The sequence below is a fragment of the Nocardia sp. NPDC004340 genome, assembly GCF_053602575.1.
On record NZ_JBSGDW010000001.1, the window covers coordinates 1431382 to 1546724 of the forward strand.

A 115343-nucleotide genomic window follows, 5' to 3' on the forward strand; every position below is an offset into this window, starting at 1 on the left:
GTGGGCAGGGCCGAGAGGACGATCCAGTCGCCGCGGTCCAGTTCGCCTTGCAGCTGGCCGAAGGTCCAGCCGGCGTAGCCCGCGAAGACCCGGATGCCGTCGACCAGACCTTCGATCCGGTCGGGGTCGGAATCCAGGTCCACCAGGGCCACCCGGCCGTCGACCCGCCGCACGCCGGCCACCCCGGCGATGGACGCGCCCACCTTGATGGTGGCCAGGCAGAGTGCCGCATCGCGTTTCACGGGGCCGCCGATGTAGAGGGCGCGCGGCCCGGCGGCGAGTTCGGACCAGTTGGGGAGCACATCGTGCAGGGCGGTGTCGCTGGGCTTGTTGAGCACCACGCCCCAGGTGCCGCCGTCATTGTGCTCGAGGATGTAGACCACCGAGCGCCGGAAGGACGGCTCGGTCAGATCGGTTGCCGACACCAACAGAGTTCCTGGCCGAACCACCTGGTCCTCATGCCGGAATTCGCGTCGAGATCGGTCACCGTGTTCCTCTGCACGCGCCACTCAGCCATCATCGCACTGAGACACGGTAATTGCGTTGCTTAATTTGCCGGTTACCCTTTTGTGCCGTCGGGGGCGGAAGAACTTGTCCCGCATACCTTGCGGTTGGTAGCTAGGGTGGGCGCTATGGAACGCCCCGAGGTCATCCTCGAGAACGCCGACACCGTGTACGACTTCTACCGCGATGACCAGCAGAACGTGCTGAAGGCGAAGGCGGCCTACTGGCTGCTCGGTCGTCGCTACCGGCCCCGTATCACCTACGCGGCCGGGGCGCGGGAGAAGTTGCGCGAGTTGATCTCCCAGCGGCGTCCGCTGCTCATCGCGGTGAACCACCTTTCCCAGCTGGATCCGTACACGGTCGCCGCCGCGGCCTGGCGCAGCGCCATGCGGCCGGTCATCGGGCGCACCCGGGTGCTGGCCAAGGACGAGCTGTTCACCGAGCCCAAGCTGCGCGGACGCATCGACATGATGGGCGGGATCCCGGTCTTCCGCGGCAAGGACCACGGGGTGCGCGCGGTCAATGCGGCCGGACAGCGCATGATCGACATCTGCGCCGAGCGCATGGCGCGCGGGGACGGGATCGCGGTGTTCCCGGAGGGGACCTGCAACGATGTCGACCCCACCCAGGTGCAGACCATCGGAAGCGGCATCGGCCATATCGCCTTCCGGGCCAAGAAGCTCGGCGCCGAACCCGCGCTGGTGAGCCTCGGGCTCAGCTACGGACCGCGCCTGGATCCGGCGGTGGAACCCACCAAGGAGGAGGCGTACTCGGCCAGCTTCTACTTCGGGGTGCCGGTCGCCGAGCTGCCCGCCAAACCCGCCGAGATCACTCGGGTGGTCCGCGACGAACTGCAGGTCGCGCTGGACGGAGCGGTGAAGGCGTACTAGGCGTCAGTGCTGCGGCAGATTGAGCCGTTCCCGGGACCAGTGCGGCACCAAAGCCAGGTATTCGGGCCGGGATTCGACGAAGTGGTGCACCATCGGGCACAGCGGCAGGATCCCGAACCCCGCGTCCCGGGTCTGATCGAGCGCACCCTGCACCAGCTTGCGCCCGTAGCCCTGCCCCTCGAACTGGGGATAGATCTCGGTGTGCACGAAGGCCCGCTCATTGGCGGTGTCCTGATACGCCGCGACCCCGGCGAGGTAATCGTCGATATACAACTCGAACCGCTCCAGCGCGGAATTCTTACGGACCTCGATCGACTGACTCGGCATGCGTGCGACGCTAGTTCCCCGGCCCTGGCAATTTGTCCGTTCGACCGAACCGTGTCGCCTGGCGTGTCGCTTTCCGGCGCAGCGATCACACTGGACGCATGACGGACCCACGGCCGCGCCGGGTGCTGCTCGCCCCGGACAAATTCAAGGGCTCACTGACCGCCGCGCAGGTGGCGGACGCACTCGCGGCGGGAATCACCCGCGCCGACCCGGGCGCCGAGGTGCGGCGCTCACCGGTGGCCGACGGCGGCGACGGGACCGTGGACGCCTTCGTGGCGGCGGGCTGGGAGCGGGTCGAGGTCGAGAGCTTCGGCCCCACCCTCGCACCGGTGACCACCTCCTACGCGGTGCGCGGGCGCACGGCCGTGGTGGAGCTGGCCGCGGTGAGCGGGTTCGCGAAACTGCCGGACGGGCAACCGGATCCCCTGCACGCCAGCACCTACGGCGTCGGTGACGTGATCGGCGACGCGCTCGACCGGGGTGCGCGCGACATCGTGCTCGGATTGGGCGGCAGCGCCTCCACCGACGGCGGCGCGGGCCTGCTGCAAGCTCTCGGCCTGCGCATCCTCGACGTCGACGGCAATGAATTGCCCTGCGGGGGAGCGGCACTCGCGCGCGCCGTGCGGGTGGACCGCGGCGATCTGCATCCCGGACTGGCCGATGCGACCGTGACCCTGGCCAGCGATGTGGACAACCCGCTGCTCGGGCCCGGCGGCGCGGCCGCCATCTACGCCCCGCAGAAGGGCGCGGACCCCGAGCAGGTCGCCACTCTCGAAGCGGCACTGAAGAATTGGGCCGCCGTGCTCGGGCCGGAATGGGCGGACCGGGCGGGCGCGGGCGCGGCGGGCGGCGCCGGATTCGGGGCGCTCGCCGCCCTCGGCGCGCGGCTGCGCCCCGGCATCGAGTTGATCCTCGACCTCATCGACTTCCCGGCCCAGTTGAAGGACGCCGACCTGGTCGTCACGGGGGAGGGCTCGCTGGACGCGCAGAGTCTGTCCGGCAAGGCCCCGATCGGGGTCTGCCGCGCGGCCCGGGCGGCCGACCTGCCGGTCATCGCGGTCGCGGGCCGGGTACGACTGACCCCGGACCAGGTGCGGGACGCCGGATTCGAGGCGGCCTATGCCCTGTCGGAACTGGAGCCCGACCCGGCCCGCAGCATGGCGGACGCCGCGGACCTGCTGGAACGGATCGGTGAGCGGATCGGCGGAGCCTAGGCGGACGGGGTGAGCGCGCGGCCGGGAATCCGGTTCCGATTGCGGTCGCCCCACTCCTCCAGCGGTCGCAGCGCCGCGCTGAGCTCCTGGCCCAGCTCGGTGAGCGAATACTCCACGCGCGGTGGGATTTCCGGGAAGATCTCCCGGTGCACCAGGCCGCTCGCCTCCATCTGCCGCAGGTTCTCGGTGAGCACCTTCTCGCTCACGCCGGTCAGCAGCTGCCGGATCTGCCCGAAGCGCTGGGTGCCCTCGGCCAGCACCCACATCAGGTGCAGTTTCCATTTGCCGCCGACCGCGCCGATGGCGATGGACATGCCGCACACCTCGTGATCCCTGTCACCGCCGGTACTCATCGCGCCCTCCTGACCAGATTGCCAACCTCCAGGTAAGCAACCGCACCCGCGAGTGCGGTCTTCCCGAGGCTACCGATCCCGGACGACCATCGATTCCGGCGCGCCACCGCAGAACAGCCGAAATCGAAGGGGTACAGCATGTCCGATCAGCGCAGTTCCGTCACCGTCATCGGCCTGGGCCCGATGGGCCGGGCCATGGTGAAGGCCTTCCTGAAGGCCGGGGTCGAGGTGACGGTGTGGAACCGCAGCCCCGAGAAGGCGGACGCCATGGTCGAGCTCGGGGCGACGCGCGTGGGCACCGTCGCCGAGGCGCTCGACGCCAACGAGGTGGTGGTGCTCAGCCTCACCCACTACGCCGCCATGTACGACGTGCTCGGCCCGGTCGCGGATCGCCTGCGCGGCAAGGTGATCGCCAACTTGTCCTCGGATTCGCCCGAGCAGGCGCGCCGGGGCGCGGCGTGGGTGCGGGAGCACGGCGCCGAATTCCTGTCCGGCGGCGTCATGTCGGCGGGCAACAATATCGAGCACCCGGCGTCGTACATCTTCTACAGCGGCCCGCGCGCGGTCTTCGACGCGCACGCCGAGCTGCTGCGCCCGCTCAGCCCGCCGGAGTACCTGGGCGCGGATGACGGTCTGGCCCAGGTCTTCTACCAGGGCCTGCTCACCATCTTCCATCCCTGGCTGCTGGCTTTCGACCAGGCCACGGCCATGATCGCCCGGGCGGGTCACGACATCGCGCAGTTCGTGCCGTTCGCGGTGCGCTCCAATGCCGCCTTCCCGTACTTCATGGAGCAGTTCTCGGTGCGGAACGCGAGCGGCGGCTGGGCCGACCTGGCGGGGCTGCGCATGATGGACGCGGGCGCGCAGCACGTCATCGACGCCAGCGAGGAGGCCGGCGTGGACGCCACGCTCTCGCACACCGCCCAGGCGTTCTGGCGCCGGGCGGTGGCCGCCAGCCTGGCGGCCGGGAGCCCGGTGTCGACCTACGAGCTGATGGCTCAGGCGGTTTCGGAGCCGATGCGCGGGAACGGGGCGGTGGAGAAGATGATCTCCACCGGCACCTCGAAATAGGCCGCCAGCCGCAGCGCCAGGTGCAGGCTCGGGCTGTACTCGCCGCGCTCCAGATAGCCGACCGTCTGGTAGTGCACGCCCAGGGCCTCGGCCAGTTCCCGCCGCGAGATCCCGCGCTCGGCCCGCAACATGGCGATCCGGTTGTAGATGACCTCGCTGTTAGTAGGCACGCGCCATGGCCCTCTCGCGGCGGGCCGCCACGGCCGCCCCGGATTCGCGGCGGGCCATGCGGCGCAGCACCATCGGCGCGATCAGGATGCCCGCGACCGCCCACGCGCCCAGCACCATCGGCGCGATCAGGATGCCCGCGACCGCCCACGCGCCCAGCACCGCGACGGTTTCCAGGTGCCGCCAGGAGTGGGTCAGCTCCACCACCGAAGCATTGTCGGGCAGCATGGCCGAGCGCATACCCAGGCCCATCCAGTAGATGGGGAACACCTGCGCCACCGCCTGCAGCCAGCCGGGCAGGCTGGTGATGGGGTAGAAGATTCCGGAGATCGCCACCAGACCCATGATGGGGAACGACACGAAGCCGATGCTGCGCGGGCTGTCGAACGCCGAGCCGATGATCGCGCCCAGCGGCAGGCAGGCCAGCAGGCCGAGCGCCAGGATGCCGATCAGCGTGGCCCATGCGCCGACGCTGTCCAGGCTCACCCCGCCGATCGCGAACAGGCCGAAACCGAGGATCAGGGCCACCTGCACCACGGTGACACCGGAGACCGCGGCGACCTTGCCGATCAGATAGCCCAGCATTCCGTTGGGAGTGGCCTTGGCGCGCAACAGGGTCCCGTCCTCGCGGTCCATGGCCAGGCCCTGGGCGATGCCGAACATGCCGGTGAAGGCGACCAGCATGCCGAGCACGCTGGGCAGCGCCAGCGCGCCCAGTCCGACGCCGGTGCCCTCGAAGTCACCGTGGCGCATGAAGAACACCGCGACCATGGTGGCCACCGGCCAGAAGAACTGCGAGAAGATGTCCATCCCGTTGGTGAGGGTCTGCACCACTTCGATGCGGCCGCGCCGGAGCCCCGCCCGGATCGCCACGGTCGTCGCGTTCATCGGGCCACCTCTTCCAGACTGTGCAATTCGATGTCGCCCTGGCCGGATTCGAACCGCTGGACCAGGGTCATGTAGGTGTCCTCGAGCGAGGCGCGGCGCACTTCCAGCTCCTCGACGGCCTCGCCGAACTGCTTGAACAGCTCGTGGACGAACTTGGTGGACTCGGTGGTGGTGTGCACGAAGCGCTGCCCGTCGCGGGTCCACTTCACCTCGGCCTCACCGGCGATGCGGCGGGAGAGCTGATCGGCGGAGCCGTCGGCGATGATGCGCCCGCCGGCCAGGATCAGGATGCGGTCGGCCAGCTTCTCGGCCTCGTCCAGATCGTGGGTGGTGAGCAGGATGGTGGTGTGGTCGTCGTCGGCGAGACGGTGCACCAGGTCGTGGAATTCGCGGCGGGCCTGCGGATCGAAGCCCGCGGTCGGCTCGTCCAGGAACAGCAGTTCGGGGCGGCCGACGATGCCGATGGCCACGTCCAGGCGACGGCGCTGGCCACCGGACAGGGTCATCACCTTGGCGCCCGCGTGTTCGGTGAGGCCGACGGCGGCGATCAGCTCGTCGGTGTCCCAGGGCCGGCGGATGGCGGGGGTGGAGTAGGGCGCGTAGTACATGCCCAGGTACTCGAGGAGTTCGCGCACCCGCCATTTGCCGTGGTCGCGCCACGATTGCAGCACCACGCCCAGACGCGCCCGCCAGGCCTCCTCGCCGTGCGCGGGGTCCGTTCCGAGTACTTCGACCCGGCCCGCCGAGCGCATGCGGAAGCCCTCGAGGATCTCGATGGTGGTGGTCTTGCCCGCGCCGTTGGGCCCGAGCAGGGCCACCACCTCGCCGCGATGCGCCTGGAAACCGACATCGTGCAGTACGTCGCGCGAGCCGTAGCGCATACGCAGATTCTCGACGTCGAGTACGACGTCCTCGCCGACCGTCATGGCACCCCTCCGTAGTAGAAGCCGGATTGGATGTAGCATAACTACTACATTTTGAGGTGCTCAAGCTATTTATCGAGAACGTGAAAAAGGGCCCGGCTCTGGGGAGAGCCGGGCCCTGCTGCGAAGGATCCGCGCCGCTCGGCGCGGGCGCGGAACCGGTCAGCGCGTGCTGAGGAACTCGACGGCCGCCGCGTAGCCCTGGATGCCCATGCCCGCGATCACCGCGGTCGCGATCGGGGACACGAACGAGTGGTGCCGGAACTCCTCGCGGGCGTGCACATTGCTGATGTGCACCTCCACGATCGGCACCTCCGGGATCACCAGCGCGTCCCGCAGCGCCACCGAGGTGTGCGTGAGCCCGCCCGGATTGATGACGATGCCGGACTCCACACCGCGGGCGGCGTGAATGCGATCGATCAGCGCGCCCTCGTGATTGGACTGGAACGCCACGATCTCGCGATCGAACCGCGCCGCGGTCTTGCGGCACAGTTCGACCACGTCGTCGAGCGTGTCGGCCCCGTACACCTCGGGCTGACGGGTGCCCAGCATGTTCAGATTGGGGCCGTTGAGCACCAGGATCGGGCCGGTAGCAGGCATGCGCCCACTCTATCGGCCGGTCGGGCGATCACAGGCCGCGCGGTCCCTCCGTCCGCAGGTCGTCGACTTTGCGCATGGCCGTGCGCAATTCCCCGAGCCACTCCTCGGCGTGCTTGCCGGCCAGCTTGACCGTCCAGGCCAGCGCGTCGGAGCGGGAGCGGGCGACCCCGGCGTCGACCAGGGTGTCGAGCACCTTGCGCTCGGGCTGGCGCAATCGGGTCATGACCGGTACGGCCAGATGCGTGAACATGATTCGTTCGCCGTCCATGAGCACGCCCCAGGCGACATTGCGGCCGTAGCGGGCCTGCGCCTCCTGGGCGATCTGCATGCGGGCGGGCCGGGTGGACTCCCGGAAGCGGGCGAGCAGGCCCTCACGGGTGGCCTGCGGGACGCCGGCCGGGCCCGCGTCGGCGGCGGGGGCGTCCGCGCCGGGTTCGGCGGCGGGGGTGGATTCGGCTGGGGGGAGCGGGAGTTCGCCGAGGACGACGATTTCGTCGCGATCGACCTCGAGGGTTGCGGGACCGGTGAACCAGTCGGCTGGCAATCTGCCAGCGAACCAGTCGGGGGCGTCCGAGACGTCGGGGAGGTCGGCCTGCTGCCAACCGCCGGTGCGTCCGAAGCCGGGTCCACGATGTCCGTGTCTCATGTTGGTCACACTCACTTACGGCATGGAGTTGTAATGCTGATTACAACGTTACGTCGAAATTGGGTGCGTGGGTTCCGCTCTGGGAGAACGGGGTCTCGAGGCATGGTCACGAATCGCGCGCGGGGCTGTCACCAGTGAGAACCGAACGGTCTGCCGAGTCCCGAATACGCCAGTGCTGTAACCGACCGGTGATCATGTAACTGGTCCCTACTGAACGATTTCGGCACTATGGTGATGCTCAGTACGTGCGCTCCTGGTGGAGAAGGTGGCGCCGCGGCGTTCGGAGCGCGGTACCGTGGACCTGATGCTGATGTGGCCAGAGTGAAGAGTGGGCGATATGGATGTGTGGGGATCCCGCCGCTTCCGAGTTCGGGGTGCTATCGCACTCGCGGGTGTGGCGGCCGTCGCGATCGCGATGGGGTCGTGTGGGTTTCGGGACAAATCGACGGGCGCGGAGAATGTGGTCGATCAGTTCACCTCGCTGATCGACAAGAAGGACTACGACGGAGCGTCGCGACTGACCTCCTATCCGGCGGGCGCCTCGGCAACGCTGAAGCAAGTCTTCGAGGGCCTGGGACCGGGTAAGCCCGAGTACCGCGTCACCCAGTTCATCAAACTGGACGGTACAACCGGCCTCTTCTCCATGACCGGTGCCTGGAACTTCGGCGAGAACCGGAACTGGAAGTACGACCTCAACGGCACCGTCCGCAAACTCAGTGTGGGCTGGCGCATCTCGTGGGATCCCGCCCTGGTCATGCCGCAGCTCGACGCCAAGCGGACCGCCAAACTGGTCCGCACCGAAGCCCAGCCCTCCCCGCGGGTGAACGACATCGTCGGCCAGCCGCTCATGACCGAGCAGACCATCAATGTGGTCAAGCTGGACCCGGCCAAGATCACCGACCCGGTCGCCTCCACCAACGCGCTCGCCGCCGCCATCGCCCCGGTCGCCCCGCTCATCGACGGACCGGCCCTGATGCAACAGCTTTCGGCCGCGCAGGGCAAACCCATCACCGCGGTCAACCTGCGCGACGGCGACTTCGCCATCCTCGAACCGCGCATGGCCCCGATCCCGGGCGTGGTGCTGGAGAAGCAGCCCAAGCTCATCTCCGCCGACCGCCGGGTGTGGTCGCCCATGCTCGACGCGCTCACCAAGGTGTGGGACGAGAACCGCGACAACCACTCCGGCTGGGGCGTGCAGCTGTTCGAGCCCAACGGGGCCATGGTCACCCAGCTCGCCGGGGAACAGGGCCCGCCCGGACCCGACGTCCCGGGCACCATGGACCAGCACCTGCAGCGCGCCGCCGAGGACGCCGCGGTGAGTACCGGCTCGCCCACCTCCATCGTGGCCATCCAGCCCTCCAGCGGGGCCCTGGTCGCGGTCGCCCAGAACAGTCAGGCCAGTGAGCGCGGCAATATCGCCTTCACCGGGCTGTACCCGGTCGGCGGCATGATCGAGCTGTTCAAGAATGTCGCCGCGGTCACCAAACACAAAGCGCCGCAGGATGTCTCGGTCGGCGACGCCGCCGACGCGGCCAGCCTGCTCGGCATCGGCATCGACTTCCGGGTGCCCGGCCTCGACGAGACCACCGGCCGCCTGCCCACCGGCAAGAACACCGCCGAGAACGTCAGCCGCGGCGGCGCCGCCGACTCGCTGATGGCGAGCCCCTGGGGCATGGCCATCGCGGCGGCCGCGGTCGCGCGCGGGCAGGTGCCCAAGCCGATGATCGCCATCGGCCAGCCCGCCACCACCGAAGCCGACCTGCCGGCGTTGCCGCCGGAGGCCACCGACCGGTTGCGCGCCATGCTGCACGACGGCGGCGGCGCGCCGGAGATGGCGGCCCTCGGCCGGTATCGCGATGTCCAGGTCTACAGCGCCACCACCGGCAACAACGGGTGGCTGGTCGCGACCCTCGGGGATCTGGCCTTCGCCATCCACATCGACGATCCCGACAGCAGCGACCTCACCGCGCGGGTGGCCGCCCGGCTGTTGCAGTCGCTGGCCACCCCGGACTAGCGGCGGTTCAGCGGGAGGACAGCGCCTGCGCGGCCGCGCGCCAGCCGACCAGGAACAGGCCCAGGAAGGTCGCGGCCACGATCACGAAGCTCACCGCGACACCCTGACCCGACACCGCGCGCAGCAGCATGCCGCCCGCCAGCGTGCTCAGCCACACGATCACGCCGGTCGGCCACACCGTGCGGCCGTCGAAACGCCGTGCCGCCGAGACGCCTTCCCGGCCCGCCGCGACCGCCGCCGACAGCACCCAGCCCAGCAGCAGCCCGGTGCCGAACGGCCAGAACGTGCGCAGCAGGCCCGCGATGATCGCCTCGTCGTGACTGCGCCGCCCGATCGCGCAGAACACGATCACCAGGGCGACATCCACAGCGAAGGGCACGAGTTTCTTCACGCGGCACAGGGTATCGGGCGGCTCGGAGACGCTGATGTAGGGACACTCCACCCTGGCAGGTCACCGGCGGCGAGGGAGGTCAGGCGGAAGTCGCGTCCGGGTCCGGGGGAGGTGTGGCGCGGCGGCGGTCCGTGACCAGCGAATTGCCGCGCTCCTCGAACTCCTTCTCGAGTTCGGCGTCGCCGGCCTGCGGCTTGCGGAACAGGAACAGGAAGACGATCCAGCCGACGATCGCCACCAGGATGAAGCTCACCAACCGGTAGAGGAAGGCGGCGGCCACGGCCTGCGCGGCGGGCAGCCCGGCCGCGGCGGTCAGCGAGTAGATGAGGGTGGCGTCCACGTAGACGATGCCGCCCGGCGCCAAAGGAATGGTGCCCACGGCCTTTCCGGCCGCGAAAGCCAGCATGAGCGCCGCCCAGCGCGGGTCCGCGCCCACCGCGTAGCAGGCGAATCCCAGGCAGGCGACGTCGGCGAGCCGGTGTACCAGCGCCCAGGCCGCCACCCACGCGCCATCACGTTTGCCCAGGTCCACCGATTCCAGCTGGGACATGATCTCCTCGATCTTGTCCATGCCGTCGTCCGCGGGTCTGCGTCTGATCCGGTTGACCAGGTGCAGGATTCGCTGCAGCAGGCCCTGCACCCCGTCCGGGTGCCGGGCCACGTAGTTCACCGCCCAGATCAGCAGCGCGACCGTGCCCAGCGTCAGGATCACCTTGGCCGGACCCACCCGGTCCCCGGCCAGCACCGTGCCGAACAGGCCCAGCAGCGCCAGCCCCGCCGCCGCCACCACGCCCGACATCACCAGCTGCCAGGACGCCACGATGGGGCTCGCGCCCCAGCGCCGGGTCTGGCGGTAGGTGAAGGCGGTCGAGAACACCTGACCGGCGGGCAAGGTCAGCGACATGCCGGTGGAGCCGTACACCACCGACACCGACTTGCGCTGACTCACCTCCACGCCGCCGGCGTGCAGCAGCTGCTTCTGGATGCGACCGAACCCGGACATGGAAACCGCCTGCATGAGGATGCAGGCGGCGACCCAGCCCCAATGGATTTCGGTGAGGTTCTTCCAGGATTCGTGCAGGCGCGGATATAGGTAAATGCCCTCGGAAATCAGCAGTCCCACGAGCGCGGCGCCCAGCACCCATTTGGCCCACCAGAATCTGCCACGGCGCGCGTTGTCCGCGGGCGGCGCGGGTTCGCCGTCCAGCTCACCATGGGCCGTCACGTCGTCAGCCTAACGAACTCGCCGCCGCCTCGTCTGCAGCAGCGGGGTCGGTGCCTGTCCGCGGCCACGCCAGCCGGGTTTTCCGGCGGCGGCCACGCAGTTGCACTTCTTCTCCGGTCTGCCAATGCCGCTGCTCGTTCTCATCGGCGAAGAACAGGGCACTCGACGAGGTCAGGACCCGTTCGGGCCGGTCTTTCGCGAGTTCGGTCAGGCGCGACGCCTCGTTCACCGGATCGCCGATCACGGTGTATTCGAAACGATTCGCCCCGCCGATATTCCCGGCCACCGCGAGTCCGGCCGAGACGCCGATACCGATATCCAGGCCGACCACCTCGCGCAGGGCTTCGCGCAGTTCACGGGCCGCGGCCAGGGCCGCGGTCGGTGCGTCGGGGCGATCCAGCGGCGCGCCGAAGATGGCCAGCGCGGCATCACCCATGAATTTGTTGATGAGCCCGTGATGGCGGTCGATGACATCCACCACGACCCGGAAGAACTCGTTGAGCAGGCTGACCACTTCGGTCGGCGGGCGTTCCGCCGCGGTCGCGGTGGAGCCGACCATATCCACGAACAGGACCGCCACGAATCGGGTTTCACCACCGAGTTCGGTGCCGTACTCCAGGGCCCGCCGCGCGACATCCTCGCCGACGTGCTGACCGAACAATTCCTGCAGTTCCCGGCGTTTCGCGGCCTCGCCCATCATTCGGTTGAAGCCCACCTGCAGCAGCCCGATCTCGGAGCCGTCGAAAACTTCCACCTGCACATCCCGGGCGCCCTCCTGCACCCGGTCGATGGCCTGGCTGAGCTGGCGGATCGGATCGGAAATGGAGGAGCCGGTGAGCATCGAAAGCGCCAGCGCCTGCATGATCACCACGCCGCACAACAAGAGAATCGAGACCGCCAGCGACTGCGCGGAAAACTGGACGCGAGAAGAAATCTGGGTGACGCACAGCAGCACGATGGCGATGGTCGGCGCGAAGGTGCCCATCCCCCAGGTCATGGCCATCCGGGTGCCGACACCCGCGGTCAGGGTGTGGTCGAAGGCCCCCACGGTCAGCGCCTCGGCCGCGACCGGCCGCAGAATCCGTTCCCCCAGCATGTAGGTGAAGCCGAAAACGATGGTGGCGGCCATACATTCGGTGACGATCACCGCCGCCGCCAGCTCCGGGGTGCGCACGATGATCAGCGAGGCCAGCACCGCGCCGCCGACCAGCCACAACACCAGATGCACGATGGCCTGTCGCAACGGGGCGTGCAGCGCCGCCATCTGCTCCTGCCGCGACGGCGGCCCGCCCCGCATCTGCCACCGCATCACCGGCCGCAGCATCAGCGCCGACGCCGTCACGCTCAGGAATCCGCCGATCACGAAGACCAGCGCGGGCACCAGCAGCCCGGTCTCGCGGGTCGCGCTGGTGCCGCCCTCCGGCACCGGCAACCCGTACTCGATGAACGCCCACACCAGGACAGCGCCGAACGCGTTGGCCGCGAGCATCGAAGCTAAGTACAGCGGCCAGCGGGTATGCATGGTCTGTTTGACCGCTTCCAGGGGCGCTGACACCGCTCCAATCTAGCGTTTGCATCGCCGGTACATGCCTGCGGAGGTTCCGGCCGTTAGGCTCGCTCAGGTGAGTGAGGCGCAGGCGGTGTCCAGCGGGTCCGGGGAAACGAGTCAGGTACGGCGGCGCGACGTGGAGGCTGTGCACCCGCTCGTCCGGCAGACCGCGGAGTGGTGCTGGCGGCTGCTCATCATTCTGGCGGCGGTGGTCGCGGTCGCGTATCTGGCGCGGCGGCTGTCGACGGTGACGATTCCGATTTCCATCGCGCTGCTGGGCGCGGCTCTGATGGCGCCGCTGGTCAATTGGATGCAGCGGTTCGGGGTGCCGCGGGCCATCGGGGTGCTGGTCGCGCTGATCGGGTCGCTCGGGATCCTGGCCGGGATCATGACCTTCGTCGTGGAACAGTTCGTCTCCGGTGTGCCGCAGCTGTCCGACGAGTTCAAGACCTCCGTGCACCAGGTGCAGGACTGGCTGATCAACGGGCCGCTGCACCTGAGCAACGATCAGATCCGCAATGCGGGCGACACCATCGTCAAGACCGTCGAATCCAACAAGGACGCGCTCACCAACGGGGCGCTCACCACCGCCACGGTCATCGGCGAGTTCTTCACCGGCACCTTCCTGACGCTGTTCATCCTCATCTTCTTCCTCTACGGCGGCGACCAGATCTGGGAGTTCTGCACCCGCATCGTCCCGGCCGCGCACCGCTCCAGGGTGCGGGAGGCCGGCCGGCTCGGCTTCGGCACCCTCACCGGCTTCGTCCGGGCCACCGTGCTGGTCGCGGCGGTGGACGCCATCGGCATCGGCGCGGGCCTGGCGATTCTCAATGTGCCGCTGGCGCTTCCGCTGGCCTCGCTGGTCTTCATCGGCGCGTTCATCCCGATCGTGGGTTCCTTCATCGCGGGTTCGGTGGCGGTGTTCATCGCGCTCATGACCAAGGGCCTGGTCACCGCGCTCATCGTGCTGGGCATCACGGTCGCGGTCATGCAGCTGGAAGGCCATGTGCTGCAACCACTGCTGATGGGCCGCGCGGTGCGCATCCACCCGCTGGCCGTAGTGCTGGCCATCGCGGCGGGTGTGGTGCTGGCCGGGCTCGCGGGCGGTCTGCTGGCGGTGCCGTTCGTGGCCGTGGTCAATACCGCCATGCGTTCGCTGCTCGCCGATTCGCCCGAGGAGGCGTATCAGGAACTGCACACCGGCGATCCGGACCAACCCATGTACGCCGCCAAACCCGACGGTCCCGACGGCCGAGCGGTCACGGAGGACTGAGTGGGGCGCGGGACCGAACCGGTGCCGGGCGGGACCGGGCCCGATCCCGCCTGGGCCGCCACCGCGCCGCTGTGGCGGGCGGTGCAGGCCTTCCGGCTGGTCACCCTGCTGTACGCGGTCGGCCAGCAGGTGGCCTCGGTCCCGCACTACACCAATCAGCGGCTCAGCTGGGCGCTGATCGCGGTCATGGCGGTGTGGTCGGGCATCTCCGCGATCCTGTTGTCGCAGTGGCGGATCCGCAACGAGCCGCGGGTGCGCACCGGGGTGGTGATCGGCGACCACGTGGTGGTGATCGCCCTCATCTTCGCCACCCGGCTGGTCGCCCCGTACGACTGGTACCACGGCCATCAGACCCTGCCCACCACGCTGTGGGCCGCCAATGCCGTGGTCTCCGCGGCGATCCTGTGGGGGCCGTTCGGCGGCATCTGCTCGGGGCTGGTGGTCTCCGCCGCAGTCATCACCGCCCGCGCCCAATGGGATGTCGACGTCTGGCGCGACGCCACGCTGCCGGTGCTGATCTCGGTGGGCCTGGCCCTGGGCCTGGCCTCCAACACCGCCCGCCGCGCCCACGCGCAGCTCCAGCGGGCCATCCGGCTCACCGCCGCCGCCCAGGAACGCGAACGCCTGGCCCGTCAGGTGCACGACGGCGTCCTCCAGGTGCTCAGCTACATCAAGCGGCGCGGGCACGAGATCGGAGGGCCGACAGCGGAACTGGCGCAGCGGGCGGGGGAGCAGGAGGTCGCCCTGCGGGTGCTCATCTCCGAACAGGGCGAACCCGCCGACGTCAGCGGGGTGGACGAGGATCTGCGTCCCCTGCTCACCGCGCAGACCACGCCGTCCGTCTTCGTCTCCACGCCCGGCGATCCGGTGCTGCTCGGGCACTGGGCGGCCCGCGAGGTCGCCGCGGCCGTCGCCGCCGCCTTGGCGAATGTGGTCCAGCACGCCGGACCGGGCGCGAAAGCCTATGTGCTGCTGGAGGATATGGGTGACGAGCTGATCGTGAGCGTGCGCGACGACGGTCCGGGCATTCCGCCCGGGCGGCTCGTGGAGGCCGAAGGGCAAGGGCGCATGGGTGTTTCACGCTCCATCATCGGCCGGGTCGCCGCGCTCGGCGGCACCGCGCAGCTGCTGTTCGAAGCGGCGCCCGAGGACGGCGACGAGGGGGCGGGCGCGGAATGGGAGTTCCGGATTCCCGTCGAACGGCCACAATGAGAGCGGAGGCGGACATGAGCGAAGCGGCGGACCGGATCACCGTGATGGTGGTCGACGACCACCCGATCTGGCGCGACGGCGTCGCCCGCGACCTGGCCGAGGCCGGATTCGACGTGGTCGCCACCGCCGACGGCGTGCGCTCGGCCGGCGCCCGCGCCGCCGCCGTCCGCCCGGTCGTCGTGCTGATGGACATGCAGCTCCCCGACGGTAATGGAGCCGACGCCACCGCCGAGGTGCTGCGGGTCTCCCCGCGCACCCGGGTGCTGGTGCTGTCCGCGTCGGCCGAACGCGACGACGTGCTCGACGCCATCAAGGCCGGGGCCACCGGCTACCTGGTCAAGAGCGCCTCGGCCGCCGAACTCCTCGACGCCGTGCACGCCACGGCCGCCGGACAAGCGGTGTTCACCCCCGGCCTGGCCGGGCTGGTCCTCGGCGAATTCCGCCGCATCGCCAACACCCCCGCCGACCGCGACGAACCCCATCGGCCCGCGCTCACCGACCGCGAGACCGAAGTGCTGCGGATGGTGGCGAAAGGCTTGTCCGCCAGGCAGATCGCGACCCGGCTGGGCCTGAGCCACCGCACCGTCGAGAACCACGTGCAGTCCACGCTGCGCAAACTCCAGCTCGGCAATCGCGTCGAACTGACCCGGTACGCCATCGAACAGGGCCTCGAGTAGGGGGAGCGGTTCAGGGATTGCCCTGATGCGGTGACCGGCTCGGGCTCGCTAGCCTCGAAGACATGGGAGGTCCTGAAGCGGTTTCCGCGCTCGAGACCGGCACCGTGATCGGCGACCGGGATCTACGGGTATCTGATGTAGAACGCGAACATGTCGGCCGGCTGCTGCAGCGAGCGGTCGGGCTGGGCATGCTGTCGCTGGGGGAATTCACCGAGCGCATGGACACCGCGCTCGCGGCCAAGACCCGCGGCGAACTCAACGCGGTGCTGATCGATCTGCCGGGGGTCCGGCTGGTCGGGCAGCCCGCCCCCGCCGCACCGCACTATGTGCCGCCGCAGCCCCGATTCGTGGCCGGGCCGCCGCGCCTGCCGCAACCCGTGCCCGGCAATGTGATTCGGGCGCGCATGTCGAGCGTGCACCGCAGGGGCGTCTGGCACGTGCCGCCCAGTCTCGTGCTGAACAGCATGATGGGCAGCGTGCACCTGGACTTCACCCAGGCCGTCATGTCCACCCAGGTGGTGGAGATCCACGTGAACGACACCTGCAGCTCGCTGGAGCTCATCCTGCCCGCCGAGGCGACCGTGGACCTCAATGCCATCGACCTGATCGGGTCCAGCGCCAACACCAAGGTGCGCAGCGGGCCGCCGATGGGTCCGCTGCACATCATCGTGCACGGGAGCCTGCGGTTCAGCTCCGTCACCGCCAAGCACCCGTTCGGGACCAACTGGAAGCGCTTCCTCAACGGGGCGTGAACCGGTCGGCGGGAGCCGGAGCCGGACGGTAGGGTCACGCGCATGGTGGAAGGCGTCCCGGCCCCCGAGGCAGTGCATCGAACCGGCCGCGGCGAACCGTTGCTGCTGTTGCACGGCGTGCTGCTCACCTGGCAGTCCTGGGGTGGCGTACTCGACGACCTGGCCGCGAGCCACACCCTGCTCGCCCCCACCCTGCCCGGGCACTGGGGCGGACCCGAGGCCGCGCGTCCCGCCACCGTGACGGCGCTGGTCGACCACTGCGAGCGGCTGCTCGACGAATCCGGTTGGGACACGGTCCATATCGCGGGCAACTCGCTGGGCGGCTGGATCGCCCTGGAACTCGCCGCCCGCGGCCGGGCTCGCTCCTGCACCGCCATCGCACCCGCGGGGCTGTGGCGCACCCCCGCTGCCGCGGACTCGCTGCTGCGCCGGTTCCGTGCCTTCGGGCCGCTGATCGGGCTGGGCCCCGGCCAGCAGCCGACCATGCCGTCGTTATTGCGCAGTCTGCTGTTGCCGCTGCTCGCCTACCGCCCGGCCGCCGTGCCGAATCCGCTCGCCAAGGCCATGACCGCGGCCATCACCGAATGCGCCATCGTCGACGACCTCGCGACCGACCCCGAGCTGCCCGTCGGCTTCACCGGCCTGGCCGAGCTCGACGTCCCCACCACGATCCTGCTGCCCGAACACGACCGGGTGCTGCCGCCGCACGTCTACGCGCCGCTCACCCCCACCGCGGCCGTGCGGATCCGTCCGCTCCCGGACCTGGGGCACGTCCCCATGCTGGAAGCCCCCGACCTGATCACCGCCGAGATCACCGCGACCATCGCGCGGGCCGCCGCCCACTCCGCCTGACCGCTCGGCCGCGACTCGCGTAGTAATCGCCCGCCGCCCGGGTGTTTCTACTCATGTGGCAGAACCCGCAGGTCGGGAGCATTGCGGGCATGAATCCCGCCATCGATCCCCGCCTGATCGCGCGGCTGTCGACCGAATTCACCTCGCTCGGCGAGCACCTGAACGTCCTCGGCCGCGACCTCGACACCCTGCACACGCAGGTTCTCGCCGAAACCATGCGGACTGCGGCACAGACCGCGACCGGCACGGGCATTGCCGGGGCGGGCGGGCCTGAGGCCCCCTCGACCGTCTCCGCCACGGAACGGCGGCCGGAACAGGGCGTTCCGGGTGTACCCGGCGGAGTTGCCGCGGCTGAGCTCGGCGGACAGCCCGTTCAGGGGAATGTTCCGGCGGGGCATGAGGTTCCGGCCTGGAATGCGCCGTGGTCCGGTCCGGCCGGAGCTGTGCCGGCGTGGGCGCAGCCCCCCGTGGGTGTGCCGGGATGGCCTGCGCAGCAGGGGGTTCCGATTCCGCCCGCCCCCGGCTGGATCCCGCCCGCAGGACCGACGGGAATGCCTGTGGGGCAGCCTGTTCCGGGTCCGGCCGGCGCGGCTCCGCCGGGGTGGGCTGGTCCGGGTGCGCAGCCTATGTCGTCGATGCCCGGGTTGCCGCAGCAGCGGCGCGTGGTGGCCGGGCGGCCGGTGCGGGAGCCGTGGTGGCAGCGGGAAGGCGTGATCAGCCGGGTGCTGGCCGTGGCCGGGGTGGCGGTCACCTTGATCGGCGTGGTCATGCTGCTGGTTCTGGCGGCGCAGGCCGGGTTCTTCGGACCGGTGCCGAGAGTTATTGCCGGTGGTCTGTTCTCGGCCGCTCTGGTGGGGGTCGGGGCGCGGGTGTTCGCCAAGCCGGGCGGCCGGGTCGGGGGAATCGCGTTGGCGGCCACGGGTATCGCCGGGGGATATCTGGATGTGGTCGCCATGACCACGATGTACCGGTGGCTGGATCCCGTCGTCGGGTACGTGGTGGCGTTCGGGATCGCCGCCGGGGGCGTGGCGCTCGCCATGCGGTGGAACTCCCAGGGTCTGGCCGTGCTGGTCACGGGCGGGGCGGCGGTGCTCGCGCCGTTCGTTTCGACGGAGTTGATGCTGCTGGTCGGCTTCCTGATCGTGTTGCAGATCGCCGCTCTGCCAGTGCAGTTGGTGCGGGATTGGCCGTGGCTGCACGTGATTCGGACGATTCCGGCGGTGCTGGTGACCTTGCTCGCGGTGGTCGGCACGGCTCTCGATTCGGGTGCGGGGCCGGACCGGTATCAGGCGCTGGCCGCCGCGATCGTCATCGCGGTGACCGGGCTGGCCGGTGCGGTGCTCGCCGGGCGGCTGCGGGCGGGCGACGTGACCGCGAGCCTGAGCTTCGGCGCGGCGACCGTGCCGATGCTGGCCGCGCCCGTCCTGTTCTCCGGGCGCACCGGGCCGACGGTGCTGGCCGGCGCTGTCGCGGCGGTACTGCTGCTGGTCGCGGCGGTGCCGTGGGTGCCGAAACTCGGTGCCGCCGTCCGGATTCCGGGGCACCTGGCCGTGGTGTCCGCGCTGGCCGGTGCGGTCGCGCTGCTGGAGGCGTGTGCCGGCGTGACCGAGGTGCAGACGCTGCCGACGGCGCTGTTCGTGGTCTCCATGGGCTTCCTGGCGGTGGCCGGACAACAGCGGTCGCGGTTCGCGGCGGCGCTCGGCGCGGCCTACGGCGGGCTGGGCGCGCTCGCCTTCCTGTTCCGCGCCGACCCGGCCACGCTGGCCGGGCAGTCGGAAGCCGAAGCGCACCTGGGTATTTCGACCGCGTTGTCGGCGGTGTTCCTGCTCGCGGTGCTGGCGGTCGCGGCCTGGACCGCGCGTCGCCTGGGCCTGCTGGACCGGGAGTCCGACGCCGCCGTTCTGTCGGTGTTCGCCGGGATCGCCGGGCTGTACGCGGTGACCGCCCTGACCGTGTCGCTCGGCGTCGCCACCGGCAGTCGCGACGGGTTCCTGGCCGGACACGGTATCGCCACGGTGATCTGGATGGCCGCGGCCACCGCCGCCCTGCTGTTCGGCCTGCGCCGCCTCTCGCGCAAGTCGCCGCAGGCGAGGGTGGCGCTGGTGGCGGGCCTGCTGCTCACCGGTGCGGCCCTGGCCAAGCTGTTCCTGTTCGACCTGGCCACCCTGGCCGGACTGCTGCGCGCGGCCGCGTTCCTGGTGGTGGGTGTACTGCTGCTGATGGTCGGCACCCGCTACGCGCGGGCCTTCGCCGACCTGAACGCCCGCACCTAGGGCGGTGAAAAAGGAAGGCCCGGCCGAGAATTCGGCCGGGCCTTCCCGCGTCGCTTCGCGTCAGTCGTCGTTCTGGCGACGCAGCAGTTCGTTGACGCTCACCTGCCGCCCCTCACCACCGCGGTGCTTGGCGTCGTCCTCGTCCGGGTTGCCGGGGCGGCGACGGGAGGTGCGCAGATCCGACATCCACTGCTCGATGCTGCTGCGCCCGGGGCCGTCCTCGGGCTGCTCACCGGCCGCGTGATGCGTCGGATGGTGTTCCGCGGGAGCGGCTTCCGGCGCGGGCTGCTCGCCTTCCGGCTGCGGCTGGTACAGCTGGGCCCGGGTCGCCGGATGCGGCGCGATCTTCGGCGTCGGCGGCGGGAGCACCCGCTCGGACCCGACCGTGGACGTGGGCGGTGTCGCCTCGGGCTGCGGCGCCGGCGGTGCGGGCTGCGAGATCGACGGCACCGAACTCGGCGGCGTGACCGGCGCGGGCGGGGGCGTGAAACTCACGTCCTGGCTGTACGCCTGGCTCGCGGCGGGCTGTTCGGGCTTGCGCTGCGGCAGGCCGGGGGCGGAACCGCGTGCGGGCGAGGCGAAGTCGCCGATCGGGGTCACCGGACCGCGGGGCGCGGCGGACTCGGCGGGTCCGGCCGGGGCGACCGGCGGGACGGAACCGAAATCGGTGGTCGGCGCTTCCGCGGCGGCCGTGCTGATCACCCGGCGCGGGGCCAGCGGCGGAACCGACTCCACGGGCGCGCCATAGGTCTCGGACGCGGTGCCGAAGGTCTCCACCGGCGGGTTGAAGGTCGCCTCGGTGCTGGGTTCGCTGATGCCCGCGGGCTTGGCGAAGGCGGGGGGCGCGGTGGTCGACGGCGTGACGCCGAAGCCGGGACGGACTGTGGCGGAAGGGAATCCGGTCGGGGGGCGCACCGGTTCCGGAGCGGGCGCGACGCTCTCCGCCTGCTGCGCGGTGTTCTCCGGCGGCTGCGGAGTGTTGTCGGCGGGCGGCGTGGACTCGGCCGGCGTCACCGTGTCGATGCGCTGGGTCGGGGCCTCGCTGTCCACGTCGACGGTGCGGCGCGGGCGCGGCTTGCGCGGGCGCGCGGGCGTGGAACCGTCGGTGACGATCGGGATCTGCATGGTGACCGGGTCGGTGATCGGGGTGGTCTTGACCAGGTCCACGACCTCGCCGCCGCCGGGCCGCTCGTCGTCGAGGATGGGCTCGCCCAGGCCGATCTTCTGCTGGACCTTCTTCATCCACTTGGGCGCCCACCAGCAGTCGTCGCCGAGCAGCTTCATGGTGGCCGGGACCAGCAGCATGCGCAGCACGGTGGCGTCGATGAACAGCGCCGACACCATGCCGTAGGCGATGTACTGCATCATCACCAGGTCGGAGAACGCGAACGCGCCCGTGACCACCAGCAGGATGAGCGCGGCCGCGGTGATGATGCGACCGGTCTGCGCGGTGCCCGCGCGCACCGCCTCGGTGGTGCTCGCGCCTTGCGTGCGCGACTCCACCATGCGGGAGAGCAGGAACACCTCGTAGTCGATGGACAGGCCGTAGACCACGGAGATGATCAGCACCAGCACCGGCGACATGATCGGCTGTGGCGTGAAGTTCAACAGGCCCGCACCGTGACCGTCGATGAAGATCCAGGTCAGGATGCCGAGCGTGGACCCCAGGCCGAGCGCGCTCATCAGCGCCGCCTTGATGGGCAGCACCAGCGAGCCGAAGGTGAGGAACATCAGGATGGTGGTCACCAGCACCACCAGCGCGATCATCAACGGCATGCGGTCCAGCAGCGCGCTGATCGAATCCTGTTCGATGGCGGGCTGACCGGTGATCATCATGTCGACGCCCTCGGGCACCTCCATGGCGCGCAGCGCCTCGATGGCGGCGGCCTTGTCCGCGCCCTTCTCCAGGCGGCCTTCCGAGACCCACACGTTGGAGCCGTTCGGCGGCTTCGACGGGATCTGGAACTTGCCGTTGGACAGCAGGCCGGGCGTGCTCGCGTTGGCCTCACTGATCAGCGGTCCCACACTGCGCGACTCGTCGGTGATGATGACCAGCTGCAGCGGATCGGACTTGCGCATCGGGAACACTTCGTCGAAGTGCTGCTGCGCCAGTCGGGTCGAATTGTCCGGCGGGAGATAGGTTTCCGAGATACCGCCGAACTGCAGGTTCTTCACCGGGATGATGAGCAGCAGCAGGCCGATGGTGATCGGGATGGCCACCTTCAGCGGGTGCTTCATCACCCACGCGGTCATCCGGCCCCAGAAGCCGTTCTCGATCTGCTCGGTGGTCTTCTCCTTGCGGAAACGCTTGAGGCCCAGGGCATCCACGCGCGGCCCGAGAATGGACAGCAGCGCCGGCAGGACGGTGATCGCGGAGATCGCGGCCAGTGCGACGGTCGCGATGGTGCCGTAGGCCACGGACTTCAGGAAGCCCTGCGGGAACAGCAGCATGCCGGCGCTGGCGGCGATGATCATGGTCGCCGAGAAGATGACCGTGCGGCCGGCGGTCTGCACCGTGCGCCGCACCGCCGATTTGGTGTCGTAGCCGTCGGCCACTTCCTCTCGGAAGCGGCTGACTATGAACAGGCCGTAGTCGATGGCCAGGCCCAGGCCGATCATCGAAACCACCGGGGAGACGAACGAATTCACCTCGGTGAACTTCGTGATCCCCATGACGATGCCGTTCGCGCCGAGCACGGTGAGGCCACCGATGATCAGCGGCAGCGCGGCCGCGACGACACCGCCGAAGATGAAGAACAACAGCACCGCGACCACCGGAATCGCGATGATCTCCATGCGCTTCTGGTCCTGCGCCATGGTGTCGTTCAGGGTGCCCGCGATCGGCTGCATGCCGCCGACCTCGACCGTCACGTCCGGAACGGTGAAGGCGTTCTTCACATTCCGGTAGTTGCGCATGATCTCGGTGTCGTTGTCGCCCTTGATGGCGACCGTCGCGAAGGCGTGCTTGCGATCCGGGCTCACCGCCTGCGCCAGCTGCTGACCGGTCTCGGTCTTCCACGGCGACGCGTTGACCTGCGTGATCTCCGGGTGCTGCTTGGGCAGGTCGTTCAGGGACTGGATGACCTTCTGACTCCACGCCGGATCGTCGACGGTCTTGCCGTCGGGCGCGGTGTACAGCAGGACCACGTCGCTGTTGTGGTCGCGGTTGTAAACCTTGTCCTTGAGCTGCGCGGCCGCGGTCGACTCCGAGGTCGGGTCGTCCCATCCGCTGGAGCTGAGATGGTCCTCCAGCCCGAACCCGAACGCTCCCAACGAGAGCAGTGCGGCGACGACCACACCCAGGACGGTGTAGCGCAGCTTGTAGACCAGGTCGCCCCAGCGGGTGAACACTAAGCGACTCCTTGAGCGGGGCGGGAGGTGAGCAGGGCCGACAGCGGCCGGAACGGCTGCAGCCACGCACCCTCGTCGGGCAGCGAGTCGAGGCTGACCCTGGGCAGCGGTTCACGGAACACGCCCGGGATGTCCTCGAGGTCGATGAATTCGAGAATATCCGACGTGACGGCCCAACTCGCGTGCTCGCGGAAACCCAGTACCTGAACAGGCACGCCGGAAGCGGCGATCTCCTCGAGGGGCGCGCGGAACGCCTGCCCGTCGGCGGAGGCCACCATGATCCCGGCCAGTCCGGCGCCGCGGCGGCGTAGCTCGATGTGGCCGAGCATGTCGCTGTCCACATCGGAGTCTTCGTCGATCTTGGGTTTGGCGAAGACGGCGTAGCCGACATTGCGCAGTGCCTCGACCCAGGGTCGCACCACATCGGCGGTGCCGGGGGCGATATTGGTGAAGACGGTGGCCTCGGGCTCCACCCGGGTGGTGCTGCCCACCGACAGTTCGGCGGTGCGGGCCAGCAGCCAGCGGCCCAGCGCGTCGAAGCGCGGGCGGTAGGCGGCGGTGGGGCGGCCGCCGAGGATGGCGCCCAGGCCCATATCGAGATTCGGTGCATCCCAGACCAACAGCACGCGGCGTACGTCGGTGGCGGTGCCGCCAATGGCTACGGCTGCGTTGCCGTGGAGCCCGGTGGTGCCCTGTAGTCCGGTCGAGTCGCCGCCGTGCATTATTCCGGCAACTTCCGCGACCTCCGGGGTCATCTCACTGACGCTCATGATTCGATCTTCCCCCAGATGAACTCGGTGATGGCGCTACCCGCGCGGAGTCCTTTGTTTTCGAACTTGGTAATCGGACGTTCGAAACCAATCGGTGCCTTGTTTCGATACGCCTCGGGGTCCCCGCCGGTGGGCTCGTTCATGCCGATGAGCTGGGGTTCCGCATTGCCGTACAGGCCGATCCACTCCGCGTAGTCCGCGTGGTCGGTCGCGACATGCAACACGCCGCCCGGAATCAGCCGACTTGCGATGAGTGCGAAGGTTTCCGGCTGCAACAGCCGCCGCTTGTGATGGCGGGCCTTGGGCCACGGGTCCGGAAAGAACACGCGCACGCCCGTCAGCGATTCGGGAGCAATCATATTTTCCAGGACATCCACGGCATCGCCGCGCAGCAGCCGGAGATTGTCGATCCCCTCCCGCTCCACCCGCTGCACCAACTGGGCCAGACCCGGCTTGTAGACCTCGATGCCGATCAGGTTGAACTGCGGCTCGGCCTGCGCCATGGCCGCGGTGGCCGTGCCGGTGCCGCAGCCGATCTCGATGATCAGCGGGGCCGAACGGCCGAACCAGGCCTCGGCGTCCAGCTTTTCGTCGGATACGTCCTTGCCGATCACCGGCCACACCCGATCCCAGGCGTCCTGGCGGGCGGGCGACACCGCGCCGCGGCGGGCGCGGAAGCTGGTGACCCGGGGATAGAGCCGGTTGCCGCCCACGGGGCGCTCGCGGCCGGCGGTCTGCTCCGACTCGGCGGCGGGGTTCTCCGGGTGACCGGGGTCACCGGCGGGGTCGGCGGACCGCGGCCCGGGAGCTGGCTCGGCAGAGGGGTTCGCGGCGTCGTTCACGGCGTCCATTGTCCAGTATTCGATCCTTAGCGCAGCAATCGACCACGGGTTCCGACGGCCAAGATCAATCCGGCTGCCAGGCCGGACGCCACACCGGACACGCCGCCGCGACCACGCGCGATGACGACCGCACGGTGACTCACCTTGCGGTAGTTGCCATTTCCACCACCTCTCGAGGGGTGCGTTCGAGCCCGCTTCCCCGACCGCGCGGTCTTGATTGTGAGTTCCGTGAGAGTTTTCCGCCCCCACCTCCGCATCCGCCCGCTACGCTGCCCGCGTGCCGCCCCGGCGAACGCCGCGCATCCAGGTCACCGGCCGCGCCCGCGCCGGAAAAACCACCCTCTGCCGCGCCCTGTCCCTGCTCACCGCCGAGGAAACCCGCCCGATCGACCGTCCCGGCCGTCCGAACCCCACCCTCGACGCCGATCTTCTCCTCTATGTCCTCCCCGGCCGGGCCGACGCAGCCGACCGCCGCCTGCTCGCCACCCTCCCGCCCGACCGCACCCTGGTCGTCCTCAACAAGGCCGATGCCATCGGCGTGCGCTGGTCCGACGCGGCCACCGCGGCCGAAGCGCTCGCCTCGGACCTCGATCTCCCCGTCTTCCCCGTGGTCGCCACGCTGGCCGCCCGCACCCGCTCGGGCACCCTCACCGACGCCGACCTGAACACACTGCGCCGCCACCGCGACGATCCGGACCCGCCCCTCACCCTCTCCCACGACCTGTTCGCCGCCCCGGACCTCGCCCCCGATCCCGAAGCCCGTCGCGCGCTACTCGACCGCTGGGATCTCCACGGCGTCTCGTGCGCTCTGACCGCCCTGCGCCACGCTCCGGAGCTTCCCGTACGGCTCCTCCTGCAGATCCTGCACTGCACCAGCGGAATCGACCCGCTCCACCGCGAACTGCACCGCCGCTACGAAGCCGCCGCCATCGGCCGGTGAACCTCCCGCGGCCAAGCCGACCACACCCCCTGGAACGAATCAGCGGTGTTGATGCCAGCACCGCGCCCCGACGATGCACCGCTTCCCGAGCCGAAGCCGGACGCCGCACGTCCGGATACCGGCCTCGAATTGCCGCCGCCGGTACGTGTTTCGGCGACTCCGGAACGACAACCGATAAAGGAGCCTGGTTCCGGCTCGTTCGGCGGTGGGCTGGAGCTGCCTCCGCTGTCCAGGGTGACGGCCACAGAGTCGGATCAATTGTCGGCAGGTCACCGCGCCGCTGATGCCGCCTCGCCGGACGTGGTCTTCGGTATCGCTCCGGGCGTGACCGATGCGGCGGTGTCGACCGCGTGCAGGCCGGCCGGGCTGCACGAAGCAGTGGAAGCCATTGTCATGCGCTGGAATCCGCACGGTCTCGCGTTGCTGCGTGGGATGGCCGCACCGGGGAAGGCCGCGGCGGTCGCGCTCATCGGCGGTGACGAATCGGCGGCGTTGCGGGTGGAGCTGGCCCGGTTCCGGCCGCACATCGATCTCGTCGGCGGTGACCCGGCTCGTTCGCATCGGGTAGCGCTCGTCGTACTCGATGCCGGTGTCCTCATCGGGGAGGAGCTGCTGGGCCGGGTACGGGGGTTGTGCGCCGACCGGACGCGGATCGTGTTCGCGCTGGATGGGATTCACGCGCATCGCGAGTGGCGAGAGGTGCGGAAGCTGGATTCGGAGCTGCTGGCCGAGGTGGGTGGCGGCGGGGAGGAGATCGTGCCGGTGTCGGCGCGGATGGCAGCGGTGGGGCGAGCGGCGGGAGATGCGGCGCTGGTGGACCGCTCGGGGGTGGGGTTGTTGCACGCGCGGTTGGTGGCGGCGGCCGGGGCGGGCGCGGCCGGGGATCAGGTGGCGATCGTGCGGGAGCGGGTGCTGGCGGAGACGCGGCGGCGGATTCGGGGGCAGTTGGCGAAGGTGCGGGACGGCGGGGACGTGGCGGGGTTGCGGGCGGAGCGGGCGCGGTTGCTGGCGGTGGGGGACGGGGGTCGCGGGGCGGCGATGAGCGTGGTGCGGAATCGGGCGCAGTTGGCTCGGGTGGAGCTGTTGCACGAGGTGGGGGCGCGGATTCGGGGGTTGCACGGGGAGTTGCGGGATGAGATCGACGGGTTGGCGCGGAATGCGCTCACCGAATTTCCGGCGCGGGTCGGCGAATGTGTGGAAAAACTCACACGGGAGATGGATCGGTCGATTCGGTCCCGGATCGGCGAATTGTGCCGCCAGGTCGAGGAATCCGTCGCGGAGGAATGGCATATATCTTTTCCGGCCCCGGCGGACCGGGTGTCGCGGGCCGCGCCGACGCCGGGACCGCGGCCGCGGGGCGTGGAGGACCACCTGGTGCTGGTGCTGGGGGCCTCGGCGGGGTTCGGGCTGGGGCGGCTGCTGGTGACGCCACTGGCCCTGTTGCAGGCCTTCGATTACGCGATCATGCCGATCAGTCTGGTCCTGGGTGCCGCGGGCGCGGGCTGGGTGGTGCGCGCCCGCCGACGCCTCGCCGAGGGCGCTCACCTGCGGCAATGGGTCGCCGACGCGCTGGTCGACGCCCGCGCGGGACTGGAACAGCGGGTCGCCACCGCCCTGGTGGACGCCGAGGAGCGGCTCACCGACGGGGTGCTCGGCAGTGCCGCCGCCCGCATGGTGGAAACCGATTCGCGGGTCGGTGAATTGGAGGCGCAATTGCGGCACGCGGCGCAGCGGCGACCCGCGCTCGTGCAGGCATGCGAACGTGACCTGGCCGCACTCGAATTCGGATAATGGCTGGTCGGAGGTTTCGACCCGGTACCGACTGGACAACCCGATTCCGTACAGCGCGATATATGGCGTTAACCTCTATGGCAGGAACCAGGGCATCCGCCGAGTTCCTGTACGTGCGTCCAGCCGGTATGGGCGCGCGTGCGGGACCGACGGGAGCCTTGCCGCAATTGGTGGCACTCGGTGTCGCGAGCCGCGCTCCTCGGCTCGATGTTCATCGGGGCCGCCCATCTCAGGAGAGTTTTCATGACCTCAGCGACCATTCCTGGTCTTCACGATGGCACCGCGCCCACCGAGCACAAGGAACTGCTTGCCTGGGTACAGGAGGTCGCAGAACTCACCCAGCCCGACCGCGTGGTCTGGTCGGATGGGTCCGAAGAGGAAGCGGCCCGTCTCTCCGAGCAGCTGGTCGCCGCGGGCACCTTCAAGAAGCTGAACGAGTCGAAGAAGCCCAACTCGTACCTGGCGCTCTCCGACCCCTCCGATGTGGCCCGCGTCGAATCGCGCACCTACATCTGCTCCAAGAACGAGGCCGACGCCGGTCCGACCAACAACTGGGTCGACCCGGCCGAGATGCGCGCCACCATGACCGAGCTGTACCGCGGCTCCATGAAGGGCCGCACCATGTACGTGGTGCCCTTCTGCATGGGCCCGCTCGGCGCCGAGGACCCCAAGCTGGGCGTCGAGATCACCGACTCCGAGTACGTCGTGGTCTCCATGCGCGTGATGACCCGCGCCGGCCAGGCCGCCCTCGAGAAGCTGGGCACCGACCGCCCCTTCGTGAAGGCCCTGCACTCCGTCGGCGCCCCGCTCGCCGAGGGCCAGGCCGACGTGCCGTGGCCGTGCAACGACACCAAGTACATCACCCACTTCCCCGAGGACCGCGAGATCTGGTCCTACGGTTCGGGTTACGGCGGCAACGCGCTGCTGGGCAAGAAGTGCTACTCGCTGCGCATCGCCTCGGCCATGGCGCACGACGAGGGCTGGCTGGCCGAGCACATGCTGATCCTCAAGCTGATCTCGCCCGAGAACAAGGCCTACTACATCGCCGCGGCGTTCCCGTCGGCCTGTGGCAAGACCAACCTCGCCATGATCCAGCCGACCATCCCGGGCTGGCGCGCCGAGACCCTCGGTGACGACATCGCGTGGATGCGCTTCGGCGCGGACGGCCGACTATATGCCGTCAACCCGGAGTTCGGCTTCTTCGGTGTCGCCCCCGGCACCAACCGCAGCTCGAACCCGAACGCCATGGCCACCATGGAGGCCGGCAACACCGTCTACACCAACGTCGCCCTCACCGACGACAACGACGTGTGGTGGGAGGGCCTCGAGGGCACTCCGGACCACCTCGTCGACTGGAAGGGCAACGACTGGTTCGAGCGCGAGTCGGAAACCCTCGCCGCGCACCCGAACTCGCGCTACTGCACCCCGATGTCGCAGTGCCCGACCCTGGCCCCCGAGTGGGACGACCCGCAGGGCGTGCCGATCTCGGCCATCCTGTTCGGCGGTCGCCGCAAGACCACCATCCCGCTGGTGACCGAGTCCTTCGACTGGCAGCACGGCGTGTTCATGGGCTCGACCGTGGGCTCCGAGCAGACCGCCGCCGCCGAGGGCAAGGTCGGCACCGTCCGTCGCGACCCGATGGCCATGCTGCCGTTCATGGGCTACCACGTGGGTGACTACCTGAACCACTGGATCACCCTCGGCAAGAACGCCGACGCCCAGGCGCTGCCGAAGATCTTCTACGTCAACTGGTTCCGTCGTGGCGACGACGGCCGCTTCCTGTGGCCCGGATTCGGCGAGAACTCCCGCGTGCTGGAGTGGATCGTCGGCCGCATCGAGGGCCGCTCCGAGGCCGTCGCCACCCCGATCGGCAATGTGCCGGTCGCGGCCAACCTCGACCTCGAGGGCCTGGACGTGACGGCTGCCGATGTCGACGAGGCCCTCGCGGTCGACGTCGAGGAGTGGAAGCGCGAGATCCCCTCGATCGAGGAGTGGTTCGAGTTCATCGGCGACAAGCTGCCTTCCGGCCTGCGTGACGAGTTCGAGGCTCTGAAGGAGCGTCTGGCCTGAGACGGCCGGTTGTGGGGGCGCACGCCCCCACAACCCGATAAGGGTGAGCGGGGGTAAGCCCCCGCACCCCCACAGAACGAAAACGGCTCGCCCGCACTGATTGTGCGGGCGAGCCGTTGTTCGTTCGCCGGGCTACGTGCCCATCGGCATCAGCAGGGACTTGGTCTCGCAGTAGGCGTCCAGGCCCTCGGGGCCGTTCTCGCGGCCGATGCCGGAGGTCTTGTAGCCGCCGAAGGGCGCGCACGCGTCGAAGGCGTACCAGTTGATGGCGTAGGTGCCGGTGCGGACCTTCGAGGCGACGGTCGCGCCGTGCTCGATGTCGGCGGTCCACACCGAACCGGCGAGGCCGTAGTCGCTGTCGTTGGCGATCGCGATGGCCTCCTCCTCGGTGTCGTACGGGAGGACCGACAGGACCGGGCCGAAGATCTCCTCGCGGGCGATCGTCATGGCGTTGTCCACGTCGGCGAAGACGGTGGGCTGGACGTACCAGCCGGGCAGGCCATCGGGGCGGCCGCCGCCGCGGATCAGGCGCGCGCCCTCGTCCTTGCCCTTGGCGATGTAGCCCTCGACGCGTTCGCGCTGCGCCTTCGAGATGAGCGGGCCGAGCTGGGCGGCCGGATCGTCGGGCAGGCCGACCGGGAACAGGTCGACGGCCGCGGTGAGGGCCTCGAGGATCTCGTCGTAGCGGCTGCGGGGAGCCAGGATGCGGGTCTGGGCAACGCAGGCCTGGCCGCTGTTCATCAGGCCGGAGAAGGCCAGCTGCGGCATGGTGGCGATGTCCATGTCGGGCAGCAGGATCGCGGCCGACTTGCCTCCCAGTTCCAGCGAGCAGCGCTTGAGCTGGCTGCCGGCGATGGCGGCGATCTTGCGGCCGACGGCGGAGCTGCCGGTGAAGGTCACCTTGTCGACGCCGGGGTGCGAGACCAGGTACTCGGAGGCGTCGGCCTCGGCGGGCAGCACCGACAGCACGCCCTCGGGCAGGCCGGCCTCGGCGAAGATGTCGGCCAGCAGGTTGGCGGCCAGCGGGGTCAGCGGCGCGGGCTTGAGGACCACGCTGCAGCCGGCCAGCAGGGCGGGCGCGAGCTTGTTGATGGCGAGGAAGATGGGGACGTTCCAGGCGATGACGGCGGCGACCACGCCGACCGGCTCGCGCGAGACGCGGGTGGTGCCGAACAGGCCGGTGCGGGTCTCGGTCCAGGGGAAGGACTTGCCGAGGTTGGCGTAGAAGTCGAGGGTGGCGCGGCCGGAGACGTAGTTGAGGGTGCTGGCGGCCATCGGCGGCGCACCGGTCTCGGCGGAGAGCGCGTTGGCGAGGTCGCCTGCCTTCTGGTCCAGCAGCGCGACGGCGCGGGACAGCAGGGCGGCGCGTTCCTCCGGCGGAGTGGCGGGCCAGGGCCCGCTGTCGAAGGCCCGGCGGGCGGCGGCGACCGCGGCGTCCACGTCGGCGCGGGTGACGACGGGCACGCTGCCGACGGTCTCCAAGGTTGCGGGCGAGACGACGGGCAGGGTGTCGGGGCCGGCCGGCGCGGTCCAGCGGCCACCGATGAACAGACTCTGGAACTCCATGAGAACACGTTACAGTTTTGTGCCCCGGGTTGTCCGCGTCCCGGTGGGCAATCGTCCCGCTGGCCGGGATTTTCTTTGAAATTGGACCCGTCGGTTTCTAAGCACCCTTGTTACCGGCGAGGTAAAACGCGGTTTGAAATCTTGGTTGCCCGGCGGTGGCCTATGCTCGGGTCAGAACACCTTTCTCCACCACTTCGGTCGGTTGCTATTCCATAGCTCTTCGAAAGGTAGATCCCCCGTATGGCTGATACGCGGCTCGATGACTTCCTGGTGGATGAGTTCTCCGATACCGACTCGCCGGTGAGCAGCACCCCCATGCAGCGGGCGGCGGGTCAATTGCAGCGGGTGCTGCCGCCCGGGTGGCGGGTGGAGGTCGTGGAGGCGACCTATCCGACTGTCCGGAAAGGACAACCGGCACTGCGGCTTCTGGTTCCGGCGGACTAGCTACGCCGGACATGTAGTCGCGCAAGCACTTCCGCATACTCGTGGCAAATCATCAGCACCCTCGGCAATCGAATCCCGACCTGTCGGTTCTGTTTTCGCCGAACGCACTATTGCATTCGGCAGCCGTAGCGAGCATGCTTTATAGCTACCGTGGATAGCTCGCACGTAACATGAACAGTTACCGCACAGGGGAGTCCGAGTCATGGCGGTGCAAGTGGTCGGCAGAGCGCTGATGACCAGCGATCTCACGCCGCATCAGGCGAAAAGCGTCGGCGCGGGCGGATGGGTGGTGTCCTTCCTACCCGGCCGGACCCTCACCACTGCGCAAGCCACCGCCGCATTACTCGCGGCCGAAGCGGTTGCCGCCGTGAACGCCCTCGCCGGTCAGGTCGGCCTGACCGCGATGGAAACCGTGGGATTGGCTACCCAGGAGTCACCGTGGGGCGAACCCGAACCCTGCACCGGCCTCCGCCGGGTGTGGCGGCGCGGCGTCGCCCTCCGCTGAACGCGCCCGGGTGGGCTAGCGCGGCCGCTTGGCGGCCACCACCACCAAGTTGCTGACCAGCAGCTCCCGCAGCACGGGAACCCGAACGACCCACCACGCCCAGCGCGGGTGATAGCGCGGGAACACCGCCAGGATCTCGATGTCGTCCGGTACCGCCGCGGCCCAGCGCACGCCCTCGGCCGCGCTGACCGCGAACAGCGAACGCCCGAAACGGTTCTTCGGCTCCCGCCCGTGCTTGCGGCGATACCGCCGGGCCGCGTACTCCCCGCCCAGGTAGTGCCACGGCCCGGTCTCGTGTCCACCGAACGGGCCGTGCCACACCGTGTACGAAAACACCATGAGGCCACCGGGTTTCGTCACCCGCAGCATCTCGGCCGCCATCACCCACGGCTGCGGCACATGCTCGGCCACATTCGAGGAGACGCACACCTCCACCGCGTCGTCGCGGAACGGCAAGGCCATTCCCGACCCGCGCACCGCGCCCGCGACCCGCAATCCGGCGGCGTGCATTTCCGAGGGGTCCGGCTCGACCGGGAGATAGCGCGCGCCCGCGCGCCCGAACTCGTCCGCGAAGTAGCCGGGCCCGCCGCCCACGTCCAGCACCACGGTGCCGCGCAGCGACTGCCCGGTCAGATCCCGGTAGAAGTCCGACACCAGCTCGGCCGTATCGGTGGCCACACCGCCGTAGAACACGGCGGGATCGGTCTGCTCGAACCGGAAGCTGCCCAGCAGCCGCAGCGAGCGTCGCAGCGTTGCCCGGCGGGCGAATCGCGGACGGCGCACGGTGGTCTGCTCAGCTCGAAGCACGGCGGCAAGTCTCTCACGCGGAGAATCGCGGGCAATCGCAGGTCGGATCGGCACTGCCGGCCCGAGACCGGTCGGCTCGCTATATTGTGGAGCCCATTGTCTGTCCGTCCCCCGACCGTGCCCCTGGAGAATCGCCCGTGCGTGAAGTGCTGCTGCTGTGCTGGCGCGACACCGGGCATCCGCAGGGCGGCGGGAGTGAGCGGTACCTGGAGCAGGTCGGCGCGCAGCTGGCCGCGCGCGGCGTGAAGGTGACGCTGCGGACCGCCGGATATCCGGGGGCGGCGCGGCGGGAATCGGTCGATGGGATCGAGATCAGTCGCGGCGGCGGGCGTTTCACCGTGTACCCGCGGGCGCTGGCCGCCATCGCGCTCGGGCGGGTCGGACTCGGACCGCTGCGGGGGCTGCGGCCCGACGCGGTCATCGACACCCAGAACGGGATCCCCTTCTTCGCGCGCACCGTGAGCGCCGCGCCGACCGTGGTGCTGGTGCATCACGGGCATCGGGAGCAGTGGCCGGTGGCCGGGAAGCTGGTCGGCCGGATCGGGTGGTGGATCGAATCGCGGCTCTCGCCGCGCGTGCACCGGGGCGACCAGTACCTCACGGTGTCGCTGCCCTCCGCCGAGGAGCTCACCGCGCTCGGCGTGGACGCGCCGCGGATCGCGGTGGTGCGCAATGGCGCGGAGCCCATCCCCGAATGCGTGCCCGCCGGTGACGAATCCGCCCGCACCCCGCATCCGAGCATCGTGGTGCTCTCACGGCTGGTGCCGCACAAGCAGATCGAGGACGCCATGGCGGCGGTCGCCGGACTGCGCGACAGCATCCCCGGCCTGCACCTGGACGTGGTCGGCGGCGGCTGGTGGGACGAGAACCTGCGCGCGCACGCCCGCGAGCTCGGCATCGCCGACGCGGTCACCTTCCACGGGCACGTCGACGAGGACGAGAAGCATCGCCTGCTGGCCCGCGCCTGGGTGCACGTGCTGCCCTCCCGCAAGGAGGGCTGGGGACTGGCCGTCATCGAAGCCGCCCAGCACGGGGTGCCGACCGTCGGGTACCGGAGTTCGCGTGGCCTCACCGATTCGGTCGTGGACGGCGTCACCGGGCTCCTGGTCGACGACTCCGCCCAGCTCACCGCGGCCGTCGGGGAACTGCTCCGCGACAGCGAGGCCCGCACCGTGCTGGGGGAGAAGGCGCGGGCGCGGGCGCGTGAATTCTCCTGGGAGCAAACCGGAAAAGGCGTCTACGAGGTGCTGTCGGCCGTGACCCGCGGCGAGCGGGTGAGCGGGCTGATCGCGCCCGCGCGCGTCTGATTCGCCGAAGTCCCGGCGCGACGCCGTGATGATTCCTAGCATCGAGGCATGTGGATCATCGTCGTCATCGCACTAATCAGCGTTGTCGTGATCGGTGCGGGATTCGCGCTCGGATTCCCGAAGGACTGAACCGCGCCGCACCGAAAGGACTGCGGCGGTGAGGAATCCGCCGGCCAGCAGCGCGGCCCACAGCAGGTGCGCTGCCCCGGCGATCCGGCGGCTGCTCGTGGAAGCCTCGTGCGTGGCGATCTCGCCGGGCACCTTGTACAGCTGCACATCTCGATCCGCGTATACCGGAGTCAGCTGAGCGAGAACGGTTTTCGAGTCACCCATCGGCCCCGGTGTGCCACCCTCGACCAGCACCCATCCAACGCCGAGGCCCGCCAGTTCGCGCACGGACCCACCGTGCAGCAGCAGACTCTCCACCTTCCGGGCCCGTGCGCCCTCACCGGCCACACTGCCGCCGCGCACCGGAAGTTCCCCGGTCTGCAACACATCTCGCGGCAGCATGCGCGGCGCGGGATCCAGTACGGGTGCGCTCCCCGAATACCGGAACTTGCGGAACATCCCGCCCGGCAACACCGCGACATCGCCGGGCGCGCCCACCTCGGCCGCCACCTGTCGCCACCCGTCCGGATAGTGCACCGGCCGCAACGCGCCCCCGACGCCCCAGCCCATATCCGGCAGGGTCAGGAACAGGATCGCGAGGAAAAGCGCTGCGGCACCGCCGGTTCGGGCCCGCCCGGGCCGGTCGTTCGCTTCGTCCGCGACTATGCGGGAGATCCAACGGCCCACCACCAGGCACCCCGCCGCCGCGCACAACGCGTACGCCGGAACCGCCAGCGCCACGTACTTCTGGGTATCCCGCAGCAGCCCGGTCCCCGGCACCTCACGCACCAGGAACTCGCCCGCCGACAGCCCCCATCCGGTCGCGCCGAGCGCGGGCAACACGATCGCTGTGAGCCCCAGCCACACCAGTCGGCGACGAACGATGAGTCCGTGGTCGGTCCCCGTATTCGGTACAGCCGCAGCCCCTTCCGGGACTCGGCTCACCACCGCGCGCACGCCGGTCGCTACCAGGGCGAGCAACAGCAGCGTCCCGACCAGGGCGAAAAAGGTGGTGCGTGTGCCGGGAACAGCCGTGCCGTTCCAGATGGCGCCCAATCCGGCGAGGCTGCCCAGGGTGCCGAGCCAGGGTTCCGCGCGGGCCGCGAAAGCCGCGACGCCCGCCGGATCGGAGGGCTCCGCGGCGGCGCCGGAGAGCGCGGTCGCGGTGAGCCACGGGGCAGCGGAGACGATCCAGAGCACCACCGCGCCGGTCAGATTCCGGCGGCCCACCAGCGAGAGCGTCAACGCACCGGCGAGCAGGGATCCGGTGGGCGTGAGTCCCGCCGCGGCCAGGCAGCCCGCCAACCCGGCCCACCCGCCCACGGAGCTGAGGCGTCGGGTGTGGGGTGAGGTGATGCCCGCGATTGGTTGTGCCGGGTCCGAGCCCGCGCGTAACCGCCAGGCGAGCAGGGCGATCCAGGGCAACGCGGCGTAGCCAGTGAGCAGGCTCCAATGTCCTTGGAGCAGCCGTTCGGCCACGTACGGGTTCCAGATGGCGACGGTCGTCGCGACCAGCTGCGGGCCCAGCGAGACCCGCAACAGGTCGCGGGCCAGGACCGCCGCGCCCCAGCCGGACAGCCAGAGGGCCGCCAGGAGAATCGCTTTGACGATCAGTCCGCCGTCGACGACCGGGGACAGGGTGGCGATCAGCGCGTCCTGCGGTACCGCGCGGGGTGCGGCGTCACCGAGTCCGAGCGCGGAGTCGGTGAGATACGAGCGAGGGGTGCTGACGGCGTCGCGCAGGAGCAGGTAGCCGGGGCAGAGCAGCGGGTCCAGGACGATCACGGACAGCAGCAGGCTGTACCCGGCCGGGATCAGCCCGCGCCACCGCCGTTCTCCGCCCACCGCGTTCACACCGGCACCCTACGTTCCGGTCGGCCCGAGATCGGGGACCCGCGAAGGGGTCTCGTCGCGGGCCGTGCGCAGGGTGACCGCTGTCAGGACCAGTGTGGTGACGGCCGCGGTGATCGTGGCGATGAGGATCAGCGTGAGCACCGAGTGGGCGCAGGTGAGCATGACCGTCACCCCGACGCCCAGTCCGATCCAGGTGATCGCCGCGGGTGCGGTGCGGTCGGCCGCGATCGCCGACAACAGCACCGCTTGCAGCACCGCCAGCAGGGCGCCGTCGAGCGCGAACAGCCACAGCAGCCCTTGGATCGGCGCGTAGTCGCGTCCCGCGAACAAGGGGGCGAGCGGGGCGGCCAGCGCGGCGCCGAGCACCGTGACCGCGCCGATCCCCATCAGCACCGCCAGCGCGGACCGCATGGCGCGCGCGGAGTGCTTGGGCTGCGCCATCTGCGGATACAGCACCACGCCGACCGCTTGCGGCAGCCAGAACGCGATCTTGGCCGCGATCGCACCCAGCGCGTACCGCCCGGCATCGTTCTCGCTGAGCACGATTCGCGAGATGAGCAGATCGGCCGACGACAACGCCATCAACGCCGCCTGCACCTGCGCCGCCCGGAAGACCGGAACCACCCCGAGCGCCAGATCACGTGCGCCGACGGGAACGCTGACCGTGTCGGCCACACGTCGCGCCGCGACGGCCGCGGTCGCGGCTCCGGCGGCGCCCGCCCACAGCGCGGGCGCGGGGCCGCCGCCGACCGCGAGCGCGATCAGCGCCGGAGTCACCCGCAGGATCGCCGCGCCGCCCAGCACCCAGGCCAGCGGCCGGAATCGGCTGCCACCCTGGAGAATCCCTTGTTCGCCCGCGAGCAGGACCAGCAGGGGAGCGGAACAGAGCGCGCCGGCCGCGGCCACGACACTCACCTTCAACACGAGGGCGACGATCGGCACCAGCACGACCGCGGCCGCCGCGACCAGGGCGGCGCAGCGCAGCGCGAGTGTGCGCACGGCCGTCGCGGGTGCGCCGCGCACCACTTCGCGCGCCACCACGTTCTGCAAGGCCAGCGCGGGCACGGCGCACAGCACCTGGATCGCCAGCAGGCTCGCGAAGGAGCTGTATCCCGCCACTCCCAGCCAGCGGCTGGCGAGCAATTGCAGCAGATACCCCGCGACATTCGCGGTCATCGCCCCCGCCGTCACCAAGGTCAGGTCCTTGACCACGGGCAGACGGCGTACAACAGACACGCCCGCAATGCTCCCATCCGGGGTCCGGCCCCCGGCCCGCCACCCCGCGCAACCCGGACGGGTGTCCGCGAACGACAGCGGCCCAGCACCTGCGAAAGGTGCTGGGCCGCCGGGAACGGGTGCCGTCAGGGGCGCTTGTTCATGTCGATCTGCTGGGTCGGCGCGTCGAACGAGGGAGCCGGGCCGCCCGCGGGGGCGGGGACGCGGCGGGCCGGGGTCCGGCCGTCGCCGCTCTTGCCGAGCAGGCCGAGCACGATGCCGGCGATCAGGAACAGCAGGCCGAGGCCGCCCAGGATGATCGGCAGGGTGCGACCGTAGAGCGACAGCTTGTCGATGTTCTCCTTGGCCACCGAGATCTGCGACTCGATGGTGTTCTCGTCGAACACCAGGGTCGACTTGAGCGCGGTCACCTCGGGCTTGTCACCGGAGCGGGCGTAGAACAGGTGAATCTGCTCCTGGCCCTTGATGACGGTGCCGGTGTCCGGCTCGACCCACAGGTCGCGGACGTTGGTGTAGTAGCGCGCCATGGTGACGTCGCCGTCGCCTTCCACGCCCCACTTGGCGGCGGGCAGGGTCAGCTTGTTGGTCGGCGAGTTCGCGACGGTGGACAGGTCGGTGACCGGCGCCGTCATCTGGAAGTGGTAGACCTTCAGGCTGTTGATCTCGGTTTCCTCGACGAACGGGGCGTCGTAGGTCTTGCGAGTGTTGAGGTCGAAGTACGGGTACGTCTTCTTCTCGGTGCCGATCGGGAAGCGGTACTGCAGACCGGTGTGCTGCACCGGGTCCATGACCGACTCGCCCTTCTTGTCGACTGTCACGGCGATCGCGCCGTTCGGGCCGCCGTCGACCGACTCCACCGGCTCACCGGTCTTGCGGTCCACGGTGACGCGGTCGATGCTCGCGGTCAGCAGGCCGGTGTCGCCCTGCTTGTCCGTGCGGCGCAGGGTCTGACCGGCCTGAATGGTCATTTCCGAAGCGTCGGACGGGTTTTCGACGGTGAGGAAGCGCTGCGAGACGAGCGGGACGTTCTGGTCCACCTTCGCCGAGCCGGTCGTCGAAGTCAGCGACTTCGAGTCCAGCACCTCACTGGGCGCCCCGGTCTGCGGGTTGGTCGCGACGGTCGTGATCTCCAGATCCAACGGCGTCTTCGCGAGGCGGCTGACCGTGTAGGTGGGGATCATGATGGCAGCGACGAGCAGCATCGCGCCGAGCCCCACGAGTACGCAGGCAACCGTCCTTCTGGTACCGGCACTGAGTGCCATGCAGGTTCTCCTCGTCGTCGAACGCGTGTTTCTTCCAGTACTGCGGTCGCCGCGCAGCACTCGTGAGCCCAGACACTAACAGTCCGAGCGGTCCCTGAGTGCGGCCGAGGCAGGAAAACACCCCGAAACGCCCCCAAGTCAAAAGCCGGATGATCCGCGGAACACCCGCAAGGCACACTGGGACCCGATGACGACGACCACCCTCACCACCGCGGAGACGCCCGACCTGGACCCGGCGCCGGTCCGTCCGGGCCGCTTCGTTCCCGCACTCGAGGGCATGCGCGCGCTCGCCGCCCTGGGGGTCGTGCTCACCCACGTCGCCTTCCAGACCGGCGCCACCGGACAGCCGGTGCTCGGCCGGGTGTGGGAGCGCTTCGATCTCGCGGTCGCGGTGTTCTTCGCGCTGTCCGGATTCCTGCTGTGGCGGCCGCACGCCGCGGCGGCCCGCGGGCACGGGGTGGCACCGAGCGCCGGACGTTATCTGCTGCATCGCGCGGCCCGCATCCTGCCCGCCTACTGGGTGGTCGTGTGCGCGGTGCTGATCCTGCTGCCGAGCGCGGCGCACACCGCCGGACTGCGGGTGTGGCTGTCGAATCTCGGCCTGCTGCAGGTGTTCGTGCCGTTCACGCTGACCGACGGGCTCACCCAGATGTGGAGTCTCTCGGTGGAGGTCGCCTTCTATCTGGTGCTGCCGCTGCTGGCGTTCGCGCTGGTGTGGTTGCGCGGGCAGCGCGCGCGACTGCGGGTGCCGGTGGTGCTCGGCCTCGCGGTGATCGGTCTCGGCTGGAACTTCCTGCCCGTCCCCACCCCCGACGGCATCCACTCCGACAACTGGCTGCCCGGCTACCTGCCCTGGTTCGCGGTCGGCATGCTGCTCGCCGAACTCGCCGACCAGCCCGCGCCGACCTGGCGGCGGGTGGCGGGCAACCGCTGGCTGATGTGGCCGCTGGCCGTGGCGGCCATGGTCCTGGCGACCACCGACCTGGCCGGGCCGCGCGGACTGGTGCACGGGCAGCCCTGGCAGTACGCCGCCAAGATGGCGCTCGGCGCGATCGTCGGCTTCGGGCTGATCGCCCCGCTGGTGCTGCGGCCGGACCTGCCGCACCGCTTGCTGGAGAGCCGGGTCGCGGCCACCCTCGGCCGCTGGTCCTACGGCATCTTCATCTGGCACCTCGCGGTGCTGTCGATCGTGTTCCCGGTGTTCGGCGTGGTGCCGTTCCGCGGGCATTTCGTGGTGGTCTACGTCTTGACCGTCGTCTTCACGCTGCCCCTGGCCGCCGCCAGTTTCGCCCTCGTCGAGGAGCCGGTACGGCAGTGGACGCGCCGCCGCTTCGGCTGAGCGGCAGCGTGATTCAGCGGCGCGGCGGCAGGGCCGCGATCCCGACCGCGATGATCGCGACCAGCGCCGGGAACTGCACCCAGAGCGAACCGCCGACATAGCCCTCGAACGACCGCCACGGTCCGGTGGACAGCGCGGCCGCGCACACGGCGGTGCCGCCGCCCGCGAGCGCGATCAGGATGCGCGACCAGCCTCGCGGCCGCAGATGAGCGCCGATCAGGCCGAACACGGTGAGCACCAGCGCGACCGGGCCCGCGATCAGACCGGCCCCGGCGGCCAGGCCGAGCCCGGCGAGGGTCCGGCTGCGCCAGGCGCGCGGCGGCGGGCCGTCCGCGCGAACCGGCGACCGCGCGCCCCGGAAGGCCAGCGCCAGCAAGGGAATCAGCAGCACCAGGCCGCCGAAGATGGCCACCAGGTACCAGCGGTCGGTGGGGAAGGACACGGTGATCGGGCCGTGCGCGCCGGCCGGCACCAGCCACGCCTGCTGCCAGCCGTTGATCACCACGGGTTTCAGCGCGGTGCCGTCGGCCGTCGTGGCCTGCCAGCCGACATTCGTCGACAGCGGTAGGACCAGCACCTGCGTGCCGGTCGCCTCGGTCGTCTCCGTCGCGGCGGGCAGGGCAGGGGTGCGGTCGAGGCGCAGCTCGTCGACGGTGAACAGCTCGGTCGGCGCGACCGCGACATCCACGCGCCCGGAGGGGAATTCGAAGGAGTGGTCCTCCGACGCGCCGCCGCCGTTGTCGTCGACCTCGCACACGGTGGCGGGCAGCGATGCGCCGGAACGCAATTCGGCCGCGGTCCCGGTGACCGTGGTGTGCAGGGTGCGACCGGCGGCCACGATGGTGGGCCCGTGCGCGCAGTCGATGGTGATGGGCCGATTCGGATCGGCGGGCGCCGGATAGTCCGGGCCGAGCACGGTCACCTCGGCCAGGCCCGGCGGCTGCTCCTGCGCGAAACCCAGTGCGGTGCGGTCCAGCACGCCGTCCCAGCTCTGCAGCGAGATCTCGATGCGGCTGGTGACGGTCGGGTACAGCTCCAGGCGGGTGGTGCTGCCGGAGTCCGGCTTCACCTCCCGCACCTGGGGGCCGTCGCCCAGGTTCACGGTGACGGCGGTCGGGTGCGCGGGGAGATCGCCGCGCGAGGGCGTCACGGTCAGCCCGGTCACCAGGGTGGGGGCCGGAAGTTCGATGGTGAGCGTGGGTTTGGGCCCGGCCGGATTGCGCACCGTGGTCTCGGGCGCGGTCCAGCTGGTGAGCGGGTCGCCGTCGGTGGCGGCGAGCGCGGAGCCGCGCGGGTCCGCGACATCGGCCCGGCCGCGGGCGATGGGCCGGTCCGGATCGGTGAGCAGGGCCTCCAGGGCGGGGCCGGGGCGGGTGTGCACGATCAGGTCCGAGGCCACGGTGACGGGTTCCGGCACCTGGAGGGTGCGCTCGAACAGGCTCGGTTCCTCGGCGGCCAGCGCCAGGCCCTTGCTGCAGCGGATCCGGTCGGGGGAGTCGAAACAGGCGCTGCGGCCGGGGAATTCCTGTCCCAGGTCCCAGCCCGCGACGGTGGCGCCGGCGGGGGCGGGCGGGAGCACGGTGCGATGCCGGATGTCCACGGTGACCGGGTTCTCGCGGTCGGCGTAGTCGGACAGGCTAAGTTCGGCGATCCCGAACTGTCCACCGGCGCTGCCGTCCTCGGTGTGCACAGCGGTGATCTTGATCCAGTCGGTGCGGCCCGGCGGCAGCGAGATCGACACGGGTGCACCGGGTTCGGTGACGCGGCCCGCGACGGTGCCCTTGGCGGTCTCGACCTCGACCCATTTGATCGGGCTGCCGATGGCGGCCGCACTGGTGGTCAGCCGCAGCACCGCCGAACTCACCGGCTTGTCCAGGTCGAGTCGAAGCCATTGGCCGACAGCGTGTTCGGCGCCATTGCTGATCCACGCGGTGGCCGGGTCGCCATCCACCGCGGCGGCGGTGGAGCTGCCGGGCGCGGCGCCGCCCAGCTGGGTGGCGTCGCCCGCGGCGCTGGAGGCGGTGACGGTCGCGCCGGACCATTCGCCCTCCACCAGCGGTGCGCCGGGCACCGCGTAGTCGGGGACCAGATTGTGGGTGCGGCGGGCGTCGCCGGGGGCACGCAGCGCCGAGTTGTGGTTGTCGACGCGCCCGAAGTCGGCTTCGCGGTCCATCGGGGTGTCGGTGATGGTGACGCCGTGCTGCGGCAGTCCGGCGGTGTTCGCGTCGGCGGACAGCAGGACCGGTCCGGCGGGCACGGCCGGATTGCGCCGTAGTCGTTCCACGATTTCCGGTCCGCCCTGCACGACCGGGAGATTCGCGAGCGGAACGGTGAACGCGCCCGGGAACGAATCCGGCGCGCCCACGCCGCTGCGCACGCTGGTGGGCGTGCCGGGCGCGGGCACCTCGACGCGGTAGATCTCGACGGCCGGGTAGCCGGGCCGCAGATCCCCGTCGGAGACCAGGCCCTCCACCTTGCCGGTCTCGATGGGATCCCCGAATTCGGTGACCTTCCGGATCCCCGGCGACCCTTCGATGGCGCGGTGCGCCAGCATCGGCCGGGTCGAGCGCGAGGTCTCCGGGTCGAGGTCGTTGCGCAGCACCAGGACTCCGATGCCCTGTCCGGCCAGCGTGGCCGCCAGCCCCGCCGACGGCCGTCCGTCGGCGATGAGCCGCTGCACCGAATCCATGGCGCGGATCGCGCCGGGCGGGTTGAGCGGCACCGCGTCGCGCACCGCCCACGGGGTGCTCGCCAGCGCCTGCATCGGCTCGTCGCGGGTCAGGCCCCACACCTGCGAGGCGAACGGCGCGCCCGGCACGATCAGCGCGCGGGTGTCGGAGGCGTTGTGCGCCAGCCAGTCCGCCGTCTGCCGCCAGTAGGCCGGGACCTCGTCGTAGCTGCCGCGCGGTGCGAGCTTGCCGGTCCAGGCCAGCGAGGTGGACAGGGCCAGCGCGGTCAGGATGAGCGCGCCCACCGCCACCATGCGATCGCGTTCCGGATGCGCGAACGCCCTGCGCCACACCGGCATCGGCACCGAGGCCGGCAGCGGGACCCGGGCCAGCAGGTGCGCCAGCCCGAGCACCAGCGGTAGTCGGATCAGCGGTTCCAGCTTGTGCACGTTCCGCAGGGGCGCGCCGCCGGAGTCCAGGAACAGTCGTACCTGTTCGGCGAACGGCCCGCCCAGCGCGCCCGCGTAGCCCGCGCAGATGCCGGTGAGGCCGACGATCAGGATCAGCACCAGCCGACCGCGATTCGGCATGGCCCGCATGGCCAGACCCGCCATGCCCGCCGCCGCCAGCAGCCCCGTGGCCAGCACCGCCGCGGGCTGTGTGACCAGCACCGCGCCCGCGATGCGCTCCGGCGATACGAACGGCGTCCAGCTGTCGGTGCCGCGCAGCACCTCGCCGAGCGAGGCCCACTGCGTGGTCACGCCCGAGGACTCGATGTAGTCCAGGAACGGCGGACTCACCTTGCCCAGCAACAACAGTGGCACCACCCACCAGAAGGTGCCCAGCGCCAGCAGCGGGATCCAGGCGCGGGTGAACCGCCACCACGCCCGATTCGGCTTGTAGGACAACCACCACAGGGCCGCGGGCAGGAAGGCCGCCGCCGTGGCCACCGCGTTGACCGAACCCATCAGGGCGAGCGCGAGGGCACTGCCCGCGGGCGTCGCCATCCCGCGCTTCGATGGTTCGGAGTTCCGGTCCCGCCGCATCGCCACCCCCAGCGCGGCCGGGGCCAGCAGCACCCACGGGGCCAGCATCATCGGCAGCGTCTCCGAGGAGATGGAGCCGAGGGTGGTGAGCACGCGCGGCGACAGCGCGAACGCGACCGCGGCGATCACCCGCGAACCGCGGCTGCCGATGCCGAGGGTCTCGCAGAGCCGGACGATGCCCCAGAATCCGGCGAGCAGCAGCAGCGCCCACCAGATGCGCTGGGTCGCCCAGGCGGGGAGCCCGAGCACGTGCCCGAGCGAGAAGAACGCCCCGTGCGGGAAGAAGTAGCCGTACGCCTGGTTCTGCACCTGGCCCATCGGGGCCTGGCTACTCCACAGATGCGAGGCGCGGGACAGGAAGCCGAGCGGATTCTGCGCCAGGTCGTACTTGGTGTCGGCGACGGTTTGCCCGGGGGCCTGCAGAAAGGTCAGCAGGAATGCTGCGATGACGCTGCCGAGCAGCCAGCGGCGGCCCAGCGGCGCGGTAGTCGGCGACCGGTCCTCGTCCGGACCGGTCGCGGACTGTGAGTCTTCGGTGTGGTCTGGTTCGGAGGTCGTCCGGTCAGCGCGAGCCGTACTCAACGTTGTTCAGCAGCGACGACGAGGCGTCACCGCTGCGGTCGATATCGGGCCGCTTGTCCTGCGAGGCCGCCATTGTGATGACCAGGACCGCCGCCAGGCCGACGAGGGCCCCACCGACAGCACTCGCTGCACCAGGAACGGCAAACTTCATCGCGGTACTCCCAACATCGGACGCATGCGTAACCCGGCCAACCTAGCAGGTTTTGCGCGGCGGGATTCGCGACGCTCGGTTACTCCGGAATCGCACCGCCCGGTTGGTCCGGAATCGCGCAGCCCGGTTACTCCGGAATCGCACAGCTCAGTCCGCCCAGAAAGGTGCGGAGTTTGGCGGTGGTCTCGTGGAGTTCGGCGACCGGGTCGGAGGCCGCGACGATGCCGCCGCCGGCGGAAGCGCGCAGGGTGCGGGCATCGGCGGCGAGTTCGGCGCAGCGGATCGCCACGAACCAGTCGCCGTCGCCGGCGGCGTCGCACCAGCCGACCGCACCGCCGTAGAAACCGCGGTCGCCCTCGAGCGCCGCGATGGCGTCCAGGGCCAGATCGGTGGGGGTGCCGCAGACCGCGGGAGTGGGATGCAGCAGAACGGCCAGGTCCAGGGCGGTGGTGGCCGGGTCGCGCAGGACGCCGCGGATGGGGGTGGCCAGGTGCCAGACCTCGGGGGTGGAGAGCAGTTCGGGGGCGTCGGGAATGGATAGCTCGGAGCAGACGGGGGTCAGCAGTTCCCGGATCCAGTCGATCACGTAGGCGTGCTCGTCGCGATTCTTGGTGCTGGCCAGCAAATCCCGGGCTTGCTCGGCGTCGGCGGCCGGATCGGCGAGCCGGGGCAGCGTGCCCGCCAGCGGGCGCAGGGTGACGGCGCGGCCGTGCCGCGACACCAGGGTTTCCGGAGTAGCGCCGAGGAGAGTGTCGCCCGGCCGTCCGGCGGCGGTCAGGTCGACGGCGTAGACGGCGGCGCGCGGATGCCTGGTGACCAGGTGGGCCGCGATCACCTCGGGTTCCAGCGGGGCCTCCGCCGCGACCCGCAGCGCGCGGGCGGCCACCACCTTGCGCAGCGGCTGCGCGGGATCTCCCAGTTGCTCGACCAGTTTCGTGACCCGCGCGACATGGTCTGCGGCACTCGGTATTTCGGCGACGACCCGCACTTCGGGCAGCTCCGGCAGGGCGGCGGGCCGCCACAGGCCGGCGGTGTGGAGGGCCTGCTCGGGGGCGGTCAGCGCGGCCCGCCCGCGCGGATCGAAGGGCAGCGCGCCCACGATCAGCTCGGCCGCGCCGGACCGCAGCGCCGTGCTCGCGGCCGCCGCCGAGTCGAACGCGGCCCGGGTGCCGGAGGTGCGCAGCACACCGTCCGGGGTCGCGAGCAGAAATCCGTCCATGATGGATCGACGATAGCCCCGCGCCCGCGCGCTCGAGCCCCGGGAGCGACGCATCTCTCACCCCGCCGTCGGCGTGGTCAGACGGATCACCCTGCGGCCCAGCATCTTTCCCGCAAGCGGTGCGATCCGGCCCGCGAGCGGGGCGCCGACCAGGGCCGGAGCCTCACCGACCGGCTGGTTTCTCGTCGGGTTCGCGGCCCGGCGGCACCATCAGCACCGGCCGGTGGCAGTGCTTGAGCACGGCGTCGGCGACGCTGGAGTGCATGAGGGCGCGGATGCCGGTGGCCCCGCGGGTGCCGGCCACGATGATGTCCACATCCAGCTCGTCGGCGGTCTCGACGATGGCGGTCCAGATGGTGGTGCTGCACTCCACGGTGCGCGCCTCAGCATTGAGACCGGCCAGTTTGGCCAGCCGCACGCCTTCGGCATTGATATTCCGGGCGTCCACGAGCGCGACGTCCTCTATTTCGTCGTCGGTCATCCACTCCGGCTGCATCACTCCGGACAGCCCCGACAGCCGCGCGGCCTGTCGCACCATCGGCTCCCACGCCGTCAGCACCACGGCCCGATTCGCGGCCAGGAACCGTCCCGCGTATTCGACGGCCCGCCGGGCGTTCTCGGAGCCGTCGTAGGCGATCAGCATCAAATCGCAGGGCATGACGAACCTCCTGGTAGGAACGCCTCTCTGTCCTCCCGAGGCTACCCCTCGGGCCCGCTGTCCAGTGGACTTGGCAAGACCCGGCACGTCGCAAGTTCTCCACAGTTTGCGAACGATTCACCCAAAGCGGTGGTGCGATGGGGGGTACGGGTTTTCACTGAAATTGTCGGCGGTCGCCGACGATCGACATCGCCGTCGTTGGAGCAGGGCCCGAACGAGGGGTGGATTGTGCGGTTGGACGAGCTGACGACCCCGCAGGAGTGGGCGCGTGTGTACCGCTCCCTGTTCGGTCTCCCCCACGTGCACGTGACCACCCCCGGCTTCGTGGTACTACCGCTCAACGACGCCATCGCGGCGTTGAACACCCCGGAACCCTTGGGGGGCTTGATCCTTCGCGAGATGATGGAGCGCGGCACACCCGGCCCGGTGCTGGTGCGCGACAAGCCGTCGCGCCGCACCTTCCTCGCGGTCTTCGACGGCTACCCCGCCGACGACCTGCTGGAGCTGCTGGAGCGCAACAGCGTCGACATCGGCCCGCACCGCAGTAATGTCATCCTGCCCACCGGATTCGGGCGGCACACCCACGAGGGTCGCTGGTGGGCGCGCGAGCCCCGGCGCGACGAATCGCTGCCGCTGCTCTCCGAGGTGGTCACGGCCACCCGCGCGGTGCTGTGACCGCTGCGGTATCGAGGTGACGATCGAGGCGGCCATGTTCGGCCATCATGAGGCCGACCCCCGTGCCCTGCTGTATTACGAGTGGTGTCAGCGCGCCGAATCCGGTTACGCCGTGGACGACTTCGAGGAAGAAGTGCACGAGCTGGCGAACGCCGACCGACCGGTTCCCGCGGCCTGCTGGCGGCTGCTGGACAAGATCGAACACGCGCCCCGGCTACCTGATTGGCCGTACACGGAGTGGGCCGACGCGCCGCACCCCGGCAATCCGGCCGGGAGCGAGCAGGATTCGGCCGGAACGCTGCCGGAGCCGGTACTGCTGGATCGCCTGCACGGCGGCTGGCTCGGCCGCCACGCCGCTCGTTCCCGCGCCGCCACCGAAATCGACTACGCGGTGCTCGGCCTGCACCTGCTGGAACGCCGCGGCCTCGACTTCAGCCCCGACGACGTCGCGGCCGAATGGCTCGAGCGCCTGCCGTTCCTGTGGACCTACACCGCCGAACGGGTCGCCTACCGCAATCTCATCGACGGCTTCGCCCCACCCGACACCGCCACCTACCGAAACCCGTACCGGGAGTGGGTCGGCGCCCTCGCCCGCGCCGACATCCACGGCTACACCCACCCCGGCCACCCCCGCCGGGCTGCCGACGCGGCCGCCCGCGACGCCTCGATCTCCCACACGGGCAACGGTTTATGGGCCGCCATGTGGTCGGCCGCCCTGATCGCCGCCGCCTTCACCGACCACGTCCCGGCCTCGGCGCTGACCACCGCCGCGGCCGTGGTCCCGGCCCGTTCCCGCCTCGCCGTGGCCCTGGCCGAGGTGCTCGCCGACCACGCTCGCGGCGACACCTGGGAGCGGGCGGTGACCGCCGTCCACGCCCGCCACGACCACTACAACCGGGTGCACGCCATCGGCAACGCCTGCCTCATCGCGGCCGGATTGCTCTGGGGCGACGGCGATTTCGACCGGACCGTCACCCTGACCGTCCAGGGCGGCTGGGACACCGACTCGAACAGCGCGACCGCCGGCTCGGTGGCGGGCATCCTGACCGGGGCCGCCGCGCTCGCCGCCACCGACGGGAACGGTCTCGCCGATCTGGCCGGCCGCACGCGAAACCTGCTCGTATAGACCCGGATACGAGAAAGGCGGTGCGATCCGAGGACTCGGACCGCACCGCCTTCGCGGGGGTGACGCGGTGTCGGCTAGCGCTCGACGATGGCGACGACGCCCTGGCCGCCGGCGGCGCAGATGGAGACCAGCGCGCGGCCGCCACCCTTCTCCGCCAGCTGCTTGGCGGTCTGGGCGATGATGCGGCCGCCGGTGGCGGCGAACGGGTGGCCCGCGGCGAGCGAGGAGCCGTTCACGTTCAGCTTGGAGCGGTCGATCTTGCCGAGCGCGCCGTCCAGGCCCAGACGCTCCTTGCAGTACTGGTCCGACTCCCACGCCTGCAGGGTGGCGAGCACCACGGAGGCGAAGGCCTCGTGGATCTCGTAGTAGTCGAAGTCCTGCAGGGTCAGGCCGTTGCGGGCCAGCATGCGCGGCACCGCGTAGGTGGGGGCCATGAGCAGGCCGTCGGGGCCGTGGATGTAGTCCACCGCGGCGACCTCGGAGTCCACCAGGTAGGCCAGCGGGGAGAGGTTGCGCGCGGCCGCCCACTCCTCGGAGCCCAGCAGCACCGCGGACGCGCCGTCGGTGAGCGGGGTGGAGTTGCCGGCGGTCATGGTGGCGTCGCCCAGCTTGGTGCCGAAGACCGGCTTCAGGGTGGCGAGCTTCTCCAGGGTGGAGCCCGGACGCAGGTTGTCGTCGCGGGTCAGGCCCAGGAACGGGGTGATCAGGTCGTCCATGAAGCCGCGGTCGTAGGCGGCGGCCATGTTCTTGTGCGACAGGTAGGCCAGCTCGTCCTGCGCCTCGCGGGAGATGCCGAACTCCTTGGCGGTGATGGCGGCGTGGTCACCCATGGACAGGCCGGTGCGCGGCTCGGCGTTGCGCGGGATCTCGATGCCGACCATGGACGGGCGCAGGCGGCCGACCAGCTTCACGTAGTCGGAGTTCTTCTTGGCGCGGTTGGCGTCGAGCATCCACTCGCGCATGCCCTCGCTGACGCCGATCGGCGCGTCGGAGGTGGTGTCGGTGCCGCCGCCGATACCGTTCTCGATGCGGCCCAGGGCGATGCCGTCGGCGACGGTGACGATGGACTGCAGGCCGGTGCCACAGGCGAGCTGCAGGTCGTGGGCCGAGGTGTAAGGCGACAGGGTCGAGCCCAGCACGCTCTCGCGGATCATGCCGTGTTCGCCGACGCGCTTGAGCACCGCGCCGCCGACGACCATGCCCAGGCGCTCGCCCTGCAGGCCGAAGCGGGAGACCAGGCCGTTCAGGGTGGCGGTGAACATGTCCTGGTTGGAGGCGTGGGCGTACTTGCCGTCGGACCGCGCGAACGGGATGCGGTTACCGCCGAGGATGGCAACCGGGCGGGCCTGCTTGGTGTTCTTGGCCGCGGCCTTCGCCGAACGGGCTTTGGTGGTCACTCGAGTCTCCAGTGTCTCGTCGGTGGGAGGTTTCCGCACGCGCAGCCCCGGGGGGTGCGCGTCAGTCGGTTTACATTAAACTTACTCTGGAGTAAGTTCATTGTCGACACCGTACCCCGCAGATGTGCGCTATGCCGCTTCCCGCGGACCTAGACAAGGAGAAGGTAGGAAACGTGGCTGCCAGCAAGAGCAAGGGCGCTCCCAACCTCTACGGATCTTTCGTTCACTCCGCCCCCGGCGCGTTCCTGGCCTCGAAGCTGGGCCTGCCGCAGCCGGAGACGCTGCGCCGCTACAAGGCGGGCGAAGCCGCCCTCCCCGGCCCCGTGCTGCTCGGCGGCAAGGGCCGCGCCGCGGACGCCGTGCGAAACCTGCTGGGCGACTACACCTTCGTCGACGCCGTCACCCCGGGCGTGAAGTTCGGCGCGCTGGTGTTCGACGCCACCGGCATCCGCACCATCGAAGAGCTGCAGCAGCTGTTCGAGTTCTTCCAGCCCGCCATGCGCAGCATCGCCCCCTCGGGCCGCGTGCTGGTCATCGGCACCACCCCGGAGCTGGCCGGTTCGGTCGACGGCCAGATCGCGCAGCGCGCGCTCGAGGGCTTCACCCGCTCGGTCGGCAAGGAGCTGCTGCGCGGCGCCACCGCCAACCTCGTGTATCTGCACCCCGAAGCCGCCACCGCCGCAACGGGTCTGGAGTCCACCCTGCGCTTCGTGCTGTCGGGCAAGTCGGCCTTCGTCGACGGCCAGGTCTTCCGGGTCGGCTCCGACGACGCCGTCGCCCCCGCCTCCTGGGACAAGCCGCTGGAGGGCAAGGTGGCCGTGGTCACCGGCGCCGCCCGCGGTATCGGCGCCACCATCGCCGAGGTCTTCGCCCGGGACGGTGCGACCGTGATCGTCGCCGACATCCCGGCCGCCGGTGAGGCGCTGTCCGAGACCGCCAACAAGGTCGGCGCCACCGCCCTCGCGCTGGACGTCACCGCCGCCGACGCCGCCGAGAAGCTGGCCGCCTTCGCCACCGAGCGTTTCGGCGGCATCGACATCGTCGTCCACAACGCCGGTATCACCCGCGACAAGCTGCTCGCCAATATGGACGAGGGCCGCTGGAACTCGGTCATCAACGTGAACCTGGCCGCGCCGCACCGCATCACCGAGGGCCTGGTCGCCGCGGGCGCGCTGCGCGCCGGCGGCCGCGTCATCGACGTGTCCTCCATCGCCGGCATCGCCGGTAACCGCGGTCAGACCAACTACGGCGCCTCCAAGGCCGGTGTCATCGGCATGGTGAACGCCGAGGCCCCGAAGCTGGCCGAGAAGGGCATCACCATCAACGCGGTGGCCCCCGGCTTCATCGAGACCGCCATGACCGCCGCCATCCCGCTGGCCACCCGCGAGGGCGGCCGCCTGCTGTCCTCCCTGCTGCAGGGTGGTCAGACCGTGGACGTCGCCGAGACCATCGCCTACTTCGCCTCCCCGGCCTCGAACGCGGTGAACGGCAACATCGTTCGCGTCTGCGGCCAGGCCATGATCGGAGCATGATGTCGCAGACCATCACTCTGTCCGAGGTGCCGAAGAACGGCGGCCTGTTCGTCAAGGCCGCCCTCGGCGCGCTGCCGGTGCCCGGACTCTCGGCCCGCAAGCCGACCCTGCCCGATCGCAGCGTCCGGCTGGAGGGCTTCCGGGTGAACCCGGACCACCTGGCCGCCTACTGCCGGGCCACCGGGCTGCGCTTCAGCGACTCGCTGCCGCTGACCTACCCGTTCGTGCTCAGCTTCCCGCTGGCCATGCAGCTGGTCGTCGCGCGGGACTTCCCGTTCGTGGCGGTCGGCGCGGTGCACGCGGAGAACGTCATCGAGCGCACCCGTCCCATCTCGGTCGCCGAGCCGCTGGACTTCGACACCCACATCGAGAACCTGCGTGAGCACCCGAAGGGCCTGCTCGTGGACGCCGTCACCGAGGTGAGCGTCGGTCGTGAGCTGGTGTGGCGGCAGGTCACCACCTTCCTGCACCAGCAGCGCACCTCGCTGTCCGGCGGCCCCAAGCCGGAGCCGAAGCCGGACGAGGTGCCGCCCGCGCCGCTGCGCACGCTGCGGGTCGATCAGAAGATGATCAACCGCTACGCCGCCGCGTCGGGTGACCACAACCCGATCCACACCTCCGCGCTGGGCGCCAAGGCCTTCGGATTCCCGAAGCCGATCGCGCACGGCATGTGGTCGGCGGCCGCCATTCTCGGGTCCATCGAGGGCCGGGTTCCGGACCGGACCACCTACTCGGTGAAGTTCGGCAAGCCGATCCTGCTGCCGTCCACCGTGAACGTGTACGCCGACCAGGCGTCCGGTGGGTGGGACTTGTCCTTGAAGCACCCGAAGAAGGGCTATCCACACCTCACCGCTACGCTGCGCTGAGTACGAGCCTGACACCCGAGGTTTCGGGCGGAGCCGTGATCACACGGCCCGCCCGACGGGGGTGAAGAGCCGCACGTTGTCTCGGATACCGGATGTCGCCACGCAGGGGTTTCTACATCCGGTACGAAACAGCGTGCGGCTCTTGCCATTTCGTGGGGACCGACACCGATCCGGCGTCAGCAGCCGCAATCGCAACCGCAGTCGCAGCAGTCGCAGTCACAGTCGCAGCAGTCCCCGCAACCGTCACAGCCGCAATTCCCGCAGCCGTCGCAGCAGTTCATCCACGGCTCCTTGCGGCGGCCGCTGCACGGGCCGGTGTGCTCGGCGCAGCACGCGTACCCGGTGCAGTACTGGGTGCAGATGATGCCGAGACCTTCGAGCAGGTTCGGCTTCTCGCGCAGGTCATCCGAACCCGGCCGCTGCGTGAAGGTCGCCACCGGCAGCGCCGCGGTCCGGGTGCGGCACGCACCCGTGGCGCAGGTGTGGACGACGCCCGCAGCCCGGCCGAGCCGCTTGACCACACCGCCCAGCGGATCGAGCAGCGCCCAGCGGACCGTCGCGGTCCGGTCCAGGGCGACCCGGGTCAGGGCCGCGCGCAAGAGCGAATTCGATTCGGCCACCAGGGCATGCGCCTGCTCCGGCGTGGTTCCGGTGGCGGACAGCGGATTGAAACGCCCCTCGGCCCGGTCGGCGTCGAGATCCTCGAGCGCGTCCGCGAGATGGGCGATCCGGCCGAAATGCCATCCGGCTTCGCGCAGCGCGCCGGCGTTCTCGGGGCGATCGGCCAGGATCGCGGTGTGCGCGAACAGCTCCGCGGCGCAGACCTGGGTCGGCTCGGTCAGTTCCGCCAGCGAGCTGCCGGGCGAGTTCTCCAGGCGCAGCTGCGATTCGATGGCCGCGATCAGGGGCTCCACATCCAGGCCCAGCGGCGCGGCGGCCGAGCGGGCCCGGGCGTGCCAGCGGGTGGAGACGCGGGTCAGCGGACGACGGGCCAGCCGGTGGGCGTCACCGTCGTCCACGTGATCGCGAATCTTGGCCGCGCCCAGCAGCAGTGACGCGGTGGCGGCCAGCCGGACCCCGGGCGCGTCCGCGGCGAGCACCTCGGCCCGGCGCATACCGCGCAGCGGGCACGGGCCCGCGGCCGTACGCGCCGAAGGCAGCGATTGCTGTGCCTCGGTGAGGATCTCGAGCACGATGGCGTCGGTATTGGTGGCCGCGCGGGCCAGCTGGCCGTGCCCGTCGCGCAAGCCCAGGCACAGACCGCACATGTGCGCCTGCCACGCCGAGGGGTCGATTCCGTGCCGTGCCGCACTGTGCGCGCACGGCTTCAGCAAGCCGAACAAGATGTCCCCGCTCCCCGGCCGGAAGGGCCGTCCTGCAACACGATCGCAGCGAACTGTGGCAGGCGCGCGCCGGGACGGCAAGTCCGGCGGGCCGCACCGGTTCAGGCGGGCTCGGCCCGCTTCTTGCTGCCGGACAGACCTCGCCAGGCCAGATCGTCGAGCAGGTTCACGGCCACGTCCATGTCGATCTGCCCGCTGGCGACCCGGTCGGCGATGGCCTCGCCCGCGCCGATCACCGCCACCGACACCACCTCGAAATTGGTGCCCGGCTCGGCGTACTTGGCGCTGGACTCCAGCAGTTTCGCGGTGAGCTCGATGATCCGGTCGCGGCTGTTGGCGATCTCGGTGGCGAACGGCTGCTGGCCGAGCGCCTGCCGGTAGAGGACCTGCCAGGACAGCCGGTTCTGGTCCACGTAGGCGAGGAACGCCTCCAGGCCCGCGCGCAGCTGCTCGTGCGGGGTGAGCTTGGGGTTGCCCGCGACCGCGACCGCTTCGATGAAGCGCGCGCTCTCGCGCAGGATGCAGGCGCGGAAGAGTTCGTCCTTGGAGCCGTAGTAGAGGTACAGCATCGGCTTGGAGATCTTCGCCTCGGCGGCGATCGCGTCCATCGAGGTGTCGTGGTAGCCCTTGCGCGAGAAGACCTCCACGGCGGCGTCGAGCATCTGCTGCTCGCGCACCGCGCGAGGAAGCCGTTTCGTTCCGCCTGCCATTCACTCTCCTCGGACCGGACAGTCGGCGCTCATCGCAAGCGCCGAAGCCCTTATCTTACTCCATGGTAAGTTCCGCCAGTGTGAATTGCCGGTGATTCGCCATGCCTGGACGGCGGCGTCGGGGCCGATCTCAGCAGTGCGGCGCGGAGCCCTTGAACTTTGCCATGCGCAAGACCGAGGCATCCACCTGGGATCCCGGTAAGCGGCCACTGTTCACCGCCGCCACGAGCCGGTCCAGCACCTTCGGCACCGCGTCCGTGGTGATCCACAGGGCATTGTCGGCCCCCGCGATCAGGGCGGCCTCCACCGCGTCCTCGATGCTCATCCGGCTGGTGATCGCGGCCATGCCGCCCAAGTCGTCGGTGAAGATGACGCCCTCGAAGGGTGCTGCGCCGTAACCCGTGCCCTGACGCAGCAGCGCCATCGCCTGCGGGCTGATACTGGCCGGCACATTCGCGGTGGTCAGACCCGGCACATCCAGGTGCCCGACCATCACGGCGGCGCCCGAATCCACCAGATTGCGGAACGGGACCAGGTCCGTGGTCTGCATCTGATCCAGCGGCGGCGTCCGCACCGCGCCGGTGTGCGAGTCGCCCGAACCCGAGCCGTGACCTGGGAAATGCTTGATCACACTGCCCAGCCCGGCGTCCTTCATGGCCCGGATCTGCGCGCCCGCGTACTGCGTCACCACATCCGGATCGTCGGAGAAGGAGCGGTCGCCGATCACCGAGTCGTCGGGCTGCGCGCTCACATCGGTGTCCGGCGCGAAGTCCACGGTCACGCCCAGCGCCCGCAGCTGCTTCGCCCGGTCCAGGCTGAAGGTGTAGAACTCGTCGGGGCTCATGGTCTGGGCGATCACCCGGGCCGAGGGCGCGGGCCCGATCAGGTCCTTGGCCCGCGAGACCCGGCCGCCCTCCTCGTCGATGGTCACCATGAGCGGGGTCCGCGACGCCTGCTGAACGGCGTCGACCTGATGCTGGGCCAGCATGGCCTTGTCGGTCCAGCTGCCGATGAAGATGCCGCCGATCTGCTCGTTCCGCACCACGTTCTCGGCGTCGGCCTCACCGGTCACGCCGACGGTCAGCAGCTGCGCGAGCTTCTGCCGCAAGGTGAACTCCGAGAGGTACCCGGCCGCGCAGTCCTGCTTGCCCGTCGTCGGCGGCGGCGGCGCGACGGCGCTGCTGCTCGGCGCCGCGCTACCGCTGGTCGGCGCGGCGTCGGTGGAGTCCTTCCCACCCGAACAGGCGGTCAGGGCGAGGGCGGTTACCGCGACAACGATCCCCGGTGCAAGGCGCATGCTTCGACGGTAGCTCCTCCGCCTCCCCGAGACTTCAGCGGACGGCTGAGAGCCGTCTGCCGTTTCGCACCCGTGCCGGCGGCTGGGAGCCGAGCCGATTCCCGACGTACCCGGCGAGTTACCCCCGAACTCGCGAAATCTGTTGTCGCCTTTCGTATCCCACTTACCGCTCCGGCAGCTCGTGATGCCCGCCGAAGGCCTGGCGCATGGCCGACAGCGTCTTGTCCGCGAACAGGGCCTCGCCGCGGGAGGCGAAACGCTGGAACAGCGCCGCCGACAGCACCGGCGCGGGCACGCCCTCGTCGATGGCGGCGTCCACGGTCCAGCGGCCCTCCCCGGAGTCGGAGACCCGGCCGCCGAAGGAATCGAGATTCGGGTCGGCGTACAACTCGGCGGCGGTGAGGTCGAGCAGCCAGGACGCCACCACCGATCCGCGCCGCCACACCTCGGCCACCTCGGGGATATCGATGTCGTAGCGGTAGTACTCGGGATGTTCGAGCGGCGTGACTTCCGCGGAATGCTCGTCGTCCTGTTCGCTGCCGACATTCGCTTTGTGCAGGATATTGAGGCCCTCGGCATAGGCGGCCATCGCGCCGTATTCGATCCCGTTGTGCACCATCTTCACGAAATGCCCCGCACCCGCCGGGCCGCAGTGCAGATAGCCCTGCTCGGCCTGGGACGGGGTGCCGCTGCGGCCGGGTGTGCGGGGCGCGGCGTCGACGCCGGGGGCGATGGATCTCAGCAGCGGATCCAGGTGCGCGACGGGTTCCGGTTCGCCGCCGATCATCAGGCAGAAGCCGCGCTCGAGACCGAACACGCCGCCCGAGGTGCCGATGTCGACGTAGTGAATCCCCTTGGGCCGCAGCTTGTTCGCGCGGGCGATGTCCTCGTGGTAGCGGCTGTTGCCGCCGTCGATGATGATGTCGCCGGGCTCCAGCAGCTCGGCGACATCGTCGATGACCGTGCCCGTCGCGCCGGCGGGGATCATCACCCACACCACGCGTGGGGTGTCGAGCATGGCCACGAATTCCTGAAGTTCGGTACTGCCCTGGAACTTGTCGCCGAGTTCCCCCGCGAGTTCCTCGATGTGCCCGGGCTTGCGTTCATATCCGACCGCGGTATGCCCGTCGCGCACGATCCGGCGCACGATATTCGCGCCCATCCGCCCGAGCCCGATCATCCCCAGCTGCATAGGTCGCTCCTCCGCCTCTTTCGAGATCAGATGTTGCGTTCGCTATGACGACGATAGCCCTCTCCGGAAACTTTTCCCGATTCGTGAAATGGGTGTGTAACACCCTGGAACCGGTGTCGATAGAACGGGTGGCTCCGTGCTGTTGCCAGACCCCCGACCCGGCAACCGCACGGAGCTCTTTGCATCTCAGGACTGGCTCTAAACCGCGCGACCGGTATCGTTGCAGCAGGTTTGCTGAGAGCTGGGGAGATGGTCGTGACCGGTGGAATTGCTCGTGTACGCCATGCTCTGAATTCGAAGGCTGGGCGTCGCGCCGGGATCGCCGTTGGTGTGCTGGTGGCCGCCGCGACGGTCGGATACCTGGTTGATCTGTCCGTTTCGTCCGGAAATGTGCCGCGCGGTACACAGGTGGCCGGGATCGATATCGGCGGCGAGGATCGGGCGGCCGCCCGGGCCCGGCTGGAACCCGCGCTCGAACAGCGGGCGACGCGGCCGATCACCGTCCGCACCGGGGACGCCACCACCGACGTGGTGCCGCGGGCCGCCGGACTGGGCGTCGACTGGGACGGCACCTGGGACCGGATCGGCGGTCAGCCGCTCAACCCCTTCACCCGGATCGCGTCCTTCTTCACCACCCACGAGGTGGAACCCGCCTCCACCGTCGACGCCACGGCCCTGGACAAGCAGCTGGAGGCCCTGCGGGCGCACGATCGGCGTCCGGTCGAGGGTGGGATCGCCTTCGAGGGCGCGCTGCCCGTCGCGGTCCGCCCGGTGCCCGGCCTGACCCTCGACGCCCCGGCCGCCCGCACCACCCTGATCGACCACTGGGCCGACGGATCGGCGATGACCCTGCCCATGGTGGAGACCCCGGCCACGGTGACCGCCGACGCTGTCGACCGCACCCTGCGGATGGTCGCCGAACCGGCCGTGCGCGCCCCGATCACGTTCACCGGACAGGGCGGCGACGCCACCGTGGAACCGGCGCAGATCGCGAGCGTGCTCGCTTTCCCGCCGGACGGCCATGGCGGACTGGGCCTTTCGATCAACCGGGAGTCGATGATCGCCATCCTGGCCCCGCAGTTGCAGGCCACCGAGACGAAGCCGCAGGACGCGAGCTTCGACCTGAGCGGTTCCCGCGCCGCGGTGCGGCCCGCGGTGCCCGGGCTGCTGGTCGACTGGGACAAGACCCTGGAAGACCTTCCGGCCGTGCTGAATTCGCCGGGCATGCGGGTCAAGCCGGTGGCCTACAAGGAGGTGCAGCCCAAGCTGAGCACCGAGGAGGCGGGCAAGCTGGGCATCACCGAGGTGATCGGCTCCTTCACCACCGGCGGGTTCAGCGGGCCGTCCGGGGTGAACATCGGCGTGGTCGCCCGCAAGGTGAACGGCGCGCTGGTGCGGCCCGGGGAGACGTTCTCGCTCAACGGTTTCACCGGCCCCCGCGGCGTGGCCGAAGGCTATGTGGAGTCCGGCATCATCAACAACGGCCGTCCCGCCAACGCGGTCGGCGGCGGCATCTCGCAGTTCGCCACCACCCTCTACAACGCCGCCTATTTCGCGGGCATGGAGGACGCGGGCCACACCGAGCACAGCTACTACATCTCGCGCTATCCGGCCGCCCGCGAGGCCACCGTCTTCGACGGCGCGATCGACCTGAAGTTCCGCAACAACACCCCGTACGGCGTGATCATCGACGCCGCCTCCGACGCCTCGAACGTGACCGTCCGCATGTGGAGCACCAAGACCGTCGACGTCGAATCGATCACCGGGGACCGCTCCAAATACACCGAGCCCCAGACCATCACGCTGCCCGCGGGCAAGGACTGCGTCCCCTCCAGCGGCGGCTCCGGCTTCACCACCTCCGACACCCGCGTCATCCGCGACGCCAAGACGGGCAAGGAGATCTCCCGCAACACCCGCACCGTCAAATACGACCCGATCCCGGTCGTGCGGTGCCAGTGATCCGGATATAGCGAAGGGGCCCGGGTGATCACCCGGGCCCCTTCGTCATTCAGCTATCAGAACGCGGCTTCGTCGAGTTCCATGATGTCGTTGTCGAGGTTCGACAGGACGGTGCGGACCGAGGTCAGCTCGGGCAGCACGTTGCGGGCGAAGAACTGCGCGGTGGCGATCTTGCCGTCGTAGAACTTCTCGGTGGAGCCGGCGTCGAGGGCGTTGATGGCGACCTCGGCCTGCGACAGCAGCAGCCAGCCGATGATCAGGTCACCGACGGCCAGCAGGAAGCGGACCGAACCCAGGCCGACCTTGTAGAGCTCCTTCGGGTCCTGCTGGGCGCCCATCAGGTGCCCGGTCAGGGTGGCGGCCATGCCCTGGACATCCTCGAGGGCGGTGGCGAGCAGCTTGCGCTCGGCCTTCAGGCGGCCGTTGCCACCCTCGCGCTCGATGAACTTCTGGATCTGGCCGGCCACGTGGGCCAGCGCCACACCGCGGTCGCGGGCGATCTTGCGGAAGAAGAAGTCCTGCGCCTGGATGGCGGTGGTGCCCTCGTACAGCGAGTCGATCTTGGCGTCGCGGATGTACTGCTCGATCGGGTAGTCCTGCAGGAAGCCGGAGCCACCGAAGGTCTGCAGCGAGTCGGTCAGGTACTGGTAGGCGCGCTCGGAGCCGACACCCTTGACGATCGGCAGCAGCAGGTCGTTGACGCGGAACGCGGTGTCCTTGTCGGCGCCCGAGACCAGCTCGGCGACATCGGCGTTCTGGTGCGCGGCGGTGTACAGGTACACGGCGCGCAGGCCCTCGGCGTAGGCCTTCTGCATGGCCAGCGAACGACGCACGTCCGGGTGGTGGGTGATGGTGACGCGCGGGGCGGCCTTGTCGGTCATCTGGGTCAGGTCGGCGCCCTGCACGCGGGTCTTGGCGTAGTCCAGCGCGTTCAGGTAACCGGTCGACAGGGTGGCGATGGCCTTGGTGCCCACCATCATTCGAGCGTTCTCGATGACGTCGAACATCTGCGCGATGCCGTTGTGGACCTCGCCGACCAGCCAGCCCTTGGCGGGTACGCCGTGGCCGCCGAAGGTGACCTCACAGGTGGCCGAGACCTTGATGCCCATCTTGTGCTCGACATTGGTGACGAACACACCGTTGCGCTCACCCAGGGTGTCGGTCTCGAAGTCGAAGTGGAACTTCGGCACGTAGAACAGCGACAGACCCTTGGTGCCCGGGCCGGCGCCCTCGGGGCGGGCCAGCACCAGGTGCATGATGTTCTCGAACAGGTCGTCGGAGTCGCCCGAGGTGATGAAGCGCTTGACGCCCTCGATGTGCCAGGTGCCGTCTTCCTGCTGGACCGCCTTGGTGCGGCCGGCGCCGACGTCGGAGCCCGCGTCGGGCTCGGTCAGCACCATGGTGGCGCCCCAGTTGCGGTCGGCGATCTTCTGAGCCCACTGCTTCTGCTCATCGGTGCCGTTGTTGTAGAAGACCTGCGCGAAACCCGCACCGGCGGCGTACATCTGGGCGGCCGGGTTGGCGCCCAGGACCATCTCGCCCAGGGCCCAGCCGACGACGGACGGGGCGCCGAGGCCACCGAGCTCCTCGCGGACGGGAACCTTGGACCAGCCGCCGTCCTCGAGGGCGCGGTAGGACTTCTTGAAGGACTCGGGGAGAGTGACCGTGTGGGTGTCGGGGTTGAACACCGGCGGGTTGCGGTCGGCATCGGCGAAGGACTCGGCGAGCGGGCCCTCGGCCAGGCGACGGACCTCGCTCAGCATTTCCTTGACGGTGTCGGCGTCGAGGTCGCCGTAGGCGCCCGCGTCGAGGAGCTTCTGGATGCCCAGGAACTCGAACAGGTTGAACTCGAGGTCGCGAACGTTGCTCTTGTAGTGACCCATGGTCGTACTCACTCTCCATTGAGATGGGTGCGGTTCGGTGTGTGCCGTTCCCGCCCGTAAGGTCTCCACCGGGTAGACACCGTAAAGCAGCGCTACTAGCGGGTAACTTATGCGCCATGTTACCGACCGGTAGGGGGCCCGCCAACCCGATCGAGGCCGAATGTGACCGAAAGCACGCGGGTAACCGGGGGTAGGGGTTTCGCTGAGTCCGTGGGTATCCCGTCGTCGCAGGTGAAAGCCCTGCGGGAGATCGATGCGGAGGCGACGTGAGGCCCTCGACACAGTCGGCTCCGGGCGCGAGGGCAACCTTCGCGCACACCTCCGGTGTGCCGCGCGAAACCCGCCTGTGACGGTGGTTACGGTGCGTGTATGCGGATCGAGACGAGTGCGGGACCGGCGGAGGCGGAGATCGCCGAGCCCGGGCGGAAGAAGCCCGGATTCCTGCTGGTGCTCACCCACGGCGCCGGCGGCGGGGTCGATGCGAAAGATTTGCTGGCCGTGCGGGATTCGGCTGTCGCCCTCGGCGGCGCGGTGGCGTTGGTGACCCAGCCCTATCGGGTCGCGGGGCGGCGCGCGCCCGGCAAGGCCGACGTGCAGGACGCGGCTTGGCTCGAAATCATTGCGGCCCTGCGGAAGAAGGTCCGGGGCGCGCCGCTGATCCAGGGCGGGCGCAGCAATGGCGCGCGGGTGGCGTGCCGGACCGCGCGCGCGGCGGGTGCGCGCGGGGTGGTCGCGTTGTCGTTCCCGCTGCATCCGCCGGGTAAGCCGGAGAAGTCACGGCGCGAGGAACTGCTGGAACCCGGCGACATCGAGGTCGTCGTGGTCAATGGCGCGCGCGACCCCTTCGGCATTCCCGATGCCGCCGACGCGGCCGAGGTGCATGTCATTGCGGGACAGGCGCATTCGTATCGCGCCGGGTTCGAGGAGATCGTCGCCGCGATCGAGCCGTGGCTGGAGCGCTGGTCCGCGAACTGAGCGGTTGCGCACCGCCGGGTGGGTCCGTCTCGCGGGCTCAGCGGGCCTTGCCGAGGTAGGCGAGCAGGTCGTCGACGAGGTCGGTCGGCGTCGCGTGTCCCTTGCCGTTCGCGTCCAGGTGGCCGGAGGAGGCGAGGTCGGCGGCCCCGTGGGCCAGCGCGCGGACCAGGGAGGCCATGCGTTCGGTGTCGCCGCCGGGCAGGCTGCCCGCCTCCTGGGCCAGCCCGACCAGGGCGATCAGCGCGTTCTGGGCATTGCGCCCGGTCTCGGCGAGTTCGGGGGTCTCGTCGGCCCAGTGGCCGAAGACCAGCTTGAAGCGGGCGGGGTGTTCGAGGGCCCACGCGATGTAGCCGTGCAGCACCCCGCGCAGCATCTCGACCGGCTCCGGGCGCTCCTGCACGATGCGGGCGAAATCCGCTGAGCGCTCGGACAATTCGCGGGCGGCGACCGCCGCGAGCAGCGCGTTCTTGTTCGCGAAATGTTTGTAGGGCGCGTTGTGCGAGACGCCCGCGCCGCTGCCGACCTCGCGCAGCGTGACGGCCTCGACCCCGCCGGCGTCGAGCAGGCGGAGGGCGGAATCGAGCAGCACGGTGCGGGTGGACGGCGGCATCGGTCCATCGTAATCAGCGGTTGACAGTGTCAACCAGCGCGCCTAGGTTGACACTGTCAACCTCTGATGGGAGCGGGTATGGACCGGGGAACAACAGCCGTCGTCACGGGCGCGACGAACGGCATCGGGGAAGCGATCGCGCGGCAGCTCGCCGCGGCCGGCGCGGAGGTGGTGCTGGTCGGGCGGGACCCGGGCCGCTTGCGCGCCGCGCGGGAACGGATCACGGCGGCCGTGCCCGACGCCGTGCTGCGGGACGAACTCGCGGATCTCTCGCTGGTCGCGGACGTGCGCGCGCTCGGGGATCGCCTGCGGGACAGCCGGATCGACATCCTGATCAGCAATGCGGCCGTGGTGGCCGACATCGCCGACCGCACCGCCGAGGGCTTGCAGCCGACCCTGGCCACCAACCACCTCGCGCCGTACCTGCTGCTGCGCACCCTGGGTGAGAACCTCGCCGACGCCGGGCGATCCGCGCGACTGGTGGTGGTCGGGGCCTCACCGACCGCCTTGCGCTCGGTGCCCGTCGATCTCGACGATCTGGGATTCCGGAACCCGCGCGCGCTCGGATTCCCGCCCAGTTTCCGGCCTTTCGTGGCCTACGGGCGCACCAAGAACATGAACGCGATGTTCGTCTACAGCCTGGCCGAGCGGCTCGCGGGCAGCGGCGTGACCGTCAACGGCGCGCATCCGGGGATCATCCGGCACACCGGGCTGGGCCGGGAGTCCGCGCGCGGGCTGCTGCGGGTCTTCGGCTGGTCGCAGTGGGTCAATCCGCTGCTGCCCGGTCCCGACGCCGGGGCCGATACGCCGGTCTGGCTGGCCACCGCGCCCGAACTCGAGGGCGTGTCCGGTCGATTCTTCGTGCGCCGCAAGGATGTCGCGACGGCCGCGCACACCACCGATCCGGCCCGCCGCACGCGGCTGTGGGACGAGAGCGCACGGCTCACGGGGCTGACCGTCGACCACTGACGGGCCGCGGCCGTCAGAACATGTCCAGCGCCGGAGGCTGGGGAACCTCGAGTGCCCGCGGCGCGTCCGGATCCTCGACCGCCGGGCGGGTGGCGACCACCAGGGCGTCGATGGCGTCGCGGTCCTCGGTGGGCCGGTGCACGCGGTCGGCGATCTGGACGCGAATGGCCGGTTCGGCGGAGGCGAGATCGGCGATGATGTCGGCCGGGGTGAAGGTGAGGGCCGGATCCTGTTCGCCGCCATAGCCTTCGGCCAGATTGAGAGTGTCGTTGCCGATGACCAGCAGGGTGCCCTCGGGGGAGAGCATCCCGGCCGCGCGCAGCAGCAGGATGCGCCGGTCCTCGGGTGGCAGGTGCAGGAAGGCGACCAGGATCAGTTCGTAGGGACCCGTGATGCCCGCGCGGTCCAGATCGGTGACATTGCCGTGCACCCAGTGGATGCGCCCGCGCACCGAGCGGGAGAGCCGGGCGGCGACGGTACGACCCTTGTCGATGCCGGTCTGGGAGAAGTCGACGGCGTCGACCTGCCAGCCGTGGGTGGCGAGCCAGAGCGCGTTGCGGCCCTCACCGCAGCCCAGGTCGAGTACTCGCGGCAGCTCGGGCCGGCCCTCGCCGATCCCGTGCCCGCCGACCGGCACCCGGCGTTCCAGCCCGAAGACCTGCTCGACCACCGTGGCGTTCGGGGGCGCGCCCCACACCAGTTCGGTGGCGGAGTAGTGCTCGTCCCATGCGGCGGCATCCATGGGAACGAGTCTAGAAGTTGTGCCCGCCGACGAAAGCCGCCCGCGAACGGGGGCGTTCGCGGGCGGCGGGTCGAGCGGGGCGGAGTCCCGGGAGTCGGGTTCCGCTAGAGCGTCGTATGCATCAGCAGCACGTTGTACTGGCTGTGGACGGTGGTGAGGAAGTACAGGTCACGCCCGGTCTGGTACGGGAAGATGTAGGGCGCGTACGCGGTCGGCAGTTCGCGGGTGTCGATGAGCACCGACGGCGGGCTCCACGGCCCCTCCGGGCTCGGCGAGGTGTACATGACCACCGAGTTCCACGGGTCCGTGGTCAGCATGATGTATTGCCCGAGGTAGTCGTTCCACATCACCGACATCTCGGAGACGCCGCCGCCCACCACCGGCTGCGCGGCGTTGACGTCCTTCTGCCACCGGCCGCCGTCCCAGTACTCGTAGGCGCCGAGATCGGTGGCGGCGCCCTCCGGGACGCGAGCCACGTAGGCCGGGTGGTTGCGCCCGGAGTCGGTGCCGAAGTTGTAGAGGAAGCCGCCGCGCTTGACGAAGGCGTTCATCTGGAAGTTGGAGTTGCCGCCGTCGTCGGCGCGGCGGGTGGCCGGCAGTTCGACCCAGTTCTCGCCGTTGTCGCCGGAGACCGCCAGGCTGGAGTAGTTGGTGGTCCACTGGCCGACGTCGTCCCAGCTCTTCACCGACATCAGGCTCATGATCTGGGTGCCGCCGACCGAGATGGCCGCGGTGGGGATGCGGCTGATCTCGATGAAGGGGATCTTGGGGCTGGGGATCAGGTCGCGGGCCTGGCCGAAGATGTCCCGCACCACGGAGTCGAAGTAGACGCCGTTGGACGGGTCCTGGGTGTGCGAGCGGACCAGGATGTTGGAGCGCCAGGCCCAGGTGCTGCCGACCAGCAGGTTCGGCAGGCCCAGACCGGCGGTGTCACCGAAGGCGGTCAGCATTTCGCCGTTGCCGTTGTCCCACATGATGCCCAGGTCGGTGCCGAGCACGTTGTAGGCCTGGGTGTTGTTCGGGCTCGCCATGCCGGTGACCTGGAAGACGGCCTTGGTCCGGCCCGGTAGCTGTGGCAAACCGTTGGTTCCGTTGAGCACGGGAATCGGATTGATGGCGTTGGGGTTCGCTGCGGCCGGTGATGTCATCGCCAGGAGCAAGGCCGTGGCACCGGCCACAGCGGACAGCAGCAGCGGAGCGGTCTTGGTCAATTGCGTGCGTCCTCCGGGTCTCGCCGAATAATGCGCGGACCAAACGGTATGTGGCGGACCGCACAATGCGTTCGACTCGTTGGCAAAGTGTGAAAATGCTAACAGTGATCGCGAGTCGATCGTGACTGCACGCCAGTGTGTTTGCCGTGAATTGGCTTACTTTCCATTCCTATCACGTCCGAGGGCCTGTCGGACGATAAGAGGCAGCTGGGTGGCGCGTTCGATGGACAGAGTCCGGCGCACCGAAGTTTGCCAGGTGCGGTCGAACATTCTCTTCGCGGCCGCCACCGCGTGCGGGGAGCGCGCCGCGATCCGATCGGCCAGCTTCTCGGCGGCCGCGCGCGGGTCCGCCGACACCTCGGTGACCAGACCGATGCGCTCGGCGTAGGCGGCGTCGACCGGGTCGGCGGTCATGGTCAGCAGCAGCGCCTGATCGATGCCGATGAGCCGCGACAGCGTGGCCGCGCCGGTCATGTCGGGGATCAGGCCGTGCTTGGCCTCCATCACCGAGAATTCCGAATCCGGTGTGACGAACCGGAAATCGGCCGCCAGCGCGAGCTGCAGTCCGCCGCCGTAGCAACGACCGTGCACCACCGCGATCACCGGCTGCGGCAGCCGCCGCCACGCCCAGCACGCCTCCTGGAAGGTGTTGGTGCCGCGCCACGGCAGTGGGACGAAGTTGCGGACCACGTCGAGCGGGTTGCCCATCGCCTTGGCGACGTCCAGCCCGGAGCTGAAACTGGGCCCGTTGCCGGTCAGGATGACCGCGCGCACGTCCGGGCGCTTGCCGATCACGCCCGCCACCCGGACCAGCTCGTTGAGCATGTCGATGGTCAGGCCGTTGTGCTTGTCCGGTCGATCCAGGGCCACGTACGCCCGGTCGCCGGCGATGGTCAGGGAAACGTTGTGGCTCACGGTCATTCCTTATCCGAGCTGGTCCAGGAGCAGTCGCGCACAGCCGGCCGGATCGTCGGAGAACGGCGTGTGGCCGCTGCCGTGCAGGGTGACGTGCCGCGCACCGGGCAGCAGCGCACGGGCGCGGCGGGCCTGGGTGGCGTACGTGAGCAGAATGTCACGATTGCCCCAGGCGATGGTGACCGGGACATCGGCCAGCGCGCCCGGTTCGGGGAGCCGGAAGTTCGTGAAGGAGGCCAGCGCGGGATCGAAGCCCGCCGCGCCGAGCAGGCCCTCGACGGTCTCCATCGACATCCGGGTGTCGAGCTGCCAGGGCTTGCCGAACACCAGGCCGAGGATCGCGGACCGGCCCACGGTGTTGCCGAGCACGGTGGGCACGGCCGGGCGCGCCGCGGTGAGCAGTTGTTTCGCCCGCCCGAGCGCCTGCTGGCACCAGATCCGGCCGGACGTGTCCCAGTAGCCGATGGGGGAGAAGGCGGTGGCCGAGCGGGCCAGGCCGCGCGCGGCCAGGTCCAGGACGATGCCGCCGCCCATGGAATTGCCCGCCAGATGCGGCTGTTCGAGCCCCTCGGCGGCGAGGAATGCGGCCAGCGCGTCGGCCAGGGTGGTGACGGTGGTGTCGGCCAGCGGCTCGCTGCCGCCGAAGCCGGGCAGGTCCACGGCGATCACGTCGAAGGACGCGGCGAGCGTGCCGATGATCGGCTCCCATACCTCCCAGCGGCTGCCGACGCCGTGCACCAGCACGAGCGGTTCGCCGCTGCCGGTCCGGTAATGGTTCAACGTGGTCATCTGTCACTCCCCAGGCCGCGATCGCTGATGCCACCCTACAGTTGTTGACGTGTCGCCAACAGGCTGGAAAACGGGCCCCCGGCGGTACGATAAAAGGTATGGCAACCCGGAAAGTGACCCTGTCGCTGGACGAGGCCGCCTGGTCCTATGCCCAGGACGCCGCCGCCCGCGCGGGCATGTCGCCGTCGGCGTGGATCTCCCGCGCCGCGCGTCGCGAAGCCGTGCGGCTGGGGTGCGGCCCGGCATCGGATCCGGTCGACCTCGCCGCCGCCGACGAGGCGGAAATGCTGGCCGCCGAGAAGGAGCTGCGTGCGCAGGGGTGAACTCTGGGTCTACCACCCGCACGGCACCACCCGTACCCGCACCATCGTTCTCATCTCCAGCGACGGCATCAACGAGTCGCCGCGGCCCTGGCTGATCGCGGCCGAGGTCGAGGCCGCCGATCCGCAGGACATCCTCGCGGTCCCGATTCCGGGCCACGGCTGGGTGCACGCCGGCAATCTGGGCCGCATCTATCGCGGCTGGCTGGCCGACCGGGTCGCCGAGGTGGACGCCGAGACGGCCGAGCGAATCGATACAGCGCTGCGCGCCGCGATGGATCTGTGAGAAGGTGCCAGGCGTATTTCTCCCATCGAATCATGAGAGTCGAGGCACCGGTGCGTCTTTCTCTGAGCGGCACAGGCCTGATGGCTGCCGCGCTCGTCGCCCTTCCCCTGCTGGCCGGCTGCGGCGGCGGCGACAAGCCCGCCGACGTCAGCCAGGCGGACGTCTCCAAGGCGTTGCAGGACGGCGGCCTCAAGGACGCGAAGCTCGCCGACTGCGCCGCCAAAGTCTATGTGGATCAGGGTATTTCGCAGGACGGCCTGCGCATCATGATCAAGAATGACGCCAAGTCCGCGGCCGCAACCGATCCGGAGTCGCTCGGTATGAGCAAGGAGGACGCGGAGAAGGCGCGCACGGCCACCAACAAGATCGTGACCGACTGCCTCAAGCAGCAGTAGCGGGTGGCTCCCCGGCGGCTCCGGCCGCCAGGGGCCTTGGCGGCCTGAGGTTTCCGCGCCGCCCTTGTTAACTCTCCGGTGCCGGTGTGCAATTTCTGAATCGACCGGGATCGACCCGGCATCCGGGAGGGATCACACCATGCGGAAATCCGTCGTCGTGGTGGCGCTGCTCGCGCTGCCCCTACTGTCCGCCTGCGCCAACAGCCAGCAGGCGGCCACGCCCACTCCCACGCCCGCGGGTGTGCCGACCTCCGTGGCGCCGACCAGCGGGTCCGGCCTGCCCACCACCCTCCCGTCCGGTCTGCCCACGCTCCCCTCCGGGGTGACCCTCCCGTCCTCGATCGCGGCGACGCCGGGCGCGGTCGGCGCGCTGACCGCCGCCGAGGTCTCGAAAGCCTTGCAGGACAAGGGCAAAATCAGCCAGCAGACCGCCGACTGTGTGGCCGGGATCTACATCCAGGAAGGCCTGTCGGACAGCGGCATCCAGAAGATCATCGAGAGTGCCAACGGCACCAACCCCACCAAGGTGAGCCTCGGCACCGAGGATCTGCTCAAGGCGGGCAAGGCCGGCAAGCGGATCGCCACCGAATGCACCAAGTAGGGCCCTGACATGCGAGAAGCCCCGCCCGAATCGGGCGGGGCTTCTCGTGAGAGCCGGTGACGGGAATCGAACCCGCAATTCGACCTTGGGAAGGTAGCGTGTTGCCACTACACCACACCGGCACGGTCCTGCTTGCGCACGCGACTCTATCAGACCACTTCTCCGCCGGTGCAAATTCGCGGGCCCGGGCCGCCGGGGTTTCGAGGCGGTGGGGTGCGGGGCCCGAGACCCGATCTATCGCCCGTGTCGGCGCGACGCGCCGAAGATCGCGTAGCTCTTTCGCCGAAGCACCGAGTTCCGCGCGCGGCCGGTCCTACACTGGCCCGCAGGGTCGAAAACCCGTCCACCACTGGAAGTTTGGATGCGCTGAACGTTAGCTGGCGCTGGTTCGGTGCTCCTGCTCGGCGGTCGAGGAGGACGTATGACCGCGGTGCCCGCTCGTGAGGTTCCCGAGCTCGAACCCGTGCGGCCGTTTCCACGTCGGATGAACCCGCAGGGCTCATACCTGTGGAAGGCCATCACCACCACCGATCCCAAGATGCTCGGGAACATGTATCTGTTCACGGCCATGGCGTTCTTCCTGATCGGCGGCCTGATGGCGCTGCTGATGCGGGCGGAGCTGGCCCGGCCGGGCATGCAGTTCCTGACCCCGGAACAGTTCAATCAGCTGTTCACCATGCACGGCACCATCATGCTGCTGTTCTACGCGACCCCGATCGTGTTCGGCTTCGCCAACGCGGTGCTGCCGCTGCAGATCGGCGCGCCGGACGTGGCGTTCCCGCGGTTGAACGCGCTCAGCTACTGGCTGTACCTGTTCGGGGCGCTCATGGCGACCGCCGGATTCATCACCCCCGGCGGTGCGGCCGACTTCGGCTGGACCGCCTACACCCCGCTCAGCCTGGCCGAACACGCGCCGGGCATAGGCGCGGACCTGTGGATCATGGGTGTGGCGGTGTCCGGTGTCGGCACCATCCTGGGCGGCGTCAATATGGTCACCACGATCGTGTGCCTGCGCTGCCCGGGCATGACCATGTGGCGGATGCCCATCTTCACCTGGAACATCCTGGTCACCAGTGTGCTTGTGCTGCTGGCGTTTCCGATTCTGACCGCCGCGCTGATGGGGCTGGAGTTCGATCGGCACCTGGGCGGGCACGTCTTCGACTCGGCCAATGGCGGGGCCATCCTCTACCAGCATCTGTTCTGGTTCTTCGGGCATCCCGAGGTCTATATCGTCGCGCTGCCGTTCTTCGGGATCGTGACCGAGATCTTCCCGGTGTTCAGCCGCAAGCCGCTGTTCGGCTACACCACCCTGGTGTACGCGACGCTGGCCATCGGCGCGCTGTCGATCGCGGTGTGGGCGCATCACATGTACGCGACGGGATCGGTGCTGCTGCCGTTCTTCTCGTTCATGACGTTCCTGATCGCGGTGCCGACGGGGGTGAAGTTCTTCAACTGGATCGGCACCATGTGGCGCGGCCAGCTCACCTTCGAGACACCCATGCTGTTCTCGGTCGGCTTCCTGGTCACGTTCCTGTTCGGCGGGCTGTCGGGCGTCATCCTGGCCTCGCCGCCGCTGGACTTCCACGTGTCGGACTCGTATTTCGTTGTGGCGCACTTCCATTACGTGCTGTTCGGGACCATCGTGTTCGCCACCTTCGCGGGCATCTACTTCTGGTTCCCCAAGATGACCGGGCGGATGCTCGACGAACGGCTCGGCAAGCTGCACTTCTGGACCACGTTCCTCGGCTTCCACACCACCTTCCTGGTGCAGCACTGGCTGGGGAACGAGGGCATGCCGCGGCGCTACGCGGACTACCTGCCCAGCGACGGATTCACCACGCTCAACACCATTTCCACCGTCGGCTCGTTCATCCTCGGGTTTTCGATGATCACGTTCGTCTGGAACGTCTTCAAGTCCTACCGCTACGGCGAACTGGCCACCGTGGACGACCCGTGGGGTTACGGCAACTCCCTGGAGTGGGCCACCACCTGCCCGCCGCCCCGGCACAACTTCTACGAGCTGCCCCGCATCCGCTCCGAACGCCCCGCCTTCGAGCTGCACTACCCGCACATGGTGCCGCGGATGCGCGCGGAGGCCCACGCCACCTGGGGTCTGCGCAAGCCGAAGCGGGTCATCGAGGCCGGGCCAGTCGACTCGCCGACCGATCATTGACATACGCTCTTGCGCGTGCTGCTTTCAGATCGCGACATCCGCAAGGAAATCGCCAATGGACGTCTCGGGCTCGACCCGTTCGACGAGAAGCTGGTGCAGCCGTCGAGCATCGATGTGCGGCTGGACAGCTTGTTCCGGGTGTTCAACAACACCCGCTACACCCATATCGACCCGGCGCAGCGGCAGGACGAGCTGACCTCGCTGGTCGAGCCCGCCGAGGGCGAGCCGTTCGTGCTGCACCCGGGTGAGTTCGTGCTCGGCTCCACGCTCGAGGTGTGCTCGCTGCCCGACGATCTGGCCGGGCGGCTGGAGGGCAAGTCCAGCCTGGGCCGGCTCGGGCTGCTGACCCACTCGACCGCCGGGTTCATCGATCCGGGGTTCAGCGGGCACATCACCCTGGAACTGTCGAATGTCGCGAACCTGCCGATCACGCTGTGGCCGGGGATGAAGATCGGCCAGCTGTGCCTGTTCCGGCTGACCAGTCCGGCCGAGCACCCGTACGGCAGCGCCACCGTGGGCTCCAAGTACCAGGGGCAGCGCGGGCCGACGCCGTCGAAGGCCTACCTGAACTTCGCCTCCCGGCAGTGAGCCACGACCCCGGCGCGCGTGAGTTGCGTTACGGGGTAGCCGGTTCGGCCGGGCGTCCGGCGGAAATCGGCCGCTGCCTGGACAGTTGACCGTCATGGAATGGCGCTATTACGCCGTCCGGTGGGCGGGTTCGCCGGGTGTACGGATGGCCCGGCACGTCGTAAGGTGGCGACGACAGGTAGGTGTGAACGAGATGGGCTGGCGATGAGTTCGGTGCTGGGAGTGTCGGTGGGGGCGGGCGCGGTTCGCGTCGCACGTCCGTACACCGGTGATTCCACCGAGCCCACCAGGAATTTCGCCGTGCCGCCCGCGCCCGGATACGGCCGGGCCCGTAGCGGATTCGACGGTCCCCCCGACGCGTTCGACGTGCAGGCCGTTCCGGTCGGCGAACGCCGGGTCGACGAGCTGGTCGCCGACGCGGTCGGAGCGGTGCTGGCCGCCGACTCGCGGATCAGCGCCACCGCCATCGCCTATCGCGACGAGAACCACGCGCGCGCCATCCGCGCCGAGCTGGCCCGCCGGCAGTTCACCAACTACGAGCTGGTGCCGGATGTGGTGGCGGCGCTGGAGTTCCTCGAATACTCCGGTGAGCTGCAGGGTTTCGGCACCGTCGCGCTCTACGACCTAGGTGCGTCCGGTCTGTCCGTGACGGTGGTCGACATCGGCACCCGCCAGGTCTGCTTCACCGAGCGCACCAGCGACATCAGCGGCGACTATCTGGACGCGCTCATCCGCGAACAGCAGATCGCCTCCGGGCGCATCGCCCATCCGCCGGATCACACCGGCCTCACCGCCCTGGACAAGCTGTGCCGCGAGGCCAAGGAACAGCTCTCCGGCAGCAGTGCGGTGGCTCTGCCCTCCACCGAGGGGCTGGTCCTGCTGTCGCAGGAGAACTTCGAGGCCCTCATCATGCTGGCCGTCGAATCCTCCGCGCGCATGACCCGCGATGTCATCCTGCGCTCCGAGCAGCCCGTGCAGGCCGTCGCCCTGCTCGGCGGGTGCGCCCAGATTCCGCTGGTGGCAAGGGTTCTGCGGCGCTGGCTGGGCGTCCCGGTGATCGTGCCCGCCGCGCCCGAGACGGTGGTGACCCGCGGCGCCGCCATGCTGGCCCGCCCGGTCATGCCGCGCCCGGCCCCCGCCCCGTTCCCGGCCGCGCCGCGCGAGGAGATCGCGCCGCGGCCCGCCGAGCCCGCCCCGGCCCAGCTCCTGATCCCCGGCACGACCGACGGTCCGGGCCGCCGCCGCGAGCTGAGCTTCGCCGGTGTCGCCGTGGGCGCGCTGGTCGTGGTGGCCGCCATCGGCATCACCCTGGGCTGGGGAACCCAAGTGCTGAGCCACGATTCGCAGCGCCCGGACGCGGTCACCAGCTCGGTCCCGACCAGCACCACCCGCCCGAGCGAACCGGCCACCGTCGCCCCGAGCACCACCGACGCCACCAACGAGGCGCTGGCCGGTCCGCCGCAGCCGCAGAACACGACCACCACCACCGAGGCCCCCACCACCACGGTCGGCCCCAACACCATCACCCTCATCCCCGGCCTCCCGCCGGTGATCGTTCCCACCCTGCCCCCGCTCTTCCCGCCCGCCCCGGCCCAGGGGCAACAAGCGCGCTGACACGCCGAGCCCGCCCCGTCGACTGCCAGAGAAGGGGCGGACCCGGTGGTTCCGGCGCGGATCGCGCCGGTGCGAGGAAAGGCTGCGTTCAATCCTCGCTTCCCGGTCCCACCGCCAGAGCTGTCGTGATGATCGCCGACAGGGGTGGGAGTTTGGCGTCTCGGGCGGGCGGGCGCACCCAGTGGCAGCCCTCGCGGGTCCAGCGGCCGAGGCCGGTGGGGAGCATGACCGCGCTGCCGACCGTCGGAATGCCGATGTCGAGGCGGTCCAGGACCTCCATGATCTGGGCGCCGGGGCGTGAATCCGGTTCGGCCAGAAAGCTCCAGCGAATCTGGCGTGCCAGCATGGGGCCATCGGTCCGGCGCTGTTGCAGTGCGCTGCGGACCCTTTCGGCTCGGGCGACCGGTAGGTGCACGACCGCGACCTGCGCGGTGACGGGGAGCATGACGAATCCGCCGCGCTCGGTGACCGGCAGCCCGAACTCGTGCCGGTAGTAGGAAACCCAGTCGTCGACTGTTCTGAGCTTGTCCGCGTTCACTTCCCCGCCTCCTTCCCCTGGTCACCAGGGTCGCGCGCCGGAGGCGGATGGGAAAACGCCCGCACACCCGCCTTCCACTGCCTTTCCGCCGCCACTGTCGCGGCTACGTATAAAGCCTGGTACCAGCTAGGTTTCGGCTGTGGCCGCGGCCACTTTCCGCTCGTACCCTGGAGTTCGGAGTTCGTTCGGAAGGGATGGCACCGTGGTACGGCACTGGTCAGGCAAAGAGGCCCGTGCCCTCCGTGATGCCAAACGCATGAGCATCAGGGAGTTCGCCGCCCACCTGGGCGTCCACGAACGACTGGTCTCGAAATGGGAGGCGGGGGGCGATCGGGTGCATCCCCGCCCCATCAATCAGGCCGCCCTCGATACATCCCTTGCCAGGTCCGACGATGTGGTGCGGGCACGGTTCGCGGCCTTGATCGACCAGCCCTCGAGTGGCCCCGCCGTTCCCGGTTTCGATGTGCGCCAAGGCGGTTCCGAGCTGTGGAGCGGCATGCCGGCGCAGGCCAGTTATTCCAGCGACGCGGAACTGCTGGCACTCGTCGACACGGGTGCGATGAGGGGCGATGCGTTAGCGGCGATTTCGGAGAGGGACTTGATCATGGCGGCTGCCCATGAAGCCAGCGAGCACGCCGGCCGGGCCGAGGGCACCAATGTGGGTGCCACCCTGCTGGAACAGCTCGATGCCGATGTCACGCGCATCGCCAACGACTACGTGCACATGCCTCCGGTGCCGATGATGGTGGAGATGTTGCGGGTCCGGCGGCGTGTGTACCGGTTGCTGGAAGGCCATCAGCGGCCGTCGGATACGGCGCATCTGTATCTGTTGGCGGGCACTTTGTCCGGCCTGCTGGCGAATGCCAGTACGGATCTGGGCTATTTCGACGCGGCCGGTGAACAGGCCAGGGCCGCATGGGCTTACGCCGAGCTGTGCGAGCACAATCCGCTGCGCGCCTGGACTCGCGGCATGCAGGCGCTCATCGAGTACCGCTCCGAACGCCCGCGCCGCGCGGTGTTGCTGGCCCAGAGCGGCCAGCGCTACACCGAATCCGCGACCTCGAAGGTGCGGCTGCTGAACATCGAGGCCCGCATCTGGTCGCGGCTGGGCAGCGCCGCCGACACCGAACGCTGCATCCGCGCCGCCGACGAGGCCCGCGACGGTGAATCCAGCGACACCCTGCACGACGACGTCGGCGGCGTCTTCGGCTTCGACCAGCCCAAGAGCCATTACTACGCGGGCGCCACCTACATCCATCTCGGCCAGGCCGAACCCGCGCTGGACGCCACCCGGCGCGCCATCGACCTGTATGTGAACGGCCCCACCGACAAGCGCTCCTACGGCGCGGAGTCGCTGGCCCGGGTCGACAACGCCGCCGCCCACCTGATCAACGGCAGCCTCGACGGCGCCGCCGCGGCCCTCGAACCGGTGCTCGAGTTGGACGAGGACAAACGCATCGCCCAATTGGAGGAACGCCTGTCCGTCCTCCGTCAGCGCCTCGCCAGCCCCGAGTTCCGCGACGCCGGAGAGTCGCGCGACCTGGATGAAAGGATCGAGGACTTCTGCGGCTCCACCGCCGCCCGCAGCGTGTTGCCGCCCGATACCTCGCGGTGAAAAAAGCTGGTTGCGGGCTAATGGCACCATTGACGGGGTGAGCCCTCAGAGTCACCTACCGCATCGGTCCCCGCGCAGGCTGGAGCAGTCCACCAAGCTCCAGAACGTTCTCTATGAGATCCGGGGGCCGGTACACGCGCATGCGGCGCGGTTGGAGGCCGAGGGTCATCGCATCCTCAAGCTGAACATCGGCAATCCCGCCCCGTTCGGGTTCGACGCGCCTGACGTGATCATGCGCGACATGATCGCGGCGCTGCCGTACGCGCAGGGCTACAGCGAGTCGAAGGGCATCCTGTCCGCTCGCCGGGCCATCTTCACCCGCTACGAGGTGGTGCCGGGCTTCCCGGAATTCGATGTGGACGACGTCTATCTGGGCAATGGCGTCTCCGAGCTGATCACCATCGTCATGCAGGCGCTGCTCGACAATGGCGACGAGGTGCTCATCCCCGCGCCGGACTATCCGCTGTGGACGGCGATGACCTCGCTGGCGGGCGGCACCCCGGTGCACTATCTGTGCGACGAGTCCAACGGCTGGCAGCCCGACATCGCCGACATGGAATCCAAGATCACCGACAAGACCAAGGCGATTGTCGTGATCAACCCGAACAACCCCACCGGCGCGGTGTACTCCGCCGAGGTGCTGCAGCAGGTGGTGGACCTGGCCCGCAAGCATCAGCTGCTGCTGCTGGCCGACGAGATCTACGACAAGATCCTCTACGACGACGCCAAGCACGTGTCGCTGGCGACGCTGGCCCCCGACCTGCTGTGCCTCACCTTCAATGGCCTGTCCAAGGCCTACCGGGTGGCGGGCTACCGCTCGGGCTGGCTGGTCATCACCGGTCCGAAGGATCACGCGGGCGGCTTCCTGGAGGGCATCGACCTGCTGGCCTCCACCCGCCTGTGCCCGAATGTGCCCGCGCAGCATGCCATTCAGGTGGCGCTGGGCGGACATCAGAGCATCGACGATCTGGTGCTGCCGGGCGGGCGGCTGCTGGAGCAGCGGGATGTGGCCTGGCAGAAGCTGAACACGATTCCGGGCGTGTCGTGCGTGAAGCCGGAGGGCGCGCTGTACGCGTTCCCGCGGCTGGATCCGGAAGTCCATGAGATCCACGACGATTCGAAGCTGGTGCTGGATCTGCTGCTGCAGGAGAAGATCCTGATGGTGCAGGGCACCGGCTTCAACTGGCCGCACCACGACCACCTGCGCATCGTGACGCTCCCGTGGGCGCGGGATCTGTCGGTCGCCATCGAACGCTTCGGCAACTTCCTGTCCAGCTACCGCCAATAACTTCCGGGCGGAAATAGCTACCGGTAGGGTTCATGGGTATCCCGTGAGCCCTACCGACCTGCGTCTATACGGTTTTGTCCGGGAGCGGACACCCTCCCTCGCGCGGTGTGGCACAGGTGGGACTCTGGCTAAAACAAACCGCTGGTACGAAAAAGTTGGGTTTTTAGAGACTTAGCTAGCGCAAAGAACCGTCTTTTGTGTACAGTGGGCCTCGGCACTTCGAGTGCCCGGCCGGACCGCCTACCCCCCCTGGGCCGTCCGGCCCTGGTTAGTCGGCCTACCCCCCCTGGGCCGCTGACCCCGGGCGGCGGAGACATCCCCCTGCTCTCCGCCGCCCCCTAAAAAATTCTCGCGATCGCGACCGCCTCACCTGGCTCACCTGGCGAAATGCCGAGACCTCTCAGCATGTCAAAAATCGTTTTCGTTTAGGCTCTCCGCGTGAGCGATCACCATCACCACCATCACGACCACTCGGGACCCATCGCGATCGGAGCCAATGCGGCCAAGGTCGTGATCGGACTGCTCGCGTTGATCGGCGTGGCGGTCGTGGCCGGGCTGATCTGGCTCTGGCCCAGCGCTCAGCACATCGACATCCCCCTGCCCATGCAGAACGGCGGCGGCGGTGCGGTGCAGACCGAGGCCGGCACGGTGATCAAGCAGGACATCGGCCCCTGCGGCAGCCCCTCCAACGGCCGGGTCTTCAGCGACGAACCGCAGGCCCCGCGCGCCAACGGCTACTCCTGCCAGCGCAGCATCGTCACCATCGACTCCGGGCCCAGCCAGGGTGAGAAGACGCTCTTCGAGATCGCGCCCGGGCCCGGGCAACCCGATCTGCGCGCCGGCGACAAGATCCGCATCGTGCGCCAAGTGGATCCGAAGGCGGATCCCAAGGCCGACCCCAGCCTGGTCACCACCTACTCTTTCGACGACTACGCGCGCGGACTGCCGCTGACCATCATCGGCATCGTGTTCGCCGTCGTCATCATCGCGGTCGCGCGGTGGCGCGGACTGCGCGCGCTGCTCGGACTGGTGGTCGCCTTCGGCGTCCTGGTGGTGTTCCTGCTGCCCGCGCTGCTGGACGGAAAGCCCGCCATCCCCACGGCACTCGTCGCGGGCGCGGTGATCCTGTACGCGGTGCTGTATCTCGCGCACGGGGTGAACTTGCGCACCAGTTCGGCGCTGCTGGGCACGCTGTCGGCGATGGTGCTGGCGGCCGTATTGTCCTGGGCGGCACTGAAGATCACCCATCTGACCGGGTTCTCCGAAGAGCAGAACACCAATGTCGCCACCTATCTGCAGCATGTGAGCATCACCGGGCTGCTGCTCGCCGGGTTCATCATCGGCTCGCTGGGTGTGCTCAACGACGTCACCATCACCCAGGCGTCCGCGGCCTTCGAATTGGCGGCGCTGGACGAGAAGTCCACGCGGCGCGGAATTTTCGCGGCCGCCATGCGGGTCGGGCGCGACCATATCGCCAGTACCGTCTACACCCTGGTGCTCGCCTACGCCGGTGGCGCGCTGCCGCTGCTGATGCTGTTCAGCGTGGCGGGGCGGTCCATGCGCGACGTGCTGACCGGCGACGCGGTGGGCATCGAGATCGCGCGCTCCGCGGTCGGCGGTATCGCGCTGGCGCTGTCGGTGCCGCTGACCACCGCCATCGCGGTGCTGCTGGCGCGGCCGCCGGGCACGGTGCGCGCGGTCGCGGCCGCGGGCGGCAATCGGCCGCGGAGTGGTGGGCCGCAACGGAATACGCCCCGGCGACCCGGTGGACCGGCGGGCGGACCGCGCACCGGCGGACAGCCCACGGCGCGGCGCGGCGGCGATCCGAACGCACCGCGCTCGGGTTCGCAGTTCGTGGTGCGGCTCGGACCGGATACCGACAACCCGCGCACCGGGCCACAGCCGGCGCCGCCGCGCCAGGCGCCCGCCGAATCCGGGGACGGGGAGCCGACCGTGCCGAGAACCAGTGTGGTGCAACCGGGCCCGACTCCGGTCGAGCCCGCGCCGCCGCCGCAGCAGTCGTGGTTCGACGGTGGGGCGCCGCCGCAGGAGCCGCGATACACCACGTCGTCCTGGTTCCATCCCGACGAGCCGTGGTCGGAGCCGGGTGTGCGGAACCCGGGGCCGCCGCCCGAACCGCCGCGCGGCGGACGGCATTCGCGGCCCGACTCCTGATCGACCGGACTTCTCGACGAAAGATAGTGTGAGGGGCGTGTTTCCGAGGAAACACGCCCCTCTCCCATTCCGCGAGTCCTCTCCGGGTTCGGATTCGGCGGTCACCGAACCCCTCACTCGCGGCGCGGGGGTTCTAGAGCGCCTGCCAGAGGGCGGGCGCGGCCATCGGCGTCCAGCCCGGGTCGTACACGGTGTGCGCCTGCAGGCAGCGGTAGCGCTTGCCGCTGTAGGTGACGACATCGCCCACCGCGTAGTGCTCGCCGACCGTCCACGCGCCCGCGCTCGGCTGCGCCGTGGTGGTGGCCGGGGGCTGGTGGCTGTGGGTGGTGCTGGGCGGCGGCTGGTGACTGTGCGTCGTGGTCGGCACCGTCGAGGTGGTGGCCGGCGGCGTCGTGGTCGGCGGCTTCGTGGTCGTGGTGACGGGAGGCTTTGTGGTGGTGGGTGTTCCGCCGCCGCTCCCGATCTGGAGGTCGACGCAGGAGTAGAAGGCGTTGGCGGTGTCGCCGATGTTCCAGACCGCCAGCAGTTTCTGGCGGCCGCTGTACTTGCTCAGGTCCACGGTGTGGCTGACGCCCTCCTGGGGCGGGGGATTGTTGCCGCCGTCGAAGACCGCGACCCGGGCGCCGCCGATGAAGTACTCCCAGTTCAGGGTGCGGTGCAGGGCGGTGAACGTCCAGGTGAAAGTCACTGTGCTGCCGACGGATTGCACCTTCCACGGCTTGCTGTCGTCATCCAGTTCCGGGAAGCGGGAGTTGCCGCCGCTGCATTTGTCCGAGCCCTTGGGCGCTTCCACGCTCTGCGGCTCGTATTGGATGTCGCCGCAGGGCAATAGACCTTTCGCGCACTGGGCCTGGCGGCTGAGCGGTGACGCCACGTAGCCGTGGGCGCCGGCCGGGGCGGCGGGCAGGACGGCGACGAGCAGCGGTGCGATGCCGGCGGCCCCGAGCAGGGACAGACTTCTTCTAGCTATCAACGTGAAACCCCTAGAGAGAGTGGGGCAGCGGAGGCCGGCGTGCTGTCCCGTGACGGATCTGTACTGTGATCCAGACCACTTTGTAGCAAGAGCGTGCCCAAAAAGATATGACCCGGCAACGCTTTGGTCAAGCGTCCTATCTCAGATGACCGAATTATCCTTTTGTGCAGCAAACTTCAGGGGTGTCACAGCAAACTTGTTGGATCGCAGGGGAGTTCGCGTCCGGCTAGACGGCCGTCCTCGCCGCCTCGCACAACGCCGCGACACCGTCGGCGTCCGTGGCGAAATGGTCGAAACCGCTCGGCACCCCGAACTCGGCGAAAGTGACCTCGGTGTCGGACTGCGGGCGGCCGGGCACCGGAATGCGCACGGCCGCATGCAGATCCCGCGTGCCGGTCAGCTCGATCACCCGCCGGGCATTGTCGGCGCGCAGGCCGCCGCAGGCCATCACGTCGATGCGGCCGTCGGACAGGCTCACCATGCGCGCGATCAGGGACGCGCCGTCCAGCACGGACTCCTGGCGACCGGAGGTGAGCAGCCGGGTGAAACCCAGTTCCAGCAGCTGGTCGAAACCCGCGTAGGGATCGGCGCACACGTCGAACGCCCGGTGGAAGGTGACCTCCAGCTCGTCGGCGGCGGCCAGCAGTTCGGTATTGGCGGCCGGATCGACGTGGCCGTCCTCGTCGAGCACGCCGACCACCACGCCGTGCGCGCCCGCCGCGCGGACCCGCTCGACATCGGCGCGCATGAGCGCCACCTCGTCGGGGGTGTAGCGGAAATCGCCGGGGCGCGGCCGGATCAGCACGTGCACCTGGGTGTGCCCGGCCGCGGCCACGGCCGCCTCGATGAGCGCGGGACCCGGCGTGAGCCCGCCGACCGTCAGGCCCGAACACAACTCCACGCGCGCCGCCCCCGCCTGTTCGGCGATCCGGACCCCGCCCAGAGACTCCACCCCGATCTCGACCCGCACCGCCCGCGCATCCGTCATACCTTGCAGTATGGCGAACTCCCGCCGAGTTTGTTGCCCGAGATTAGCCGCTGGGCGGTGAACGCCTCGTGAACCGGGCCACACCGTGACCGGAAACGACGAGGGCGGCGCTACCGATTCGGTAGCGCCGCCCTGGTCAATCAGGTTCGGCAGCCCGGTGTTTCGGGCCGGAGCCTAGTTCTTCCGGCCCGGAGCCTTCATGCCCGACTTGAAGCCGAGACCACCCGGCTTCGCGGCGGGCGGGGTCGCGCCATTGCCATCCGAAGTGCCGTTGGCTTCCGAAGTGCCGTTGGCCTCCGCGACGCCATTGCTCTCCGACACGGCCGGCTCGGCCGGGGCGGCGGGCTCGGCCGCGGGAGCCGAATCGGCCGGAGCCGCAGGCGCTTCCGGCGCCGGGGCGGCAGCCGGAGCGGCGGCGCCCGGAGCCTTCGGGCCGGGGCGCTTCAGACCCGACTTCATGGCCAGACCCTTGGGCGCGATGGACGGTTTGGCCTCCGCGGCCGGGGCAGCGGCCTCGGTCGCGGGAGCCTCGGCGGCCGGAGCCGGAGCGGCGGCCGCGGGCGCCTCGGCGGGAGCGGCCTCGGCGGCGGGCTTGGCGCCCGGAGCCTTGGCGGCGCCCTTCATCTGCAGACCCTTGCCGCCGGGAGCCTTCAGGCCACCCTTCATGGCGAGCCCGCCCGGCTTCGCGGCCGGAGCCTCCGGAGCGGCGGCGGCCTCGGCCGGAGCGGCTTCGGCGGGAGCCGCAGCGGCGGAAGCGGTTTCGGCCTTCGCGCCGGGCGCCTTGGCTGCGCCCTTCATGGCCAGACCCTTGCCACCGGGGGCCTTCAGGCCGCCCTTCATGGCGAGACCCTTGGCCGGAGCGGGGGCGGCGGTCTCCTCGGCCGCCGGAGCGGCCTCGGCGGCCGGAGCCTCGGTCTTCGCGCCCGGAGCCTTGAGCCCGCCCTTCATGGCCAGGCCCTTACCGCCGCCCGGCGGCTTCAGGCCACCCTTCATACCCAGTCCGCCACCGGCCGGAGCGGCCTTCGGGGCGGCCTCGGCGGGGGCTGCGGCGACCGCGGCCTCGGCCTTGACCGGCTCCGGAGCGGGCTCCGGCTCGGGCTCGGGCTTGGGCTGCTGGACGACCTTCAGGTTCTCGGTCAGGGTCGCGGCGTCCACGCGGTTGATGGACTGCAGCATGAGCTGCGCGACATCGACGACCTCGACACCCTGGCCGACCTCGCCGCCGTCCTTGCGGGCGGTGACGCCGTCGGTCAGCATGACGCGGCAGAACGGGCAGCCGGTGGCGATCATGGACGGCTCGTTGCCGCCCTTCAGGGTGTCCAGCGCCTCGTCAACCCGGTCGATATTGATGCGCTTGCCGAGCTGCTCTTCCATCCACATGCGCGCGCCACCGGCGCCACAGCACATGGAACGTTCGGCGTGACGCGGCATTTCGACCAGGGTCGAGCCCGAGGCCTCCATCAGCTCACGCGGCGCGTTGTAGATCTTGTTGTGCCGGCCCAGGTAGCAGGGGTCGTGGTAGGTCACGTTCTGCGCGACCGGCGACACCGGCACCAGCTGCTTGCCGCGGACGAGGCGGTTCAGCAGCTGGGTGTGGTGCACGACCTCATAGGTGCCGCCCACCTGCGGGTACTCGTTGTTGAGCGCGTTGAAGCAGTGCGCACAGGTGACGACGATCTTCTTCTTGGCCTGCTCGACACCCTCGAACACCGAGTTCAGCAGTTCGATGTTCTGCATGGCCAGCTGCTGGAACAGGAACTCGTTGCCCGCGCGGCGAGCCGAGTCACCAGTGCAGGTCTCCTCCTGGCCGAGCACCATGAACTTGGTGCCCGCGGTGGCCAGCAGCTCGGCGACGGCCTTGGTGGTCTTCTTGGCGCGGTCCTCGTAGGCGCCGGCGCAACCGACCCAGAACAGGTACTCGTAGCCGTCGAAGCTGTCGGCGTCCTTACCGAAGACCGGAACCTCGAAGTCGACCTCGGAGATCCAGTTCAGGCGGTCCTTGGAGTTCTGACCCCAGGGGTTGCCCTTGTTCTCCAGGTTCTTGAACAGACCGGCCAGCTCGGAGGGGAACTCCGACTCGATCAGCACCTGGTAGCGGCGCATGTCGATGATGTGGTCGACGTGCTCGATGTCCACCGGGCACTGCTCGACGCAGGCGCCACAGGTGGTGCAGGACCACAGCACCTCGGGATCGATGATGCCGTTGACGTCCTCGCCGCCGACCAGCGGACGCTCCGCCTCGGCGCGGGCCGCCTCCGAGATCTGCGCCAGCGCGCGCTCGTTCGGCTTGCCCTCGGCGTCGACCAGACCGATCTCGTCGCCGCCCATGTCCTTGCGGCCACCGGCCAGCAGGTACGGGGCCTTGGCGTAACCGTGGTCGCGCAGCGACATGATCAGCAGCTTCGGCGAGAGCGGCTTGCCCGTGTTCCAGGCCGGGCACTGCGACTGGCAGCGGCCACACTCGGTACAGGTGGTGACGTCGAGGATGTCCTTCCAGGAGAAGTCCTCGAACTTGCCGACGCCGAAGGTGTCGTTGTCCGGATCGGCGGTCTCCATCTCGATCGCCTTGCCGTTGGACATCATCGGCTTGGCCGCGCCGAGGGCGACGTCGCCGTCGGCCTCACGCTTGAAGTAGATGTTCGGGAACGCGGCGAAGCGGTGCCAGGCGACACCCCAGGTGACATTTCGGCCGACCAGCAGCAGGAACAGCGCGCCGGAGCAGAGCTTGATGAACGCGAAGATCGACACCATGGCGATCGACTCGGGCAGCAGCTTGGCGACCTGCTCGGTGAAGAAGTCGCTCCAGGTGTGGGACTCGTGGTAGGTCGCGATCTTGCCGGCCTTCACGAAGACCATGCCCAGACCCTCGACGAGGACGATGGACTCGATCACATAGGCGGGCGCGAACTTCGACCCGCTGAAGCGCGACAGCCGCGCCGGAACGCGCGGGTGGTTCAGCTGGCGGATCACGATCAGCACGATGATGCCGATCACGGTTCCGATGCCGAGGAATTCGTCCACCAGGTGGTAGATGCCCCAGGAACCGATGATGGGCCAATGGAATTCGGGGTCGAAGGTCTGACCGTAGGCCTCGAACCACAGGATGAACCCGGCGAGGAATCCGATCATGACCAGCCAGTGCGCCCAGCCGACCGTGCGGAACTTGTTCATGCGCGTGTGCGCGAGGAACTCCACGAACATGGTCTTGAAGCGTGGGAAGAACGGCCGCCAGCGATCGGGCGCGGACTGCCCGACCATGACGGTGCGCACGATATTTCGTACGCCTCCGATGAACGATGCCCAACAGAAGACTGTGAACACCGCCCCAATCGTGCCCAGTGTCACTGTCAGGGCATTCATGTCGCGACCTCTCTTACGGTTCTACGAGCGTTTCGCGAGGCAGCCTGGTACGCCTCGAGTTGCTCGTATCCTAATGGACAGTAAGTTACCCGCCGGTAACTTAGTTGTCCAGGGTTTCCCACACCGTAAATCCCGGCAAATCGCGCCCTTAACCAAGGGCAGGCTTACTTCCAAACATGGTGGCGTGCAGAAAGAAACCGATCTCGCAAATCGTAATGTGATCGACTAGGCTCACGCTGTCCAACAGCTGTGCGCGTCTTCACATGCTCGGGGAGGACTCGTCCTAGCGCGTAGAGGCATGGCCCGAGGGAAGCCGGGCCTCGCGTGGCGAAGAGCGCACAGCGGATACCTGATGACGGAATGGAAACCAACCCAATGAAGCTTCGCAGTACCACTGCGGCTGCTGCCCTGGTCATCGGCGCAATGACCATCGGGATGACGACCGCCCACGCCGACAACGCTCCCGCACAGCCTGCTGGAATCAACTACTCCACCAAGCTGGTCGACGGCAAGACGATCGTGTCCACCCTGAAGAACGGCACCTTCGAACTCGCGCAGCAGGACGGCGCGACGCCCGAGGATCCGAAGCAGACCGTGGTCAACGTCAAGGACCAGCAGGGCGCGGTCGTGATCTCGTTCCCGCTGTCCTACACCGCGGCGGGCACCCAGATCCCGGTCAAGTCCGAGATCAAGGAAGACGGCAAGGTGCTCGAGGTCGTTCCGGAGAAGCCGGCCGACTTCAACCCCGGCACCCAGGTGCTGGCCGCCGCGCCGGTCGCCTCCGCCAAGCCGATCGCCTCCTCTGACGAGAACCAGAAGGCGATGAGCTACTTCTCCACCCAGTTCAGCCTCGCGCTGGGCATCGGCAGCTTCGTGGGCACCGCCCTCGGAGCGATCATCGGCTGCGTTGTGACCATCGTCGCCGGCTGCGTGCCGGGTCTGGTCGCGGGCGCCGGCATCGGCGGCATCCTCGGCACCATCGCCGCGGGTGGCCCGACCCTGGTCGCGGCCGGTATCGACCTGCTGAACACCATGCAGGCGCCGGACGGCACCACCAAGTGGGCTCCCGCCGCTCAGCAGCAGCAGGTCACCCCGAACTAGTGACGTCGCCGGGGCATTGCCCCGGCAGGTTCGAACACCAGGCCCGCCTCGCTCGTCGGAGGCGGGCCTGGTGTTTTTTCAGGCGGGGAGGTCCATCCGGCCCTCGAACACCACGGTGTCGCGGCGGCGGCCGAACCGGGCGAAGGTGCGCTCGGTCATCACGTAGCGGCCGTCCTCGCGCACCAGAAGGACTGTGCTGCATCGGGTTCCGTGCACCGGATGGTTGACGAAACGCGCGGAGGCCGAGCGTTCCGTCAGCCGGTCGAGGCCCGTGCGGGGCAGTTCGGCGGCGGGGGCCGCGGTGCGGTCGGCCAGCACCCCGAGATAGCCCGCGACATCGCCCGGCGGCACCGCGGCCAGCGCGCGCACGCCATTGCGGACCTTCGGCCACACGGGGGCGTCGGTGTCGGTGACGACCGTGCCGTCCGGTGTCAGCGAACCGACCAGTGCGTTGTTGGAGACGCCGTGGAAACCGGGCGGCAGTTCCCGGGGGACGCCCTCGCTCCGATTGCTGTGCCACCACAGCGTTTCCAGATCCGAGACCAGCAGATTGAAACCGTTGTAGTCGTCGGGGGCGGCGGCGATGCCGCGCGCGAACTTCTCCGGAACCGCGTCACCGCGCAGGAAATCCATCAGCAGTGCGCCGCGGGACCGGACGTCGGTGCGGAATTCGCCGGGTAGTCGCACATTGGTGATCGTGGCGAAGCGGTGCCGGTCGGGCAGCACGCCCAGCCAGGTGCCGGGCACCGGGCCGGTCGCACCCTGATCCCGGCCCGCGAGCAGGCCCGGCACCTCGTCCCAGCGGCGCAGCGATTCCGTTGGGCGGGTGAAGAATTCGTCCCGATTGGCGGCCAGGATCAACCGGTAGTCCGGATGGGCCCGCCAGCCGAGCAACGCCAAACACATGACTCCAGGATGCCCGAACCGGCCGGGCCGCGACCACGCCCGATCACTCCCGTCCCACTGCTTGCCCACCGCCCCACCGCTGCCCCTCGGCGGGCCCCGAGTACCCAGGAAAGCGAAAAGGCCGGTAGCGGTTGAGCTACCGGCCTTTCCGAGGATGCTGTGCCTAGCTGGTGCGCACCCGCAGACCCGGGTTGTCGGAGAGCACCGTGCTGATCGGCTGCGCGAACAGCTGCGGGGTGTTGCCGGTGATCAGACCGATCAGGTTCGGGATCTCGCAGATCGGGTAGTCGGCGACCGAGGAGGCGCTGGAGATGCCCAGGGCCAGGGTGCCGGTCACCAGCGGGCCGCCCGAATCACCGGGCAGGGCGCAGATATTCGACGAGAACGACTGGGTCAGCAGGCGGTCGCCGACCTGGACGCTCTGGTCGACGGCGTTCACCACGCCGCAGCTGAAGCCGGCACGCGCGCCCGACTTGCAGACCGGGGCGCCCACCACCGGGACGGCCACACCGGTGACGGTGATCGGAGCCGCGTTCGGGACGCTCACCAGCGGGTTGGAGAAGCTGTCCCGGAACTGGTCGTTGATGCCGACGATCGAGTAGTCCTGGTTGCCCAGCACCGACTTCTGGAACGAGCCCATCTGCGGGCCGAGGCTCTCGCCGACCAGCTGGTACACGCCGGGGGAGTTGGCGCCGCCGGTGGCGGGGATGTTCGGGTTGCAGTGGCCCGCGGTGATGTTCACGACATTGCCGTTGCCGTCCACGCCGTTGAAGCCCAGCGAGCAGCGCAGCGACATGCGGCCGGCCACCGAGGCGAAGGCGTCACCGGCGGCCATGGCGCGCGGGCCGGCTCCGGCGATCTCCGCGGCCTTCGGGACGTCCTGGCCCTCGCCGCCGACCGGCGGGGCGGCCATGACGATGACGCGCGCCGGGTCCACGAAACCGGGCAGCGGGAGGCCGGCCTTGTCCACGCGGACCGCGATGCTGTTGTTCAGGGTGTCGACGGCCACGCCACGGATCGACTTGGACACCGACTCCGGCTGGTCCTTGAGCCACTGCTGGAAGGCGTTCTTCTCGCCGCGCAGGGTGGTCTCGCTCTTGGAGACGTCCTTGGCGATGAAACCGGCGTCCTGCACGGCCTTGCGGGCCTGCTCGTGCGCGTCGCCGGGGGCGAGCGCCACGATCGCCTTGCCGGTCTCGTCCAGCCAGGCGCCACCGAAGACATCCGGGAACTGGCGCTGCGCGGTGGTGGCGAAGGTGGCCACCTTCTGCGCGACGTCGGCGCGGTTCAGGTAGTCCTGCGGGGAGATCTTCAGGTCGCGGGTGATCGCGTTGATCAGCTCGGCCGGCAGATTCGGGGTCGCGGGGGTCTCGGGCTCCGCGTGCGCGCTCGCCGCCAAGGGTCCGGCGACGAGAATCGCGGTGGCCGCGATCGCCGCAGTTCGGACAAGGGACCGCGGGCGTCGGCCCGCGGCAGGCATGGAGGCGCGCATACGTGGCAGGAGCATGGCCCCGACTATATGGTGTCCGGCCCGTTATGCCTACTTATTGCCAGATGACGTTTCGGTATTCGCCGAGCAAACGGCAGGCATGGGAGATTGACCCTCCAATGCGAGGGATGTCCGATTTTCGCGGCCCGTCGCACCGGGCCGCGAATCCGTCACTCGGCGGGAATCACGCACGAAGTGAATCACTCACGTGTGCGAGCGAGTCCGCACCTGAATTCCACTGCCGATGCCGCCGCCCGAATTGGCGTCGATTTCGTTCAGAATCGGGCGCAGCGGGATGCCCAGCGACGCGGTGCCGCCGTACTGCGCGAGCTGCGTGTTGGCCTCGTTGCAGTTCGGTGCGTCCGCCGCGTTGGAACCGCTGGTGATGCCCAGCGCCAGGGTGCCGGTGACGATGGCGCCGCCGCTGTCACCGCCCAGGGTGCAGGCGCTGGAGGCGAAGCCGCGGATCGTCTTCGAATTGCCCTCGGTGGTGTAGAGCTGGGTCTCGACCCGGTCCGCCACCACGAAACCACAGGTGAACGTGGACGACTGGCCCGACTTGCAGACCGGCGCGCCCGTGATCGGGTCGGCCACACCGGTAATGGTGAGGGTGGTGCCGTTGGCGCCGCGCACCGACGGCTGATCCATGCCCGCCTTCACCGCGTCGTCATTGAGCTTGATGACCGAATAGTCCAGTGCGCTGCTGCCGCCCAGGTTCGAGGTGACGAAAGTCCCGACCTTCGGACTGGACAACAGGTTTTTGACATTCGGCAGGTACACCTCGGCGCCGGTGCCCTTGTCCACATTCGGATTGCAATGCCCCGCGCTGATGTTCAGCGCATTGCCCGCGGAATCGACGCTGTTGAATCCGAACGAGCACACATCCACCCCGTGCAGCGAGGTGTCGAGCGGAGTCGGCGCGGTGATGTAGGTGTCGCCGCCCATCGGCCGCCGCTCCACCGGGCCGCCGGAGTTCGGCGACAGGATCACCTTGATATTGGCGATCAGCGTGGGCAGGTTCAGCAAATGGCCGCCGGGGGTGTTGGCGACGCTGAGCACCAACTGGCTGTTGAGGAAGTCGATGGCCACCGAATTGATCGCGCCCGAGATCTCCCGCGGCAGCGTGGTGATCCACTGGTTCAGCTGATCGACCGAATTCTCCAGGCCGTCCGCGCTGATCGGGGCCAGCCGGGTCTGGTACCCGGCGGCCGCGGCGACCTTGGCGGCGTCGAGGGAAGTGACGGCCAGCACCGGCTTGCCGTCGGTCCCGATCCAGGCGCCCGCGAAATCGTCGGGGCGCTGAGTGCGGAATTCGCTGGCGTAGTCCCGCAACTGCTGGGCCTTGGCCGCGCGGTCCAGGTATTCGGCCGGAGTCATTTTCAGATCGCGCTGGATAGCGGTCACCAGTTCGGCCGGAAGGCTCTCGGCGGCAAGCTGATCCGGGGAGACCGGGTCGGCCGTGGCGCTGCTCAGAAGGGGCCCGAGAAGAACGGTCGAGGCAACGGCGACGGTGGCTGCTCGGACCGTGGCGCGGCGCGCCATGAACTTGCGCATGGAGTCCCTTCGTAGTGCACCAGCAGACCGGCTTCGGCGGGGAAAGGTTCCGGGTTACCTTCCGGAAGGTCGGTCAGCGCACCACTTTAGGGCACAAACCTCGGATGGTCGCTACGAAATCAACGCTGACTCTGTCCCCACGGGTCCTGCAGCACCGGAGCCGGCGGCAGACCGAATGTCGGTACCGGCGGGTTCTGATAAATCGGCGGATACGGGCGGGTGGTGGTGGTCGGCACCGTGGTCGCCGGAACCGGCGGCAGGGTGGTCGTCGGCTCCGGTGTGGTGGTCGGCGGCGGCGTCGTGGTCGGCGCCTCGGTGGTGACCGGGGCGTCGGCCGGATCGACCGGCGCGGCCGCGGTCGGATGCAGCGAACCGGTGGGCGGTAACAGCGGCGGGGCCACCCCCGCGGTGGCGTCCGGTTCGTTGCGGACCTCGCCGCGCGGCGGGCCCGGGGTGGAGTCGTCCTGGCGCAACACCGCCGCCACTCCGACGCCACCGAGCAGCAAACCGATCAGCGCGGCCGCCCCGGCGATGATGTACGGGCCCCGGGAGGCGCGCGGCGCGTGCGTGACCGCGGCCGCCGGAATCGATCGGGTGACCACCGGCTCGGCGGCGGTGGCGGCCGGAACCGCCGCGACCGCGGCCGAATAGGCCTGCGCCAGCGGCTCGGACGACTTCAGCGCGGGCAGCACATCGGTGACGTCGGCGGCGTTCACGGCGGACGCGGTGGCATCGGGCGGGGTCAGCCCGGCCGGAGTGGACAGCACCGCCGCCAGGGCCGCACGGGCCGCGTTGTAGGCGAGGGTCTTGCCGGTCTCCGCGTCCGCCTGCGGTAGGTCGCGCTCACTGACCAGCACCACCGACTTCAGGCCCAGGTAGTCCAGGGCCTCGCGCAGCGAGCGCACGTGCGGGTCGGTCCAGCCGGTCGGGTGCGCGAGATAGAACTCGGCGGGCCCGTTGAGGTGTTCGGCGGCCTGACTGATCAGGCAGAACACAGCGGTGGCCATCAAGTCCTCGGCCCGGTACGCCTCACCGTCGTCCACCGCCAGCCCGGCCGGATCGCCGACCGTGCCGACGAAGCCGCGAATGGAGTGCGAATAGCCCTCCGGCGCGTCCCCGCCCAGCACGGCGTCCCCGTCGTCGGACATGTGCAGCACCGATTCACGCACGGTGTAATGCACCGGGAGCGTGGCGTCGTCGCCGGTCACCACGGCTACGACGGATTCGTCGTCCGCGATCCGCAGGCCCACGCCAGTGGCCATCCTCGTTACCTCATTCGGTGCGTCCGGTCTCTCCGCGCCCGGATCAGACCAGGAGTGAACCGTGACCCATGGCGCGGAGCATTGACAATAACTCCGAACGCGACCCCGCACCGATTCGACGTCTCATCCGGGCCACGTGATGTTCCACGGTTTTGGCCGAGATGTAGAGCCGGGCCCCGATCTCCCGGTACGTCAAACCCAGGAGCACCAGTTCGGCCACCTCGCGTTCGCGTTCGCTCAGCACGGTATCGGTGACCGGTTCCGGGCGTGCCTGCGGGGCCGCGGCCTCGGGCACCCGGACCGGGGATTCCGGCGGCCGGGACTGCGCGCGCACCGTGCGGGCCAGCTTCAGCAGGGCGGTCGCGGTGGCGGCGTCGCTCGCCGCCAGCGCGGCCTCACTGGCCAGCCGGGCCGCGTCCCAGCGCAGGCCGAGCCCGGCCAGTCGCGCCACCGCGCCCTCGACCCGATCCCGCACCACCTGTCCGCGCAGCACCAGCACCCAGGTGCGGCCCGCGTCGGCCAGCACGGCGGCCTGCGGATCGCCCGCCGAGGCGGCCGTCTTCAGCCGATGGGCGTGCGGCAGCAGGGCTTCCGGGCTCTCCTGGGCGATAGCGGCCTGAATCGCGTACCAGTGGAAGGCATTCGACCAGACCGGCGGTTCGCCGAGGCGGCGCAGCAGTTCGTCGGCGCCGGTCACCAGGGCCGTCATCCGGGCCTCGTCGCGCAAACGGATTCCGGCCAGCCACAGTTCGCCGATGGGCAGCAGCGCCAGCAGGTCCGCCCCGACCTCGTCGAACAGCGGGTAGGCCTGCTGCCAGGCCAGGGCCAGTGCGGCATGGTCGCCGCTGCGGCGCGCCAGACCGACGATCACGCCGTGCGCGAGCAGACGATCACGCGGATCCAGTTCCGCCACCGGCACTTCCGACATCAGGGCGGCGGCCGACTGCTCGTCGCCGCCCAGCATGGCCACCCAGGCCCCGAGCACCAGGCTCTGCGGCGTGGGGGCCGCGCCGCGCAGGGCATCGGCGGCGCGTCGGGGGTCGCCCATACTCAGGCACAGCAGCACCGCGATCGACACCGCCGAGCACGGCAGGAACCGATCGCCGCCGTCATCGGCCGGGGCCGGACCGGAGTGCGCCGCGTGGATCAGCGCCGACGCCGCCGAGACGGCCGCGCCGCGGCGAGCCTGCGCCGGATTGGCGAAACGCTGCCCGGCGAGGGTCGCCGGGGGAACGGCTCGCATCTCCGCGGTGAAACCGGTCGGGGCCGTGACGGTGCCGAAGCTGTTCGGCTGGCCCGCAGCGGATCTCACCGGCACGCCGGGGTTCGCGGGCGGAGTCCGGTCGCCGGTGGCGGGCCGGACCACGCCGCCGGGTGCGGCGACACGGGCGGTCGGGGTGTTGAAGGCGCCGGATGCCGCTGGGCGTTCGGCACCGGACTGTCCGTTGCCGTAAGTCCGTGCGGGAGTGTTCTGTTCGTTGCCATTGCGACCGCCGAAGGTTCCGGAGGCGCCGTTGTGCGTCGCACCCGGGCGCTGTGCCGCGGGCGTTCCGGTGGCTCCGATCGAATCGGACAGGGCGTGCGCGATCGACGCCGCCCGCGAGGTGGCCTCGGTGGGCGGCCACTGCCCGGCATTGACCGAGAGCGCCTGCGCGCCACGAACATCGCCGGACAGGCACAGCACGGTCGCCGCGACCGCCCAGTCCGCGCCCACCCGGGCGGGACCGAGCCAGGTGTAGAGCTGCGCCGCCCGGTCGGCCAGACCGCGCCGGGTCCAGACGCCCGCGCAGATGCGGACCGCGACCGCGAGATCGGCGAGCGGAATCGACGGATTCGCCAGGCTGGGTTCGGCCAGGCGCAGGGCGGTGTCGCCGTCCCCACTGCGCGCGGCCGCGTCGGCCCAGCGCACCGCCAGCCCTTCCGGATCCGCGCCGGCGGCGGCCGCGGACGCGTAGTAGCGCACCGCCTCGTCGCCCGCGCGTTCGGCCGCGGCGCACAGGAATCCGGCCAGCCGCTCGTCCCGGACGCCCGATTCGGCGAGCAGCAGCGCGGTGTGGTCGCGCAGCAGTCCGGCGTCCAGGCGGGCGTGCAGCAGGCGGCGGGCGACGGTCAGGAAGCGGCGGTCGCCGACCAGGGTGCGCAGCGGCGCGACCGCGGGGGTCAGCAGCAGGTCGGCATCGGTGACCAGGGCGCTGCCCCGGGCCCGGTCCACCAGACTCTGGGCGTCGGCGGGGGAGAGGTCGAGGACCTCGGTCAGTTCGCCGGTGTCCAGGCCCGCGCCGATGGCGGCCACCACCAGGGCGTCGAGCAGGTCCGGATCGGAGTCGTCGAGCCGGGTCCGGGCCCACGCGGTCACCGCTTGATCGACGGCCGCCACGCCCGCGTCCAGGCGGGTCGCGCAGGCCGCGGTCAGGGCGGCCACCACGCCGCCGTGGATCCCGCCGGTCTGGCGATGGATGTGCTGGGCCAGGCCGCGCGGCACCATCATGCCCAATTCCCGTGCGAACGGGGCGATCTCGGTCGCGCCCAGGGCGCGCAGATCGATCACGCGGCCGCGGCGGGCCACCAGATCGGTGAGCCCGCGCAGCCGGGCGTCGTGCGGCCGCGAGCGCAGCGCGATGACGACCGGGAACTCCCCGGATTCGGCTGCGGCGCAGAGCAGATCGAACTCGGCCGCGCCGAGGGTGTGCGCGTCGTCGACGATCAGGGCGGTCCGGGGACGGCCGGTCTCCGCGCCGCCGGGACGCGGGGCCTGCGCCGGATGGTCGGTGAGCGTGACGCCGCGGGCGCGCAGCCGCGCCCGGATCGCGCCCAGCAGGGTGGACTTACCGGTGCCGGAACGGCCGCGGATGAGGTACAGCACCGCACCGGAATCGCCGGAATCCAAGTCCCGGAATATCTCTCGCGCGCCCGGAAGTGAATCGAGCGCGACTGGGGTAACGCCTGTCACGAGGAACCAACTCTCAGCCGTGGGTACCGGGAATATTCCCGAGTCCGTCGACGGCGTTGTTCAAGGCTCCCGTCGGGAGCTGGGGCGCCGGCACCTGCACGGGGGCGGGCACGGGAGGCTGCGGCAGCTGCATGGTCTGCACCGGCGGCTGCTGCTGCGCCGGGGCGGGCTGCGGCTGGGTCTGCGGCGCGGGTTGCGGCTGCGCCTGCTGGGTCTGCGGCGACTGCTCCGGCGCCGGATTCTGTTGCTGGGCAGGGGCGTCCGACTGGCCGCCCGGGGCCGGAGCGCCCACGGGGGCGCCGGCGGCCGGTGTGCCGGGCTGCGTGCCGCCCGGCTGGGTGGCGCCGGGCTGCTGCGGCGAGTTCACCGCGGCGATCGGACTGCCCGGCACGGCCGCGGCGGGCGTGCCGGAGGGGGTGACCCCGCCGTTCGGCGCGGCCTTGTCCAGGGCCACCGCGGAGGTCGAGGGGGTCGGCGTCCCCGCGGGATTCGCGGGGGTGGACCGATCGCCGGTGCCCATGGCCAGCGTGCCGGTCGCCACCGCGGCCACCGCGATGGCGGCCGCGCCGAATACGGCCAGCCGCTTCCAGTGCCGGAACCCGGTCGGGGGCTCCTCGACGGGCAGTTCGGGCAGCAGCGGAATACGCGGAGACGCGGCGGGTGCCGTCGTCTCCTCGGGTCCGGCGGTCGCCGGCCGGGCGGCGTCGGTGGGTTCGGGTGCGGAGCCGCCGCCGATGCGGCGGGGCACGCCCGCGGTGGTCCGGGGCGGAACCAGCGTGGTGCTGGCGTCGGCCTCGGCGTAGGTCGGGCCGCCGATCGCGATGGCCGGGTGGGCCTCGGTCTCGGTGATGTCGGCGAGCAGGTCGGCGGCCAGCAGGGCCGCGCCGTGCGCGCTCAGGTGGGCCGGATCGGCGGCGGCCGCGACCGGGACGCCGAACTCGGTGGACAGCACCTCGGTTACCAGCGGGATGCTCGCGCCGCCGCCGGTGAGCAGGAAGCCGTCCAGATCGGCGGCGCTCAGTCCCGCGCGCCGCAGCGCCTCGCGGACCAGGTCGGTCGAACCGAGGAGCGGACCCCGCAGCAGCTCCTCGATATCGTCGCGAACCAGTCGCACATCGGCGACGCCGAGCATGGGCAAACGCACCGGCACCATGGTGGCGGTATTTGTGGAGAGAGTTTCTTTCGCAATTTTGCAGCGTTCCCGGAGCGCCGCCAATTCTTGTTCCACTACAGGGTCGAAAGGATCGAAATCTTTTTCGCCGACCGCATACGCGAGGACATATCTCATCGTCAGCAGATCGAATTCCGAACCCGCCACCGCGGTGCTGCGGACCGGTTCGCCGAGCAGGCCCGACATGGCGCCCGTGCGGGCCACCGAGACCGTCAGTCCGGTGGCTCCGAGGTCGTACACCACCATCGCGCCGTCACGGTTGGAGCCGTGCACGTCCTGCAGCCAGCGCATGGCCGCGGTCGGTTCCGGGACCAGGGCGACCTCGCCCAGTCCGGCCTCGTCCAGCGCGGTCCGCTGCGTTTCCACGGTGTGCTGCGACCACCAGGCCGGGTAGCAGGCGACCGAGGCGCCCGCCGGGCCCATGTCCGTCAGCACGCGGCCGATGGCGGTCGCCACCAGGTCCGCGGCCCGGACGACGGAGCCGTCGCGGGTGCGGATGTCCACGGGATCCCCGACCCGGGACAGGAAACTCTCCGGAACCTCCGTCTCCGCGCCCAGTGTGCTGGGCCGGGTATGGAGCTTGTGTTGTCCCCCCGAAGTTGTCACGGCAACCGTGTTCGACGACCCGACCGTGATGCCGAGCGCCAGCCCCTGACTCATTCGAGTTCCCCTGTCATTACCGGACACGCGGTGGGTGTTGCGCGTGCCGCTCGAAAGCTCTTGGCCCGATATGTCTGAAAACCCTCTGTTAGGCCGGGCGGCCCACCGAGCCTGTCGGTTGCTGGGGGGCTCTCGTTACCGATTCCCCGGCAGGTTTGGGGAAATTCCCCTAATGTTCGCCGGACCCCCAAGGTGATCGATGGGGAAACCGGGGGACTTCACCCCTTACGCGTAACAACTCGTCTTCCTAACGTGAAAGTCAATTCGAGCAGTGCGGGTCAACGGGGCCCGCCCCACCAGGGAGACGATTCATCATGAGCCCCAACGCAATTCTCGAGTTCATCCTCAACCTGCTGCGCGACCACGAGGCCGCCGTCAGCTACTGCACCAATCCGGGCGCGGCGCTCGCCGCCGCCGGCCTGGACACCGTGACCCCGGAGGACATCGCGGCCGTGGCGCCGATGGTGGCGGAATCCGCGCTGGTTGCCGGAGGTTCGCAGCTGTCGAGCATCATCGCCGCGGGCGGGGCCGCCGGCCTCGGCGCCGGCACCGGTCTGGACGCCGGACTCGGCGCGGACGCGGGCCTCGGTGCGAACGCCGGCGTGGGCGCGGCCACCGGAGTCGGCGCGAACGTCGGCGCCGGTCTCGTCGACAACGCGGCCCTGAACCTCGGGGCCGCCACCCTCGCCGCCACCCAGGTCAACCTCGGCACCGAGGTCGGCACCGGCCTGGAGCTGGGCCTCGCCAACAGCGTCGGCGCGGCCGTGGACGCGGCCGCCGGACTCGGCGCGGGCCTGACCGCCGGACTCGGTGGTGCGCTCGGCGTGGCCGCCGACGTCGCCACCGGTGTCGAAGCCAATCTGGGCGGCGTCCTCGGCGCCCAGGCCGCCGCCGATCTGACCTCCGCCCTCACCGGCGGCCTGACCGCGGGCGCGGGCCTGGAAACCGGCCTGCAGGGCGCGCTGGACGCGGTCGCCCACGGTGGCGCGGACCTCACCACCGGCCTGACCGGCGCGATCACCACCGCCACCGACCTCCAGACCGGCCTCGGCGCGGGACTCTCCACCGCCATCAACGCCGCCACCACCGCGGGCGCGGGTCTGCAGACCGGTCTGAACGGCGCCCTCGACACCGGTGTCGGCCTGCAGACCGGCCTCAACGGCGCGGTGACCACCGGCGCCGCCCTCGGCACACAGGTCGGCGCCGGTCTGGAGACCGGCCTCTCCGGCACCGCCGACGCCCTCCTCGGCGCGGGCACCCAGATCGGCGCGGGCCTGGACACCGGACTCCAAGCGGGCGCGGACCTCGGCACGCAGCTGGGCGCGGGCCTGAACACCGGATTGCACACCGGTGCGGACCTCGGGACGCAGCTGGGCGCGGGCCTGGACACCGGGTTGCACACGGGTGCGCAGCTGGGCACGGGTCTCGATGCCGGACTGAACACCGCGGTCGGTGCCGGCACGCAGGTCGGCGCGGGGCTCGAGACCGGGCTCAATGGTGCGGCGAATGTGGGTACCGGGCTCGGTGCGCAGGTCGGAAGTGGTTTGGAGACGGGCATTTCCGGCGTGGGCGGTGCGGCGACCGGAATCGGCGCGGGCGTGCAGGGCGGGCTCGACACCGGCCTCCACGGCGCTGCCGGGGCCGGGACGCAGGTCGGGACGGGTCTGGATGCCGGGGTGCACTCGGCGATCGGTGCGGGTACGCAGGTCGGCACCGGGCTGACCGGGGTCGGGAACGCGGTGGCCGGGCTCGACACCGGGGTCACCGGGGCAACGCAGGTCGGCGGCGGGGCTCAGGTCGGGACGGGTCTGGATGCCGGGGTGCACGGCGGCAGCGCGGTGGACGCCGGGCTGCACGGCGCGGGCGCGAATCCCTGGGCCGGAGTGGATGTTTCGCAGGCCTTCGGCGGCGGGGTGCACACCACCGGTCCGGACGCGTCGCTGTTCGGTGACAGCGGGGCGCACACCGGGGTGGATCTCGGGGCGCACGCGGGCGGCGATATCGTCGGCGACATCCTGCACTCGTGACGCGAGAGGTCGCTCACCGCGGGTCAGCCGCGGTGAGCGACAGTCTCTCGACAGTGCATTCGGAACACGGACGGCTGGAGCGGGTCGGTGAGCAAGCTGTGACAGGCATGGTGGCGGCGAATCCGCTGCTGACGATGGTCTCGGAGACCATCGCGGTGGCGCGGGCCGCGGAACGCGGCGACCTGGTCGCCCGGCTGGAGACGGTCGCGGGCAAGGTGCGCGATCCGCGCCGCCGGATCCTGGTGGCGGGCTTGGGGAATCAGGGCAAGAGCCGGTTCGTCAACGCGCTGGTCAATCTGGATGTGTGCCCGGTCGCCGACGATATCGCCACCGCGGTCACCACCGTCCTGTCCTACGGTCCGCAACCGCGCGCGACGGTGGTCGCGGCGGGCGCGGACGGCGGCGAGAACACCCGGGAGGCGGTGCCGTTCGAGGCCGTCCCCGCACTCACCGCCCGCAGCCCTCGAGGTCGTGCCGTGCTCCGCCTCGAACTCGAGGCCCCGAGCCAACTGCTCGCCGACGGCATCGTGGTGGTCGACACGCCTGGACTGGGCGCGCACGGAACCACCGGCGCGGCGGGCGTTCTCGCGCAGGCTCCGGCCGCGGACGCGGTGCTGGTGCTCACCGACGCCTCCACCGAGCTGACCGATCCCGAGGTGGATTTCCTGCGGCAGGTGCGGGAGCTGTGCCCGGCCGTCGCGGTGCTGGTCACCAAGATCGACCTGTACCCGCACTGGCGGCAGGTGTTCGAGGCGAACCGGAAGCACCTGCGTGCCAATGAGATCGAGATGCCGATGCTGCCGGTCTCGGCGGTGCTGCGCTCCCACGCCATGCGCCTGCAGGACGAGGGGCTCGGCCGCGAGTCCGGCTTCGGCCTGGTCTTCCAGTTCCTGCGGGAGCAGGTGGTGGCGCGGGATCAGGCGGCCATGCAACGCGCGGTCGCCCTCGACATCTCCTCCGCCACCGAGCATCTCGCGCTGGCGCTGGGCAGCGAGCTGGTCGCGTTGCGGGACCCGGCGCGCGGTGCGGCCGCCATCCGGGAACTGCACGCCGCCAAGGCCGAGGCGGAGAAGCTGCACCGCCACACCGCGGCCTGGCAGCAGACGCTCGGCGACGGCATCACCGATCTGGCGGGCGATATCGACCACGATCTGCGCAACCGGCTGCGGGACATCTCCCGCACCGCCGAGGACTGGATCGACGACCACGATCCCGGTAAGCACTGGGACAGCATGGACGAATGGCTCACGGCCACCGTCGGTTCCGCGGTCGGCGACAACCTGGTGTGGACCGGCACCCGGGCGGTGAAACTGGCCGAGCAAGTCGCCACCCATTTCACCGATCTGGGCGCGGTGGATCTGCCCGAGGTCCGCGACACCCTCGACGACGACTCCCGCACCGGGTCCTGCACCCTCGCCGATCTGGAACCCGATCTGGGTTTGAGTCACAAGCTGCTGGTGGGTGTGCGCGGCTCGTACGGCGGGGTGATCATGGCGGGCATGGTCGGCACCATGGCGGGGATGGCGCTGATCAATCCGCTCTCGCTGGGCGCGGGAGTCCTGCTGGGCGGCAAGGCGTTCAGCGACGACAAGAAGGCCCGCCTGGCCAAGCGGCGCGCCGACGCCAAGATGGCGGTGCGCCGCTATCTCGACGACATCGCCTTCCACAGCGGCAAGGAGACCAAGGACCGCCTGCACCGCATCCACCGGTTGCTGCGCGATCATTTCACCGCCATCGCCGACCGCACCCTGCGCTCGATCGACGAGTCGCTGCGCGCCGCCCAGGAGGCCGCCAATGTGGAGGCCGCGCGGCGCACCGAACGGGCCGCCGAACTGGAACGCCGCCTGCACGTCGTGGGGGAACTCCGCCGCCACGCGGGCGCGCTCCTCGGCCCGGAGTCTCCCGGCGCACTGCGGCCGGGCAATCACCCCCAGCTCCCGCCCGCCGCGCGCTGAACGCCGCGCGCACCGAGCCGCAGGGGGGCTTGGTGCGTGTGGGGAGGCCGGTGCGGCACACCGAGGCCGGGTCGGGGGGATTCACTCCGAGCCGGGCAAGATCAGGGTGTGGCGGACGGAGTCGTGTCCCCGGGCGGCGCGGGCCGATGCCCGGGGCTGGGAATCGGCTGTGAGACCCGGCGGGGTCTGATAACGATTCCGCGTGTCCCGGCGAATGCCTTGCGGATGCGTGGAGGTGCGGTGTGCTTCGGAATCGGGAGCCTATGAGGGACGACGCGAGCGGTGTCGGATACGGGCTGGTACCGGAGACGCGCGGGCTGCTGGCCGCGGCCAGGCGGGCGCTCGGCGAGCAGCCGCGGGTGCGGGCTCAGCTGGACGAGTGCGCGCGGCGGTTGGACGAGCCGCTGCGGGTGGCCCTGGCGGGTCAGCTCAAGGCGGGCAAGTCGACCCTGTTGAACGCATTGGTCGGGCAGGACATCGCGCCCACCGACGCCACCGAGTGCACCCGTCTGGTCACCTGGTACCGCAATGGGACCGCGCCCCGGGTCACCGCCTACAGCGTGGACGGCGCCCGCGCCGATGTGGTGGTGCGCCGCGGCCGCGGGGCCGAGGGGCTGCCCGGTGCGCACGGTCTCACCTTCGATCTGTCGGCGCTGCGCTGGAATTCGCCCGCTCCGCGCGAGGTGGATCAGCTGGCGGTGGAGTGGCCGTCGGCGGAGCTGGCGCAGACCACCATCATCGACACCCCCGGCATCTCGTCGCTGTCGCGGGAGGTGTCGGCCCGCACGTCGCGGCTGCTGACCCCCGGCGGCCCGGGTCCGGCGCTGCCGCCCGCCGACGCCGTCCTGTATCTCCTGCGCCGCCTGGACGCCGCCGATGTCGATTTCCTGGAGCGGATCGGCGGCGGGCACAGCGGTAACAGTGGTGCGCCGCAGGGTTTCTCGGGGCCGCTGGGCGTGGTCGGTGTGGTGTCGCGGGCCGATGAGATCGGTGCGGGCCGCATCGACGCCCTGCATTCGGCGCGCGACGTGGCCTCCCGTTTCGCGACGGAACTGGAACGAACGGGGCTGTGCCAGTCGGTGATTCCGGTGGCGGGCCTGCTGGCCTTCGCGGCCGCCACCCTCCGGCAGCGGGAGTACGACGCCTTCGAGGCGCTGGCCGCCATCCCGGTCGATGACCTGACCACCGCCCTCCTCTCGGCCGATCGCTTCGCCCACCCCGATCTGCCCCTCCCGGTTCCGGCGGACCTCCGCGCCCACCTGGCCGCGCGGTTCGGCCTGTTCGGTATCCGCTTGGCCGTCACCCTGATCCGCCTGGGCGTCCGCGGCTCGCAGGCGCTGGCCGCCGAACTCTCCAGTCGCAGTGGACTCGACGAACTCCGTACCGTCCTGGATGTCCAATTCGCCCAGCGTGCAGACGAATTGAAGGCCCACTCGGCGCTGACCGCCCTGGCCCGCATTCTCGCGGCCAATCAGGGTTCGCCCGCCGACGCCCTCCTCCCGCGCGTCCGCACCCTGCTCGCCGACGTCCACGGCTTCGCCGAACTACGTCTGCTGTCGCATCTCCGCTCCGACGAACTCCCCTTGCCCCAGGAGGATCTCGCGGAACTCAGCCGCCTGATCGGCGGCACCGGCGTGGCCCCGACCCTCCGCCTGGGCCTGCCCGCCCACACCGATGTCCCCACCCAGCGCGAAGCGGCCTTGGCCGCGGTGCGGAAGTGGCGGAACCGAGCCCGCCACCCCTTGGCCGATCAGTTCACCGCCAACGCCTGCCTCACCGCCGCGCGCAGCGCCGAGGGACTGCTGGAAATCCTCCACGAGCCCCCGACGACGCCGTTCCCGGTCCTGCGCCCCGGCCGATAGCGTCCCCGGTCAGGGTGCGGTGCGGTCGCTGCGCGGGTCGATGAGGATCTTGGCGTGGTGCTCGGGCGAGGCGAGGGTGGCGAAGGCGGTGTCGATACCGTCGAGGCCCACGGTGCCCGTGATCAGCGGTGACGGGTCGACCTTGCCGTCGGCGATCATGTGCAGGGTGTCGCGGAATTCGCCGGGGTCGTAGCCGAGCACGAAGCGCAGCTCGATCTCCTTGTTGATGGCGGTGGCGGGATGGAAGGCGTCCTGCTGCATGCACACGCCGACGACCACGACCCGGGTCAACGGCGGTGCGGCGGTGAGGATCTGGTCGATGATGCCCGGCACGCCGACACATTCGAAGACGACCGGACCGGAGGGTCCGCGCTGGAGCGTGTGGGCCGCGCGGAACAGGTACCACCACGGAATATTGGGGAGGCGCCGCAGGCGTTCCATGGCGTCGAAGCCGAGGTTGAGGATGTCGGCGGCGCCGGTGATGCGGGACTTCTTCGGCGTCGACTCCCACGGGGATTCGGTGGTCGGGTCGACCACCACGTCGGCTCCGCAGGCCGCGGCCAGTTCCCGGCGGCGGGGGGAGAAGTCGCTGGCGACGACGGTGTGGACGCCGGCGGCCTTCAGCATGGAGATGACGGCCAGGCCGATCGGCCCGCAGCCGATGACGAAAGCGGTCTGGCCCTTGGTGATCCGGCTCTTGCGGACCGCGTGCCAGGCCACGGCCATGGGTTCGGTGAGGGCCGCGTGGTCGGGGGCGAGGCCGTTGGGGACCGGGAAGGTCATGGGTTCCTGGATCAGGACCTGTTCGGCGTAGCCGCCCGGCGCGTGCGCGGACAGTCCCGTCAGTTCCGGCTGGCGGCCGGTGCGCAGGATCGGCAGGGCGACCACGGGGGTGCCGGGCTTCCAGCGCCGCCGGGTGCCGGGTCCGTATTCCTCGATCTCCCCGGTGAATTCGTGGCCCATGACGATGCGCTGTTCCGAGCGCATGAACCGGTCGTATCCGGTGGCGGCGGCCAGGTCGGCGAGTTCGTCGCAGTGCAGGCGGGCGTGCAGGTCGGAGCCGCAGATGCCGCAGCGGGTGACGGAGATGAGCACTTGGCCCGGCCCCGGCACGGGAGTCGGGAGGTCCTCGACCTGGAATTCGCCCTTACTGACCACGGCCGCGCGCATGACTGGCTCCTGTCGGAAGTCGGTGATTCGTCTGGAATTCTTCCTCGGAAGCGGCCGCCGGTCCGAGGAATTCCCCGAACCGGCGGCCGTCGCGCGTGGCGGTCAGACCCCGACCAGGTCTTCCTCGGCCGCCATCTCGTGTTGTTCGAGCCGGGTGTCGCCCGGCAGCACCAGGAATCCGACGCAGACCAGGGCCATCAGCCCGATGCCCCACCACAGCGTGTACTGGAAGGTGTGCGCGAAGTTCACCGCATTGGCGTCTTCGCCGGCCCGCGTGAGGATCCCGCCGATCGCGGGGTCCGCGGGAGCGGACTGGCAGCTGGCCGGAACGACCGACGGATCCACCTCACCGGAGCGGTCCCGCACGCAGGCGGAGAAGCTCGCGAGAATCTGCTCCCGCGCGCCGTCCGGCACCCCGGCGGTGGCCAGCTCCGTGCGGGTCTGCGCCGCGACGGAATCCACGCCGCGCGCCGAATCGTGATCCAGCTGCCCGAAGAACAGGATCCCGACCAGCGCCACACCCAGCGCCAGACCCAGCTGCTGTCCGGTGTTCAGCAGCCCGGACGCGGCTCCCGCCTCACGGTCGGGAATCTGCCCGAGCAGCATGTCGATGGTCGGCGCGACCACGATGCCGAATCCGATACCGGTCACCACCAGCGGGAACACCATCTGCCAGGAGGCGAAGTCGGATTCGTAGTGGGTGGCCAGCGCACCGTAGAAGGCGAACCCGCCCGCGGTGATCAGCCCGCCGACCAGCAGCACCCACTTGCCGAACCGTGGCGCGAGAGCGCTCACCGAGACGCCCGCCCCGATGCCCGCGCCGACCGCGAAGAACGCCGAGGTGAGGCCGGCCCGCATGGGCGACCAGCCGAGCCCGGCCTGCATGAACAGCGTCCAGATCAGGAAGAACCCGCCGAATCCGATCCAGAACAGCAGCCAGCTGGCCAGCCCGACCGTGAACGGCCGCGACCGGAACAGCTCCAGGTCGACCAGCGGCGACCCGACGGTGCGGGCCCGCCACCGCTCGTAGACCAGGAAGGCCGCGAAGGTCACCGCCGCCGCCCCGATCATGACGAAAGTCCAGGCGGGCCAATCCAATCGACGGCCCTCGGTGAGCGGGTACACCAAAAGCAGCACCGCGGAGATGGCCAGCACCATGCCGACGATGTCCAGCCGCGGCGCGTGTGTGGACCGCGAATCCCGCATGACCACGGCGGCCGCGCCCAGCGCGAGCAGCCCGACCGGCACGTTCACCAGGAAGATCGGCCGCCAGTCCAGGTCGAACAGATTCCACTCGACGAGCAGCCCGCCCAGGGACAGCCCGACCGCCGACGCGGATCCGCCGACGCCGCTGTACACGGCGATCGCCTTGGCGCGCTCGTTCTTCGGGAAGGTGACGCGGATGATGGCCAGGATCTGCGGCACCATGAGCCCGGCCATCGCGCCCTGCACGAACCGGGAGCCGATGAGCATGCCGGGCGAGGTCGCCAGGCCGCAGGCCAGCGAGGCCGCGGTGAATCCGGCGACGCCGATCAGGAACAGGCGTTTGCGGCCGTAGATGTCGCCGAGCCGGCCGCCGGTGATGAGCACGGCCGCGAAGGACAGCACGTACGCGGCGATGATCCATTCGATCTGCGAGTAGGCCGCGCCCAGGTCCTTCTGGATGCTGGGGACGGCGACATTGACGATGGTGACGTCGAGCAGGTCCATGAATCCCGCGGCCAGCACGACGGCGAAGGCGATCCAGCGGCGTGGATCGAGGGTGGGGGTGTTGTCGGTATCCACTGCGAACTCTCTTCGATTCGGTGTGGGTGGAGGTCCGCTTCAAACTATGCACCTGAAGTGATTATCAAACAAGGGGGCAATCACTGATTGTGCGCATGGGTCGGGCTACGCTATGCGGGTGAACGACGTCGATCCCCAGCGTGCGCCCCTCGTCGACAGCGCCGCGTTCCTGTTCGCGCAGCTGGGTTCCCACTCCGCGTACCGCTTCGACCAGCTGCTCGGCCCCCTGGGCATCAAGCCGCCGCAGTACGGAACGTTGCGCATGCTCGAGGCCAATGACGGCCGCACCCAGCAACAGCTCTGCGACGCGCTCGGGATCCACCGCAACGTGATGGTCAGCCTGATCGACGACCTGGAGAAGCGCGGCCTGGTCGAACGCCGCAAACACCCCGCCGACCGGCGCGCGCACGCCGTGCACCTGCTGCCCGCCGGACGCGAGATGATCGGCCGCGCGGCGGGATTGGCCGAACAGCTCAATGCCGAACTGCTCGAGCCCCTCGAACCGGGGGACCGGCCGAAACTGCTCGCCATGCTGCAGCGGGCCGCGGTCGGCAACGGCCTCACGCCCGGCGTCCACCCGGCCCTGACGGTCGAGCCGGGCACCGTGCCGATGTATGACGCAGGTCACATCTAGACCCGGTCACAAGCCGTCCCGGTGCGTGTCCAACCAGGTGTAGGCAACTCACCCGGAAGGACACCCCGATGGCAGCCATCGACATTCTGGACTCGTTCATCAACTACACCGACACCGGAAGCGGTCCCGTCGCGGCCGGCACCGTCCCGGTCGTCTTCCTGCACGGCAACCCCACCTCGTCCTACATCTGGCGCGACGTGATCCCCCACGTGAGCGGTGCGGTGTCCGATGCGAGAACCCGGGTCTTCGCACCGGATCTCATCGGCATGGGCGCCTCCGGCAAGCCGGACAGCGACTACCGCTTCGTCGATCACGCCCGCTACCTGGACGCCTGGTTCGAGGCCCTGGGCCTGGACCAGGTCGTCATCGTCGGCCACGACTGGGGCGGCGCGCTCGGAATGGACTGGGCCGCACGCCATCCCGAACGGGTGCGCGGCATCGCCGTGGTGGAGACCTTCCTGCGCCCCATGAACTGGTCGGACATGCCGCCGCAGGGCGCGGAACTGTTCCGCCGCTTCCGTTCCCCCGAGGGCGAGGAGATGGTGCTGGAACGCAATATGTTCATCGAGTTCAACCTGCCCGCCTCCACCCGCACCCTCACCCCGGAGGCGCTCGACGCCTACCGCGCGCCGTACCCGACGCCGGAGTCGCGCAAGCCGATGCTGGTGTGGCCCAGGGAGTTCCCGCTCGACGGCGAGCCCGCCGACGTGGTCGCCATCATCGAGAACTACGACGCCTGGATGGCGGCCAGCCCGGAGGTGCCCAAGCTGCTCATGCACGTCGAGGACGGGGTCGGCCTGGGTTCGCCGGAGGTGATGGAGTGGGCGGTGCGCACCTTCGCGTCCGCCGAGCTCGCGAACATCGGCCCGGCCGGGCACCATTGCCCGGAGGATCAGCCCGACGCGATCGGCCTGGCGGTTGCCGACTGGCTGCGCAAGCACGCTCTGCTCACCGCGCCCGCCGTCGCCTGAGTGGCGGCCGGCCTGACGGCCCCGCGATGTCGGACCCGGTCCCTATGCTGGCGGTATGGAGACCGGATCGGAGATCGACGAGCGCGATCTCGTCGCGCGGGCCGTCGGCGGTGACCGCGCCGCTGTCGCGGATGTGGTTCGGCTGCTGCAGGATCCGATCTACCGGCTGGCGCTGCGCATGGTGTGGCGGCCCGCCGACGCCGAGGACGCCACCCAGGAGATCCTGTTGCGCGCGGTCGGCAATCTGGCGAGCTGGCGCGGCGAGGCCAAGCTCACCACCTGGGCGTACCGCATCGGCGTCAACTACCTGCTGAATCTGAAGCGGCAGACGCCACAGGAGCAGCGGCAGCTCAGCCTGGACGAGTTCGGTGAGGGACTGCGGGACGGCTTGGCGGAGGAGGACTATCGCGGTCCGGAGGCCACACTGCTCACCCACGAGGTCCGCCTCAACTGCAGTCAGGCGATGCTGCAATGCCTGGGTCGCGACGAACGAGTCGCGTATGTGCTCTCCGATGTGTTCGAGGTGAACTCGGAGGAGGCCGCCTGGATCGTCGGCGCGACACCGGCCGCGTATCGGAAACGGGTGGAGCGGGCCAAGAAACGGCTCGGCAACTTCCTGCGGTCGACGTGTGGCCTGGCGAATCCGCAGGCGTTCTGCCGGTGCTCGCGGCGGGTGGAGAAGGCCGTCGAACTGGGTCGGATGGATGTGCGGCGCCCGGCCTTCGCCGCGCACCCGGTGACGCCGGGCGGGCGGAGCGTGGCAGAGGCGGAGCGGCAGATGATCCGGCTGCACGACGCCGCGGCCGTGCTGGGCGCGCACCCGGATTACGCTGCGCCGCAGGCGAAGATGGAGGCCATCGCGGGGCTGTTGGCCTCGGGCCGGTTCCCGCTCCTGGGGTGAGGTTCGCTCCGGGATGAGGCTCCGCTAGGAGAGCGACGCCGGGGTCCCGTACTTCAATTCGTACGCCCACGGCGCGAGTTCCGCGGTCACGTCCGACAGCTCGGGCGTGGCGTCGCAGTCCGAACATTCCAGGCGCACGGCGACTTTCCCGCCGCAGCCGGTGTGCCGGTAGGTGACCGGCGGGCCGTCCGGCGCGGCCCAGCGGTCGCCCCATTCGGTGAGCGCGAGGATGACCGGTTTCAGGTCGAGTCCCTTGGCGGTGAGCAGGTATTCGGGATGGCCGCCGGTGCTGCGCTGCTCGAAGATCCCGGCCTCGACGAATTCGGCGAGCCGTTTGGTCAGGATGTTCGGCGCGATGCCGAGCGCGCGCTGGAACTCGGTGAACCGGGTCATGCCCGCGAACATGGCATTGCGCACGATCAGCAGGCTCCAGCGCTCGCCGACCAGCTCCAGCGTGCGTGCCGCCGAGCAGACCTCCCCTTCGTACATGCGTCCCAACATGACTCCAGGGTGACTCATCCGCTTGTGTGATGCAAGCAACGCCGCTATCGTGATGCAAGTAAGTTCTCGCGAGACAGTCCCCATCAACCCGCTGAACCCCTGAGAGAAGAGTCGGGACCTGCCATGACTGATCAGAACTTCACCACCTCCATCACCGTCGACCGCGCCCCCGCCGAGGTCTTCGCGGCCGTCCTGAACGCCCGCGGCTGGTGGTCGCCCGGTATCAAGGGCGGCACCGAGCGGGCGGGTGACCGTTTCGTCTTCGAGGCCCCCGGCGTGCACCGCAGCGAGATCGAATTGACCGAGGTGGTGCCGGACGAGCGCGTGGTCTGGCTGGTGAAGGACAACTTCATGTCCTTCATCGAGGACCAGACCGAGTGGGTGAACACCGAGATGCGCTTCGATATCGCCGCGACCGACGGCGGCACCCGGCTCACCTTCACCCACGTCGGCCTGGTACCGGACTACGAGTGCTACGACGCGTGCTCCCCGGCCTGGACCTTCTACATCACCGAGAGCCTGCGGGACCTGGTCACCACCGGCGTCGGCCAGCCCAGCGAGTTCCCGGGCCAGGTCGAGGCCGAGGCCGCCGCCGCGGCAGCGGCCGCGCAGCACTGAATCGGACCCGAGCGGAGTCGAATCAGAACTCCGCCAACAGCTTTCGCGCGATGGGCACCACCTGCCGCGCGAAACGCTGCACCTGGTCGACGTCGAATCCGGGCGGCCAGTAGATGAAGGTGTCGAATCCGCCCGTGTGGGCGAGGTTCGCGATGATGGCCGCCCATTCCTCGGGCGATCCGTGGATCGGGTCGGTGCCCTGCGGATTCGGGTGCAGCGCGCGGTCGCTGACCACTCCGGGCAGCGCGGCCAGCCGGGCGATGGCGCGGGGGTCGCGGTCGTGCGCGCGGGCGGCCGCGTCGATGCGGGCATTGGCCGCGGACCACTGCTCCCACGGCATCCAATTGGGCAGTGGCGCAACCCATCCGTCGGCGGTCGCGCCGATCAGATCGAGGGCGTGCGGGCCCATGGCTCCCAGCCAGATCCCGATCGGGTGTCTGGGCGCGGGCCCGCCCTCGATGCCCTGCACCGTGTATTCGGTGCCGACCACCGACACCGGCTGTCCGGGCCGCCATTCGGCCCGGATGATGGCGATGCCCTCGGCGATGGCCATGAGCGCGGCCCGGCCCTTGCGGGCGGGGCCGCCCATGGCCACCACGCCGCTCTCGAAAGCGCCCGCCCCCAAACCCAATTCGAAGCGTCCGCCGCTGAGGATGTCGAAGGTGGCGGCCTGTTTGGCGAGCATGGCGGGTGTCCGCAGCGGCAGGTTGGCGACCCCGGGATAGAGGCTGACCCGCCCGGTCGCGGCGAGGCAGGCCCCGATGACGGCGAAGGCGTCGCCGAACTGCGCGTTGTAGGGGTGGTCCTGGATGCCGACCAGATCGAGTCCCTCGGCGTCGGCGGCGAGGGCCATGTCGATGACGTCCGGCAGCGCGGACGCGACGGGCGGGATCGAAATACCGAACCGGGCCTGCATCGAACCTCCTCTACCAGGGGAAATCCATACTTCTGATCTTCGTGGGCCACTGAGCACAACCCCGGCATTTCGGACCTCGACACGCATCCTGGGCGTGTCCGCGGGTATGCCGGGGAAGAGAGGAGGCGATGCCGATGACCGCGCAGGACACCGTGCGCACCCTGCTGGCCCGGGCCGGGACCGGTTATGCCGCCGAGGCCGGAATCCGGCTGGCCGACAAGCCCGCGCCGCTCTACCAACTCCTGATGCTCGCCCAGCTGCTCAGTACCCGGATCTCGGCCCGCATCGCGGTGGCCGCCGCCCGGGAACTCCGCGAGTCCGGCTACACCACCCCGCACCACGTAGCTGAGGCCGAGTGGTCGGATCTGGTCGCCGCGCTGGGCCGGGCCCATTACGTCCGCTACGACGAATCGAATGCCACCCGCCTGATCGCCAATGCCGCCGAGCTGATCGAGCGGTGGCACGGCGATATGCGCGGGCTCGCAATCGAATCCGGGCACGACCCAGCCGCCCTGGCCGAGCTGCTCCAGGGTTTCCGGGGCATCGGACCCGTCGGCGCGGACATCTACCTGCGCGAGGTGCAGGACACCTGGACCTGGCTCCGCCCCTACTTCGACGAGCGGGCCCGCCGCGGCGCGCGTGACCTGGGCCTGCCCACCGATCCGGCCGCTCTCGCCGCCCTGGCTCCGGCCGGCCACGACGCCGAACTGGCCGCGGCCCTGGTGCGCGTGACACTGGACCACGGGCTGAAAGACGAGCTCCGCATCGGATGAGCCACGCGATTCAGGCGTAGATAAGGCGCGCGACCGGACCGGAATCCGTCTACGATCCCCGCGTGAGCTCGAAAACGTCCGGATCGGCCGGGGATTCGCCCGCGGCCGGGCGTATGCGGGCGCGGGACATCGACCGGGTCAACGCGCGAACACTGCTCGACGCCGCCTACGCGGAGGGCGAGCTCGGGGCCGACGAGTATCACCAGCGGTCCGATCAGGCGCAGTCCGCGCAGACCCTCGGCGAATTGCAGCGGCTCATCGCCGATCTGCAGCCGAGCACCAAGACCGCCGACCTCACCCCGGCGCGCAAATGGTCGCGGCGGCCCGCCTCGGGCGGGTACCCGCCGCGGACGCGGGCCCGCGACGCCGATCGGCAGGCCACCTGCGTCCTGCTCGACGCCGCGCTCGCGGACGGGCAGCTGACCGCCGCCGACCACCGCACCCTCACCGAACTGGCCGGCGAGGCCCGGACCCTCGGCGACCTGTCCCAGCTCACCGACGATCTGCAGCGGCACGCCGACGCCGCCCCCGACCCGGTCCCGCCGAAGGCGCGGCGCGAGAACTGGTTCGCCGCCGGCGTCGCCGCGATGAGCATCGCGGTGGCGGTGGGCACCTTCCTGGCCGTGGCCCGCCCGGCCACCCCGCCCGCCGCGCCGCCCGCCGTGGACCTGGGCATCATCCAGCCGCTGGTGCTGCCCCGGCCGAAACTCACCGAGGCCGAGGGCATTTCGTACTTCCGGGACGCCTACAAGGCGAAGTTCGGCGACACCCTGCTCGACGAGGTGGACTTCTACCCCGGCTACGCGGTGTTCACGCGCGCGACGCAGGCCAATCGGAAGGTGCACTACAACTACTTCGGCGGTTTCGACCAGACCGACCAACCCCAGACCCGGGACCCGAAGACCCCGACCGTGGACCTGGCGGCCTTGAACGTGCAGGCCGTCGCGGCGCTGGCGGCTCAGGCTCCCGCCCTCACCAAGGTCGATCAGGGCGTGGTCAACTACATCGACATCCAGGGCAGCGGCACCGGCCCGGTGATCCGGCTCTATGTCGGCAACCAGGCCAAGGAGACCGGCTACGTCGAGGCCGCCCTCGACGGCCGGGTCACGCGCACCGTGGCGTTCGGGGGATAGGCGAGACCATGGCTGACGCACGCTCCCGGGGAGTCCGGGCCCGCGACACCGATCGCGTGGACGCCTGCACCCTGCTCGATTCGGCGCGTGACGCGGGTGAACTCACCGAGGCCGAACACGCGCACCGGACCGCGAAGGCCATGGCGGCCAAGACCTTCGGCGATCTCGACCTGGTGCTCGACGATCTGCAGATACCGGCCAATCTGGTGAATTCGCCGGTGGTGCGGGCGAATCGGCGCGGCCCGTCCACCCGCTGGAAGGTGGCGGCCGCGATCATGGTGGCGGCCGCCCTGCTCGGCGCGTTCGCGGGCTGCGTGTCCCGGGTCGCCGCGCCGAAGCCGGACCTGCCGGATCCGACCACGGGTCAGGGCCTGGCCAGTTTCGTCGAGGCCTACAAGGACCACTTCGGCGACACCAAGGCCGACGAGGTCACCCTGTTCCCCACCTACGCGGTCATCGAGCGGCGTCCGGCGGATCCGAACGCGCCGCGGGACGACTACTACCGCTACGACGGCAGTTTCCGCAGCACCGGTGACATTCCGCGGTCGCCGGGCACCGACATCATCGACCTGTCGGTCCTGGACCTGAAGAAGATCGCGGGCCTGCTCGCGGGCGCCCCGAAGTCGGCGGGCGTGCCGAACGGCCGGATCAGTCACATCATCATCGGGCGCGGCAAGGACGGCGGGCCGATGGTGACCGTGTACGCCGTGGACGGCGCCAAGTCCGGCTACATCAAGGTCACCGCCACCGGCGAGCCGATCATGCTCAACTGGCCCTCCTGATCGGTCACGATCCGGATCCATCCGTGGTTCCAGACCTGCCGGTACGGACACAATGGCAGAGTCCGCGCCTCGATCGCGGGCGTCGGGCCGCGCTCGCCCCCGAAGAAATTTTCTGTGACTCGTGGAATAGATGACGCGCGCCGCCCGTTGGGACAGGTCAGCAAGGTTGAGCGAGTTCGACTCAAGTTCAAGTTGCGTACCGCCGCCGGCGGAGGCAGGATTGAGCCGACCACGCTCAGTGTCACTGAGATGTAGTGCCAACTAGGAGGAATCACCATGGCTCGTGCGGTCGGTATCGACCTCGGGACCACGAACTCTGTCATCGCCGTTCTCGAAGGCGGCGAGCCGGTCGTCGTGGCCAATTCGGAAGGATCGCGGACCACCCCCTCGGTCGTCGCGTTCGCCAAGAACGGTGAGGTGCTCGTCGGGCAGCCCGCCAAGAACCAGGCCGTCACCAACGTCGACCGCACCATCAAGTCCGTCAAGCGCCACATGGGCGAGGACTGGTCGGTCGAGATCGACGGCAAGAAGTACACCCCGCAGGAGATCTCCGCGCGCACGCTGATGAAGCTGAAGCGCGACGCCGAGGCCTACCTGGGTGAAGAGATCACCGACGCCGTGATCACCGTCCCCGCCTACTTCGAGGACGCGCAGCGCCAGGCCACCAAGGAGGCCGGCCAGATCGCGGGCCTGAACGTCCTGCGCATCGTCAACGAGCCGACCGCGGCCGCGCTGGCCTACGGCCTCGACAAGGGCGACAAGGAACAGACCATCCTGGTCTTCGACCTCGGTGGCGGTACCTTCGACGTCTCGCTGCTGGAGATCGGCGAGGGTGTCGTCGAGGTCCGCGCGACCTCCGGTGACAACCACCTCGGTGGCGACGACTGGGACGAGCGCATCGTCAGCTGGCTGGTCGACAAGTTCAAGGGCACCTCGGGCATCGACCTGACCAAGGACAAGATGGCCATGCAGCGTCTCCGTGAGGCTGCCGAGAAGGCCAAGATCGAACTGTCGTCCTCGCAGTCGACCTCGATCAACCTGCCCTACATCACCGTGGACGCGGACAAGAACCCGCTGTTCCTCGACGAGCAGCTGACCCGCTCGGAGTTCCAGAAGATCACCTCCGATCTGCTGGACCGCACCCGCAAGCCGTTCCAGTCGGTCATCAAGGACGCCGGCATCGCGGTCGGCGACATCGACCACGTGGTGCTCGTCGGTGGCTCGACCCGTATGCCCGCCGTCTCCGAGCTGGTCAAGGAACTGACCGGCGGCCAGGAGCCGAACAAGGGCGTGAACCCGGACGAGGTCGTCGCCGTCGGCGCCGCCCTGCAGGCCGGTGTGCTCAAGGGTGAGGTCAAGGACGTCCTGCTGCTCGATGTCACCCCGCTGTCGCTGGGCATCGAGACCAAGGGCGGCGTGATGACCAAGCTCATCGAGCGCAACACCACGATCCCGACCAAGCGCTCGGAGACCTTCACCACGGCCGACGACAACCAGCCGTCCGTGCAGATCCAGGTCTTCCAGGGTGAGCGTGAGATCGCCTCGCACAACAAGCTGCTCGGATCGTTCGAGCTGACCGGCATCCCGCCGGCCCCGCGCGGCGTGCCGCAGATCGAGGTCACCTTCGACATCGACGCCAACGGCATCGTCCACGTGACGGCCAAGGACAAGGGCACCGGCAAGGAGAACACGATCAAGATCCAGGACGGCTCCGGCCTGTCCAAGGAGGAGATCGACCGGATGGTGAAGGACGCCGAGGCGCACGCCGCCGAGGACAAGGCGCGTCGCGAGGAGGCGGAGACCCGCAACCAGGCCGAGTCGCTGGTGCACCAGACCGAGAAGTTCATCAAGGACAACGAGGACAAGGTCCCGGCCGACGTCAAGACCAAGGTCGAGGCGGCCATCGTCGAAGCCAACGACGCGCTGAAGGGCACCGACATCGGGGTCATCAAGACCGCGGTGGAGAAGCTCGCCACCGAGTCGCAGGCGCTGGGCCAGGCCATCTACGAGGCCTCGGCCGCCGACCAGGCCGCGCAGGGCAACGGCGCGGGCGCGCCCGAGTCCGATGACACCGTCGTCGACGCCGAGGTGGTCGAGGAGCCGGAGAAGAAGTGACGAACCAGAACCCGGACAACATGGTCGATCCGGCCACGGGTGAGGTCTTCGAGGCCGCGGCGGACGCCGCCGCGGCCGCGGGGGCCGAGGGGACTCCCGAGGTCAGCGAGGACGCCCTCGCCGACGCGATCACGGCCGAACTGGCCGAGCGCACCTCCGATCTGCAGCGCCTGACCGCGGAATACGCCAACTACCGCCGCCGGGTCGAGCGGGACCGCAAGGTCACCATCGACACCGCCAAGGCCGCGGTGGTCAGCGAACTGCTGCCGGTGCTCGACGATCTGGACCGCGCTCGCGCGCACGGTGACCTGGACAACGGCCCGCTCAAGTCGGTCGCCGACAAGCTGGTCACCGCCCTGCAGAAGCAGGGCCTCGAGGAATTCGGTTCGGAGGGTGAGCCTTTCGACCCGACCCTGCACGAGGCCGTGCAGCACGAGGGCAGCGGTGCGGACCCGGTGCTGGGCATGGTGATGCGCAAGGGCTACCGCTTCGGCGATCGCGTGCTGCGGCACGCGCTGGTCGGCGTCACCGACGGTGTGGCGGATCTGTCTGCGGCGCAGCCGGATTCGCAGAACGCTGGCACCGATGCCGCTGGCACTGATTAACAGCGATCGGACGTACCCCACGTCCGCGGCAACACAGAAAGGAGGAGATGCCCGGTGAATCGAGAATGGCTCGAGAAGGACTTCTACAAGGATCTGGGTGTTTCCTCCGGCGCCACCCAGGACGAGATCAAGAAGGCCTACCGCAAACTGGCCCGAGACCTGCACCCGGACAAGAACCCCGGGGACAACAAGGCCGAGGAGCGGTTCAAGGCCGTCAGCGAGGCGAACGCCGTGCTGTCGGATCCGGAGAAGCGCAAGGAGTACGACGAGGCCCGCAAGCTGTTCGCGGGCGGCGGTTTCGGCCGCGGCGGATTCCCGCCCGGGGGCGGCTACGGCCAGCCCGGCGGCGGGTTCTCCGGTGGCGAGTTCAACCTGGGTGACATCTTCGGGGCCGGCGCCGGTGGCGCGGGCGCCGCGGATGGCGGCCTGGGTGACCTGCTGGGCGGACTGTTCAATCGCGGCGGCACGCGGGCGTCCTCGCGTCCCCGGCGCGGTTCGGACGTGGAGACCGAGACGACCCTCGGCTTCCGCGAGGCCGCCCAGGGCGTGACCGTTCCGCTGCGCATGACCAGCCCGGCCGCCTGCACCACCTGCCACGGCAGCGGCGCCAAGCCCGGCACCAGTCCGCGGGTTTGCCCGCACTGCAACGGAAGCGGCGTGGTCAGCCGGAACCAGGGCGCGTTCGGCTTCAGCGAGCCGTGCGAGGACTGCCGGGGCACCGGGTCGATCATCGACGACCCGTGCGTCGACTGCCGCGGTTCGGGCATCCAGAACCGGACCCGCACCATCACCGTGCGCATTCCCCCGGGCGTGCGCGACGGGCAGCGGATCCGGCTGGCCGGTCAGGGTGAGGCGGGCCTGCGCGGCGCGCCTCCGGGTGACCTGTACGTCACCGTGCACGTCAGCCAGGACAAGGTCTTCGGCCGCAATGGCGACGACCTGACCCTGGTGCTGCCGGTCTCCTACGCCGAACTGGTGCTGGGCACCACGGTGTCGGTGCCGACCCTGGACGGTCGGGTGGGCGTCAAGGTGCCGCCGGGCACCGCCGACGGCCGCACCCTGCGGGTGCGCGGGCGCGGTGTGCCCAAGCGTGACGGCGGCGCGGGTGACCTGCTGGTCACCGTGAAGGTCGCGGTCCCCCAGAAACTGGACGACGATGCCACCGAGGCGCTGCGGCGCTACGCGGAGGCGGAGAAGACCAGTGGGTTCGATCCCCGTGCGGGATGGGCAGGTGCGTAATGAGTTCCGATCCGAAGCACTCCGAGGCCCAGTACTTCCTGATCTCGGTGGCCGCGCAGCTGGCGGGCATGCACGCCCAGACGCTGCGCACCTATGACCGGCTGGGTCTGGTTACGCCGCAACGCACGTCGGGCGGCGGCCGGCGCTACTCGAACCGGGATGTGGAGCTGCTCCGCGAGGTGCAGCGCCTGTCCCAGGACGAGGGCGTGAACCTGGCCGGCATCAAACGGATCATCGAACTCACCAACCAGGTGGACGAGCTGCAGCAGCGGGTGAGCGAGCTGTCCGCCGAGGCGGAAAGGCTGCGGGCCGGGTACCGGCCCGCACACCTGACCCCTCAGCCCAGCACCGCTCTCGTGGTGTGGCAGCCCCGAAACCGGCGTAAGCCGCAGTAGGGCAAGACAAGCCGGAAGGCGGTGTCCCCCAGTGGGGCACCGCCTTTCTGCTGTCCGGATACCGGGATCCCGCCCGCTGACGTTCGCCCGGTGGCGATTGTTGCGGCCGATGTGCTGAGTTGCGACAGCGGACTGTGTGATTGGCGAAGTCCGATGAGGCTGTTTATAACAAACGGACCGGTAGGTTATTGATTGCTGCCGATCGTGAGTTTTGTCCGTATGCTGCAGGGGAATTCATGGCCTGACGTAGTTGCGGCGGGATCGCTGTTTTCCTGAGTCTTGCAAAACGGATCAGCCAGAATCGACGACTGAAAACCCGTGTCGCACGGCGTTTTCCAGTTGATCAGTCGGTTTTCGACTCAGAAGACCCGCAACGTTCACGTTTCCGAGGAATATAGGGCCTGTTATTGAAACGTCCCGTTCCGTTGCTGGCTAACCTCGCTT

Annotated in this window: 96 protein-coding genes, 1 tRNA gene and 1 pseudogene (1 of these 98 running past the window's edge); 49 read left to right on the forward strand and 49 right to left on the reverse strand. The window is 69.9% G+C overall.

The annotated features are described in order from the left end of the window. Positions 1 to 509, reverse strand: the 5' portion of a protein-coding gene (locus ACWEOI_RS06330; protein ID WP_433669278.1) for a YqgE/AlgH family protein. 106 nt of this gene lie to the left of the window's left edge; the window shows 509 of its 615 coding nt (coding positions 1-509); its start codon is at positions 507 to 509; its stop codon lies beyond the left edge, outside the window. Between the two features lie 123 nt (positions 510 to 632). On the opposite strand from ACWEOI_RS06330, the gene ACWEOI_RS06335 reads away from it, so the two are divergent. Then, positions 633 to 1394 (forward strand): 1-acyl-sn-glycerol-3-phosphate acyltransferase, encoded by a 762-nt coding sequence (locus ACWEOI_RS06335; RefSeq protein ID WP_433669276.1) that lies wholly within the window; start codon positions 633 to 635, stop codon positions 1392 to 1394. 3 nt (positions 1395 to 1397) lie between these two features. Here ACWEOI_RS06335 and ACWEOI_RS06340 read toward each other — a convergent pair whose 3' ends face one another. Next, positions 1398 to 1721, reverse strand: coding sequence for a GNAT family N-acetyltransferase (locus tag ACWEOI_RS06340; RefSeq protein WP_357097358.1), 324 nt, complete (start codon positions 1719 to 1721; stop codon positions 1398 to 1400). A gap of 98 nt (positions 1722 to 1819) precedes the next feature. Here ACWEOI_RS06340 and ACWEOI_RS06345 point away from each other — a divergent pair, with 98 nt between their 5' ends. Beyond that, positions 1820 to 2935, forward strand: a complete 1116-nt coding sequence (locus ACWEOI_RS06345) for a glycerate kinase (RefSeq protein ID WP_452359089.1) — start codon at positions 1820 to 1822, stop codon at positions 2933 to 2935. Here the strand turns inward: ACWEOI_RS06345 and ACWEOI_RS06350 are convergent. Continuing rightward, the gene (locus tag ACWEOI_RS06350; RefSeq protein ID WP_452359090.1) at positions 2932 to 3288 is read right to left on the reverse strand and encodes a winged helix-turn-helix transcriptional regulator; all 357 of its coding nucleotides are present in this window, start codon (positions 3286 to 3288) and stop codon (positions 2932 to 2934) included. The genes ACWEOI_RS06345 and ACWEOI_RS06350 overlap by 4 nt on opposite strands. A 138-nt stretch (positions 3289 to 3426) precedes the next feature. Between ACWEOI_RS06350 and ACWEOI_RS06355 the strand changes: the two genes are divergently transcribed. Continuing rightward, positions 3427 to 4359: an NAD(P)-dependent oxidoreductase gene (locus ACWEOI_RS06355; protein ID WP_452359091.1), complete on the forward strand. Its 933-nt coding sequence runs from the start codon at positions 3427 to 3429 to the stop codon at positions 4357 to 4359. On the opposite strand, the gene ACWEOI_RS06360 is transcribed toward ACWEOI_RS06355, so the two are convergent. From ACWEOI_RS06360 to ACWEOI_RS06380, 5 genes are all read right to left on the reverse strand, one after another. Further along, positions 4287 to 4529 (reverse strand): helix-turn-helix domain-containing protein, encoded by a 243-nt coding sequence (locus ACWEOI_RS06360; protein WP_433669272.1) that lies wholly within the window; start codon positions 4527 to 4529, stop codon positions 4287 to 4289. The two genes, ACWEOI_RS06355 and ACWEOI_RS06360, sit on opposite strands and share 73 nt — an antisense overlap. Next, entirely contained in the window at positions 4519 to 5415 is an 897-nt protein-coding gene (locus tag ACWEOI_RS06365) for an ABC transporter permease (protein WP_452359092.1), read from the reverse strand. Before ACWEOI_RS06365 ends, ACWEOI_RS06360 begins: the two co-directional genes overlap by 11 nt. After that, the gene (locus ACWEOI_RS06370; RefSeq protein WP_433669268.1) at positions 5412 to 6341 is read right to left on the reverse strand and encodes an ATP-binding cassette domain-containing protein; all 930 of its coding nucleotides are present in this window, start codon (positions 6339 to 6341) and stop codon (positions 5412 to 5414) included. Before ACWEOI_RS06370 ends, ACWEOI_RS06365 begins: the two co-directional genes overlap by 4 nt. Positions 6342 to 6500: 159 nt before the next feature. Next, complete coding sequence (aroQ, locus tag ACWEOI_RS06375; RefSeq protein ID WP_357097348.1) at positions 6501 to 6938, reverse strand: type II 3-dehydroquinate dehydratase; 438 nt, start codon at positions 6936 to 6938, stop codon at positions 6501 to 6503. A 28-nt stretch (positions 6939 to 6966) separates the two neighbouring features. Continuing rightward, positions 6967 to 7584 carry a hypothetical protein gene (locus ACWEOI_RS06380; RefSeq protein WP_433669265.1) on the reverse strand — a complete coding sequence of 206 codons (618 nt, stop codon included), beginning with the start codon at positions 7582 to 7584 and terminating at the stop codon, positions 6967 to 6969. 460 nt (positions 7585 to 8044) lie between these two features. On the opposite strand from ACWEOI_RS06380, the gene ACWEOI_RS06385 reads away from it, so the two are divergent. After that, positions 8045 to 9598: an NTF2-like N-terminal transpeptidase domain-containing protein gene (locus tag ACWEOI_RS06385; protein WP_452359093.1), complete on the forward strand. Its 1554-nt coding sequence runs from the start codon at positions 8045 to 8047 to the stop codon at positions 9596 to 9598. 7 nt (positions 9599 to 9605) lie between these two features. Here ACWEOI_RS06385 and ACWEOI_RS06390 read toward each other — a convergent pair whose 3' ends face one another. The 3 genes from ACWEOI_RS06390 to ACWEOI_RS06400 all read right to left on the reverse strand — a co-directional run bounded on the left by ACWEOI_RS06390 (position 9606) and on the right by ACWEOI_RS06400 (position 12736). Then, positions 9606 to 9989 carry a DUF3054 domain-containing protein gene (locus ACWEOI_RS06390; protein ID WP_433669262.1) on the reverse strand — a complete coding sequence of 128 codons (384 nt, stop codon included), beginning with the start codon at positions 9987 to 9989 and terminating at the stop codon, positions 9606 to 9608. A gap of 79 nt (positions 9990 to 10068) precedes the next feature. Further along, positions 10069 to 11214: a flippase-like domain-containing protein gene (locus ACWEOI_RS06395; protein ID WP_433669260.1), complete on the reverse strand. Its 1146-nt coding sequence runs from the start codon at positions 11212 to 11214 to the stop codon at positions 10069 to 10071. A gap of 4 nt (positions 11215 to 11218) precedes the next feature. Further along, the gene (locus ACWEOI_RS06400; RefSeq protein WP_433673519.1) at positions 11219 to 12736 is read right to left on the reverse strand and encodes an adenylate/guanylate cyclase domain-containing protein; all 1518 of its coding nucleotides are present in this window, start codon (positions 12734 to 12736) and stop codon (positions 11219 to 11221) included. 172 nt (positions 12737 to 12908) lie between these two features. Here ACWEOI_RS06400 and ACWEOI_RS06405 point away from each other — a divergent pair, with 172 nt between their 5' ends. The 6 genes from ACWEOI_RS06405 (at position 12909) to ACWEOI_RS06430 (ending at position 19802) form a co-directional block, all read left to right on the forward strand. Next, a complete protein-coding gene (locus ACWEOI_RS06405; RefSeq protein ID WP_433673518.1) occupies positions 12909 to 14036 on the forward strand; it encodes an AI-2E family transporter in 1128 nt (375 codons plus the stop codon). Positions 14037 to 14057: 21 nt separating this feature from the next. After that, positions 14058 to 15248: a MacS family sensor histidine kinase gene (gene macS, locus ACWEOI_RS06410; protein WP_452359203.1), complete on the forward strand. Its 1191-nt coding sequence runs from the start codon at positions 14058 to 14060 to the stop codon at positions 15246 to 15248. A gap of 14 nt (positions 15249 to 15262) precedes the next feature. Then, positions 15263 to 15925 carry a response regulator gene (locus ACWEOI_RS06415; protein ID WP_452359094.1) on the forward strand — a complete coding sequence of 221 codons (663 nt, stop codon included), beginning with the start codon at positions 15263 to 15265 and terminating at the stop codon, positions 15923 to 15925. 107 nt (positions 15926 to 16032) lie between these two features. Next, positions 16033 to 16677 (forward strand): DUF1707 SHOCT-like domain-containing protein, encoded by a 645-nt coding sequence (locus tag ACWEOI_RS06420; protein ID WP_379272903.1) that lies wholly within the window; start codon positions 16033 to 16035, stop codon positions 16675 to 16677. A gap of 42 nt (positions 16678 to 16719) precedes the next feature. After that, on the forward strand, positions 16720 to 17529 hold the full coding sequence (locus ACWEOI_RS06425; RefSeq protein ID WP_433669257.1) for an alpha/beta fold hydrolase: 810 nt from the start codon (positions 16720 to 16722) through the stop codon (positions 17527 to 17529). A gap of 626 nt (positions 17530 to 18155) precedes the next feature. Continuing rightward, positions 18156 to 19802 (forward strand): DUF2339 domain-containing protein, encoded by a 1647-nt coding sequence (locus tag ACWEOI_RS06430; protein WP_452359095.1) that lies wholly within the window; start codon positions 18156 to 18158, stop codon positions 19800 to 19802. Positions 19803 to 19862: 60 nt separating this feature from the next. Here ACWEOI_RS06430 and ACWEOI_RS06435 read toward each other — a convergent pair whose 3' ends face one another. The 3 genes from ACWEOI_RS06435 to trmB are packed head-to-tail and all read right to left on the reverse strand — an operon-like array spanning position 19863 to position 24774. After that, positions 19863 to 23153, reverse strand: coding sequence for an MMPL family transporter (locus ACWEOI_RS06435; RefSeq protein WP_452359096.1), 3291 nt, complete (start codon positions 23151 to 23153; stop codon positions 19863 to 19865). Beyond that, positions 23153 to 23923, reverse strand: coding sequence for an NYN domain-containing protein (locus tag ACWEOI_RS06440; RefSeq protein WP_357094131.1), 771 nt, complete (start codon positions 23921 to 23923; stop codon positions 23153 to 23155). The genes ACWEOI_RS06435 and ACWEOI_RS06440 overlap by 1 nt, the downstream gene beginning before the upstream one ends. Next, positions 23920 to 24774, reverse strand: coding sequence for a tRNA (guanosine(46)-N7)-methyltransferase TrmB (gene trmB / locus ACWEOI_RS06445; protein WP_433669250.1), 855 nt, complete (start codon positions 24772 to 24774; stop codon positions 23920 to 23922). The genes ACWEOI_RS06440 and trmB overlap by 4 nt, the downstream gene beginning before the upstream one ends. Positions 24775 to 25042: 268 nt before the next feature. Between trmB and ACWEOI_RS06450 the strand changes: the two genes are divergently transcribed. The 3 genes from ACWEOI_RS06450 to ACWEOI_RS06460 all read left to right on the forward strand — a co-directional run bounded on the left by ACWEOI_RS06450 (position 25043) and on the right by ACWEOI_RS06460 (position 29566). Further along, the gene (locus ACWEOI_RS06450; protein ID WP_452359097.1) at positions 25043 to 25705 is read left to right on the forward strand and encodes a hypothetical protein; all 663 of its coding nucleotides are present in this window, start codon (positions 25043 to 25045) and stop codon (positions 25703 to 25705) included. Between the two features lie 234 nt (positions 25706 to 25939). Continuing rightward, positions 25940 to 27496, forward strand: coding sequence for a hypothetical protein (locus tag ACWEOI_RS06455; RefSeq protein WP_452359098.1), 1557 nt, complete (start codon positions 25940 to 25942; stop codon positions 27494 to 27496). Between the two features lie 243 nt (positions 27497 to 27739). Continuing rightward, positions 27740 to 29566 (forward strand): phosphoenolpyruvate carboxykinase (GTP), encoded by a 1827-nt coding sequence (locus ACWEOI_RS06460; protein ID WP_433669244.1) that lies wholly within the window; start codon positions 27740 to 27742, stop codon positions 29564 to 29566. A gap of 132 nt (positions 29567 to 29698) precedes the next feature. Here the strand turns inward: ACWEOI_RS06460 and ACWEOI_RS06465 are convergent, their stop codons facing one another. Continuing rightward, positions 29699 to 31132: an aldehyde dehydrogenase gene (locus tag ACWEOI_RS06465; RefSeq protein ID WP_433669242.1), complete on the reverse strand. Its 1434-nt coding sequence runs from the start codon at positions 31130 to 31132 to the stop codon at positions 29699 to 29701. A 240-nt stretch (positions 31133 to 31372) separates the two neighbouring features. Between ACWEOI_RS06465 and ACWEOI_RS06470 the strand changes: the two genes are divergently transcribed. Continuing rightward, positions 31373 to 31576, forward strand: coding sequence for a hypothetical protein (locus ACWEOI_RS06470; RefSeq protein WP_433669241.1), 204 nt, complete (start codon positions 31373 to 31375; stop codon positions 31574 to 31576). Positions 31577 to 31778: 202 nt separating this feature from the next. Next, positions 31779 to 32081, forward strand: coding sequence for a hypothetical protein (locus ACWEOI_RS06475; RefSeq protein WP_433669239.1), 303 nt, complete (start codon positions 31779 to 31781; stop codon positions 32079 to 32081). Between the two features lie 15 nt (positions 32082 to 32096). On the opposite strand, the gene ACWEOI_RS06480 is transcribed toward ACWEOI_RS06475, so the two are convergent. Then, complete coding sequence (locus ACWEOI_RS06480; RefSeq protein WP_452359099.1) at positions 32097 to 32888, reverse strand: methyltransferase domain-containing protein; 792 nt, start codon at positions 32886 to 32888, stop codon at positions 32097 to 32099. Positions 32889 to 33025: 137 nt separating this feature from the next. On the opposite strand from ACWEOI_RS06480, the gene ACWEOI_RS06485 reads away from it, so the two are divergent. Further along, positions 33026 to 34195, forward strand: a complete 1170-nt coding sequence (locus tag ACWEOI_RS06485; RefSeq protein ID WP_452359100.1) for a glycosyltransferase family 4 protein — start codon at positions 33026 to 33028, stop codon at positions 34193 to 34195. A 72-nt stretch (positions 34196 to 34267) separates the two neighbouring features. Here the strand turns inward: ACWEOI_RS06485 and ACWEOI_RS06490 are convergent, their stop codons facing one another. The 3 genes from ACWEOI_RS06490 to ACWEOI_RS06500 form a co-directional block, all read right to left on the reverse strand. Further along, complete coding sequence (locus ACWEOI_RS06490; protein WP_452359101.1) at positions 34268 to 36157, reverse strand: hypothetical protein; 1890 nt, start codon at positions 36155 to 36157, stop codon at positions 34268 to 34270. A gap of 9 nt (positions 36158 to 36166) precedes the next feature. Beyond that, entirely contained in the window at positions 36167 to 37333 is a 1167-nt protein-coding gene (locus ACWEOI_RS06495; RefSeq protein WP_452359204.1) for a polysaccharide biosynthesis protein, read from the reverse strand. A gap of 185 nt (positions 37334 to 37518) precedes the next feature. Then, a complete protein-coding gene (locus ACWEOI_RS06500) occupies positions 37519 to 38655 on the reverse strand; it encodes a DUF3068 domain-containing protein (RefSeq protein WP_433669232.1) in 1137 nt (378 codons plus the stop codon). 187 nt (positions 38656 to 38842) lie between these two features. On the opposite strand from ACWEOI_RS06500, the gene ACWEOI_RS06505 reads away from it, so the two are divergent. After that, the gene (locus tag ACWEOI_RS06505) at positions 38843 to 39994 is read left to right on the forward strand and encodes an acyltransferase family protein (RefSeq protein ID WP_433669230.1); all 1152 of its coding nucleotides are present in this window, start codon (positions 38843 to 38845) and stop codon (positions 39992 to 39994) included. Between the two features lie 13 nt (positions 39995 to 40007). Here the strand turns inward: ACWEOI_RS06505 and ACWEOI_RS06510 are convergent, their stop codons facing one another. The 4 genes from ACWEOI_RS06510 to ACWEOI_RS06525 form a co-directional block, all read right to left on the reverse strand. Then, positions 40008 to 44291, reverse strand: coding sequence for an alpha-(1->3)-arabinofuranosyltransferase (locus ACWEOI_RS06510; RefSeq protein WP_452359102.1), 4284 nt, complete (start codon positions 44289 to 44291; stop codon positions 40008 to 40010). Next, positions 44272 to 44442 (reverse strand): DUF2613 domain-containing protein, encoded by a 171-nt coding sequence (locus ACWEOI_RS06515; RefSeq protein WP_071812209.1) that lies wholly within the window; start codon positions 44440 to 44442, stop codon positions 44272 to 44274. Before ACWEOI_RS06515 ends, ACWEOI_RS06510 begins: the two co-directional genes overlap by 20 nt. Positions 44443 to 44569: 127 nt before the next feature. Continuing rightward, entirely contained in the window at positions 44570 to 45661 is a 1092-nt protein-coding gene (locus ACWEOI_RS06520) for an isochorismate synthase (protein WP_452359103.1), read from the reverse strand. A gap of 163 nt (positions 45662 to 45824) precedes the next feature. Then, positions 45825 to 46319 (reverse strand): universal stress protein, encoded by a 495-nt coding sequence (locus ACWEOI_RS06525; protein ID WP_433669224.1) that lies wholly within the window; start codon positions 46317 to 46319, stop codon positions 45825 to 45827. Positions 46320 to 46553: 234 nt separating this feature from the next. Between ACWEOI_RS06525 and ACWEOI_RS06530 the strand changes: the two genes are divergently transcribed. Further along, positions 46554 to 46994 (forward strand): hypothetical protein, encoded by a 441-nt coding sequence (locus tag ACWEOI_RS06530; protein WP_452359104.1) that lies wholly within the window; start codon positions 46554 to 46556, stop codon positions 46992 to 46994. 16 nt (positions 46995 to 47010) lie between these two features. Further along, positions 47011 to 48120: an ADP-ribosylglycohydrolase family protein gene (locus ACWEOI_RS06535; RefSeq protein WP_452359105.1), complete on the forward strand. Its 1110-nt coding sequence runs from the start codon at positions 47011 to 47013 to the stop codon at positions 48118 to 48120. Positions 48121 to 48194: 74 nt separating this feature from the next. Here ACWEOI_RS06535 and ACWEOI_RS06540 read toward each other — a convergent pair whose 3' ends face one another. Continuing rightward, positions 48195 to 49517: an acetyl-CoA C-acetyltransferase gene (locus ACWEOI_RS06540; protein WP_433669219.1), complete on the reverse strand. Its 1323-nt coding sequence runs from the start codon at positions 49515 to 49517 to the stop codon at positions 48195 to 48197. A gap of 131 nt (positions 49518 to 49648) precedes the next feature. Here ACWEOI_RS06540 and ACWEOI_RS06545 point away from each other — a divergent pair, with 131 nt between their 5' ends. Then, positions 49649 to 51049 carry a 3-oxoacyl-ACP reductase gene (locus ACWEOI_RS06545; RefSeq protein ID WP_357094171.1) on the forward strand — a complete coding sequence of 467 codons (1401 nt, stop codon included), beginning with the start codon at positions 49649 to 49651 and terminating at the stop codon, positions 51047 to 51049. Beyond that, positions 51049 to 51915, forward strand: coding sequence for a MaoC family dehydratase (locus ACWEOI_RS06550; RefSeq protein WP_379276543.1), 867 nt, complete (start codon positions 51049 to 51051; stop codon positions 51913 to 51915). Before ACWEOI_RS06545 ends, ACWEOI_RS06550 begins: the two co-directional genes overlap by 1 nt. Before the next feature lie 176 nt (positions 51916 to 52091). Here the strand turns inward: ACWEOI_RS06550 and ACWEOI_RS06555 are convergent, their stop codons facing one another. The 4 genes from ACWEOI_RS06555 to gnd all read right to left on the reverse strand — a co-directional run bounded on the left by ACWEOI_RS06555 (position 52092) and on the right by gnd (position 56457). Beyond that, positions 52092 to 53258, reverse strand: coding sequence for a DUF5685 family protein (locus ACWEOI_RS06555; RefSeq protein WP_452359106.1), 1167 nt, complete (start codon positions 53256 to 53258; stop codon positions 52092 to 52094). Between the two features lie 101 nt (positions 53259 to 53359). Continuing rightward, positions 53360 to 53968, reverse strand: coding sequence for a TetR/AcrR family transcriptional regulator (locus ACWEOI_RS06560; protein ID WP_379102574.1), 609 nt, complete (start codon positions 53966 to 53968; stop codon positions 53360 to 53362). 130 nt (positions 53969 to 54098) lie between these two features. Then, positions 54099 to 55265: a glycoside hydrolase family 3 N-terminal domain-containing protein gene (locus ACWEOI_RS06565; protein WP_452359107.1), complete on the reverse strand. Its 1167-nt coding sequence runs from the start codon at positions 55263 to 55265 to the stop codon at positions 54099 to 54101. A gap of 163 nt (positions 55266 to 55428) precedes the next feature. Continuing rightward, the gene (gnd, locus tag ACWEOI_RS06570; RefSeq protein ID WP_433669213.1) at positions 55429 to 56457 is read right to left on the reverse strand and encodes a phosphogluconate dehydrogenase (NAD(+)-dependent, decarboxylating); all 1029 of its coding nucleotides are present in this window, start codon (positions 56455 to 56457) and stop codon (positions 55429 to 55431) included. A 336-nt stretch (positions 56458 to 56793) separates the two neighbouring features. Here gnd and ACWEOI_RS06575 point away from each other — a divergent pair, with 336 nt between their 5' ends. After that, positions 56794 to 58416, forward strand: coding sequence for a VanW family protein (locus ACWEOI_RS06575; protein ID WP_452359108.1), 1623 nt, complete (start codon positions 56794 to 56796; stop codon positions 58414 to 58416). A gap of 56 nt (positions 58417 to 58472) precedes the next feature. On the opposite strand, the gene ACWEOI_RS06580 is transcribed toward ACWEOI_RS06575, so the two are convergent. Then, positions 58473 to 60299, reverse strand: a complete 1827-nt coding sequence (locus ACWEOI_RS06580) for an acyl-CoA dehydrogenase C-terminal domain-containing protein (protein WP_433669211.1) — start codon at positions 60297 to 60299, stop codon at positions 58473 to 58475. A gap of 369 nt (positions 60300 to 60668) precedes the next feature. On the opposite strand from ACWEOI_RS06580, the gene ACWEOI_RS06585 reads away from it, so the two are divergent. After that, on the forward strand, positions 60669 to 61274 hold the full coding sequence (locus ACWEOI_RS06585; RefSeq protein WP_452359109.1) for an alpha/beta hydrolase family protein: 606 nt from the start codon (positions 60669 to 60671) through the stop codon (positions 61272 to 61274). A gap of 37 nt (positions 61275 to 61311) precedes the next feature. Here the strand turns inward: ACWEOI_RS06585 and ACWEOI_RS06590 are convergent, their stop codons facing one another. Then, the gene (locus ACWEOI_RS06590) at positions 61312 to 61884 is read right to left on the reverse strand and encodes a TetR/AcrR family transcriptional regulator (protein ID WP_452359110.1); all 573 of its coding nucleotides are present in this window, start codon (positions 61882 to 61884) and stop codon (positions 61312 to 61314) included. Between the two features lie 78 nt (positions 61885 to 61962). On the opposite strand from ACWEOI_RS06590, the gene ACWEOI_RS06595 reads away from it, so the two are divergent. Further along, a complete protein-coding gene (locus ACWEOI_RS06595; protein ID WP_433669206.1) occupies positions 61963 to 62853 on the forward strand; it encodes an SDR family NAD(P)-dependent oxidoreductase in 891 nt (296 codons plus the stop codon). Between the two features lie 13 nt (positions 62854 to 62866). Here ACWEOI_RS06595 and ACWEOI_RS06600 read toward each other — a convergent pair whose 3' ends face one another. From ACWEOI_RS06600 to ACWEOI_RS06615, 4 genes are all read right to left on the reverse strand, one after another. Continuing rightward, complete coding sequence (locus ACWEOI_RS06600; protein ID WP_433669204.1) at positions 62867 to 63595, reverse strand: methyltransferase domain-containing protein; 729 nt, start codon at positions 63593 to 63595, stop codon at positions 62867 to 62869. Between the two features lie 104 nt (positions 63596 to 63699). Then, positions 63700 to 64806 carry a DUF4185 domain-containing protein gene (locus ACWEOI_RS06605; protein ID WP_433669202.1) on the reverse strand — a complete coding sequence of 369 codons (1107 nt, stop codon included), beginning with the start codon at positions 64804 to 64806 and terminating at the stop codon, positions 63700 to 63702. Between the two features lie 156 nt (positions 64807 to 64962). After that, a complete protein-coding gene (locus tag ACWEOI_RS06610; RefSeq protein WP_433669200.1) occupies positions 64963 to 65721 on the reverse strand; it encodes a crotonase/enoyl-CoA hydratase family protein in 759 nt (252 codons plus the stop codon). Positions 65722 to 65730: 9 nt separating this feature from the next. Then, positions 65731 to 66510, reverse strand: coding sequence for an alpha/beta fold hydrolase (locus ACWEOI_RS06615; protein WP_452359111.1), 780 nt, complete (start codon positions 66508 to 66510; stop codon positions 65731 to 65733). Between the two features lie 98 nt (positions 66511 to 66608). On the opposite strand from ACWEOI_RS06615, the gene ACWEOI_RS06620 reads away from it, so the two are divergent. The 4 genes from ACWEOI_RS06620 (at position 66609) to ACWEOI_RS06635 (ending at position 68112) form a co-directional block, all read left to right on the forward strand. Then, complete coding sequence (locus ACWEOI_RS06620; RefSeq protein ID WP_357274466.1) at positions 66609 to 66833, forward strand: hypothetical protein; 225 nt, start codon at positions 66609 to 66611, stop codon at positions 66831 to 66833. Further along, the gene (locus ACWEOI_RS06625; protein ID WP_452359112.1) at positions 66820 to 67116 is read left to right on the forward strand and encodes a hypothetical protein; all 297 of its coding nucleotides are present in this window, start codon (positions 66820 to 66822) and stop codon (positions 67114 to 67116) included. The genes ACWEOI_RS06620 and ACWEOI_RS06625 overlap by 14 nt, the downstream gene beginning before the upstream one ends. A gap of 32 nt (positions 67117 to 67148) precedes the next feature. Beyond that, positions 67149 to 67511, forward strand: a complete 363-nt coding sequence (locus ACWEOI_RS06630; RefSeq protein ID WP_433669196.1) for a hypothetical protein — start codon at positions 67149 to 67151, stop codon at positions 67509 to 67511. 139 nt (positions 67512 to 67650) lie between these two features. Further along, positions 67651 to 68112, forward strand: coding sequence for a hypothetical protein (locus tag ACWEOI_RS06635; protein WP_452359113.1), 462 nt, complete (start codon positions 67651 to 67653; stop codon positions 68110 to 68112). Positions 68113 to 68163: 51 nt separating this feature from the next. Here ACWEOI_RS06635 and ACWEOI_RS06640 read toward each other — a convergent pair. Further along, positions 68164 to 68234: transfer RNA gene (locus tag ACWEOI_RS06640), tRNA-Gly, on the reverse strand. 299 nt (positions 68235 to 68533) lie between these two features. Here ACWEOI_RS06640 and ctaD point away from each other — a divergent pair. The 3 genes from ctaD (at position 68534) to ACWEOI_RS06655 (ending at position 72487) form a co-directional block, all read left to right on the forward strand. Next, complete coding sequence (ctaD, locus tag ACWEOI_RS06645; protein WP_452359114.1) at positions 68534 to 70285, forward strand: aa3-type cytochrome oxidase subunit I; 1752 nt, start codon at positions 68534 to 68536, stop codon at positions 70283 to 70285. Between the two features lie 15 nt (positions 70286 to 70300). Next, positions 70301 to 70873, forward strand: a complete 573-nt coding sequence (dcd, locus tag ACWEOI_RS06650; RefSeq protein WP_404205173.1) for a dCTP deaminase — start codon at positions 70301 to 70303, stop codon at positions 70871 to 70873. Between the two features lie 204 nt (positions 70874 to 71077). Further along, positions 71078 to 72487: an Hsp70 family protein gene (locus tag ACWEOI_RS06655; RefSeq protein WP_452359115.1), complete on the forward strand. Its 1410-nt coding sequence runs from the start codon at positions 71078 to 71080 to the stop codon at positions 72485 to 72487. Positions 72488 to 72575: 88 nt separating this feature from the next. Here the strand turns inward: ACWEOI_RS06655 and ACWEOI_RS06660 are convergent, their stop codons facing one another. Next, positions 72576 to 73025, reverse strand: a complete 450-nt coding sequence (locus tag ACWEOI_RS06660) for a hypothetical protein (RefSeq protein ID WP_433669190.1) — start codon at positions 73023 to 73025, stop codon at positions 72576 to 72578. Positions 73026 to 73281: 256 nt separating this feature from the next. On the opposite strand from ACWEOI_RS06660, the gene ACWEOI_RS06665 reads away from it, so the two are divergent. From ACWEOI_RS06665 to ACWEOI_RS06675, 3 genes and pseudogenes are all read left to right on the forward strand, one after another. Then, a complete protein-coding gene (locus tag ACWEOI_RS06665) occupies positions 73282 to 74640 on the forward strand; it encodes an XRE family transcriptional regulator (protein WP_452359116.1) in 1359 nt (452 codons plus the stop codon). Between the two features lie 28 nt (positions 74641 to 74668). After that, positions 74669 to 75928 (forward strand): aminotransferase class I/II-fold pyridoxal phosphate-dependent enzyme, encoded by a 1260-nt coding sequence (locus ACWEOI_RS06670; RefSeq protein ID WP_433673513.1) that lies wholly within the window; start codon positions 74669 to 74671, stop codon positions 75926 to 75928. A gap of 438 nt (positions 75929 to 76366) precedes the next feature. Continuing rightward, positions 76367 to 77656, forward strand: a pseudogene (locus ACWEOI_RS06675) (YibE/F family protein); the annotation flags it as partial. A gap of 580 nt (positions 77657 to 78236) precedes the next feature. Here ACWEOI_RS06675 and ACWEOI_RS06680 read toward each other — a convergent pair. The 3 genes from ACWEOI_RS06680 to ACWEOI_RS06690 all read right to left on the reverse strand — a co-directional run bounded on the left by ACWEOI_RS06680 (position 78237) and on the right by ACWEOI_RS06690 (position 83424). Beyond that, the gene (locus ACWEOI_RS06680) at positions 78237 to 79076 is read right to left on the reverse strand and encodes a lytic polysaccharide monooxygenase (protein ID WP_452359117.1); all 840 of its coding nucleotides are present in this window, start codon (positions 79074 to 79076) and stop codon (positions 78237 to 78239) included. Between the two features lie 226 nt (positions 79077 to 79302). Further along, positions 79303 to 80064 (reverse strand): copper homeostasis protein CutC, encoded by a 762-nt coding sequence (locus ACWEOI_RS06685; RefSeq protein WP_433669184.1) that lies wholly within the window; start codon positions 80062 to 80064, stop codon positions 79303 to 79305. 174 nt (positions 80065 to 80238) lie between these two features. Then, positions 80239 to 83424: a heterodisulfide reductase-related iron-sulfur binding cluster gene (locus ACWEOI_RS06690; protein WP_452359118.1), complete on the reverse strand. Its 3186-nt coding sequence runs from the start codon at positions 83422 to 83424 to the stop codon at positions 80239 to 80241. A 375-nt stretch (positions 83425 to 83799) separates the two neighbouring features. Between ACWEOI_RS06690 and ACWEOI_RS06695 the strand changes: the two genes are divergently transcribed. After that, positions 83800 to 84525 (forward strand): hypothetical protein, encoded by a 726-nt coding sequence (locus ACWEOI_RS06695; protein ID WP_433669181.1) that lies wholly within the window; start codon positions 83800 to 83802, stop codon positions 84523 to 84525. Positions 84526 to 84603: 78 nt separating this feature from the next. Here the strand turns inward: ACWEOI_RS06695 and ACWEOI_RS06700 are convergent, their stop codons facing one another. The 6 genes from ACWEOI_RS06700 to ACWEOI_RS06725 form a co-directional block, all read right to left on the reverse strand. Then, a complete protein-coding gene (locus ACWEOI_RS06700; RefSeq protein ID WP_433669179.1) occupies positions 84604 to 85431 on the reverse strand; it encodes an NRDE family protein in 828 nt (275 codons plus the stop codon). A 163-nt stretch (positions 85432 to 85594) separates the two neighbouring features. After that, positions 85595 to 86938 carry a trypsin-like serine protease gene (locus ACWEOI_RS06705; protein ID WP_433669177.1) on the reverse strand — a complete coding sequence of 448 codons (1344 nt, stop codon included), beginning with the start codon at positions 86936 to 86938 and terminating at the stop codon, positions 85595 to 85597. A gap of 186 nt (positions 86939 to 87124) precedes the next feature. Then, positions 87125 to 88474 carry a S1 family peptidase gene (locus tag ACWEOI_RS06710; RefSeq protein WP_433669175.1) on the reverse strand — a complete coding sequence of 450 codons (1350 nt, stop codon included), beginning with the start codon at positions 88472 to 88474 and terminating at the stop codon, positions 87125 to 87127. A gap of 119 nt (positions 88475 to 88593) precedes the next feature. Continuing rightward, positions 88594 to 89736, reverse strand: coding sequence for a hypothetical protein (locus ACWEOI_RS06715; RefSeq protein ID WP_452359119.1), 1143 nt, complete (start codon positions 89734 to 89736; stop codon positions 88594 to 88596). 43 nt (positions 89737 to 89779) lie between these two features. Then, positions 89780 to 92623, reverse strand: coding sequence for a LuxR C-terminal-related transcriptional regulator (locus ACWEOI_RS06720; protein WP_452359120.1), 2844 nt, complete (start codon positions 92621 to 92623; stop codon positions 89780 to 89782). A gap of 76 nt (positions 92624 to 92699) precedes the next feature. Continuing rightward, positions 92700 to 94517 carry an Hsp70 family protein gene (locus ACWEOI_RS06725; RefSeq protein ID WP_433669169.1) on the reverse strand — a complete coding sequence of 606 codons (1818 nt, stop codon included), beginning with the start codon at positions 94515 to 94517 and terminating at the stop codon, positions 92700 to 92702. Positions 94518 to 94831: 314 nt separating this feature from the next. On the opposite strand from ACWEOI_RS06725, the gene ACWEOI_RS06730 reads away from it, so the two are divergent. The 3 genes from ACWEOI_RS06730 to ACWEOI_RS06740 all read left to right on the forward strand — a co-directional run bounded on the left by ACWEOI_RS06730 (position 94832) and on the right by ACWEOI_RS06740 (position 100361). Further along, positions 94832 to 96544 (forward strand): IniB N-terminal domain-containing protein, encoded by a 1713-nt coding sequence (locus ACWEOI_RS06730; protein WP_452359121.1) that lies wholly within the window; start codon positions 94832 to 94834, stop codon positions 96542 to 96544. Positions 96545 to 96651: 107 nt separating this feature from the next. After that, positions 96652 to 98499 (forward strand): dynamin family protein, encoded by a 1848-nt coding sequence (locus ACWEOI_RS06735; protein ID WP_452359205.1) that lies wholly within the window; start codon positions 96652 to 96654, stop codon positions 98497 to 98499. A gap of 263 nt (positions 98500 to 98762) precedes the next feature. Beyond that, entirely contained in the window at positions 98763 to 100361 is a 1599-nt protein-coding gene (locus ACWEOI_RS06740; RefSeq protein WP_433669165.1) for a dynamin family protein, read from the forward strand. Positions 100362 to 100370: 9 nt separating this feature from the next. On the opposite strand, the gene ACWEOI_RS06745 is transcribed toward ACWEOI_RS06740, so the two are convergent. Continuing rightward, positions 100371 to 101531: a zinc-binding dehydrogenase gene (locus ACWEOI_RS06745; RefSeq protein ID WP_452359122.1), complete on the reverse strand. Its 1161-nt coding sequence runs from the start codon at positions 101529 to 101531 to the stop codon at positions 100371 to 100373. A 102-nt stretch (positions 101532 to 101633) separates the two neighbouring features. Beyond that, positions 101634 to 103316 carry a DHA2 family efflux MFS transporter permease subunit gene (locus ACWEOI_RS06750; protein ID WP_433669161.1) on the reverse strand — a complete coding sequence of 561 codons (1683 nt, stop codon included), beginning with the start codon at positions 103314 to 103316 and terminating at the stop codon, positions 101634 to 101636. 118 nt (positions 103317 to 103434) lie between these two features. Here ACWEOI_RS06750 and ACWEOI_RS06755 point away from each other — a divergent pair, with 118 nt between their 5' ends. From ACWEOI_RS06755 to ACWEOI_RS06765, 3 genes are all read left to right on the forward strand, one after another. Beyond that, the gene (locus tag ACWEOI_RS06755; protein ID WP_433669159.1) at positions 103435 to 103950 is read left to right on the forward strand and encodes a MarR family transcriptional regulator; all 516 of its coding nucleotides are present in this window, start codon (positions 103435 to 103437) and stop codon (positions 103948 to 103950) included. A 68-nt stretch (positions 103951 to 104018) separates the two neighbouring features. Next, positions 104019 to 104921: a haloalkane dehalogenase gene (locus tag ACWEOI_RS06760; RefSeq protein ID WP_452359123.1), complete on the forward strand. Its 903-nt coding sequence runs from the start codon at positions 104019 to 104021 to the stop codon at positions 104919 to 104921. 55 nt (positions 104922 to 104976) lie between these two features. Next, positions 104977 to 105822 carry an RNA polymerase sigma factor gene (locus tag ACWEOI_RS06765; RefSeq protein WP_452359124.1) on the forward strand — a complete coding sequence of 282 codons (846 nt, stop codon included), beginning with the start codon at positions 104977 to 104979 and terminating at the stop codon, positions 105820 to 105822. A 24-nt stretch (positions 105823 to 105846) separates the two neighbouring features. On the opposite strand, the gene ACWEOI_RS06770 is transcribed toward ACWEOI_RS06765, so the two are convergent. Next, positions 105847 to 106323 (reverse strand): winged helix-turn-helix transcriptional regulator, encoded by a 477-nt coding sequence (locus ACWEOI_RS06770; protein ID WP_433669154.1) that lies wholly within the window; start codon positions 106321 to 106323, stop codon positions 105847 to 105849. 123 nt (positions 106324 to 106446) lie between these two features. Here ACWEOI_RS06770 and ACWEOI_RS06775 point away from each other — a divergent pair, with 123 nt between their 5' ends. Next, entirely contained in the window at positions 106447 to 106941 is a 495-nt protein-coding gene (locus tag ACWEOI_RS06775; RefSeq protein ID WP_452359125.1) for an SRPBCC family protein, read from the forward strand. A gap of 22 nt (positions 106942 to 106963) precedes the next feature. Here ACWEOI_RS06775 and ACWEOI_RS06780 read toward each other — a convergent pair whose 3' ends face one another. Then, positions 106964 to 107857 carry an LLM class flavin-dependent oxidoreductase gene (locus tag ACWEOI_RS06780; protein ID WP_433669151.1) on the reverse strand — a complete coding sequence of 298 codons (894 nt, stop codon included), beginning with the start codon at positions 107855 to 107857 and terminating at the stop codon, positions 106964 to 106966. A gap of 134 nt (positions 107858 to 107991) precedes the next feature. Between ACWEOI_RS06780 and ACWEOI_RS06785 the strand changes: the two genes are divergently transcribed. The 7 genes from ACWEOI_RS06785 (at position 107992) to ACWEOI_RS06815 (ending at position 114899) form a co-directional block, all read left to right on the forward strand. Continuing rightward, positions 107992 to 108630 (forward strand): endonuclease, encoded by a 639-nt coding sequence (locus ACWEOI_RS06785; RefSeq protein WP_433669150.1) that lies wholly within the window; start codon positions 107992 to 107994, stop codon positions 108628 to 108630. A gap of 62 nt (positions 108631 to 108692) precedes the next feature. Further along, positions 108693 to 109763, forward strand: coding sequence for a DUF1707 SHOCT-like domain-containing protein (locus tag ACWEOI_RS06790; protein WP_433669148.1), 1071 nt, complete (start codon positions 108693 to 108695; stop codon positions 109761 to 109763). 8 nt (positions 109764 to 109771) lie between these two features. Further along, the gene (locus ACWEOI_RS06795; RefSeq protein ID WP_433669147.1) at positions 109772 to 110545 is read left to right on the forward strand and encodes a DUF1707 SHOCT-like domain-containing protein; all 774 of its coding nucleotides are present in this window, start codon (positions 109772 to 109774) and stop codon (positions 110543 to 110545) included. Positions 110546 to 110821: 276 nt separating this feature from the next. Continuing rightward, positions 110822 to 112660 (forward strand): molecular chaperone DnaK, encoded by a 1839-nt coding sequence (dnaK, locus tag ACWEOI_RS06800; protein WP_452359126.1) that lies wholly within the window; start codon positions 110822 to 110824, stop codon positions 112658 to 112660. Positions 112661 to 112680: 20 nt separating this feature from the next. Beyond that, positions 112681 to 113265: a nucleotide exchange factor GrpE gene (gene grpE / locus ACWEOI_RS06805; protein WP_433673511.1), complete on the forward strand. Its 585-nt coding sequence runs from the start codon at positions 112681 to 112683 to the stop codon at positions 113263 to 113265. A 54-nt stretch (positions 113266 to 113319) separates the two neighbouring features. Then, positions 113320 to 114504 (forward strand): molecular chaperone DnaJ, encoded by a 1185-nt coding sequence (gene dnaJ, locus ACWEOI_RS06810; RefSeq protein WP_433669144.1) that lies wholly within the window; start codon positions 113320 to 113322, stop codon positions 114502 to 114504. Further along, the gene (locus ACWEOI_RS06815; protein ID WP_433669142.1) at positions 114504 to 114899 is read left to right on the forward strand and encodes a heat shock protein transcriptional repressor HspR; all 396 of its coding nucleotides are present in this window, start codon (positions 114504 to 114506) and stop codon (positions 114897 to 114899) included. Before dnaJ ends, ACWEOI_RS06815 begins: the two co-directional genes overlap by 1 nt. Positions 114900 to 115343 lie beyond the last annotated feature (444 nt).

Excerpts from the sequence above, each read along its gene's own strand:
- ACWEOI_RS06335 (WP_433669276.1), top strand. The coding sequence starts at position 633 with ATGGAACGCCCCGAGGTCATCCTCGAGAACGCCGACACCGTGTACGAC.
- ACWEOI_RS06340 (WP_357097358.1), bottom strand. The coding sequence starts at position 1,721 with ATGCCGAGTCAGTCGATCGAGGTCCGTAAGAATTCCGCGCTGGAGCGG.
- ACWEOI_RS06345 (WP_452359089.1), top strand. The coding sequence starts at position 1,820 with ATGACGGACCCACGGCCGCGCCGGGTGCTGCTCGCCCCGGACAAATTC.
- ACWEOI_RS06350 (WP_452359090.1), bottom strand. The coding sequence starts at position 3,288 with ATGAGTACCGGCGGTGACAGGGATCACGAGGTGTGCGGCATGTCCATC.
- ACWEOI_RS06355 (WP_452359091.1), top strand. The coding sequence starts at position 3,427 with ATGTCCGATCAGCGCAGTTCCGTCACCGTCATCGGCCTGGGCCCGATG.
- ACWEOI_RS06365 (WP_452359092.1), bottom strand. The coding sequence starts at position 5,415 with ATGAACGCGACGACCGTGGCGATCCGGGCGGGGCTCCGGCGCGGCCGC.
- ACWEOI_RS06370 (WP_433669268.1), bottom strand. The coding sequence starts at position 6,341 with ATGACGGTCGGCGAGGACGTCGTACTCGACGTCGAGAATCTGCGTATG.
- aroQ (WP_357097348.1), bottom strand. The coding sequence starts at position 6,938 with ATGCCTGCTACCGGCCCGATCCTGGTGCTCAACGGCCCCAATCTGAAC.
- ACWEOI_RS06380 (WP_433669265.1), bottom strand. The coding sequence starts at position 7,584 with ATGAGACACGGACATCGTGGACCCGGCTTCGGACGCACCGGCGGTTGG.
- ACWEOI_RS06400 (WP_433673519.1), bottom strand. The coding sequence starts at position 12,736 with ATGCATACCCGCTGGCCGCTGTACTTAGCTTCGATGCTCGCGGCCAAC.
- ACWEOI_RS06415 (WP_452359094.1), top strand. The coding sequence starts at position 15,263 with ATGAGCGAAGCGGCGGACCGGATCACCGTGATGGTGGTCGACGACCAC.
- ACWEOI_RS06425 (WP_433669257.1), top strand. The coding sequence starts at position 16,720 with ATGGTGGAAGGCGTCCCGGCCCCCGAGGCAGTGCATCGAACCGGCCGC.
- ACWEOI_RS06430 (WP_452359095.1), top strand. The coding sequence starts at position 18,156 with ATGTCGTCGATGCCCGGGTTGCCGCAGCAGCGGCGCGTGGTGGCCGGG.
- ACWEOI_RS06440 (WP_357094131.1), bottom strand. The coding sequence starts at position 23,923 with ATGAGCGTCAGTGAGATGACCCCGGAGGTCGCGGAAGTTGCCGGAATA.
- trmB (WP_433669250.1), bottom strand. The coding sequence starts at position 24,774 with ATGGACGCCGTGAACGACGCCGCGAACCCCTCTGCCGAGCCAGCTCCC.
- ACWEOI_RS06460 (WP_433669244.1), top strand. The coding sequence starts at position 27,740 with ATGACCTCAGCGACCATTCCTGGTCTTCACGATGGCACCGCGCCCACC.
- ACWEOI_RS06465 (WP_433669242.1), bottom strand. The coding sequence starts at position 31,132 with ATGGAGTTCCAGAGTCTGTTCATCGGTGGCCGCTGGACCGCGCCGGCC.
- ACWEOI_RS06470 (WP_433669241.1), top strand. The coding sequence starts at position 31,373 with ATGGCTGATACGCGGCTCGATGACTTCCTGGTGGATGAGTTCTCCGAT.
- ACWEOI_RS06475 (WP_433669239.1), top strand. The coding sequence starts at position 31,779 with ATGGCGGTGCAAGTGGTCGGCAGAGCGCTGATGACCAGCGATCTCACG.
- ACWEOI_RS06495 (WP_452359204.1), bottom strand. The coding sequence starts at position 37,333 with ATGACCGCGAATGTCGCGGGGTATCTGCTGCAATTGCTCGCCAGCCGC.
- ACWEOI_RS06500 (WP_433669232.1), bottom strand. The coding sequence starts at position 38,655 with ATGGCACTCAGTGCCGGTACCAGAAGGACGGTTGCCTGCGTACTCGTG.
- ACWEOI_RS06505 (WP_433669230.1), top strand. The coding sequence starts at position 38,843 with ATGACGACGACCACCCTCACCACCGCGGAGACGCCCGACCTGGACCCG.
- ACWEOI_RS06515 (WP_071812209.1), bottom strand. The coding sequence starts at position 44,442 with ATGAAGTTTGCCGTTCCTGGTGCAGCGAGTGCTGTCGGTGGGGCCCTC.
- ACWEOI_RS06520 (WP_452359103.1), bottom strand. The coding sequence starts at position 45,661 with ATGGACGGATTTCTGCTCGCGACCCCGGACGGTGTGCTGCGCACCTCC.
- ACWEOI_RS06525 (WP_433669224.1), bottom strand. The coding sequence starts at position 46,319 with ATGCCCTGCGATTTGATGCTGATCGCCTACGACGGCTCCGAGAACGCC.
- ACWEOI_RS06545 (WP_357094171.1), top strand. The coding sequence starts at position 49,649 with ATGCCGCTTCCCGCGGACCTAGACAAGGAGAAGGTAGGAAACGTGGCT.
- ACWEOI_RS06550 (WP_379276543.1), top strand. The coding sequence starts at position 51,049 with ATGTCGCAGACCATCACTCTGTCCGAGGTGCCGAAGAACGGCGGCCTG.
- ACWEOI_RS06560 (WP_379102574.1), bottom strand. The coding sequence starts at position 53,968 with ATGGCAGGCGGAACGAAACGGCTTCCTCGCGCGGTGCGCGAGCAGCAG.
- ACWEOI_RS06565 (WP_452359107.1), bottom strand. The coding sequence starts at position 55,265 with ATGCGCCTTGCACCGGGGATCGTTGTCGCGGTAACCGCCCTCGCCCTG.
- gnd (WP_433669213.1), bottom strand. The coding sequence starts at position 56,457 with ATGCAGCTGGGGATGATCGGGCTCGGGCGGATGGGCGCGAATATCGTG.
- ACWEOI_RS06580 (WP_433669211.1), bottom strand. The coding sequence starts at position 60,299 with ATGGGTCACTACAAGAGCAACGTTCGCGACCTCGAGTTCAACCTGTTC.
- ACWEOI_RS06585 (WP_452359109.1), top strand. The coding sequence starts at position 60,669 with ATGCGGATCGAGACGAGTGCGGGACCGGCGGAGGCGGAGATCGCCGAG.
- ACWEOI_RS06590 (WP_452359110.1), bottom strand. The coding sequence starts at position 61,884 with ATGCCGCCGTCCACCCGCACCGTGCTGCTCGATTCCGCCCTCCGCCTG.
- ACWEOI_RS06595 (WP_433669206.1), top strand. The coding sequence starts at position 61,963 with ATGGACCGGGGAACAACAGCCGTCGTCACGGGCGCGACGAACGGCATC.
- ACWEOI_RS06600 (WP_433669204.1), bottom strand. The coding sequence starts at position 63,595 with ATGGATGCCGCCGCATGGGACGAGCACTACTCCGCCACCGAACTGGTG.
- ACWEOI_RS06615 (WP_452359111.1), bottom strand. The coding sequence starts at position 66,510 with ATGACCACGTTGAACCATTACCGGACCGGCAGCGGCGAACCGCTCGTG.
- ACWEOI_RS06620 (WP_357274466.1), top strand. The coding sequence starts at position 66,609 with ATGGCAACCCGGAAAGTGACCCTGTCGCTGGACGAGGCCGCCTGGTCC.
- ACWEOI_RS06630 (WP_433669196.1), top strand. The coding sequence starts at position 67,149 with ATGAGAGTCGAGGCACCGGTGCGTCTTTCTCTGAGCGGCACAGGCCTG.
- ACWEOI_RS06635 (WP_452359113.1), top strand. The coding sequence starts at position 67,651 with ATGCGGAAATCCGTCGTCGTGGTGGCGCTGCTCGCGCTGCCCCTACTG.
- ctaD (WP_452359114.1), top strand. The coding sequence starts at position 68,534 with ATGACCGCGGTGCCCGCTCGTGAGGTTCCCGAGCTCGAACCCGTGCGG.
- ACWEOI_RS06655 (WP_452359115.1), top strand. The coding sequence starts at position 71,078 with ATGAGTTCGGTGCTGGGAGTGTCGGTGGGGGCGGGCGCGGTTCGCGTC.
- ACWEOI_RS06665 (WP_452359116.1), top strand. The coding sequence starts at position 73,282 with ATGAGCATCAGGGAGTTCGCCGCCCACCTGGGCGTCCACGAACGACTG.
- ACWEOI_RS06685 (WP_433669184.1), bottom strand. The coding sequence starts at position 80,064 with ATGACGGATGCGCGGGCGGTGCGGGTCGAGATCGGGGTGGAGTCTCTG.
- ACWEOI_RS06690 (WP_452359118.1), bottom strand. The coding sequence starts at position 83,424 with ATGAATGCCCTGACAGTGACACTGGGCACGATTGGGGCGGTGTTCACA.
- ACWEOI_RS06695 (WP_433669181.1), top strand. The coding sequence starts at position 83,800 with ATGAAGCTTCGCAGTACCACTGCGGCTGCTGCCCTGGTCATCGGCGCA.
- ACWEOI_RS06700 (WP_433669179.1), bottom strand. The coding sequence starts at position 85,431 with ATGTGTTTGGCGTTGCTCGGCTGGCGGGCCCATCCGGACTACCGGTTG.
- ACWEOI_RS06705 (WP_433669177.1), bottom strand. The coding sequence starts at position 86,938 with ATGCTCCTGCCACGTATGCGCGCCTCCATGCCTGCCGCGGGCCGACGC.
- ACWEOI_RS06710 (WP_433669175.1), bottom strand. The coding sequence starts at position 88,474 with ATGCGCAAGTTCATGGCGCGCCGCGCCACGGTCCGAGCAGCCACCGTC.
- ACWEOI_RS06715 (WP_452359119.1), bottom strand. The coding sequence starts at position 89,736 with ATGGCCACTGGCGTGGGCCTGCGGATCGCGGACGACGAATCCGTCGTA.
- ACWEOI_RS06725 (WP_433669169.1), bottom strand. The coding sequence starts at position 94,517 with ATGAGTCAGGGGCTGGCGCTCGGCATCACGGTCGGGTCGTCGAACACG.
- ACWEOI_RS06730 (WP_452359121.1), top strand. The coding sequence starts at position 94,832 with ATGAGCCCCAACGCAATTCTCGAGTTCATCCTCAACCTGCTGCGCGAC.
- ACWEOI_RS06735 (WP_452359205.1), top strand. The coding sequence starts at position 96,652 with ATGGTGGCGGCGAATCCGCTGCTGACGATGGTCTCGGAGACCATCGCG.
- ACWEOI_RS06740 (WP_433669165.1), top strand. The coding sequence starts at position 98,763 with ATGAGGGACGACGCGAGCGGTGTCGGATACGGGCTGGTACCGGAGACG.
- ACWEOI_RS06745 (WP_452359122.1), bottom strand. The coding sequence starts at position 101,531 with ATGCGCGCGGCCGTGGTCAGTAAGGGCGAATTCCAGGTCGAGGACCTC.
- ACWEOI_RS06760 (WP_452359123.1), top strand. The coding sequence starts at position 104,019 with ATGGCAGCCATCGACATTCTGGACTCGTTCATCAACTACACCGACACC.
- ACWEOI_RS06765 (WP_452359124.1), top strand. The coding sequence starts at position 104,977 with ATGGAGACCGGATCGGAGATCGACGAGCGCGATCTCGTCGCGCGGGCC.
- ACWEOI_RS06770 (WP_433669154.1), bottom strand. The coding sequence starts at position 106,323 with ATGTTGGGACGCATGTACGAAGGGGAGGTCTGCTCGGCGGCACGCACG.
- ACWEOI_RS06775 (WP_452359125.1), top strand. The coding sequence starts at position 106,447 with ATGACTGATCAGAACTTCACCACCTCCATCACCGTCGACCGCGCCCCC.
- ACWEOI_RS06780 (WP_433669151.1), bottom strand. The coding sequence starts at position 107,857 with ATGCAGGCCCGGTTCGGTATTTCGATCCCGCCCGTCGCGTCCGCGCTG.
- ACWEOI_RS06785 (WP_433669150.1), top strand. The coding sequence starts at position 107,992 with ATGACCGCGCAGGACACCGTGCGCACCCTGCTGGCCCGGGCCGGGACC.
- ACWEOI_RS06795 (WP_433669147.1), top strand. The coding sequence starts at position 109,772 with ATGGCTGACGCACGCTCCCGGGGAGTCCGGGCCCGCGACACCGATCGC.
- dnaK (WP_452359126.1), top strand. The coding sequence starts at position 110,822 with ATGGCTCGTGCGGTCGGTATCGACCTCGGGACCACGAACTCTGTCATC.
- grpE (WP_433673511.1), top strand. The coding sequence starts at position 112,681 with ATGGTCGATCCGGCCACGGGTGAGGTCTTCGAGGCCGCGGCGGACGCC.
- ACWEOI_RS06815 (WP_433669142.1), top strand. The coding sequence starts at position 114,504 with ATGAGTTCCGATCCGAAGCACTCCGAGGCCCAGTACTTCCTGATCTCG.